We start from the raw sequence: 115,343 nt of genomic DNA, 5'->3' as shown, positions 1-115,343 counted from the left end.
ACAATATAGCCCGCAGCTACCTGATTAACTCCAGGCTGAAGAAAATCGTCTATTGTTACTGGAGTTCCCGAAGGAGTAATTCTTCTAAAAATAGAAAAAATGGTCCCCACAGAAACATTTACGTCAATGTTGGAAGAACCGTCCAAAGGATCCATCAACACTACATATTTATTATCGTTTTTCTCGTTTCTGCCTTTAATCGTTATAAAATCATCTTCCTCTTCGCTGGCAATTCCACATACAATTTCACGGTTTGTAAGTGTGTTTATGAATACTTCATTAGCGAAAACATCCAGTTTTTGTTGGTCTTCGCCTTGCACATTACTGTTTCCAGCGGTTCCCAAAATATCTACCAATCCAGCTTTGTTCACTTTGTGATTTACCACTTTTGCTGCCAAACGAATGGAATTAATAAGCCGTGAAAGTTCACCCGAAGAGTACTTGAATTCGCCTTGATTTTCAATTATAAACTCGCCGAGAGATTGATTTATTTTTGCCATGGGTTTGAAGGTATCCTGAATTTGACGCAAATATCGGGATTTTTAAGAAATTGAACCGATATTTGTTTGGGGAAAACGAAATTGAAATTGAAAACCAAACTGAAACTCAACAAATAAACGATAATGAAAGTTAGAGAAGCTATAAAAGACGACATGCCGCAAGTTTTAGAACTTATTAAGGAACTTGCTATTTTTGAAAAAGAACCCAATGCAGTTGAAGTTACCGTTGCAGATTTAGAGCTTGAAGGATTTAGCGAAAATCCATTGTTTACATGCTTTGTGGCCGATGCTTCGACTTCGCTCAGCACGGACAGTGAAATTGTAGGTGCAGCCTTGATTTACTATCGTTTTTCAACCTGGAAGGGACGCACGCTTCATCTTGAAGATTTAATTGTTAAAGAAGCATACCGTGGCAAAGGTATAGGCGAAGCGCTATACAAACAAGTAATGAAATATGCTTACGATCAGGGTCTTAAACGTGTGGCTTGGGATGTGTTGGACTGGAATACAGGAGCCATTCGTTTTTATGAACGTAGCGGCGCAAATGTTTTAAAAACATGGCGAGTTGTTCATATGGACGAAAAAGGCTTGAAAAATTATATAAATTCTTAAAAAGAATATGAAAATCTTCAAATTTGGTGGTGCATCCACAAAAGATGCTGATAGTGTAAAAAACGTTGTTTCCGTAATAAAACAAACTAATGAAAAGGATTTGGTTGTTGTTGTTTCGGCAATGGGAAAAATTACCAATGCTCTGGAGGAAGTTATAAAAGATTACTTTTCGGAATCGGGTGATGTAAAAAACGCTTTGCGCACCGTTTACGATTTTCACTACGAAATCCTCACTGGTCTATTTTCTTCTACCTCACACCCTGCTTTTGTTGAGCTAGAGAATACTTTTAAAGAGCTGAAGCTTTTTTTGGAAACCAATAAATCAAAAAATCACGCTTTTGTTTATGACCAAGTGGTATCCTTCGGTGAATTAATTTCTTCCAAAATTGTTTCTGCATATTTTTCTGAAATTGGAATCAACAACACTTGGTTGGATGTTCGCCAATGCATTAAAACCGATGCCAGCTACCGCGATGCCAATGTAGATTGGGAAAAAACGCAAAAGCGCATTTCAAAAAAAGTAAGTCAGAAAGGAATTACTTTAACCCAAGGGTTTTTGGGTTCAGAACACACTAACAATTTTACAACCACCCTTGGCCGCGAGGGAAGTGATTATACCGCAGCAATCTTTGCTTATTGCTTGAATGCCGAAAACGTTACCATTTGGAAAGATGTTCCCGGTGTGCTGAATGCGGATCCACGCTATTTTACGCAAACCAGGTTACTGAACCACATAAGTTACCGTGAGGCCATTGAGTTGGCATTTTATGGCGCTTCGGTAATTCACCCAAAAACGCTTCAGCCACTGCAACGAAAAGAAATTCCACTTTATGTGAAATCATTTTTAAATCCAACAGCACCCGGAACTTGTGTTGGTAAGGGCGTTACACTAGATCCGCAGACTTCTTGTTTTATCCTAAAAAAGAATTTGGTGTTAATTTCACTTTCGTCCTTAGACTTTTCATTTATGATGGAAGACAACATTGGCGACGTTTTCAAATGGCTTCACAAATACAAAATGAAAGTTGAAATGATCCAAAATTCCGCCATCAGCTTTTCGGTTTGTGTAAATGACAAATTCAACAATCTAGAATCCTTGTTGGCAAAACTTCGCGAAAAATTCAGCGTAAAATGGAATGAAAATGTAACGCTCTATACCATTCGTCATTTTAACCCTGCTGAAGTAAAGGCACTTGCCGAAAATAAAAACGTGCTATTGAAGCAGGAAAGCAAGGAAACGGTACAGTTGGTAATTAAGGAATAGAGTCAATCGGTTTTGCTATATTTGTTGGAAATAAACAACCGAAATATTTCATGGGATTAGTCAATGCAAAGGAAGTTGCAAAAGCAATAAACGTCGATAAATTCGGCTTTCTGGGTACCTTTATGGGCTGGTCATTAATGAAAATTCTGAACATTACAACCCTCAACAAAATTTACGATAGAAACAAACATCTGCATGATCTGGAATTCATAAATGCACTGATTGAAGAGTTTGAAGTAAAATTTGAAATTCCCGAAGAAGATCTCCGCAGAATCCCGAAAACAGGCGCTTTTATAACAATTTCAAACCATCCTCTTGGAGGAATTGACGGTATTCTTCTACTGAAATTATTATTGGAACATCGCCCCGATTTTAAGATCGTTGCCAATTTCCTTTTACACCGGATTGAACCGCTGAAACCTTATGTAATGCCCGTAAATCCTTTTGAGGACAGGAAAGACGTAAAATCCAGCATAACTGGTTTTAAATCTGCGCTGAAACATTTACAAGAAGGCCATCCATTAGGCATTTTTCCCGCTGGCGAAGTTTCAACTTACAGAGATGGAAAACTATTGGTTGATAAACCTTGGGAAGAAGCCGCGATGAAACTGGTTAAAAGAGCTGAGGTTCCTGTAGTTCCCATCTATTTCCACGCAAAAAACAGCAAATTGTTCTATCGTTTGGCTAAGATGAGCGACACTTTGCGCACCGCCAAACTACCTTCGGAATTGCTTACTCAAAAAGAGCGTTTGATAAAAGTTAGGATTGGCAATGCGATTTCTGTTGAAGATCAAAAGGAACACGAGTCCCTAGCCATGTTTACTGAATTTATTCGGAAAAAAACCTATATGCTTTCCAATGCATTTCAGAAGAAAAAATTGTTGGACAATATTCCAAAAACACTGAAGTTTCCAAAACCGCCAAAGAAAATTGCAGGACCTATTCCATTGAAAGCGATGGAGGCAGAAATTGAAAAGCTTCGAGAAAATGACAAGCGATTGCTTGTTAGTAAAAACTACGAAGTGTTTTTGGCTGAAGCAAATTCTATTCCTTACATTCTTCAGGAAATTGGCCGCTTACGTGAAATTACATTCCGAGAAGTAGGAGAAGGAACTAACAATAGTACCGATCTCGATAAATTTGATAGTTATTACCATCATATGTTTCTTTGGGACAATGAGGCCCAGAAAATGGCTGGAGCATATAGAATGGGGCTTGGATCAGAGATTTTTCCGCGATTTGGAATTGATGGTTTCTACTTGCAAGATCTCTTTCGCTTTGAACCGGAATTGTATGAAATGATGAGCAAATCCATTGAAATGGGACGTGCTTTCGTCATTAAAGAGTACCAACTGCGACCAATGCCTTTGTTTTTACTTTGGAAAGGAATTGTACACACAACTTTACGCTACCCAGAACATCGCTATTTGATTGGTGGCGTGAGCATCAGTAATAAGTTTTCAGAATTTTCAAAAAGCTTGATGATCGAGTTTATGAAATCAAACTACTACGATCCGTATGTGGCACAATACATCAACCCGAAGAAGGAATACAAAGTAAAACTGAAGGATGCCGATAAAGATTTTATTTTTGACGAAAGTGAAGCAGACCTCAACAAGTTTGACAAAATAATTGACGAAGTAGAGCCTGGAAGTCTTCGTTTGCCAGTACTTATCAAAAAATATATCAAACAAAATGCAAAGGTTATTGCTTTTAATGTAGATCCCCTCTTCAATAATGCGGTGGATGGGTTAATGTATATTCGTATTGCAGATTTGCCTGAAAGCACCGTAAAACCAGTCATGGAAGAATTTCAAGCAGAACTTGAAAAAAAGTATTCCGATAAAAATGGCGAAAACGCAGACTCTGAAAACTCTGAAGAAGAAACAAACACAGATTAATTTCTTATAAAAATCAAACTGTTCCACTATGGCCGCAACAACTATTGATGAAGTCATTGCTCAATTGGACCAAATTATTGATGCCGAATGTTCCACCAAGTCCTGTATGGCGTATTTCCCTATTCTATACCGAAAAGTTACCGTTCGCATTAAAGAAGGAATTTTAAACAATGAGTTTGAAAATAACCAGCGAATGGAAAAACTGGACGTGCTTTTCGCTAATCGTTATATTGATGCTTATGAGTGTTTGGGCAAGAACAAACCATTTACACAAAGTTGGAAAAAAGCCTTTGAGGCCGTAAAAAATAGCAATCTTTTGATAATGCAACATTTGCTTTTAGGCATAAATGCACATATCAATTTAGATCTTGGGATTGCCGTTGCAAAAACCGTGGGTGATGACGGTGATTTGATGAGTTTTGAAAACGATTTCAACAAAATAAACGAAATATTGGGCTCTATGATTACCAATGTTGAGGCAAAGATAATCTCAGTTTCGCCTTTGTTTGGCCTGCTAGACAGATTTGGAAAAGGAAGAGAGGACAAATTAGTAAGTTTCAGCATCAACGTTGCGCGTGATGGGGCATGGCTTTTTGCAAACCAGTATCATATTTCACCCAATAAAGAAGAAGTATTACAAAGCCGCGATAAAATTATTGGAACATTGGCCGAAAAATTGATTTACCAAAAAAGTTGGGTGCTTAAATATTTAGTGAAAACCATTCATTTCTTTGAAAAGAAGGATGTATCCAAAGTTGTAGTGGTGCTTAAGCAAGATTAAATCAAAATTAATCTACCTCCATGTGTAGCGAAAATCACGAAAGCACCTAGAAACAAAAGAAGATCGTAATGCCAGCCGTAGCCTTTATCTTCATAAAACCCCGTTTTCCACACAAAGATTTTTTTATAGATCGCTCCCAACATTGCGCCCATAATTAACAACGCACCTATTTGTGTGAAAATTCCAAAGGCGATGGAAATTGCACCAACTATTTCGGCAAGACCCAAAACTGTAGTTGCGGTTGGCGACATTCCGATGCTTTCCCCACGTTCTTTTGGTTTCTGAACGTGGCTTTTCCCGCTGGAGAAAAACACAATTGCAATAATTACTCGAAATAGTAAAAGTGAGAAACCTTTGAGAAATGCTGTGTCTAAAATCATACTTTCTATTTTGAGGAGTAAGGGTTATAGCTTCCAAAGCTCCAGATGTATCCTTCGGGGTCTTTGCAACTGTAGCCTCGGCCGCCGTAGTCTTCGTCTTTAATGTCCAAGACTATTTCGGCACCATTTGCTTTTGCATTTTTGTAATGATTATCAACTTCATCAATAATAATATATGCTGTTTGGGTATTCAATCCATTGGCTTGTGCAGGCGTTCCTGTCATTTTTCCGAATTCACTTTCTTTACGCTGTGGACCAATCATAACCATCGCATTGCCAAGTGAAAGTTCAGCGTGGTGCACTGCATTATTCTCATCTCTATAAACAAAGTGCTCTTTAAAACCGAAGGCGTTGGTTAAAAAATCAACAGCTGCGTTGGCATCTTTATAACTCATTGCTGGTATTGCGCCATACTTGCTCATAATGCTTTCGTTTAAGTTTATAAAAAAAAGCCTTTGAAAAAATCCAAAGGCTTTTAAATATTTAGAACCATCCTTTTTTTCCTACTTGATAGGTTTGGTAAAATTCTTCGTCGCTTTTTGTTAAGTAAATTATTCCTTCGATTAATGGAATAATTCCACCAATTCCACAAGTTACAATTGAAATAACTATTTGAATGATGCCTTCCTGAGTATAGCCAAGAATGAATTTGTGTATTCCCAGAGAACCGATGACAATAGCCAATATTCCAGCAAGGATTTTTTTGTTTTCTTGCGTATGTGTTGCTTGGTTCCAGCCTTCTTTAAACTCGTTGGCTGTATTTTTTGCCTGTTGCTCAAAGTTTTCAGTCGCTTCGTCAACTCGTTTTTTGGTACTGTCGTAACCTGAATTTTGTTGTTCTTCCATAGTTTTAATTAGTTGGTTTTTAATGAGTAATAAATGTATAAAAAATTATAGAAATGCGCTGTCTACAGGTTCCCAAAGTTCAATTTTGTTTCCTTCGGGATCGAGAATCCAACCAAATTTTCCGTAATCATAAGTCTCCATTTCGCCTACAATTGTTACACCTTCTTCTTTTAAAACTTTCAACAATTCTTCAAGATTTTCAACGCGATAGTTCATCATAAACTCCTTTTCACTTGGCGAAAAATATTTTGTGTCAACATTAAAAGGACTCCACTGTGTTGAACATTTATTGCCATTTTCGTCTTGCCACCAAAAGGTGAAACCATAATTGTCTGTATTCAGACCCAAATGGTTTTTGTACCACTCTTTTGTTTTATTAGGGTCTTTTGTTTTGAAAAATATCCCGCCAATGCCTGTTACCCTTTTTTCCATTTTATAAGTTTTTGAAATTTTGAATAATCTTTTCTGCTATTACTTTTGCAAGTTTTTCTTTGCTCTCAATAGTCCATCCGGCAATGTGCGGACTTAAAATCACATTGTCCATCGCGAACAGTTCTTTTAATGAATTGGGCAGGTTGTCTGAGTCAAAAAGGGTTTCAAAAGAAAGTTTTTCAAACTCTAAAACATCCAATCCGGCGCCGAAAACTTTACCAGATTTCAATGCAGAAACCAAATCCTGAGTCACAACACTTTTACCACGAGCAGTATTTATAAGCCAAAATGGTTTTGAAAAAGAGTTTATAAATTCTGAATCAATCATTTTATCCGTCAAAGGTGTCCACGGCGTGTGAAGGCTCAATACATCTGCATTTTGTTGAAGTTCTTTCAGAGGAACTTGTTTTGCATTTTTATCACCTACGTTTTGCTTTATATCATAACAAAGCACTTCACATTCAAAACCTCGTAGTTTTTTTGCGAAAGCTTTGCCCATATTGCCATAACCGATGATTCCTACCGTTTTGCCATCTAGTTCTATTCCTCGGTTGGCTTCACGGGCCCAAAGTCCATTTTTAACCTCTCTGTCGGCTTTATTTAGGTTGTTGAATAGCGAAAGTAACATTCCGAGCGTATGTTCGCCCACAGCGTTTCTATTGCCTTCAGGTGCAGCAATTAATTTCACTCCAAGTTTTTCAGCATATTCGGTGTCGATGCTTTCCAGACCTGCGCCAACACGGGCTATGAATTTAAGGTTTTTGGCAGCATCTAGAAATTGTTTGTCAATGTTGAAGCGGCTTCGGATTACAATTCCATCGTAATTTGAAATAATTTCCTCAATTTCTGCTTTTGAAGCTTTGTAGTTTTCTTCATTTAAAAACCCAGCTTCCTCCAGCATTTTCAATAATAAAGAATGATTGCTATCGAGGTGAAGGATTTTCATAGTTTAGATTTTAGGATATTCGGCAACGGTCTTTTCAGAAGTTACGTTTCCGGTATGTTTGGTGGAAATTTTTTCAAAAAGAAGTACGTGTACCTCTTCTCCATTTCGAGTCTTTGGGCAATGCTCCACTCCTTTAGGGATTACAATTATTTCGCCTTCTTTTACAATTTCAACCTTATCGGGAAAATGCATTTCCAAAGTTCCTTTTTGCACAAAAAATAACTCATCTTCTTCCTCGTGTTTGTGCCAAACAAACTCATTTTTCAACTTGGCTAAAAGCACTTGCATATTATCAACAACCGCTATTTGGTGTGGATGCCAATGCTTTTTAAAAGTTGAAAACTTATTTTGAAGATTGATGGTTTGCATAGCTATTCGTGAGGATTCTGTTGCGGATAAGGAATCATTTCTTTTTGTAAAAGACTCGAAATTTTATAATAATTCTTCTTTCCACCATACCAATATTCTACCACAGCTTGGTTTTCCTCCAATTGAAAAGGGAAGGGTTTTGAGAGTGTGTTTTGGCCCTCTTTCATTGGGTCAGCATCCATCACAATATCGCGTTGGGTATCATTTTTAAGATAACCCACATATTTATTTGGCTCGTTTAAATTGCCTTTTGCTTCAAGAATATGGTTTCTGAAGTAAATATTCTGAATCACAACACTTGAATCCATTTCGCTAAAAGCAATATGGATATTGGTTCCAGAACCCCCTTCTTTTATACCTGCAACCCAGTTTTGGTAATATGCATCGGCAATATTAAATGGTGGGTTTTCAATAAATACTTTTTTATTGTTCGCATCTTGAGCCCCACCACAATTCGAAAAACTTACTATTAGAAAGGTAACGGTAAAAAGGAGCACTATTTTTTTTAGATTTTTCATCACAATTGTCTAGTCGAGCACAGTCCCGCCATTTTTATTTAATTTATGCAATAATTGTCCTCTCGACTGCACTCGAGGTAATTATTAAAATTACAATTTAAAACCGAAACCCAAAAATACGGCAATCCCATCAGCAGCATCCACATTTAGCGTAATATTTCGTGCATTAAAATATGGGAGCAGTAATTTTAAATACAACTTTTCTCCAATTTTATAATGTGCTCCAGGGCCAATATTATAAACTGTAAGTGCACTATTCTCAATATATCCCTGCGTCTGATCCTCGAACCCAAAACCATACCCTGCCTGCGCAAAAACATTCCATTTTTCCTTGTTTACGAAGTAATAATGTATTGACGGAATAAAGCCATAGGAATGAATTGTAACACCGCTATTATCCTTTATCAAGGTATTATTTGAAGTAAAAAAACTTCCCGAGAGGGAAACTTTGTTTGAAACGAAAAATTCAAAACTAGCCAAGCCCAATGCTCCAAAATCATCTTCATTATTCGTGGTTGTGGGATAGGGGGACACTGCCACTGAAAGTATCATTTCTCCTTTATGGTTTTGGGTGAATGCAGTTATATAAAAAAGAAAAGCGAAAATAAAGAGCAGCTTTTTCATTAAGTTGAATTTTTTATGAAGATAATTAAATATTGCTGCATAAAAAAAGCCTCTCGTAAAACGAGAGGCTTTCAAAAATAAAATTTATAAATATTATCCAGCCAACGCCTCTGCACCACCAACAATCTCAAGGATTTCATTGGTAATGGCAGCTTGACGTGCTTTGTTGTATTGAAGTTTTAAAGCATCGCGAAGCTCTGTTGCGTTATCGGTTGCTTTGTGCATTGCAGTCATACGAGCACCGTGCTCGCTGGCAACGCTATCGCGAAGACCTTTGAACAACTGCGTTTTTAAACTCTTTGGAATTAATGCCTCAACGATTTCTTCTTGTGAAGGTTCAAAAATGTAGAAAGTTTCGTTGGTTTTTGCTTCTTGGCCTTCAATTGATTTTGGAGGCAAAATTGGCAAAAACTGTTCAGTCATCACAATTTGCGTAGCGGCATTTTTGAAATTGTTGTACAACAAAATGATTTTATCATATTTTCCTTCGGAAAAAAGAAGCATCAGTTTTTCAGCAATTTCGGAAGTGCTTTCAAAAGAAAGATCATCAAATATACCGTTGTTGTTTTCAATAACATTTCCAGTTTTTTTCAGAATATCATTTCCTTTTTTCCCAAGAGTCATAAAATCCACTTGCTTACCAGCATAAGTTATAGCTGCCAAGTTACGTGCTTCTTTTATAATGTTATTGTTGAAAGCTCCCGCCAAACCACGGTTACTGGTAATGGCAACCACCAAGATTTTGTTTGCCTCGCGCTGATCAGAATACTTGCTTCCGGTATCGGCATCAAGCGTGGCGCTAAGGTTTTGCAAAAGTTCGGTAAGTTTTTCAGAATAGGGACGCATTGCTGTAATGGCATCCTGTGCCTTTTTCAACTTTGCGGCAGAAACCATTTTCATGGCACTGGTAATCTGCATCGTTGATCCGACGGATGATATTCTGTTTCTAATTTCCTTTAAGTTAGCCATACTGCTTTAGAATTGAGAAATGTGTATTGAGTATTGAGAAAACCTTTCTCAATACTCAATACTAAAATCTAACTACTTTTTATATTTCGCTGAAAGATCGTTTGCAACTGATGTCAACACATCAATCGCATCGTCAGTAAGTTTACCTGCTTTCAAATCGTTAAGCGTGTCTCTGTATTTCACGTTAAGCATTTCTAGGTAATCTCTTTCAAATTCTTTAATCTTAGCAACTGGAACGTTACGCATAAGGTTTTTAGAACCTGCATAGATAACTGCAATTTGATCTTCAACTGTGTAAGGATCATTTTCAGCTTGCTTTAATATTTCTACGTTTCGTCTACCTTTCTCGATTACATTTAAAGTTGCAGCATCCAAGTCAGAACCAAATTTCGAAAACGCTTCCAATTCACGGAAAGCTGCTTGATCCAGTTTCAAAGTACCTGCTACTTTTTTCATCGATTTAATTTGAGCGTTACCACCCACACGCGATACCGAAATACCTACGTTAATAGCTGGACGAACACCTGCGTTGAACAAATCTCCATCCAAGAAGATCTGACCATCGGTAATCGATATTACGTTTGTAGGGATATACGCCGAAACGTCACCTGCTTGTGTTTCAATAATAGGAAGTGCAGTCAATGAACCTCCACCTTTTACCAATCCTTTTAAAGATTCTGGCACGTTGTTCATTTCTTTTGCGATATCATCATCGGCAATAATCTTTGCCGCACGCTCCAATAAACGGGAGTGAAGATAGAATACATCTCCAGGATATGCCTCACGTCCCGGGGGACGACGAAGCAAAAGTGAAATTTCACGATATGCTACCGCTTGTTTAGAAAGATCATCAAAAACGATTAATGCTGGACGACCAGTATCACGGAAGTACTCACCAATTGCTGCGCCTGCGAAAGGAGCATAAACCTGCATTGGCGCAGGATCTGATGCGTTTGCGGCAACAATAGTTGTGTAAGCCATTGCGCCTTTTTCTTCCAACACGTTAGCAATGTTTGCAACGGTTGAAGCTTTTTGCCCAATCGCAACGTATATACAATATACAGGTTGTCCTGCATCGTAAAATTCTTTTTGGTTCAAAATGGTATCAATACAAACGGTAGATTTACCTGTTTGACGGTCACCAATAACAAGCTCACGCTGGCCACGGCCAACGGGAATCATTGCATCAATAGATTTAATACCAGTTTGAAGTGGCTCAGTTACCGGCTGACGATAAATAACTCCGGGTGCTTTACGCTCCAAAGGCATTTCATAAGTTTGACCAGTGATTGGACCTTTACCGTCGATAGGCTGACCCAATGTGTTTACCACACGACCAACAATACCCTCACCTACTTGAAGTGAAGCAATACGCTGGGTACGCTTAACAGTTGAACCTTCCTTTACGCCTTTTGAAGGACCTAAAAGTACGATACCTACGTTGTCTTCTTCAAGGTTCAATACAATACCTTCAAGACCACTATCGAAGGCTACCAATTCGCCGTATTGAGCGTTTGAAAGTCCGTATGCACGAACAATACCATCACCCACGGTTAAAACAGTTCCTACTTCGTCCAGGGAAGCGGTTGCTTCAAAGCCTGTAAGTTGTTGCTTTAATATTGCTGATACTTCAGCTGGTTTTACTTCTGCCATTTTTATTTAGATATTAGATGCTAGATTTTAGACGTTAGACTAAACCTAATTTCCTTATTATATTGATTTACTGAATTCTCTTTTTAAATTTCCAAACTGGTTTGCGATGCTCGCATTATATTGAATATCGCCAACACGAAGGATAAATCCTCCAATAAGTGCAGGGTCAATTTCATTATTAAGCGTTACTTTTTCGCTTCCTGTCAATTCTTTTACTTTGGACATTACTTTTCCTTCCAATTCTGAAGAAAGAGGAACGGCGGTAGTTACGGTTGCTACTTTTACGCCTTGTACCTCATTGTAAAGATCGATATAGCTTTTTGCCACGTTGCCCAACAACGAAGTGCGTTTATTAGCTACCAGAATATTGATAAGCGAATGAGTGATTTCTGACTGTCCGCTAAAAATTTTCAACAAAGCCTCTTTTTTATCGTTGGCTTTTATTACCGGACTTTGAAGCACTGCTTGCAATTCGCGGCTGTCTTCTATGGTTTTGTAAACAGATTGCATATCGCCAAAAACAACAGCTTCTGTGTTGTTTTCGTTCGACTTCTGCAAAATTGCTTTCGCGTATCTTATCGCTGCTCTGCTCATTGAATATTAGTTTAATTTAGCGTCGCCCAACATTTCTTCTACAAGTTTCAATTGCTTGTCTTTATCGGAAAGTTCGTGTTTTACTACTTTCTCGGCAATTTCTAAAGAAAGACTTGCTACTTGTTGTTTCAATTCTGCGATAGCTGATTTCTTTTCGCTTTCAATAGCCGCTTGTGCGTGGGCGACCATTTTGTCGGCCTCGATTTTGGCATCTTCTTTAGCGTCTGAAATCATTTTTGCTTTAATCTCACGGGCTTCCTTCATCATCATTTCGCGTTCAGCACGGGCTTCTTGCAATAATTTTTCGTTGTCTGCCTGAAGGTTTTGCATTTCCAATTTTGCTTTTTCAGCAGAATCCAATGCGTTTTTTATTCCTTCTTCACGATCGTTAACTGCGCCTAAGATTGGTTTCCAAGCAAACTTGCGAAGCAACAAAAGCAACAACACAAATATGATTATTTGCCAGAAGAAAAGTCCGAATGAAAAGTCGTTAATTAATTTTTCCATACTAGTGTCCGCGAAGGCGGGTATCTTATTAATTCAAACTAAATTTTTATTTTAATACCTCCAAGGTTTGAAAACCCTGCAGGAAAGAATACTTCAATTTTAACAAACAGCTGTAACCAACCGTTACAGCTATTTGTTAGTTTTTTTGATTACCCAGCGAAAATCGCTGCGAAACCAATACCTTCAATAAGCGCCGCTGCAATAAGCATTGCTGTTTGAATTTTTCCGTAAGCTTCTGGCTGACGTGCGATAGCTTCCATAGCTTTCCCACCAATCATACCGATACCGATACCGGCACCGATTACTGCTAAACCTGCTCCTACAATACTTGGAATTTCCATAATATATATTTATTAAAAATTAAACACTCTACTTCGACAAGCTCAGCAACCTTAGATTGCGAGCTCCATTAAACTTTTATTATAAATGTTGGATTTCGCCTTCGTGTACTTCGTGGTCTGCGTGCGATTCGCTCGCAAAACCAAAATACAAGGCTGCCAACATTGTGAAAATATATGCTTGTAGCAATGCTACCAATAATTCAATAAGTGAAATTGCAAATGAAAGCCCGAAGGACAATGGTCCGCCAATCCAACTTTTGAAGATAAATATCAACCCTACTAAGCTCATCAATACTACGTGGCCCGCTGTCATGTTTGCGTACAAACGTATTAGCAATGCAAATGGCTTAATGAACAATCCTAAAATTTCAATAGGAACCAAGATGATATAAATCAATATTTTTCCAGCCCAAGGCATTCCGTCGCCCAATGGATCAAAAATGTGTTTCCAGTAATCTTTTGTTCCTGTGAAAGTGGTTATCAAGAAAACTATAACTGCCAAACCAGTAGTTACTGCAATGTTTCCTGTTACGTTAACACCGAGTGGTGTTAGGCCGAACATATTCAAAAACCAAATAAAGAAAAATGTGGTTAAAAGGAACGGCAAATATTTTTTGTATTTTTTCTCACCGATGTTTGCAATAGCAATATCATCTCGAATGTAAAGTACGATTGGCTCAAAGAAACGACCAGCACCTTTTGGTAGGCTTCCGTTTTTTGCATAGCTTTTTGCAAGGCTTCGGAACAACCATATAAGCAACAAACCAACCACAAGCATCATAACAACACTTTTTGTGATTGAGAAATCTAATGGACGAACATTTGTTGGGTGATCACCGTGTTCCTTATCATAGTTTAGGGTACCCTCAGCATCGGTTCTGTAAATTTTTTCGTGGTGAAGTGTGTAATGGTTACCATTAGACGTAGCAACACCATTATTATGGTGAAACTCTGAAGACATGAATGTATGAAGTCCACCGTCCCAAATAATTACAGGAAGTGAAAAACCGTAGTGATGGGTTTCGCCTGTTTCTTCATTTGTAGATCCAAAAAAATTGAAGTCGTGCGAATCCAGCAAGTGATGATTGATGAATTCTTTTATTTCTTCCTTTTTAGTTTTACTGCCCTTTTCACCAGGAGCAACTTCTTTTACCTCCATACCATGCTCATCTTGGGCAAAGCCTGAAAAAGAAACGATAAACAATAAACCTAAAAGTACTCTAACCAATGTTTTTCTTTGCATCTTTGAACAAATATACGGTGTCCTTAAAATCGGTGCAAAAATACATTTCTTTCTGAGAAAGAAAAAACTATTTTTTGTGTTTTTTTCTTCGGGATAAATCTGCTAAAAATCCTGATTATTAAGCTGTTTTGAAAGATATATCACTTCCAAAATCAAACAAGTGGCGTAGGGTACAAAAAAAGCAGCAAATTCCGAAGATGACATCGTTCCGTCCTGTTGATATACAGGATAGAAAACCAGAAAGAAAACCAAGAATTTAAGACCGCTGCCAGCAAGAAATAAAAATCCTGTGTGCAATGATTTTTTGTTAAACTTTGATTTAATGAAAATTAAAATGGTTCCTGCCATTACAAAATTCAGCAAATAGGAAAGCACAATTCTATCATCAAAAATTGGCAATTCCATATTTTGAAGAATAAATAGGTGTGCGGCAAAAACTACGGTCAACACCAATAATAGGACCGCTAAAAATTTGAAAGTAGCTTTTTTCATCAAAAAATCAAGAATTCAATTTATTGGTCTGTTTTATTACCAAAAATAGTGAAGCGCCCACCCCAACAAGTGTGCAGATGATAAGAAATACTTTTCCGTCGTCAGAATATTTGCCGTCAAGCCACTTGCCCAATTTCACAAAAAGATAAATGATAACACCCATCTGGATGCCAATACCAGACAGAATGGCCCATCGTTTTAATCCATTATCTTTTTTGTCGGCCATTATAGGAAAATTTAATCGTCGAGATCGGTCCCAACGGCTGCTTTTTTTAAGCGCTGTTGGCGATCAAAAGGATGTGTTTTTGTATTTTCAGAAGGGGACTGATTTACTGTAGTGTTTTTCGGCTTACCGTCTTGCATAACGCAAGAAGCGTTTATTGTGGCGCCAGGCTCAACAGCTAATTTGCCAACCGTTACATCGCCTTCAATTACCGCTGTTGACCGTAAAGATAGCGTGCCCGAAACTTGAAGATTTCCTTCAAATTTGCCTTCTATATCGGCATTTTCACAAGTAAGTGTACCTATAATAACACCCGTTTTACCCAAAACTACTTTGGATGGGGTTTTAACATTGCCTTCAACAATGCCATCAATTCTAAAAAATCCAGTGGATGTAATATCCCCCTTTAGCTTGGTGCCTTCGTTGATTCTATTTTGGGCGGATCCAGGTTCGGCCGCAATTCGCTTTTCTTTTTTGTCTGAAAACATAGCAGTTGGTTTTAAAGGTTACTATTCTGTTGTTCGGTTTGTTACTAGGTATTATTCGGCTACATCCTTCTGTAAATATTCATCCAGATTTTTATGGATTTGAATTATTTTATAGTTTGGGGACGAAATCTCGAAAAAGGGATATTTAATCTTATAATTCTTGCTTTCTTTTAAAACTTCACCAAAACCACGGGCGCCTAATTTGGTTTTCAATCCGTGGACAATTACAAGTTTGTTTTTCGGGTCGAAGTAATCTATGGAAGTCACCATATCTGTATAGTAGTAATCTGAAATGGCTTTGTCCAGTTGTTCTTTAAGTTTTTGTGCAGCTTCCACTTCCTCATTTGTGAATTTATAAACCAATTTCCAATTTTCAGATTCTTCGTCAGGAACAAAATCCTTAATTGCAATCATAGGAAGCACATTGCTGTAAATTTGTTGTGCCTGCTTGCCTTCTTCAGTACTTGGATAATTAAGCGAAACAAAGTTTAATGCTTTCTTATAAGCCTCAAAACCTTGCTGGCGACCAATGGCAGTAGCTTTTAGCAATTCAAACTTTGGTACAATATCATTGCCGTTGTAAACCATCATATAATCGTTACATTTCTGGATGACTTCGGCATATTTAGCAGCTTCAAATTCTTTGTAAAGTTCTTTATACTTAAATTCTGGGCTAGACTCATCCGTTGGCAGTTGTGAATTTGGATTGCGAAGAATTTCAGCATAACGCGTTTCGGCATGGTTGGTCAAAATATCATTTCTGTATTTATCTGATTCGGAAGGATTTTCCAAAACTTCATAAATCTTAACCAAATTATATTTTGCAGGCACTACCAATCGCTCCTCAGGATTATAATTCAGCAGTTTTTCAAGTCTGTTTGCGGCAAGATTGTATTCTTTAAACTTTTCTTTGTAAATCAAGCCTAATTGGTAATATGCAAAGTTCCTATCTTTTGCCAAACTGTCTATTGCTTTTTTGTCTGTAGGTATTCTACTTATATAAGTTTCTGGCTTGTATAGTTCGTTTTCGGCTATTGGTGTTGCGGCAACCACTTCATCATCATTATTGATCAAAGAAGTTTGCTTGCTGGAAAGTCTCCAATTGTCCTCCAATTTTCTGTCTCCCCAAATTTTTCGGAATTCACCTTTTCCGTAAGCTACTGTGGAAGTATTATAAAAGTAGAATGTGCTGCCGCCTTTGTTTGGGCCAGAAGCTACATTACCTTTTTCATAAAACTCTTTATTGGCGATTTTCTGTTCAATTTTGATAGCTTCCAAAGAATCTTTTACCGCTTGCTCCTTCAATTTTGAAGTGTAATCGGTAAAAAAGGCAAGCTGTTCAGCTTCGCTCATTTTGGTCAATTTAAGGATGCTGTCATTTGTTGTGGCAATGTCTTCGTATTTTATTACATCCTCAAGGTTTTCACGCTTCTTTGAAACGCGGCGCCATTGACGGCTATTTTCTTCAAGAAATGTTAGCGTACTGTCGTAATAGGCTCCTGCATTTTTATATTCAGCATTGTCAAAATTTATTTCTGCAAGGGTTTGATAGTTTACTGATTGAAGAACTTTATCCTGCTTAAAGGCTTTGATGGATTTGTTGTAATATTTAATCGCTGTTTCAGTACTGTCGCTATTGAGGTAATAATCGCCAAACTGATTGTAGATTCTGTCCAAGAATGGACGGTTTTCACGGTTTTTCTCAAGATCCTGCAACAATTCCAAAAATGCGATACGGTCACCTTTTTCGTAATCGAAATTTTTTCCTTTTTCCAAATAGGCACTAATCATATAAGCTCTGGAAGTCTTGCGATTCATTGCAATAACCTCATCAAAAGCGATGTTAGCGCTGTCTTTTTCGCCGAGACGATTGTATATTTGGCCCTTTATAAAAGTATATCTTCCTTTTAATTCTTTGTCCTTCACATTCTCAGCCGCTATTTTAATGTAATCCAGCGCTGGTTGCAAAGAATCTAAATTTATAAATGCCTGTGTCATCATTGCGGCACCATCTGCAATTTCTTCCTCTTCCAAATCTGCTGTCTCAAACATCTTTTTGAGGTTTTCTATAGCGAATTCTTCGTTTTTTAAACGGATGTTGGTTTTTGCCTTCCAAACTTTCGCAAGGTTTATATTGTTACTGGTTGGATAACGGTCCAAAATAAAGTTGAAAGCGTCCAAAGCTGGAATAAAACGGCCGTCGTAATAACGCGCTTTTCCAAGCAACATATAAGCCTCGTCTATCTGAGGGTTGTATTCCTTTCCATCAATATACATGGAGTGTTTCTGGATTGCTTTTGCAGCTTTTTCCTCAGCCCGATTGAATTCGGCATTTTTAGAGGCGCCGGGAGCTTTAGCCTCTGCTTCCTCGATATTGATACGTTCTACTGGAAGTATTTCCCAAAAATTATCTCGAAAACCATACGCCAGTTGTTCCTTTCCATCTGTAAACGCCATATCGCCGTTGTACAGTGTGTTAAATTCCGTAGTTACCGCGTGAACATTGCGGTTCAAAAAGGTATTTTTTTTACGTGAACAAGCTGCCAAAAAAACAACAGCCAGAATAAATAATGTAATTTTATATGTGCCTTTCAAAATGCTTTCAGTTTATATGATATTGTAACTTAAAAGGTTCTATTTTAGTATGTAGAATCACTAAAGAGCGGTAAAAATACATTTCTTTTTAATATCTGCTCAACGAAACGCCTAAAAAATGCTTCACTTTAAAGTCTTTGAAGCTTTGTTTCCTTGATTTCCTTTGTACTTTTGCAAAAAAAATTCAAGATTATGAGCGAATTTCATGCGCTTACCGTTTCCGAAGTAAAAAAAGAGACCCCGAATTCTGTTTCTATATCTTTTTCAGTGCCCGAAAACTTAAAAAACCTTTTTACTTTTAAGGCAGGTCAATATATTACTGTAAAACATCAAAGTGGTGGTAAAGATTTACGTCGTGCCTATTCTATTTGCTCTTCGCCAAAAAGTGGTGTGCTGAGAGTAGCAGTTAAAAAAGTGGAAAAAGGAGCTTTTTCCGAATACGCCAATAAAAATTTGAAAGCTGGCGACACACTGCAAGTGATGCCACCAACGGGGAAATTTATTTTGGAGCCAAATTTAAAAAACTACGCTGCCTTTGCAGCAGGAAGTGGTATAACGCCTGTACTTTCGTTAATTAAATTCACTTTGGAAGAAATGCCACAAAGTACTTTTTTACTTGTTTATGGCAATCAAAGCATTGAAGAAACGATGTTTTACAACGAAATTTTGGAGCTTCAAAAACAGTTTCCGAATCGTTTTAATGCCGAATTTGTTTTCAGTAGAAAAGAAGTAGATAATGCCCAATTTGGAAGAATTGACCGCTCTATCGCAAACTTTTTTCTGAAAAATAAATATGCCAAAACGCTCTATGAAGCCTTTTATTTGTGTGGTCCCGAGGTAATGATTGATGAAGTTTCCGCAACGTTGAAACACAACGGCATCAACTCAAAACAGATTCATCATGAACTTTTTTCCACTGCGGAAAAAGGACTTTTGGTAGAAAAACATGATGGGAACACAAATATTACCATCACTTTAGATGATGATGTGGAAATTTTTGTAATGCCGCAAACCAAATCTATTCTTGAAGCAGCTTTAGACCAAGGTTTGGATCCACCATATTCTTGCCAGGGTGGTATTTGCAGCACGTGCATTGCCCGATTAAAAGAAGGAAAAGCCGAAATGCGTAAAAATCAAATTCTTACCGAAGCCGAAATTGCGGACGGATTGATACTTACCTGTCAAGCGCATCCCACAACGCCAAACGTTGTTGTGGATTATGATGATGTTTAAATAATTATTCTAAGAAATTTAGAGCAGTTCCCGTACTTTCTGAACTACTGTTTCAGGAGCAATAGTTTTCATCGCTTCCTCATAACCACTTGGAAATTTATTTCCATAAATAGAGGTAGGAATAAGGGGAAATTTTTTACGATCTGCCATCAATTGATTGCTTTCTGGCTGATTGAAAGGAACAAAACCCGCAAACGGATGTGTAACGCCCCAAAGTGTAACCACTGGCACGCCATACATAGCAGCCAAATGTCCATTACCACTGTCCATAGAAAGCATCAAGTCTAAATTTGAAATCAGGGCGAGTTCTTCTTCAAAAGTCAGTTTTCCGGCAACGTTGGTCACGTTTGCGAATGGATTTTCAAGTTTTTTGAGTAGTTGTATTTCTTTTTTTCCACCTCCGAAAAGGAAGATTCGGTATTTGTCGGTTTCGTCCAGATCGCGGATTAAATCAGCCATTAAACTTAGAGGATACATTTTGCTTTGATAAGCTGCAAAAGTTGCGATACCTATAAGTTTTTTGGACTCTATTCCTAAAAGTCCGTTGAGTTTTGGCGACAATTTTTTCTTTGGAGGTGCAATATGTTTTTCCAAGTCTATTGGAAAACCTAGCTTTTCAAAAACATCCGCGTACCGCTGATGGGTAGTTTTTAATTGTGAAATGTTTTCTCTTTTGGAAGAAATTAAACGTTTTTTTTCTGTTCTGCCTTTATCGATGGTGGCAGTTTTCAATCCTTTAAACTTTAGATATTTCGTGATGATTTTTGAACGAATCACGTTGTGAAGATCTGCTACGGCATCTATTTCCATGTCCTTGGCTTCCTTTGCCAATTTAATCAATCCGAAACGTTTGTGTTCTCCATAAACATCGGCTTCCAAAAAATCAAGATTGGGGATTCCTCCAAAAAAAGGTTTGAAAAAAGGACGGGAAAGTACAGTAATTTTTAATTCAGGATATGTTTGCGCCAAAACGCGAAGCACTGGCACGGTCATGGCCACATCGCCCATTGCGGAAAGGCGGATTACCAGTATGTGGGTGGGTTTAGGCATTGAGGTTTTGAAAACCTGTTAAGTTTAAAAATAGGTTTATTTCTTTCCGCGAAGTACAGGGTTCAATTCGTCGTCATTGTACATTTTCATCTGCTTATAGACTTTCATATATTTTCTGCCGTGGGCAATATCGTCCAATAATTGGTTGATCGCGGTACTTAAATCTACGCGTTGTTCCAACAGTATATTCAACTTTGCTTTGCAGGCCATTAGGTGTTCTTGGGAAGCATCTGTTCGGGTTGCTTCTTCATTCATGTGATACACTTTCAGCGCCAAAATAGAAAGACGGTCAACACCCCAAGCAGGGCTTTCGGTGTTTATGGTCGCGGCTTCATTCACTTTTACATCCTTGAATTTTTCTAAGAAATAGCTATCAATGTATTCCACCATATCGGTGCGATCTTGGTTTGAAGCATCAATTTGACGCTTCAGTTTTAAGGCGCCGACTGGATCAATATTTGGGTCGCGGATGATGTCTTCATAATGCCACTGCACCGTATCTATCCAACATTTTCGATATAATAAATGCTCAATCAAATGACTGCCTTTATTGTACGGATTGCTGAAGGCTTGGTCCACGGTATTGATTTCGTGATACTTATTTATTACTTCTGCGAAGATTTTGTTGGCTTTGTCTGAAAACATTATCTATTAATTTATTGTTGTTTATGTGTCTTCGATTCCGCTCAGACACCGACTTTATTTCTTTTCTAAAATGTGTAAATATTCAAAAGTTTCGGAGGCTTTGTGGTTTCGATTTTCGGTTTTATCTGCTTTAAAACGTTGGTATTTTTTTGTTTTCAAGCTGTACTCTCCGAAGCGTTCCATTACCGTTTGCACTTCCTGTTGGCTCATTAATCCTTCGTTGTTATAGCTTAGGAAAATGTATGGAAATTGTGCATTTTCAATCAATTCCTCAAAACTTTTAAGGACTTCTCCGGTTCTACACCAATCGCTTTTGTAGTAATTGCGCAGACCCGTTTTTCCCTTAGGCACAAAGGTATCATATTTTGCGATAGTATTCAGCAAATGATAGTTGGCGCCGTACTGACGGGCATTATACGGAGGGTCTAAATATAGAATATCACCTTCAATTTTTTTGATAAGTGCATTGCTGTCTTCCTGAAAAACTTGATGAGCGCTTTCTGTTTGCTGAAAAATAGCGGGTTTAATAACTAATTTTTTTGCAGCTGAAGTTTTTATATGTTTTAAATACGCGCCATAAACGGAGGCAGTATTCGCCACTTTATCCGCGCTTTCCAGCAAAGAGGCCAGTAGAAAATAATATTGGTCTTCCGTAATTTTTGAAGTATTTTTCCAGTCTTCAATTTGAAGTCGAACCGCATCTATTTTCTGTCCATTTTCTGAAGTGAAATAGTTTCTACCTGCTTTTCCGTCTTCGGAATAATGCTGAAAAATGAAGCCTTTTTTTCCGCTGAGCGAATTCAATTCATTTAAAAATTCTTCGAAATAGAAAGCAGTATGATTGCCGATGTAATTTTGGTTTAGAACATAGCTGTAAAATTCCATATCATTAGCAATTACTTGTTTTACATAGGGTTTAAAATTTCGACCAACAATTCCTGTACCTGCAAAAAGGTCACAAAAAACCTTTTTGGAAAGATCTTTTCCGCAAGTTTCGGTAACCGTTTCAAAAATGAAGCTGGAGAGTTTATGTTTGCTGCCTATGTAGTTCATTTGGAAACCCAGATAATATCGCTCAAAGTTGTTTGTCCGTCGGCAAAAGTAAAGGAATGTAGTTGCGCTGGCTTAAATGCTGCAACATATTTTTCGATTGCTTTTTTAAGAAGTGTGAGTTCAGCTTTTAGTTTCCAGTGTTCGCCAGTACGTTCAAAAACTACAATAAAAAGACGATTTTTGAAATGATGGCGTTTTTGGGTGCTTTGATTTTTGTAAAGCCATTCAATCAATTCGCCTTTGTGGCTTTGGGCGTATTCAAAAGATTTTTCAAACTGCTTTGGAAACACAGATGTTTTATGGTCAAAAGGGATTCCTAAGAGATAAAAATCCTTTTCAGAATCTCTTACTTCCTCAGCAGGCTCAATGCCTTCCATTTCAGCAAATATTTGCTCCACAGTCTGTGCGCTCCAGAAATTATACCATCGGTTGGCGGCGTATTGAAAAAACTGTTGCTTGTCCAATTCCTGTGCTTCAGCAACAATTGCGATTTTCTGAACAAGCGTGTCCCAACTGGAGGTTCGGTAAATAAAATTTGTGTAATTATCCCAAGCATCATTCTGCTTTCGGAACCATTTATAGGGATGTTGGTGCCGTCTTTTTAATTCCTTTTCAATATTTTGAAGATTCAGTAGACTCATAAGAATAAAAATACAAACGGTAAAACCACAACCAACCATAGCATAATTTCCTTGAACCAAAATTCGGAAACATCTTTTTCCACAAAACGATCTGTTTCAAATCCTTCAATATAATTAGCCGCAATAATTGAAATGGGAGCCAATACAAAAAGTATTTCGGCGCCCGTTTTTTCGGGGCCCATCAAGGCCACAAATAAGCTGGTCAGACTCACGTAAAGCATCAAAAGATAGTTGGACTTCTCTTTTAAGGAGACTGCGGAAAGTCTTAAAATTCGATACAATCCCGTCCAAATATAAAAAGCGAGAATTACTGTAGCTGGCACCAAAACAGAGGCTAAGTTGTATTTTGAAAAATCAAAACTTATAGGTTCCTTCCAATTAAAAAACCACTCAAACGAATTGTATACAAGTAGTTGGTATGCCGTATTTATTAATAAAACAGCCATAAAACCTGTGAAAGGAATTAGCATCTGCTTATAGTTTGAATTCGGTTTTTGTATAATGGCTATCAAAAGTGGCACAAAAAACAACAGGCTCCAAAAATAAAACAGGGACGCAATGGTAATCCAAAGACTCGCATCAAGAATTTTCTTTGATGAATTTTTATCGCTTCGCAAACTCATAATCCTTCGCAAGGCAAGAATTAGAAAAGCATTGGCTAAAAGAATTGTATGCTGAAGAAAAATAACAGGCAGCATTACCATAAAACAGGTAAAAAATAGAATGGCGAAGGTGTTTGTTTTTGTCAAATGGTTTTTTCGGATAATAAAATCCAACAGCAACATAATCAACACACTAAGAATTACAAAAATACCATGAACAAACAGTAAAAACGGTGTAATGTCAATGGCAGATCCTGAAATTGCACCCAATAAATACCCTACAACAATAAAAACACCTAGAATTAAATAATTTATTGGATTAGATTTTCCGAAAAAGCTTGTTAGCATAAGGGGTATTTTTATATTTTTGCTTTCTAAAGATTAAAGATATGACTTGGAAAGGTTTTTGGGAAGGAATAGCTTCTCTTTTTGAAAATGTGCTTTTTATCCCTTATAATGCTTTGGCAAAGGTAGAGCTTGATAGCTGGTGGCTTGCAAATATTGTTTCCTGGACTCTTTTACTCACAGGTGCTATTGCCTTCACTTATTGGATGATTAAGTTGAAAAGTTTCAACGAAAGCACGGAAAGCACATACACTTACAACGAAAATCCCTAATATTCAGGATTTGCCTTCTCACCTTTAGTGGTTGGGGTTAAAGGTCGAAGCCTATATCAGTACGATACTTCATCCTGTCAAAAGATAGTTTTTCTATATTTTGATAGGATTTTTTTAGTGCCTTTTTGTAATCACTGTCCAATGAAGTTACGGCCAAAACACGGCCCCCATTGGTGAGAATTCTACCATTTTCTGATTTTGTTCCAGCGTGAAAAACGATGGAGCCTTCCACGTTTTCTATGCCTGAAATTTCCTTTCCTTTTTCGTAATCTTCAGGATAGCCGCCTGAAACGAGCATTACCGTCGCTGCTGCTCTTTCGTCAATTTCAATATTTATAACATTGAGTTTTTGATGATAGGTGGCTTCAAATAAATCAACCAAATCTGTTTTTATGCGAGGAAGCACCACTTCGGTCTCGGGATCGCCCATACGCACGTTGTATTCTATAACGTAAGGTTCGTTGTTTACTTTTATCAAGCCGATGAACACAAAACCTTTGTAATCAATATTTTCTTCGGAAAGACCGTTCACGGTTGGTTTCACGATTCGGTCTTCAATCTTTTTCATCAAAATATCATCGGCAAAAGGAACTGGTGAAATGGCGCCCATTCCTCCCGTATTTAAACCAGTATCTCCTTCGCCAATACGCTTATAATCTTTTGCTGTAGGAAGAATTTTGTAGTTTTTGCCATCAGTAAGTACAAAAACGCTGAGTTCTATGCCGTCCAAAAATTCTTCTATGACAACTTTGGAGCTCGCTTCGCCAAACTTGCTATGCGCAAGCATATTTTCAAGTTCCTGTTTGGCTTCGTTTAAATCTTTCAAAATCAAAACACCTTTTCCTGCGGCCAATCCGTCGGCTTTCAAAACATAGGGTGGATTTAATTTTTCCAAAAATACTTTTCCTGCGTCCAAAGATTCAACAGTAAAGCTCTCGTAAGCAGCCGTGGGAATGTTGTGCTGCATCATAAACTCTTTTGCGCGCTGTTTGCTTCCTTCCAATAATGCACCGCGTTTTGACGGTCCTATGAGCATTACGTTTTTCAATTCATTTGTTTCAGAAAAATAATCAGCTATTCCTTGCACCAAAGGGTCTTCCGGGCCAACCACTACCATTTCGATTTTATTTTCAACAACACATTTTTTTACAGCCTCAAAATCGGTTGCCTTTATGTTTATATTTGTCGCTATTGATGGCGTACCGGCGTTTCCGGGCGCCACAAAAAGTTTTTCGCAACGTTTGCTCTGTGAAAGTTTGTAAGCAAAAGTATGTTCGCGACCACCGGAACCAAGGATGAGAATATTCATAATTGAAATGTTTTGTTTCGGTGTCAAAAATAATTCATTTTAATGCTAAAACAAGTCAATAGCAAATAAAAGGTCCCGCTATTCAGTAGGATTTCTAGAACTAACAATTTGCGAAAGTTTTGGAATAAAAACTTTCGCAAATTGGGTTTCAGTAAATTTGTACCTTGAACCGCTAATTTATTTAAAAATTAAAGTAAGCCTTTGAGACTTTTCGACTTTTCCCTTTTTCTGAAACGTTTCCCTATTAAGAGGGCCAAGGAGGAATTGCTTCAAATTTCTGAAATAAAAGAAGCAGATTACGAAGCATTTTTGAGTGTAAAAAAGGCCAAAATTGTAAATTATCAGTTAGAGCACAACCGTTTTTATCGCAAGAAGGTGAAAGGTAGTTTTTCAGATTGGGAATCACTTCCTATAATGAAAAAGGAAGATTATCAAATACCATTGCAAGAAAGGCTTACAAAAGGTTTTTCAGAAAAGAATGTTTACCTAAACAAAACGTCGGGTTCCAGTGGTAATCCTATTCGTTTTGCGAAAGACAAGTACAGCCACGCTATCACTTGGGCATACCACATGGAGCGGTTTGGTTGGTACGGAATAGACTTCAACACTTCACTTCAGGCACGTTATTACGGAATCCCGTTAGATACAATTGAAAACAAAACCGTACAGCTAAAAGATTTTCTGGCTAACCGCCATCGGTTTTCAATACTTGATCTTTCCGAAAAAGCATTGGACGAAATGTTGGAAGTTTACAAAAAGAAACCGTTTGATTATATCAACGGTTATACCAGCAGTATTGTGCTTTTCGCGAAATATTTGAAGGAAAAAAATATTGTTTTAAAGTATGTTTGCCCTTCATTGAAAGTCTGCATCGTTACTTCCGAGATGCTTTTTGAGGATGACAAAAATTTGCTCGAAAAACATCTTGGTGTTCCCGTGGTCAATGAATATGGATGCTCAGAAGTGGGCGTCATTGCGTTTACCAATCCAGAAGGCGAATGGGAAGTGGATTCTAAAACGCTTTTTATGGAAATTTTGGATGAAAACGACAAACCGCTTACTTTGGGAAAAGAAGGGCGAATAGTTATTACTTCATTGGACAACAAAGCACATCCGTTTATCCGTTATGAAATTGGTGATTACGGTGCTTTAAGCGAAAAAAGCACTTCCAAAAAGCCTATCTTGAAAAAGTTATTGGGCAGAACTAATGATTTTGCATTACTTCCCAGCGGGAAAAAAGCAGCAGGGATGACTTTTTATGTTATCACGAAAAAAATAATGGAAGAAAGTGGAAACATGAAGGAATTTAAAGTGATTCAAACAAAGATTGATACTTTTGAAATAAATTATGTGAGTAATGAAATTTTAAAAGCGGAGAAAATAAAGGCTATAACAGAAACACTGGAGCAGTTTTTAGAAAAGGGACTCACCTTTCATTTTAACCGAAAAGAGCAGTTGGACAGAACTGCAAGCGGCAAATTGAAGCAGTTCGTTTCCATGGTAATACAATAACTTCTTTCAAAAATTGTCAAAAGAAATCCTTCTAATAACTAACTATTTTCCGCCCGAAAAAGGTGCGGCAGCCAACCGAATGCAAAGCATTGCAGAAGGTTTAGGGAAAGCTGGTTATTCAGTAAAAGTAGTTTGTCCATTGCCAAATTATCCCAATGGAAAAATATTTGAAGCTTACAGGGGAAAGTTGTCATTTACAGAAGATGCTTCTTTTGGAAAAATATTTCGATTATGGACTTGGCCAAGCAATTCTGCCAATAAATTTGTTCGGTTGGTTTCAATGCTTTCGTTTTCATTGAGTTTGGTGTTATTCTTTATTTTCAACAAAGTGCCAAAAAAAATATTTATTCAATACTCTCCTGTTTTTATAGGATTTACTGCGGTTTGTTTGGGACGAATGTTTTCAAAAAAGATAATCTTGAATGTTTCCGACTTATGGCCATTGGCGGGACTAGAAATGGGTATTTTGAAAAAAGGATTGTATTATTCAATACTATTGAAAATGGAGCGTTTCTGTTATCGAAAGGCATATTTAATTGTTGGACAATCTGAAGAAATTCTTCAACATATTTCAACATTTGAAGCAGAGAAACTTTTCTTTTTGTATCGCAATATTCCAAACTTTGATGCTCCTTCAATAAAAGAAAAACCAACATCCGAAGAAATCAAAATCGTTTACGCGGGTTTATTGGGAATGGCACAAGGAATTTTTGAAATCTGCCAACGAATTACATTTCCAAAAAATGTAAGCCTTCACATCTACGGAGCAGGGCCAGAGGCTGAAAAACTAAAGTCGTTGCAAAAACAAAACATCTTTTTTTACGGCGAATTGGATAGGCCTTCACTTCACAAGGCACTACAAGGTTATGATATTGCTTTTATTCCCTTAATTAAGAGAATTTATGGATCCGTTCCCTCAAAAATATTTGAATACACCCGTTTGGGGCTGCCGGTGCTATATTTTGCTGGTGGAGAAGGTGGCGAAATTGTAGAAAAAGAATCTTTGGGGTGGGTTGTTCCTGTAGACGATTTTGGAGCGCTACAAGATTTAATAAATTCTATTTCCCAAATGGAATTGCAACGTTTTCCAAAAGAAATTGTTCAGAATAATTCTATTTTGGCATTTGATTTCACTAGGCAGTTTGAATCGTTTATTGTTTCTCTTAAAGCTATTTAGTATGCCTTATCTTCGCCTCGAAGCGCGTTGAAGATAGTTTGGAAGACGATCTTTAGATCGAGAAAAAGACTCCAGTTTTCGAGATAAAAAATATCATATTTCACTCTATTGATAATATGGCTCTCGCTTTCCACCTCGCCACGGAAACCACTTATTTGTGCCAATCCTGTTATGCCTGGTTTGATAAAATGGCGAACCATAAATTTGTCGATCCTTTCGGCGTACATATGGGTGTGACTTACCATATGTGGGCGCGGTCCCACCACACTCATTTCACCCTTTAGCACATTGATAAACTGTGGCAGCTCATCGATACTAGTCTTTCGGATTATGCGTCCGACCTTTGTTACGCGTTCGTCTCCTTTTTTTATTTGGTGTAAGTGCGCCATAGGGTTGGGCTTCATGGATCTGAACTTGTAACAATAAAACTCTTTATAGTCCAGACCATTCCTTTTTTGTTTAAAAAATACAGGCCCTTTGGATTCCAACTTTATCCAAAGTCCAAGCAAGGGTGTTAGCCAAGATAAAAGCCCTATGATAACCAATAGTGAAAGTACAATATCAAAACTTCGTTTTATAAACTTATTAAAAGGTTCATCCATTGGGATTTTTCTCAGAGACAGGATGGGTAGTACTCCGTAATAAGTAAAATCCAGTTTTTTGCTATAAATCTCTTTGTTGTCGGGAAGAAATTTTAGGATTTTGAGGTTGTTGTCCACAAAATCAATCAGTTTAATAAGATCTTTATTCCCAATTTCCGCTACAGAAGAATACACCTCATCTATCTCTTCCTCCAAAATATAATCCATACATTCCTCTATGGAAACTTTGTCCGGACCTTTTAGATCAAAGGTTTTGTAGAGTTTATAGCCATAAACGGGATTGGTGGTGAAAAACTTCCGCAACAGATCTGTCTTTTGGTTAAGACCAATTATAACAACCTTACGAACGTTTCCTCCCAGATGCAAGCGATATTTCTTGAGAAGAAAGAAGACTCCTAATTTTACAATAGTAATACAGCCCATCACCAATAGAATATATTTAAATATCGATGATGCCGAAGTAGACAACTCATTATAAAAGCCAAAAAAGGAAAAAACAATCAGAACAAAAATAACTCCCTGTCTTCCTATTAAGGACATTATTTTTGCAAGATGGGTAAAGCGATAAATCTCATAAAAACCTGAACGCAATGAAAGCAATGGCCACGCAACGGTCAAAAAAACAATATAATTAAAATATGGAAAGGGTGTGCCAAAAAATTCAAAAGCGAAAAAATGGATAAAGAAAAGGTCTATTCCATAAGAAATAGGCCGCAACCACCCAGAATATCTTCCACTTTTAAACATTTTTTATCTATTGTGTTTTGAAAAATCTTTATGTTCACTTTTAAAAAGGTCCTCTTTTGAAAGATTTTTAAAATATTCAAAAGTTTTCTTCATTCCTTCCTCTCTCGATACTTTTGGTTCCCAACCCAATATTTCCCTTGCTTTTGAGATATCCGGTTCTCGCTGCATAGGGTCATCTTGTGGCAATGGTTTAAAGACTATCTTTTGCTCGGTGCCTGTTAATTTGATTATCTCTTTCGCAAAATCAAGAATTGTTATTTCCTCGGGATTACCAATGTTAACAGGCAGGGAATAATCGCTCATCAATAAACGGTACAATCCTTCCACCTCATCATCCACATAGCAGAACGAACGGGTTTGCATTCCATCTCCGAATACGGTTAAGTCTTCGCCCCGAAGCGATTGTCCAATAAATGCTGGAATTACACGGCCATCATTCAGCCTCATCCTTGGACCATAGGTGTTGAAAATACGTGCAATACGGGTTTCCAAACCATGAAATCTATGGTAAGCCATAGTAATGGATTCCTGAAAGCGTTTTGCTTCGTCATAAACCCCTCGAGGACCAATGGTATTTACGTTTCCAAAATACTCCTCAGTTTGCGGATGCACCAAAGGATCGCCATAAACTTCGGAAGTAGAGGCTATTAAAATGCGCGCGTTTTTCTCCTTCGCCAACCCCAAAAGGTTGTGTGTTCCCAAAGATCCTACTTTTAAGGTCTGGATGGGTATTTTTAAATAATCTATCGGGCTTGCAGGCGAAGCAAATTGGAGTATATAATCTATCTTCCCTGGAACATGAACGAACTTAGTTATGTCGTGATGGTAGAACTCAAAAGCTTCCAATTTAAAAAGATGGGCAATGTTTTTAAGATCGCCCGTAATAAGATTGTCCATCGCGATTACGTGGAAATCTTCAGCTATAAATTTATCGCAGAGGTGAGAGCCTAAAAACCCTGCGGCACCTGTAATAAGTACACGCTTCCTCATAGATTAATTGCTTTTCTTCCTACGGAAACATAGGTGAAACCTTCTGTTTCCATATCTTGGATGTTATATAAATTTCGGCCATCAAAAACAACAGGGTTTTTTAATAATTTTTTCAGTCTGTCATAATCGGGGGTACGGAAAATACTCCATTCGGTACAGATTAAAAGTGCATCTGCTTTGTCAAGCGCAGCATACATAGAATCTGAATAATTCAATTTATTGCCAAACCGTTTTTCAATATTCGGCATTGCTTCGGGATCAAACACTTGGAGTTTAGCTCCTTTATCTAGCAATGCTTCCATCATATCTATGGATGGGGCTTCGCGGATATCATCTGTTTCGGGTTTAAAGGCCAATCCCCAAATAGCGATTGTCTTTCCTTTTAAATTGTTGTTGAAATATTTCTCAATTTTAGGCAGTAAAATTGTTTTTTGAGCTGAATTGATCTCGATTACTGAATTCAAAATCTTGAAGTCGTAGTTTTTATCTTTTCCAGCTTTCTGAAGTGCTTTCACATCTTTTGGGAAGCAAGACCCACCATAACCAATTCCAGGAAAAAGAAAACGCTTGCCAATACGGCTGTCGCTGCCCATTCCGGCACGAACCATATCTACATCTGCGCCAACTTTTTCGCAATAGTTGGCAATTTCGTTCATAAAAGTAATCTTGGTAGCCAAAAAGGAGTTTGCAGCATATTTTGTGAGCTCGGCTGATTTTTCATCCATTATGATTATTGGATTTCCCGAGCGTACAAAAGGACCATAAAGCTTTTTCATCAAATCAGTTGCTCTTTCACTGCTGGACCCAACAACGATGCGTTCGGGTTTTAAAAAATCGTCTACCGCAAAGCCTTCACGAAGAAACTCTGGGTTGGAAACTACATCAAATTTACAAGAAGCATTTTTTGCAATTACACTGTGCACTTTTTCCGCTGTACCTACAGGCACAGTACTTTTGTCCACGATTACTTTGTAACTCTTTATTTTCTTTCCAATTTCTTCGGAAACGCTCAAAACATAGGAAAGATCTGCAGAGCCGTCTTCATCTTCTGGGGTTGGAAGTGCAAGAAAAATAATGTCACCATGTTCCAAACCTTCTTCTAGTGAAGTTGTAAACTTTAAACGATTCGCTTTAATATTTCTTTCAAAAAGCACGTCTAAATGCGGTTCATAGATTGGCACTTCGCCGTTACGCATTTTTTCTACTTTCGCCTTGTCTATATCTACACAGACTACTTCATTTCCTGTTTCTGCCAAACAGGTTCCTGTTACAAGGCCTACATAGCCAGTTCCTATTACTGAAATTTTCATTTATCTCTTTCTATCTTTTCAAAAATTGAAAAGGTTTTTTTGTTATCAAAGCGCAAAAGTACAATTTGCAATTCTTTTTATATCTTTTTTATACTGTTGTTTTCCGCGGGTTTAGCAGTTGTCATTAGTACAATCAAAATGAAGCCTACATAATATGCTCCAATCTGTCGGTTAAATAGATTTTCAACTAAACAGTACATTATCAATATTGCCAACATAGCTGTGGGTAAAAATTGCTTTCGGGTTGAGAAAACACTGGCAACAATAAAAACCAAGAAAAGCAACAAGGCTATAAAACCTGCACTTAGGTAAAAATCCAAAAACTGGTTATGTGTGTTATAGCGTTCAGAAACAAATTTTTCTTTTTTCGTTGGATTGGAAATTTGAGTTTCGTAACAAGAAACCAACTTCTCTTTTGTAGTGTCGAAACCCATTCCGGTTAAAGAAAAACCTTCTTCATTAATTATGTTTTGAGCGCACTTCCAAACCACTGCCCTGAGTTCATAGGTCATTGATTTTTCAATAAAAGCAGGAGGACTTTTGTGGCTTTCTTGGTTGAATTGAATGCTTCTTTCATTTTTAATAATTAAGAACAATCCCACTACCGCGGCTAATGCTAAAACGGCAATTACAAGCTTCCAAATTTTCCGTTGGCCATAAAACTGTCTAATCAATAACAGTATAAACAACGAAACAACGGCAATTTTTGAAGCGATTAAAATAATGAATAGTGCATTGACAAAAATATTGGCCAAATAATAGTTGTTGTTGGGGTGGTATTTTTTTTGAATTGCCTGAAAGGAAATCAAAATACTGAAAGTGCTGAGTAGCCCTAAATAAAGCCTATCTATCAATAGGGATTCTATGACTTGTGGAGAATCACCAAGAGCAAAACTTCCAGTTGCGTCAGTTATTAGCACAAAATTATAGACCGAAAAAATGATGGCTGCCAATGATGAAAAAATGATTGCGCTGTTTATTTTTTTTACATCCGCCACTGGAATGTAAAGAATTGCAAGCCCTACGGCTATCAATACTTTTTTGATAACGTTGAAATCTCCATCCCATCGACCTGAAAAAAATGAATTAAGGCAGAGGTATGCAAAAAAACCTAAAAATATTGCAATCGGGAGTGATTTGAGTTTTTTTAAATCCTCTTTTTTAACAACAAATGGAAAAGCTACTAGGAGTATAGCCAACAATATGTTTGGTGGGGCCCTGAAATATTCATCAAATGGGATAATAAGGTAGAGCAGCAAAAAAGCATAGGGGTATATGGCGGAGAGCAGTATCCTCATTGTTATTTAGCGTATCTTAAATTTTAGGGAAAGATAGAAAACTCTCGCCTAAAAACCTTATTTGAACTTTCAATTTAATTCAGAAAGTCATTTTGCAATACTTTAAAAAACCGTAGGTGTTTTGAACCATTATATATTTGTAGGAAAAAAGGGCTATTTTCTTACATTTTAATGACTTTGCTATGGCTTTGGTATGGCTTTGCTATGGAGTATCTATGGAGGAGGGTTTTTGGACAAGACAGTTACCCATCCTGAAATAAATCTACTAGTATTTAATAATGCAATTATCGTTTATTTGAAAAACGCTCTCTAAGTACCAAGTAAATAAATTTAGAATTTCCCACCAAATAGCGTTTCCACATGCGCCTAGGTTCTTGGGCAAAGCGATAGAACCATTCTAGACCTGCGTTTTGCATCCAGGTAGGTGCACGCTTGGTTTTTCCAGCCACTACATCAAAACTGCCGCCTACGCCCATAATTAGGTTTACTTCTTTAAGAATATCGCGGTATTTGTAGAGAAAATTTTCCTTGATGGGGGAGGATATTGCGACGAAGAGCATTTGGGTTCCGCTGTCTGCTATTTGTTGCGCAATTGTTTTTTCCTCTGAAGGGGAGAAGTATCCGTTTCTATATCCTGCAATGATTTCTGGACCGTAGCTTTCAGCGTATTTCTCAACAACGCTTTTAACCACTTCTTCTTTTGCTCCAAATAAGAAAATTTTGTTGTGATTTTTATGTGCCATTTCAACGAGGCTTGCCATAAGGTCTATACCAGCAACGCGCTCCTTAAGTGGTTTTCCTAAAAACCGTGAGGCCCAAACCACAGCTTGTCCGTCAGCGTTGATGATATTACTTTGATTGACACTTTGGCGTAGTTCTGAATCCTTTTGCATCGCCACAACTTTACCTGCATTTACGACTACATGGTGGAGTTGTTCACCAGTTTGGATTTTTTCCTGCACCAATGCAAGGGTTTCCTCCATAGAAAGGTTATCTATGGTCGTGTTTAGGATTTGGATTCTATTGTTCATTTGTTTCTAAAAAATAGTATGAAAATGCATAAAACATCCAAGCCTGTGCCCATCGCATATATGGAATGTTTGAGTTAAAAAATTTATTTTTTTGATACTGGAAAAATCCTTTATCTGACTGCATGTTCTCCACGGTCCAATTCAAAACTTTGTCGATTAATTTTTCATTCTTCTTGAAAACTTCCAGTTTGCTCAAAGTTACGACCAATTGTGCAGGCGCGTGAATATCAATTGGAAAAACAGAATTGTTATAATATTTTGAAATCCCTTCTTCCGTAAAAAAAGTTTTTAAATAATAATCCAATCCTTTTTCAATATGTTTAGAAAAGGAGTTGTCACCAGATATTTTTTGATAGGTATAAATACATTCCAGATTATAACCTGAATGAAAGTTATCAACCCATTGGTGGTATGGCAGAGTTCCGTAAGCCCAAGCACCATTTTCCTGTTGAAAATCGGCAGCATATTGCACTGCTTTTCTGGCTTCGATTAGTAGGTTTTCTTCTTTGGTAAACTCATAAACCAAACTCAATAGTTTCGCACCGAGCAACGAAGCATTAAAAACCTGTGTTTTGTCCAATGGTGAATAAGAAAAAGAAAAGTCGTCCTTTTCATCATACGTTCTGTTTAAATCCTTTAAAACGAATTGCGTTGCGCCCTTTGCAACTTCTAAATATTCTTCGTTTTTCGTGATTTTATAAGCTTCCAGTAATGCTTCAGTGATAAACGTAGTGGCAACAACCGTAGGCATTCCTTTGGGTTGAAAGAAAGCGCGTGCCTGCCAGTCAAAATTATAGCCCCAACAGGCTCCGGAATATCCTTGGGTCTGCATTTTCAGAACTTGTGCGGAAAGCTGGTTTATTTTTTTGAGATATTCAGGTTTGGGGTCAGTTTTATAAAGATTGCAATACCCAGTGATGAAAAGACCAAGTCCTTTAGCGTTATAGCCTTTTTCTACGGAAGTAATTTGGCGTAAATTAATCGGGCTTCTTTTAAAAACCTGAATCCAAGCAAGTCTGAAAAAACGGGATTTGGAAATTACGGGAAGTGATTTGAACAATTTGCTGTTAAGCCCATCATATGGATCCCAACCCTTAAAGTTTTCTTTTTCGCAATAGGATTTTAGTTTTTGAAAACTTTCCAAAAAACCATTATGTGGTAACATGTGTTTCGCAATTTCGGGGCAAAAGTAGCAATATTTCCCCTTTAGTATTGCTATAAACTTGTTTTTATAAGTCCAATTGGTCTATAATGTAAAGCGCTAGCTTATTATGGCCATTTTCATTAAAGTGAAGCACATCAATTTTATCCTTGTCTTCCCCGTTTTTGTATATTCCAAAATTTTCAGCGGAAAGAATATAAGATGCATCTATAAACCTAACATTCTTCTCCGTACAATAGGCTTTTATGTTTTCAATTAAATCTCTGTACTCCTTAATTTGTGGATAGGCAAGTTTGTTATTATAATGCCAGAATGGCGTGATTAATAAAGCTGATTTAGAAGAAAATTCTTTGTTTTGGGCTGCTAAAAAATCTACAGAATTTTTCATGTTCAGCAAAATCAATTGCCAATCTGCCTGACTGTATAAATACGCTGCGTTTTTTCGGATTAAAGATTTGTCTTCAGCACCAGCATTAGGAACCAAATTCTCGCTTTTGGAATCATCATCTCCTTGAGTTATTTTTACATCGTCAAACCAAACTGTACCCGTTCCTCCATAAAAAAGCAAGAAAGGGCGTAGGCTAACCACATTTTTATCAAAAGTAATTGTGGTATTTACTTTTTGCCAATCGTGGTCTTCTTTTGAAAAACTAAGGTTATTGTAAAACTGAGTTTCGGAACCATCTTCAAATGTCACTCCCAAATAGAAAGCATAAAATGTTATGTTTCCGCCTATATTTTCAGCTTTGCTGTATGCCTCAAAATTGAAGGTTTTGGATGGAGTATCCAGATATATAGGATCGCCCAACCACAAAGCATTTTGAGGGTTTGCATTCGAGATTTTTAATGACTTCTTCCCGGAATGCATTGCTATACTATCCCAACCTGTTATATCATTCAGTTCCTGCTTATTGGTGGACCAGTACTCTGGTTTCAACTCATCCGTTACTTCAGAGGCGATAGTTAAGGTATCTACTTTATGAGACCCAAATAGTGCATCTGTTTTGTATTTAAGCCATTTTTGAATTCCAGTTCTTTTGGAATAAAGAATGCTTTTTTCCTTTGTAATACCTTCAAGGTAGGCACTTATTTTATTGTTAAATGTGATTGGAAATTTGAATTCTTCTTTAGCTAAACTAGCTTTGTTCAAATCCTTAATTTCATCTTGAGTTTTATAGGTATTTTTTTCTATTGCTTGTAAAGTAGGTCTTGTTTTATTGACACCGCTATCCCAAGGTGTCATTGCAATAATTATGTTTTGGGGCTGCAGAATTGAGGCAGCTTTGTTAGCAATCAACAATTTTTCAGGGGCCGTCATTCCTCCCATGGAAAGATTGTATGTCTGGTATTTATCGTTGGTTAAATATTCTATTTTTGTTGAAACAACTTGGGAACGGGATTTCCAGTATTCTTCACCCTGAACAACAATAAGCTGGGAAGATCCCACTATTAATAGTTTTTCTTTTTTTGAATACTTTAAATTGTTTAGAACTCGGTCAATATCGTTTCCGTCTGAAGGGTCAATGGTCAAATTGTTTATTGCTATTAAAGAATCCAGCAAAGCTTCCCTAGACTTTGCCATGGTGTTTAGGTCTTCATTTAAGGCCAAGAATGGAACACCTTCGGGATCTTTTATGAAGGAAGACGAAACGATATTTGCCAGCAGTACAAAGAACAGTGCGGCGATCATAAACTGAATTAAAAATAGGCGTTGTTTGTTTTCCATCATTCCTTAAAATTGAAAATAAATAAAAGCCTGATTGTCATCACTTCCAAAGAGAAGTACCATAAATATCGCCAGACCGAACAAGAGTCCCTGAACAACTGGTCTTGAAAAAATGTGGTCTTGCTTTTGTTCAACCTTATCAAAATATTTTGTACCGAAAAAGTGTCCAACCACTGTTAAGGCAAGTAATAAAACGAAGAACAAAGGAACGACGTAGTTCTCACTGTTCTCAAACACGAACATTTTCTTTATCATATATAAAGAGTCTGCTAGGGTTTGCGCCCTAAAGAAAACCCAAGTGACCATCACAAAAATCATCGTCATTAACCACGCAAAAATTGTATAAATGGAAGCCGTTATTCCAGTAAAATTAAATTTACTTGAAACCTTTGTTTTATATAATTTGTGCACAATAAGTGCACCGCCGTGCAAGCCTCCCCAAATTACAAAGTTCCAGCTGGCACCATGCCACAAACCGCCCAAAAGCATCGTAATCATTAGGTTTCTATAATACATTGGCTTGGAACATCGGCTTCCTCCAAGCGGAATAAAAAGATAATCGCGAAGCCAGGTAGATAAACTAATATGCCATTTTCGCCAGAACATGGTTATATCTGTAGCATTATAGGGCATATTAAAGTTCTCCATAAGTTTGAATCCCAAAAGTGCCGCAACTCCTATTGCCATATCAGAATAGCCAGAAAAATCACAATATATCTGAATGCTATAGGAAACTACGCCAACCCAAGTTGCTAGGGTGCCGTGCTGTTCGGGGTTTGCAAATATTACATCAGATATTTGCGCAATATTATCAGCAATTACTACTTTTTTTACCAACCCAAGCAGGAAGTAATTCGCAGCAAGCTGAAAGTTTATATTCTTAAAATAGTTGTTCGCTTTTAACTGTGGAATAAAATCTATAGCCCGAACAATAGGCCCTGCAACAAGTTGGGGGAAGAAAGTAACATACAATGAAAATTCGAAAAAATCTTTTGATGGTTTCATTTTATCATTGTAGATATCTATGGTATAACACATAGATTGAAAAGTGTAAAATGAAATCCCTACTGGTAAAATTACGTTTACAAAGAAATTGGTTCCACCGCCGTCTGAAACCAACCCTGAGACTTGGTTTACAGTATCAAGAAAGAAGTTTACGTACTTAAAATAGGCCAAAAAACCCAAATTGATTACCAAACTGAGTATTAAGAAAAACTTCTTTTTGTGTTTGGAAGTAGCCTTATAAATTTCCTTTCCGGCTATAAAATCTACCAATGTTGAAAAAAGAATGAGTAAAATAAACATTGGATTCCACGACATGTAGAAATAATACGATGCCAAAAGAAGAAAAATAATTCTTGCTTTTAAACGGGTATCATCGTTTTTAATGGCACCCAAAACGAACCAATAAATAGCAAAAACAACAATGAAGAATACTAAAAATAGTGGAGTAGAAAAAATCATATTTCTTTAAATACTAATCTAGTAGAATAAACTTTCTTAATTGTTATAATTCGATATTTTGAGGCAATCCCGTAGCCAATGAATCCAAAACTTTAAACGTTGTAAGCGTTGTAAGATAGATAGATTCAAAAGGAATTGGCGCTTCGGTGTTTTGTTTCAAGGACTTCAGAAATGCTTCAACTTCCTGTTTGTGACCTTTGCCGTCCATCTTTAACTTTATTTGTTTGTTGCCTTTATGGAAATCGCCTTTTCTAAAATCATGTATTCTGCCAACTTTTCCGCCACTGAAAACCTCTATCAATTCCTTTGGAAGGGATTTGTCGCCATTTCCTAAATATAAAAGGTTTCCAATGGAACCGTCGCTAAAGGAAACGGTAATTGAAATATTATCTTCGGAAGTAAGGTTTTGGTTATCAGTTTTGATGGATGCTGCATACACTTTTACAGGTTTTGCATCTGTGAAATATTGCATTAAGTCAATAAAATGGCACATTTCGCCAATAATTCTTCCACCACCAATGTTTTTATTTTGCGTCCAATGATCTTTCGGAATGAAGCCAGCATTCACACGAATGTTGACCACTTTTGGCTCACCATTGCCTACAAATTCTGACTTTATTTTTTCAGCAATTGGAGAAAATCTTCGGTTAAAACCAACCATTAATTTTTGATTACTTTCTTGATAAACCTTTTTAACTTCCTCTAATTCATCATAATTCATCGCCAAAGGTTTTTCAACGAAAACATTTTTTCCAGCCTTGAGTGCTTCCATCACATAAGGAGCGTGGCTGTTATGCGGTGTTGCAATGAAAACCGTATTTATATCTTTTTTATTTATAACATCCTGCGCTTCAGAAGAAGCATTGTTGAAGCCAAACTTTGAAGCTACATTTTTAGCGGTAATCCCTTTGGTGGTAACAACTGTATCAAGAGATGCGCCTTCTTTTTTTGTATAGGGAATCAGATAGCTCTGTGCAAAACTTCCCGCACCAATAAAACCAATATTTACGGTTGAAACCGCATTGGATTGCACCGAAACAAGAGATATTTTTTTCGTCTCGCTTTCAGGATAGGCCAAGAGAATACCAATATGTGGTTCTTCCACTTTGCCCAAGACAATGTCGTAGGCTTTTTCAGCATCAGCAATGTCAAAGGTATGTGTGATAAGATCTTTAAGGTTTACGGTACCTTGAGAAATGAGGTCTAAAAAGGTTTCCATATTGCGCTGCTCGGTATAGCGAACGTAGGCGAAAGGATAATCATGGCCGTCCTCCTCATAGGTATTGTCGTATCTTCCAGGGCCATAGGAGCAGGACATTTTCAGTTCCAGTTCCTTTCTGTAAAAATCGGGGTCGCGAGGAATGTCCATTTTTACGGCGCCCACCACAATAACTTTTCCTTTTTTACGACTTATAACTGCAGAAAGCTCAATAGGGTCATTACTTGGGGCAGCGGCAGTGATAATCACGCTATCAAATCCGTGACCTTCCGTAAAGTTGTCTATGGCAGTATTTAAATTTGATTCGCTACGAAGCATGGCACCATCTGCACCACTTTTAATAGCAAGGTCTACCAAGTTTTTTGAAAGATCTACTCCAAAAACGCGACAACCGTTTGCTTTTAGCAATTGTACGGTAAGCTGTCCCAAAAGGCCAAGGCCGATTACACAAACTTTATCACCTAATCTAGGTTCTGCTTGTCGAACACCCTGTAAAGCAATTGCGCCAAGGGTAGTAAAACTGGCTTCTTCAAAAGAAACATTATCTGGAATTTTAACCACTAGATTCTGTGGAATGGCAACGACCTCGGCATGCGAGGCATAATCCTGCCCAGCGCAGGCAACGCGATCTCCTGGTTTGAATTTGCTGTTGCTGTCCATGGAAGCAGCAACAACACCAGATGTGCTATAACCAAGTGCTTTTAATGAATCAAGTTTGGTTTTTACTTTATCAATTGTGGCCTTTAATCCTTCTTTTTTGATATTTTGAAGTACTTGCGCCACAAGGTCTGGTCGTTGTTTGGCTTTGCCTATAAGACTGGCTTTCCCAACTTTAACGGTACCTCTTTCAGTTCCCGCACTTATTAGAGAAAATTTGTTCTCCACTAGCACCATATTTTCCGAAATGGAAGGGTTTGGCACCTCATCTACATATAATTCTCCAGTTTTAAAGTTTTGGATTACTTGTTTCATTATTGTGAACTTTGGTGCAAAAGTAAGTTTTTTTGAGAATTGAGTTGACGTTTTGCAATAAAATGAAATTTAAAAAATGTAGTGTTGATATATAGACATCCAAAATAGAAAACTTTTACCCACTAAAAGAATAGCTCTACTACCAATCATCTTTTACTATATTTGCTGCTCTAATAAAATTTAAATTCTAAGAATGGATCATTACAATGAAGATTATTTTAAATGGCAAAAGGCACGTGGTGAATTCGGGGGAATTTCCAATATATTTAAATTCAAAGATTATATTAAAGAAACAGATAACGTTATAGATTTTGGTTCTGGCGGCGGGTATTTGCTTAAAAATTTAATATGCAAAAATAAATTAGGGATAGAAATTAATGATACGGCACGCGAATTCGCAAAAACAATTGGGATAACTTCTCATAAAAATGCAGATGCAATTGAAGATGAATGGGCTGATGTAATAATTTCAAACCACGCCTTGGAGCACGTAGAGAATCCACTCGCCGAAATTAAGCATTTATATAAAAAATTAAAACCTGGAGGGAAAATTGTATTTGTTGTGCCTCACGAAAGACGCAAAAAATATGTTGACGGCAACATTCACAATCATTTTTTCACTTGGGCTGAGATAAACCTAGGAAATCTCTTTAAACATGCAGGGTATAAGGTTTTAGATGTTAAGGATTTAAAATATACCAATCCGCCAGGTTACAGATCGCTTCGTAAAGCTATAGGCGATAATCTGTTTTATATTTCTGGAAATGCTTATCATTTCTTTCGGTCTACATTTCAAAGATTGTATAAATCTGATATTACTCAAATAAGAGTTGTGGCCGAAAAACCGATTTTGTAAGAACTATTTTTTAATTTTTTATAAATTTCTTTGTTACACTCTTATCATCAACCGTAATTTCTACAAAATATATTCCAGTGCTTAATTGTGAAACATCTATAGTATTTGAATTATATTCATTAACCAAAACTCCTTGGGGAGAATATATTTTTACATTCTCAATGGGGGTTTTGGATTGAATGTTTAGCATATTTTCAGTGGGATTGGGGAATAATTTAAAATCTGTGGCAGCGAAGTCTTCAATACCAACCAATTCACAGTCTTCACTATATATGGCCATAGCATCTTTTTTCCAATTAGGAGCATTATTTGCATACGCAACATCGTCTACCTGAATACATGCCAAGTCTGGATTGTAAAGCGCGTGAAATAGCTCTAAACTAGTATTATCTCCATTTTTTATGTTCAAATTAACTAATCTATTGTTCGTGCAATTTAACCATTTAAGATTTGTATTTTGTGATACATCTAGGTTTGTTAAAGCATTGTGAGAGATGGTTATTCGTTCAATTTTTGTATTTTGTGAAAAGTCTACAAATGCAGTGTAGGACTCGGAGCATATTAACCATTCTATATTAACGAAATGTTCCATTCCCTCTAACGAAGGAAAAATCCCATAGTTATAAAGATTAATCCCTAGAACTGCTTCTGCCTCCGAGACCTGAATTTCTCCATCATTATTAGTGTCTATATTACTATCTACAGTTCCATCACCATCCAAGTCTACAACTTCGGAATTTATTAATGCATATTTAAAACTGCCTTCTGGGAAATCTATGATTTGTGAAGAAGAAATTGTTACTATTAATAAGAAAAGAAAATTTAGTGTCAATTTCATTTTTGCTTAGGTTTTAAAATTTACATACAATCTTTTCATGATTTCTAGATTTTTATTAATTTATTTGTGGTGCTATTACCTTCAACCATAACTTCTGCAAAATACATCCCCGAGCTTAATTGTGAAACATCTATAGTATTTGAAGTATATTCATTAACCAAAACTCCTTGGGGAGAATAGCTACACTAATTCTATATATTAAAACGAACTCACAATGATTTATGAGCAAGAAATATGCGATTTAATTAAATTCAGAGAGTGATTGGTTCATTTTAAAATTTCGCACATTTTCTTGGTACATTCTGGAAACGTGGTATGTTGTTAATGCCGATTTAATAAGATCTGACTTAGTATAGGTTATTGATTTTTCATTATTATAAACCTTGGTTAAGTGCTTATACATAGCATCATGACCCTTATCTCTTTTGAGGTTTCTTTTTGTGGTTTTAGACCCATCACTCTTAACCCTTGTATATTTAAGATAGTCTTCAATAAAAAAAGTTTCATTCTCAGTTCTAATTTCGATATGTTCTTGCACTCCACGCAAGGAGTTTCCTTTATCTGAAACGCTTATGTTTACCAACGATCCTTCAGAAAACAGAATGGATAAAGCAATAGTTTCATCTTTTGACGGACTGCTTAATAAATTAATTTCAATTGGTGAACCGTTTATCCAATAAACCGCCAGATCTATCCAGTGAGTAAGATTACCCGTTATGCGAGTGCCTTGATTTTTCCAGAAATACCAATGACTTTCATTTATTAAAATTTCTTTCGCCGATATATTAATTATCTTTTGCTGTTTAAATGTTGCCGCTCTTATCTCTTGATTCACGGGTATAAATCTTCGGTTATATCCTATTTCAATTAAAGCATTATCATTATATAATGCTACTAAAGTTTTAATATCCTGTAACGTAACGCACGGAGGTTTTTCAATAAAAATAAATGTGTTGGGGTTAATATCAAAAATTTCCTTCGCAATCCTTGTATGATCAGAATGATATGTAGCAATAATTGCCAATGGCTTTTCTATTGTGGGCAAGAATGGGTAACTATCTTCTGGTATAATCCCGAATTTTTCATAACCAAACTTATGGTAATAATATTTTGAAAGTTGATGACTATAATCTACACAGAAAATCTTAGAAAGCATTTTTATATTCTGAGCTATATATACTCTAGAATAATCCCCAAGACCATATATGAAAACTCCTTTTTGGGATGCTACAACTTTACTATCGGATTGATGGGTCTTAATATTAAATGAAATATCCGTTTCATTTTGCCCATCTTCTACAAACTGATTAAATTTTTGTGTGGAAGTTATATCGTTAATTTTTGGAACGATTAGAACTTTAGTGAAGTTGTTATTTATTACAAACTCATCCTTATTTTCCGTAGTCTGGGTACTAAAGTTTGTATATAAAGAATTTTTATGCTTTATAATAATTAACGTAAATCGTTTCTCTAAATTAAGTTTTGGGTTGGTTTTAGATCTTATCTTATAAAAGGTCCTAAAAATTCCCTCACGAAAAGCGAAAAATAATAATTTCCTGTATTTATTGGTAAACTCTGGCCTATCTGAAACAAAAATAACTTCCTGTTCAATTGAAACTAGTTCGTCAAATTCAATATCTTTAAATTTTACAATATGAACCATAGGTATTTTATTTCAAGACGTAAATCAATAATATTTTCAAAATTGTGGCTTGGAGCATTCAAATTTGTATTAGAGTAATAATATTCATAAACTGATATAAATTAACCCGTTTTTTAATTTTTAGGCTTTGATTACCCATTCAAATATAAATAATAATAGGGCAGAATTGAAGCCTCTTTATTTCTTATTGAAACAACAATAAATGAAAAAATCAATAAATATCTGAATACTTATCGAGATAAAATTGTGTTGTATTTTTCAAAAAACTCTCCTGGTTCTTAGCTGCTTTATCTAAAACTTGATTAATCTTTAAATACAAATCTTGACTATCTCTATTTGCAAACAAAATTGTGCCCTCTGGCCTAAAGGTAACATCGGACGCTATAATAGGTTTATTTAAAAATAGTGCTTCTCTAACTGTCAGTGCATCACCATCTGTATTTGTTGCCCTGACCACCAGATCGCTCGCCATCATTAATTTTACAAAAGAAATGGAATAAGGTATTAAGGAAATTTCTTCCTCTAAATTTTCTTCTTTAATTATTTGAGCATAATAATCATACAGATTTAGTTTTTCATCCATAGAAGCTATTACAAAAATTATTTTATAGTTTTTTTGATCTCTTTTTATTGAACGGGCAACATCTATTAACAAATCTAATCCGTATAAATCCTGCTGGTTATATAAAACGAGTTTAAAAGCGTTATTTACTATTATTTTTTTATCCTTATTCTTTTCTAGAATAGTCGAAATTTCTAAAGGCAAATCTGTTTCTTCAGATATCTCTGGGGGGATGAAAGCAGGTATTATAATCTTATTTTTTAATTTAAATTTTTCTGAAATTTCCTTACTAACAAAAATTGTTCTGGAGGTTAATGACAAAAATAATTGAGTGATCCATATTGAATATTTATTGTTAAGATTGCTCAGCGAGTGAATTGTAACAATAGTTTTTTTTCTAAAAATGAAAGCTAGAAAAATATGTATACACTGAAGCCATAAAATACCTGTATGAATATGAACAATGTCGGCGCCACTCAACAACTTAAAATATTTACCTATATTTTTACTTCTTAGGTTAAATACATCAGTGTCAGCTTTAATTCTTGGAGATTCATCTATAAAAGTAAAATTATGCTGCTCCTTTAACAGAGCGGCAAGTCTCTTAATATGAATACTTACACCACCAACCGCCGAATATGGTCCTATTTCTAATATATTTTTCTTCATTTATTCAATAGCTCAAAATCAATTAATTCTAATTTTATCTGAAAAGGAACGGGAAGCCATCATGGCAGTAAAATAAGCAAAAAGAACAATTCCGCTTTGGCTTTCAAGAGTTGATTCGGTTATCATAAAAACTATTTGGGTAATTATTATTGCAGCACCAAGATAATTCTGACATAAATAGCATTTTTTAATTACAATAAAGATTATTGTAATTAAAAATACAAGCCCAAATAACCCATAATATAAGGCTGTTTCCAAAAATTGATTATGAGCATTGTATTGATAGATATAGCCCGTTTCAAAACCATTTTCTAGATATTGGTCATATAATATTTCATGGCCATCTCCTGTTCCAGCACCAAAAAATAAATTGTTTTTCCCTATTACTTCCAGAGCTGACTGCCAATGCACTGTTCTGGTATCTACATCAGAAATGGCAATGCCTTCGGGAGTTTTAGCGTTAAACCGTTTTTGGAAATTGGGTGTAAAATAAAATAGCACTATCAACAAAACGCCGCCAATAAGCAAAAAAATGGTTTTGGGTGTTATGGATTTTCTGTTGCCATAAATCAATATTAAACCGCTCACGATCAAAGCCATAATGCTCACCCTAACGCTCAAAAGATATAGAAACCAAAGTAGGAAAACGATACATAAGCCATAAATAAGGCGTTTTTTAAAGGGTTTTCGGGAAATGAAACTCGTAAAATAAAGCAGTGCAATTAACACATACATTGCGAAATAGGTGGTGTGAATATCCAACAACTGCCCCAATTTGTCATAATAAAAATAGTCGCCAAAATTGTTCCACTTAAAATAGATGGCCTTTAACAGTGCGAAAGATGCAGAAACAATAACGCCATAGCTAAAATATTTCAGTAATATTAGTTTAGTTTTTCTTGAAATTTCCACAGTAAAGAAAATGAGAGGAAATACCAAAAATGGAAGTTGTTTCTGAAAATTCTTAAGGCCATCAACCATATTTTCAGAATAAAGCAAACCAATGAGCGAAATCCAAAATAGGGAACTGACCAAAAGAAAAGGAAGAAAATTTCTTTTTAGCAGAAGGTACTTTTGCTGAAAAGGGCTGTAAAATAACCAACATATGGTGCAAATAATTATGCTTTGGGAGTTGAGGCTGTATTTTGGCAATGACAAGCTTATAACCACTAAAATGAGTGACCCGAAGAAAAATTGTTCGCGTATGTTTTTGAATTTACTCACGGAATTTCTTGGGTTAAAAGTTTGTTTAGATATAAATATCCTTTTGTATTCAAATGCACCTCATCTTCAGATAAATAGTCCTTTTTGTCAATTAAAAAATTATGCAAGTCCACAATTTGGGCATTTTTAAATTGGGCCACACATTCTTGTAAACGTTTATTGAATAAGTTATTGTAAGCGTCGAATGTGGGGTTTGATGAAGGTGGTAGTGTAATGACGAAAATCTTTTCGGTTTTCGGTTTATTTTGAAGTGATTCTAAAATATCACAAATATTTTTATTCAGCAATTGCTTATCCATTCGTTTATCCTGTGCCCCAAAAAACAAGATATAATAAGCTGCAGATGGTGCGTTTAATGATTTTATCAAAATGTCTGAAGAAGTATTGAACGTACCGCCTTCATATGGATAACCATAGGCGTCGGTCTGGCTTCCCACAAAAAACAGTTTCTTTTTCCGCAATAGATTTTTCCGAAGTTCACGTGCTTCACGCCAGATTATTTGTGAATCGCCTATGGTAAGTGTGGTTTTTCCTTTGGGCTGGATAAGCGGCAAATCTATAATTTCAATACTATTTTGTTTGCTTGTTTTATTGGGAATTTGGTTAATCCATTTAACTCCTGAGAAAACAATTTTACTGCTGTCTGAAAGTATTTCTGACGCCCGGAAATAGCTTTCTTGGTTGTTTTTTAGTAAAAAAGTATTATTGCTGTCGAAGCTTCGGGGAGGCTGAAAATTATTTTTAATAGAAATATAATCGTTCGCAATGGAATCTATTTCAACAGCGCCAAAGGTCCCAATAACTTCAGAAGCGTCCCAATCATAATTGAACTGAACAAAATTTACATTCGCCTTTCCTATAAAATTAAATATAAGATAGCCCAGCAGTGCGCCCCAAATAATAACAATGGCAATATGTGGTGGCATTTTGTTCATTAAAATCAAACAGGGTTAGGTACAGCTTCTTCAAATATATTTTCTTCCTCCTTATAAAAATACAGTGGATATAAAAAGCCTAGTGAAACTATCAAAAAAGCTATATTATTCAATGAATACGAAAAGAGAGCATCAAAAAAGAGGGCAAAATAAATAGCAAAGACCAATTTAAACTTATCGCGTTTCCACGATAACGCGAAGGGAGCCATAAGAACAATCAAATAGAGCAGGCCACCAATGAGACCCATTTCAACAAATAAATGTGGAAAAAAAGTATCTGTTGTAGCTAAATCTATTGTATAGAACCAATTAAAATGATGTTCACTATATATTGGGGAATTATAAGTTACCGAAGCTGGACCACCAAAAGAACCTATTCCACGGCCAAAGAGGTTAAAATCTGAAATTTCAGCAAACATTACCCGATAGGATTCCGCTCTGGCAGAATCTCCTTCAGTCACATATTGTTCCAATCGTAGCACAATGCTTTCACCCATACTCGCAATTACTTTAGGGATTGCAATTAGGGCTATTACAAACAGTACTCCAACTATTTGAAAAAATTTCAGCTTGTTTTTATATTGAATAAAAAGTAAAACCAATAAAGCCCCAATGGTTTTATAGGAAAAGCTTAAAAAAAGTGAAATTAGAAAAATAGAAAGGAGCAAGCTTTTCCATTTGCCGTTGTAGTATCGTCGGGCTAAGAAAAATGCAATAAGATTGATAAATCCAAAAAGTCCAAAAAACCCAACAACACCCGTAGCCCGAATGATTCCAGAAGATGCGTTAAAATAGCGGTTTCCATATAAATCTGTATTGTAAAACCATTGTGTAACGCCGCGATACCAATTTACATAGTTTACAATCTGCCAAAAATCGTTTATAAGTACAAAAACGATAAAAGCTAAAAGAAGAAATTTAAAGTGACGCCTTATAGCGTATCCATACATTAAAACCGAAATAGGAAAAAGATATCTGACTCCTTCGGAAATTGCCGCATTGATGTTGAACGAGTGTAAAATTCCGTAAATAAAAAAGGGAATAAACAATCCAAGGAGTATTAAAAAACTTCCGTGAAATTTTAAGCCCATAAACGCATATATAAACATATATAGCACTGCCCCAACTTTAAAAACTGAAGATGCCGTTGGTATAATTGGAAGCAAAATCTCTGATAGAAATATGAGAACAAAGGGCAATAAAATGAGGATATTTGATAAAATATCCTTCACTGGTGTTCTTAAATTAGCGATTTTCATCCGTATAAAATATTTATAAATAGGAAGATAAAATCTCCATATTATGCATTTTAGTTATTTTATAATCTGGCAGAAGGCATTTCATACTCAAAATTCAGTTTTATAAAGGTATCAAGAATGTTTTGAAACCTTGTGTACAAAATAATGCAGTACACCCAAGCTTACCAAATTTTGGAAAACATAGGCGCAGGCGGCACCAATAGCAGCGTATTTAACGTCCAAATAATAAATCACCGGAACGGAAATCAAAAATATGGTGAACGAAGCATAACTTATGTATTTCATTTTTCCCAAACTAAGGAAAATAACACCTTTCAACGCGTATAGCGCCTCAATAAGCCAGCCCACAAGCATAATTCTTAAAATTAGGATCGCCCCGTCATATTTATCTCCAAAAACCAAGCTTACTGCCAAAGGCAAAAACAATTGTGCCCCAATAAAAATAGCAACAGCTATTATATTGAAACGCTTTTCAAACATTTTATATTTCTGAAAAAACAAAGTGAGATTTCCCGAAGTTTCAGACATTTTAGGAATTATGAATTGCTGCACGCTGGAAGCAACAATGTTGATGCCCTGCGTTAAGATAAGTGCGAAAGCATAAAACCCGAATATTTCCCGGTCCAAAATAACATAATTCGCAATCAGAAACCCCGATTGCAGTTTAAGCTGATCAATGACTTGTGCCGTAAATGCGGTTTTGGACAGACCGATAATTTTTTGCCGTATCTCTATATGTCGTTCGCTAATGGTTTTATCAACCAATTCTTTCCGAAGATCATAAAGCAATATAAGCGTTGCCAAAACGGTCGAAATAACCATTGAAAGCACATAACCTCGGATAAAAAAGAAGTAGGTAAACGAAAGAACGAAGACTGCGGAAAGTAATTTCAGATAAAAAACAACGGTGCTGATTCTCTTAAACCTATCAATTGCTTGGTAATAGCGTATCAAAACCATCGTCAAAACTGAAGGTACAATAAGGAAGGAATATTGTTGAAACCAATAAACAAGCGTTTCGTCCTCGGAAACAAAGCCAGAATAGGCCAGCAGATTAAAAAAGACAAAAACCACCAATGAAAAAATTGTGGCGTATTTTAAAGAAAAAATTAAAGAAAGCCGCCGTATTGCGTTGTCTTTGTGTTCGGGAATAACTTTTAGGATTGCAAAGATTACTCCCCCACCACCTAAAACAATGGCCATATTTGCAAAAGTCTCAATAGTTTTTATAATTCCAACGTCTGTTGGTGACATGATTTTGGCAACCAGCAAACTGGAGCCAAAAACGATAAACTGAACCGAATAATTGGAGATTATAAGGTGGAAAAAACCTCTTTCTTTTAATTTTAAAAAAAGTAGTGTGAGCCTTTCCACGATGAGATTAATTTAATACCCCGCAGAAATCCAGGATTTTTTTGTTTTGAGGTAAAGTGATGTTTTTAAATTCGTTGTGGGCTACCAAAAACACCAAAATATCAGCCGCTTCAATAGCTTCACTTGTTTGGGTTAGTTCACGGTCAGTTTCTTTTTTAAGATTTGGTTCCACGTTAAGGGTTTTAAAACCTTCATTTTTTAAAGCTTCGGAAACGTGTAATGCTGGAGATTCACGAAGATCATCAATGTTAGGTTTAAAGGCTAGGCCCATACACGCTATAACTGCATCCCTACCATTATCTATTTTAAATTTAAGAGCGGCGTTTTTAACTTTTTCAATAGCCCACTCGGTTTTGTAATTATTTATTTCGCGAGCGGAACGAATTATTTTTGTTTCCTCTGGAAATTCAGAAACAATAAACCAAGGGTCAACGGCAATACAGTGTCCACCAACGCCAGTTCCAGGTTGTAGGATGTTTACTCGAGGATGTTTATTAGCCAAACGAATCAATTCCCAAACGTTTATATTGGCTTTATCGCAAATCATTGAAAGTTCATTTGCAAAAGCAATCTGCACGTCGCGGGAAGAGTTTTCAACCAATTTGCACATTTCAGCGGTTTGTGAATTTGTTTTGTGCAGTTCACCTTTCACAAAATGTTTGTAGAACCAAACTGCTTTTTCTGTAGAAGCTTCATCAATTCCACCTATTGCGCGATCATTTTGTTCCAGTTCATAGATTACATTCCCAGGAAGTACGCGTTCTGGACAATACGCAATGAAAATTTCGCCTTTTAAATCGGGGCGTTCCGCAAAAATTATTTCTTGTATTTTTTGGGTTGTTCCAACGGGGCTGGTAGATTCCAAAATAACCAAAGCTCCTTTTTTTAGGGTAGGAATAATATTTTTAACCGCACTCTCAACATAAGAGAGATCTGGCTTGTGATTTCCCTTGAAAGGTGTTGGAACAGCTATCAAGTAAACATCTGCCGCTACAGGCTTTGTAGAGGCCTGAAGATAGCTTTGCTTCACCACATGATGAACCAGACCATCAAGATCAGGTTCCACTATGTGGATTTTTCCTTCGTTTATAGTATTTACTACACGTTGAGAAATATCTACGCCCGTTACATTTAATCCTTTACTAGCTATCAGTGCCGCAGTGGGTAAGCCTATATAGCCCAATCCCATCATTACCACTGTGGGTTTATTTTCCATGTTATAGTGCTTCAATAAAATTTACGATTCTTTCAGTTGCCTTCCCATCACCATAGGGATTGTGCAACATACTCATATCGTTATAATATGCTGTATTGTTCAATAATTTTTCGGTTTCCTCGATAATTCTATTTGAATTGGTACCCACCAAAATTACAGTTCCTTCATCAACAGCTTCAGGTCGTTCTGTGGTCGTTCTAGTTACCAAAACCGGTTTTCCTAAACTTGGGGCTTCTTCTTGGATTCCACCACTATCCGTAATGATTAGATATGATTTTTCCATTAACCAAATGAATGCAGGATACGCCAATGGGGATACTAAATATATATTTTCAATCCCTCCAAGAAGTTCATTTACAGGCCCTATTACGTTCGGATTGAGATGAACGGGATATATTATTTCAACATCCTTATTTTTCTCTGCGATAGTTTTTAAAGCAGCACAAATACTGATAAGTCCATCTCCGTGATTTTCTCTTCGATGACCTGTTACGAGTATTATTTTTTTTTGAAAATTTAAAAGAGTTTTTAAACTTTCAATTTCTGAATCCTTGAAATTTTCAGCATTTACTTTTTCAATTCCATAAAGAAGGGCATCGATAACTGTGTTTCCGGTAACCAAAATACTTGATTCTTTAGTATTTTCAGCTAAAAGATTTTTCTTGGAAAGTTCCGTAGGCGAAAAGTGATAATCTGCAATTTTTCCTGTTAGTTGTCTGTTAAATTCTTCTGGGAAAGGGTATTGTCTATCAAAAGTACGTAAACCAGCTTCTACGTGGCATATTTTTGCGCCGCTATAAAAAGCTGCAATACCAACAGCCATGGAAGTTGTAGTATCTCCGTGAACATAAACAAAATCTGGTTTTACCTCATCTAAAACCGGTTTCATATTTTCAATGATTGTGGCAGTAAGGCTGTACAGATTTTGATTGGGCTTCATCAAGTTTAGATCGTAATCAGGCACGATTTCAAAAAAATCCAAGACCTGGTCCAGCATTTCTCGGTGTTGGGCAGTCACACAAACTTTAGTGTCAAAACTGTCGTTTTGCAAAAATTGACGTACCAAAGGCGCCATTTTAATGGCTTCAGGTCTAGTTCCAAAGACAATGAGATTTTTCTTCTTCATATTGTCTATTTCGCATCGATTTCAACAAAATGTTTCATCTTTTTATAAATATACTTTAAGAAGAAAAAACCCGAAAAAAGCAATACCAGAATTACTGGGTATTTTACTTTATTACTGATATGAAACCCAGAAAAATCTGAAACATTATAATTGATTGCTGCAACTTTTATTATACTTTGTTCATCAACTTTCTGCATATTCAATTTTAAAAGGTTGTAAAGCATACGGTCTTTTGACTCAATTACATCGTTGAGCTGGCTATTGTCACTTACCATCACAGACGGCAAAGTGCTTTTGCCTTTATCAATCGAAGCGCTGGACTTTAATATAGTGTCAATCTGTGAAATTGTCCGTTCGGAAGTCTCTATCCTAAACTGTGTGCTCTCTCTGCTCACTTTCATATACTCACTAAAGTGTTCATTCTCGTTAAGATATTTTTCAATAGCGGTAACAATTTCTTTTGAATGTTCCTTTCCCTTTACTTTAATTGTTATGTGATGGTATTTAAAATACTGAAAGTTTTGTGGATCTTTTACATAGTCGGGAATGTCCTGTTTGTCAGTTAAAACCTTAAACAGATCAACGCGATCCCGGCTTGTTGCGGCGAAGCTGAATATGTCCACAATAGGTTCCGCTTCCAAAGTTACTAGCTCTATGTAGTTTGCTCCAATTGTTTTTTGAAGGAATTCAGTATCGCCATCTCTGAGTTTGGATGAAAGCGCATCTACTTTATCATATAAATACTGCGTGCTTTCAAAGTTTGGAATCACTATCAGTTCGTTATTATAAACCTCCGTTTTGTTTTTATCCAAATAATACCCGATTCCGATTCCAATAAGTATTAAAATAACTATAATGACGATATACTTTATAAAAAAAGTAATAACCAAAAAAAGAATTCTTACAAAAGATCTAAAAAGATCTGAAATCTTGTTGAAAAGATACCCTAAATCTATTTCGTCTTGATTATTCTGTGCCATAATGTGTGCTATTGATTAACTGATAGGTTTTTAATTATTGTCTCTAAACTCTTTTTCCAACCTGCGGTTGAAGCTGGAATTAGGTTTTCAATTTTTGAATTGTCCAGTACACTATACGCTGGCCGTGCGGCAAAAGTACGGTAATGGTTGGTTTTTGCAAGATTTGCATCTTTTAATTTTTCGTTTAGCGCAAGTATCTCCTCGGCAAAGCCAAACCAAGTGGTTTCGCCACGATTACTGAAATGATAAACGCCGTAATCTGTTGAATCTTGTGTAACTATCTGCAATAGTGCTTTTGCCAAATCGTTGGCGTTTGTTGGTGTTCCTGTTTGTTCTGTTGTTATGGTAAGTGGTTTTCCTTCTCCGGCGTATTTTAAAACCGTTTTTAGAAAATTATGACCGTATTGCGAATACAACCAAGAGGTTCTGAAAATGAAGTATTTATTACATATTTCAGTAATATATTGTTCCCCTTTCAACTTTGAAGCCCCATAAACATTGATTGGATTGGTAAAATCGGTTTCCACATAGGGCGATTCCTTTTTCCCGTCAAAAACATAATCAGTTGAAATGTGGAGCAGAACAACATCATTTTCTTTACAAACAGTTGCTACATTTTTAACTGCTTCAGCATTTATTGCAAAAGCTTTTTCAGGTTCGCTTTCCGCCTTTTCAACGTTGGTATATGCAGCAGTATTGACGCAATGGGTAAAGGCATTTTTTCTGAAGTAATCTTTCAGCAAAGCTGTATTTTCAATATCCAGCGTCTCTTTTGAAACAAAGACAAATTGAAGGTCGGGAAAATTGGCAGCAGCATCTTTTATGCATCTTCCCAATTGTCCGTTTGCGCCTGTAACCAATATTTTTCTCATGAAATTGCTTCCTCAAAACTAGGAAGTTCCAAATCTTTTGCTGAAATAATAAATTCTTCCTTTGGAAGATGCCAATCCAATGCTAAGGTTGCGTCATTATAGATGATTCCACATTCTGAAGCCTTATCGTAATAATTATCGCACTTATATGAAAAAATAGATTGTTCCGAAAGTGTAATAAAGCCGTGGGCAAAACCTTTAGGTACAAAAAGTTGCAAATGCTCCACATCGTCTAAAATGATAGAAAATGATCTTCCAAAAGTTTCAGAATCCTTTCGAATATCCACTACTATGTCCAAAACCTTTCCTTTTACCACACGAACAAGCTTTGCCTGCACCATTTCACCATTTTGAAAATGAAGCCCACGCAACACACCTTTTGATGAAACGGATTGGTTGTCCTGCACAAAATCAATTTTTAGACCAGTTATCTTTTCAAAAACTTTTTGATTGTAGGTTTCATAAAAAAGACCGCGGTCGTCTCGAAAAACGTCTGGTTTCAATATAAAACAGTCTTTTAAAGGGGTTTTTTGTATTTCCAAAGCTAGTCTAGTTGAAGTAAATGTTTTCCGTAACCACTTTTCAGTAAAGGTTCGGCCAAAGCTATTAATTGTTCTTTTGAAATATATCCCATTTCATAAGCAGCTTCTTCAATGGCGCCAATCTTTAAGCCTTGCCGCTCTTCAATAACCTCTACAAACTGTGCGGCCTGCATCAGCGATGCAAAAGTACCAGTATCAAGCCAAGCGGTGCCTTTATCGAGGATGCTCACGTTGAGTTTTCCCTGTTTTAAATACACATTATTGACATCGGTAATTTCTAATTCACCACGAGCACTGGGTTTTATATTTGCAGCAACCTCTATGACGCTGTTGTCGTAAAAATAGATTCCCGGAACGGCATAATTTGATTTTGGATTTTTTGGTTTTTCCTCAATGGAGAGGGCTTTTCCGTTTTTATCGAACTCCACAACACCATATCTTTCTGGGTCTAACACGTGATATGCATAGATAACTCCGCCAACAGGATTGTTGTTGGATTGCAACAATTCTTTCAGGCCAGAACCATAAAAAATGTTGTCGCCTAGTATCAAAGCAACTTTATCTTTCCCTATAAATTCTTTTCCGATGATAAAAGCTTCAGCAAGGCCGTTTGGATTTGCCTGTTCTGCATACTGAAAGTTGCAACCAAGTTTTTTACCATCACCCAAAAGTTGCTTGAATAGCGGAAGATCCTGAGGTGTGGAAATAATCAAAATATCCTTAATGCCAGCATGCATTAGCGTTGATAGTGGATAATAAATCATCGGTTTATCATACACTGGCATCAATTGCTTACTTACGGCCAATGTAATTGGGTGCAAACGCGTGCCTGAACCTCCTGCTAAAATTATTCCTTTCATTTGTAGTTTTTTTGCCAAGATTCACGGATTTTTTAAAAAAATGATTCGCAAATTCATGGCTTTAAATTATAATCTGTCCCTATTTTGCAAATACCAAGCAATCGTTTTCTGGATACCTGTTTCAAAATTCTCCTTCGCCTTCCATCCCAATTCGTCTTCTATTTTTGAAGCGTCAATTGCGTATCTAAAATCGTGGCCAGGCCTATCTTTTACAAAGGTTATTTGTTCTTTATAGGAAGTATTCCTCGGAAGCATTTCATCCAGCAATTCGCAAATAACATTTGCAATATAAAGGTTTTCACGTTCATTGCGTCCACCAATATTGTAGGTTTCGCCAAGTTTTCCGTTTTCCAAAGCCAAATAAATGCCGCTGCAATGGTCCATAACAAAAAGCCAATCCCGCACGTTTTTTCCATCTCCATAAATTGGGATGGGTTCTCCAGTAATTGCTTTACGAATAATAGTTGGAATCAATTTTTCCTTATGCTGATTGGGGCCGTAATTATTGGAACAGTTTGTAGTAACAACCGGCATTCCGTAGGTGTGAAAATAACTGCGCACAATAAAATCTGACGAAGCTTTTGAAGCACTGTACGGGCTGTTTGGCGCATACGATGTTTCTTCAGTAAAAAGACCCGTTTCGCCCAAAGTACCATAAACCTCATCTGTTGAAATATGTAGAAACCTTGCATTTCTAAATTCTTCTTTTAAATCATTCGGGCCGTTCATCCAGGTTTTATAAGCACTTTGAAGTAAATTGAAAGTGCCGACGATGTTTGTCTGAATAAATTCCGAAGGACCCGAAATGGAATTGTCCACATGGCTTTCTGCTGCAAAGTGAACTACTTTTTGAAATTGATGTTCTGTGAATAGTTCTTGGACCAATTCGGCATCACAAATATCCCCCTTTATGAAGGTTATTTTAAGGGAAACGGCTTCCAAATTCTTTAAATTTCCGGCATAGGTAAGTTTATCCAGCACGAAAATTTCGTCTTCTGAATTTTTAAGGATGTATTCTACATAATTAGAACCTATAAACCCTGCTCCTCCGGTAATCAGTACTTTGTTGTTTTTCAAAATTAATTTTTAGGAGTGTCTAAAATCTGTTTTAACATCTTTTCTGTTATTAAATAGGTCGGTTTTACACCGCTCGTGCCCAATCCACCCGAAGCTAAAGTGCTTCCAGTTTCCAATGGATTATCTGATGCATAATAAGCGTAGCGAACTTTCACTTTTGGACTAATACTTCGGCGAATTTTTGAAGCGGACTGAATGGCTTTTTGATAATGAGCGCCTTCCATTTCAAGGCCAATCACATTCCACGTGGAATTATGGAAAAACTTAAGCACATCACGATTTTGAAGTGAAGTTCCCAATACTGAAATCATTGTTCCTGTAAAAACTTTAACGTCATCATCCTTAAAAAGAGATTTATCCATTTGGTTTTTGAATGGGTAATTATCTGCCGTACCTTCAAAAACGTGTGCTGATGGAATCATGATATCGCCTTTACCTCCTTCAAGAATACCTGCTTTACCCATAATGGACACGGAGGTTACATTTAAAAAATGGCGGTCTTTGTTGGAATCTACAAATGGCTTTAAAAGTTCGTCCATGGTTTCGTAGGCTTGTTCGCCAAAGGCGTAATCCATAACCACAATCACGGGTTTTTTGGAATCTTCCAAACCATTTAACCCATTGGTATAAGGGTTATTCTTTATTTGTGCGGTATCAATTATTTGAATGTCAATATTGGTTCCGCTAACATCCTCTATAAAAATCATTCCTTCCGCAAGTGCAGTTTTGGAAACTTTTTCACGTATTTTTATATTTATCGGACTGCTCAATGCTTCAAATACAGCCATGGGTTGTTTCTTTGAAAATTCAGCGGGCAATGCCTTTGGCGCGAATAGACTATTCATTACACTATGCATATTAGCGCTAATAATGTGCAGCGGACGCTCTAGCAATCCATTTTCTTGTAAAGTCTGCTTTATGCGATATGCCCATAGCTCACCGTGAATGTGGTGCCCCAAACGCTCCCTAAGAACAGGGCTGAAGGTAATGATGCGTTTGTTGTTTTCAAGAACTTCGTCAATAGCCAGTTTTCCTAGATAATAGATAATATTGAAAAACCGGTTTTCATTCTTCTCGGTTGCAAAATAAGGATAGACGTTATTTACCTCCTCAAAGGTTCTTCCAAGGAAATTTGCGGTGTGTGTAAGTGCTACTTCTTTTTCTTCTTGCGTAAGCTTGCCTTTTTTCTGCACAGCCTGTTCCAGCTTTTTCCAATCGCGTATCACTTCGCCATTCTCGTTGATAAGCACCTGTTTCATAATCTTATGCGACTCTATAAAAAGAAATGTTAAGTGCGTAAGAATATCATAGATTTCTGAACGGCCTCGAGTGATTTCAATATTCATCTGTTCCGAGTCAATCCGGTAACAGTTTCTGCGGCGTTTCAAAGGGATTATGGGTTCGAAATGCGAATTTTTATAGCCTTCATCACTGGTTAAGTTAATGAATCTACATTCTTCAATGCCATCAGGCAAACGGTCCATAACGTAAAGCAAACCCTGAAGCTCTATTTTGTCTTCTTTTAGAGAGCCATAAATCTCTGGACTCAGCGTTAGCAGCGACTCCCGAAGAGATTCGCCAGAAATCCCCATAGGTTTGTAAAACCCACGGTTAAAGAGATGGCGCATAGTGATATATAACTTCTCAATGGCACCAGTGCTTTCCTGCGCACGTGTTCTTGTATGTGATTTTAAATTGTTCATTGGGTGCAAAGATAACACTAATTTTGAGGTTGAATTTTGAGCAGGGTATCAGCAATTTTGCGATCGTTGGAAAGGCGTGGCACTTTATTTTGGCCACCTAGCTTACCTTCAGATTTCATGTATTGCTGAAAACTATCTTTTTTTAGTGAAGATACTTTTAAAGGTTGAAGCACTTTCCCTTCTATTAAATCTAAGTAATACGAATTTTGCTGTTGCATTTCAGCATCAAGAAATTTGGCAACTTGCTGAAGGTTTTCAGGTGCATCATCAAACTCAACAAGCCATTCGTGATACGGAAGTTCTCCTTCCGAAGGCAGAATTTGTGGGGCAACTGTGAATTCGGTAATTGAAATTTTGAATTTTGAAATTGCTTTATGCATCGCTTCTTCCACTTCTTTTCCGATAACGTGTTCTCCAAAAGCAGAAATGAAATGTTTGATTCTTCCCGAAACTATTACGCGATAGGGTTTTATTGAAGTAAATTGTACGGTATCGCCCAAGTTATAGGCCCAAAGCCCTGCGTTTGTTGAAATTATCATCACATAATTAATTCCCGTTTTCACTTCGCCAATGGTCAATCGTTTAGAATTTTCATCAAAAAAAGAGGCTGCTTCGATGAATTCATAAAAGATTCCTGAGTTTAAAAGCAACAACATTCCCTTTTCCTTTTGACTATCCTGAAAGGCGAAAAATCCTTCACTGGCTGGAAACAGTTCAATGCTATCAACTTTTCTTCCAATTAAATTTTCAAATTTGGCGCGATAAGGCTCAAAGTTTACACCGCCATAAATAAATAGATTGAAGTTTTTGAAAAGATTGCCAACCTTCTTTCCGGTATTTTTTTGAAGTTTTTCAAAATACATCTGTACCCATGAAGGAATGCCGCTGATAACAGTCATATCTTCTCCTTTGGTTTCTTCAACAACAGCATCCACTTTGGTCTCCCAGTCTTCAATGCAGTTGGTCTCCCAACTTGGTAAGCGATTTTTTTGAAGATAGGCGGGGACGTAATGTGCAACGATACCTGAAAGTCTACCTGTTTTAATTCCGTTTTTTTCCTGCATTTCTGGACTTCCTTGTAGAAAAATCATTTTGCCATCCACAAAATCAGCATTTCCAGTTTCATTTATATAACACAGAATTGCGTTTCGGGCCGCTTCTATGTGGTATGGCATGGATTCTTTGGTTAATGGTATGTATTTCGCCCCAGAAGTAGTGCCAGAAGTTTTGGCGAAATAAAGCGGTTTTCCAGGCCAAAGTATGTTTTCCTCACCCGAAACTACGCGTTCTACATAAGGCTTCAGTTCTTCGTAATCTCTTACTGGAACTTGTTTTGCGAAATCATTAAATGCATTGATCCCTTCAAAACTGTGATCTTTTCCGAAGGCTGTATTCTTCGCATTAGAGATTAAAGTTTCAAAAACTTTCTGCTGAGTTTCAATGGGGTTAGACGCCCATTTTTGAATTCGGTTTACAATAATTTTGGCAAATATTTTTGCTCCGATGGATTTTAAGGACATACGCGATTAATCAAAATCTATAAAACTGGTCGGGTTAATGGGGTATCCATCACGCCAAAGCTCAAAATGTAGGTGTGGACCAGTGGTTAATTCACCTGTATTTCCCACGGTTGCGATTACTTCGCCTGCTTTAACGATTTCTCCTTGTTCCTTGGTGAGCATTGCATTGTGTTTATAGACCGAAATTAGGCTATTGTTGTGTTTCAAAATAATAACATAACCAGTTGTGGCTGTCCATTCCGCAAAAATAACAGTGCCGTCTGCCACGGCTTTAACTGGTGAATCCTTTACTGTAACCACATCAACGGCATAATGTTTTGTTTTGGAATCATAAGGCTCGGTAATAGTTCCCCTTACAGGTGCGAACAAAGCATATTCTTGTGCTTGAGGAGCAATAAGCGGGTTGTATTTATCCTCTTTTGCCACTTCTTGGCGTAAAAGTGAATCTTTTCTGGAAGTTCTAATTAAAACTGACGGATCTGTTTTGGCGACTTCAATGATGGAATCCTTGTTAAATTCTACTGTTTTCACATCGCCTGTAAGCACTTTTTTAATTGATGTGAGGTATTGCTCATTTACGTCGAGAATCTTTTGTAGCGAATCTGTTTGATAGGCTAACTGTGTAGCTTTCTTTTTTAAAGTGGTAGATGAGTACCCGGGAATATATTCGCGAAGCGGTGTAAAGGCAATGATATAGGTAGTTGTTAAAATAAGAAATAGCGCAAAAAGGGTACTGAAAACAAATACATTCAATCTGTTAAGCTTAAAAGAAAAACGCTCTTCGAAGGTTTCTTCGTTTAAAATTACCAATCGGTATTTATGCAATAACTTCTTTTTGAACCGTTTTGCACCTTTCTCTTTCTTTATCATACTGCGCAATTACTTTTTACAAATATAAAATAAACTATAGCCATACACGCTAAAGTTACTCTCAAAACGTTGTATCTAAACATTTCTTGTTACCTTTGCGTAATTAAATTTAGAAATCATGAGCGCATTATTTATTCCCTTAGGTGTTGTTGGTCCTTGGCAAATTATATTGATTGTAGTAATTGTACTACTGCTTTTTGGCGGAAAGAAAATCCCAGAACTTATGCGCGGTTTGGGTGGCGGCCTTAAGGAATTCAAGAATGCTTCCAAAGATGACGATGCTACCGATAAAAAAATTGACGAGAACAAATAGTTCCCGTTTAATATCAAAAAAAAGAGCCTTTCAATTTTAAATTGAAAGGCTCTTTTTTTAATCATTCCAATGTTTTAAACACTGGAAGTAGTTATTTATTGATTATTCCAGCTTGGCAGTATTCAATATAGACTCCAACTCAAATTGAAGATCTCTTTTTGCTGCACTGGGAGCATAGGTAAAACCTTCTATGATTAAATAGCGATTGTTTTTTTCGTCCCTAACTGCATAATTTATAAAGGGTCCGCCCATCCAAGCACCTTTCACCTCCCATGTTCCTTTGGTTTTATACGCAAATTTTCCGTCTATTTCTGTTTTAAAAATATATGGGGCATAAGCATCTTCGGTAATAAACTGACCTTCATCTTCAACGGGCAGCAATTTGCTTCCTATGGAATCACGTATTTTTATAATATCGCCAACTGCGGTACTGTCGTTTGTAATCATAGTTAGAGGAACTTCATATACCAGAATATTGGTAGTACCGTCTTTCAAATCTTTTCGCATCCAAAAGAAACTGTCAGTGGCTTTTGCAATTCTATAAGCGCTTGGAATTTGCATACTCACGCCCATTACCTTTCTTAAGGAGTCGTTTTTCATCAATGAAATAGCGGTCCTGCGCTGTCTTTCCTTAATTTCGGAAGCGTGAAAAGATTCAATTATTTTTGCGGCATTTTTATCTATCAATGCTACAAGCTTTTCTTCTGAAGTAGCTTTTATGACTGCTCCTGCCTGTGGTTTTGCATATTCGTCTTTGGCTACGGTAACTCTGTCTTCTTCACTGAGAACCACATATAAAAAAAGCCTGTTGCTTCGGGCAAAACCCGTAAAAGCTTCTGGAGGCATTTGGTTTATTGAAAACAGCGGCTCGTCTTGGGGAAGACCATCTACAGGTGCAGCGAAATTATTTCGAATTGCTTCACCAACAATGCCATTCCATAAATCGTTAGGTATAACAATTTGAAGAGCGTTAATATTTCCTACTGAATCTGGAAGGAGGCTCTTATCTCTTTTAATGCCATCATTGCAAGAAGTGAATGCAACAAATAGCGAAAATAATACAATGTAAATGGGTCTCATTAAAAGGATGTTTTTATGGAACTATCCTTTATAAATTTTAAGTTTAGTTCCAGGCTTTAAGTTAGTACCACTAATATCGTTCCATTTTTTGATATTCTGTACCGAAACTCCAGGAAATTTTTGTGAAATGCTCCATAAAGAATCCCCATTTCGCACTGTATATGTTTTTTCTGAGGAACTACTTTGCGAAGGTGCATTGCTCGCAATATCCTGAGTGCTCTTTTTAGGGTAGATAATTAAGTTTTGACCTACTTTAACGGTATTGCTGCGCATACCATTCCAGCTTTTTATTTGGCTCACGCCCACTCCATATCTGTCGGCAATTCTACCCAAATAATCGCCACTTTTTACACGGTAGCGGATTTTTTCAGGTTGCTCATACAATTCAGGCATTGGTTTTTCCGCTTCTTGTTGCTCCTCTTGCACGAATGTATAAATAGCTTCCTCGTTGTTTACAAAAGCACCAACGGAAGTAAGCGGAAGGCGCAACATATAATTTTCATCCTTAATAACTGGAATGATACCTAATTTATAGGAAGGGTTCAAAAACTCCAATTCTTCCTTGTCAAGATTGGTAAGTTTCGCCACTTGATCCAGCGTAATTTGCTGCTTTACTTTAATAGTGTCTGTTGCAACGTAAGGGATTCTCGTACCTTGCTTTTTAAAACCATGTTCCTTCGCATATTCAAAAATGTACATAGTGGCCAAAAATGCAGGGACATAGCCTGCAGTTTCACGTGGAAGATAAGCGCGGAGGTTCCAATAATTCGTTTTTCCACCTGAACGGCGAATTGCTTTTGAAACGTTCCCTGGGCCTGAATTATAGGCTGCAAGTGCTAAATCCCAATCGTTAAAACTATTATTCAGACTTTTCAGATATTTACAAGCTGCTTCGGTAGCCATAATTGGGTCTGAACGTTCATCAACATAGGAACTTACATCTAAACCAAACATTTTGCCCGTAGGGTACATAAATTGCCATAGACCCGTAGCGCCAACCCTTGATTGTGCGCGTGGATTTAATGCCGATTCAATAACCGCCAAATATTTTAATTCTAAAGGAAGGTTGTTTTTGTCAAGTTCCTGCTCAAACAATGGGAAATAATATTCGCTCAAGCCCATCAAACGTTCAAGGGACCCTCTTCGATTTTTAAGATATTGTTTGATCACACTTTCCAAAGAAGGATTGTATTCAACTTTAAAGGGAGTGCGCGCATCGAGTTCTTTAAGGCGTTGTTTTAAAACTTCCGTAGGAAGTTCATCATAGTCAACCGCTCCATATTCTTGATTTGCAACGCTGTTATATACATCTTCAAAAAGATCCGATTTGTAAAGTTCTTTTAACCAAAGACTATCTTTTTTTCTGGCCATAGCCATGTCCTTTAAATCGAATATAACTGTGTCTTTAATGCCTTTAGCGACCATAATAGATGGCAATTCTTGAGCAATTTTAGAAACTTTTATGGAGTCAACTACTTGAACTTTTTTAGTGTTCAGCTTTTTGACATTCTTTTTACCCTGTTGGGCAAAACTCATACTGCAGGCCAGCAACAGCATAAGGGGAAGGATTTTGTTCAGTTTCATCAGCTTATTTATTGCAATTGGGGATTATGGCAAATTCGCCTGATTAATATGTTTTTTGTAGCAAATAAGGTCAATCTCTTAGGAATTGTAACGCTTTTTAAAATAAAAAATTTTATCAAAAATAAAGATTTTGCGAAACTATGCAAATTTTCAATCCAAAAGACTAATATACAGATATTTAACGTTTCTACAACAATTCTTTAATTCCAGGCAGCGTTTTCCCTTCAAGCATTTCAAGCATCGCTCCTCCGCCTGTGGACACATAACTCACCTTATCTGTCAGATTAAATTTATGTACTGCTGCCACAGAATCACCGCCGCCCACCAATGAAAATGCCCCATTCTCAGTAGCTTTAGCTATGTTTTGTCCCAAGACTTTTGTTCCCTCTGCGAACTTCTCCATTTCAAAAACGCCTACTGGGCCGTTCCACAAAATGGTTTTAGAATTGGCTAGTACCTCTGCAAAAATTTCGCTTGTTTTTGGACCTACATCAAGTCCCATCCAACCGTCTGGAATGTTGTTGGCCGCTTCAATTTTAGTATTGGCAGCCTCAGAGAAAGCATCAGCTATTACAGCATCAACGGGTAAATGGACGGAAACGTTCTTCTTTTTTGCCTCCTCCAAAATTTCAAGTGCAAGTTCTTGCTTATCTTCCTCAACCAGCGAATTTCCTATTTTTCCACCTTGGGCTTTTATAAATGTGAAAGCCATTCCACCGCCAATAATCAAATGGTCAATTTTATCAAGTATGTTTTCAATAATTGTGATTTTTGAAGAAACCTTTGCCCCGCCAATAATTGCAGTAACAGGCTTTTCGCTGTTCTCCAATACTTTTTTTACATTCTCAATTTCAGAAGCAAGCAGTAATCCGAAGCATTTATTTTCAGGGAAAAATTGAGCTATAATAGACGTTGAAGCGTGTGCGCGATGGGCTGTGCCAAAGGCGTCATTCACATAAACATCTCCAAGTTTCGATAATTTCTCGGCAAAATTGCGGTCGCCTTTTGTTTCCTCTTCATAATAACGAAGATTTTCCAGTAAAAGGATTTCACCGGATTTCAAATTTTCAACCGCTTCAGCAACTTTTGGCCCAATACAGTCATCAACAAACTTCACTTGTACACCAAGTACTTCAGACAGCGGTTTCACAATATGTTGTAATGAATATTCCGCTTCTCTGTTTTTTGGTCTTCCTAGGTGCGACATCAAGATACAGCTTCCGCCATCTTCCAAAATTTTCAAAATAGTGGGTTTGGCAGCGCGTATACGCGTATTGTCGGTTACATTGAAATCGTCATCCAACGGGACGTTAAAATCTACCCGGATTAATGCTTTTTTGTCTTTAAAATCTATATCGTTTACAGTTTTCATCTTCTGAAATTTATTCGTGCAAATATACTTCTTTTGAGATTTATTAGCCTCTGTGTTTTAAAGACATTAAATCGTCATTTCAGCAAAATTCCATAAAACCCTTCAAAATTTCGGCATCCGAAAAACCGTAAAATTGTTTAGATTTGCGAATGGATTTTTCAGAAGTAATAGGCCAAAAACACTTAAAAACGCACCTTTCTAAAACTATAGAAAATGGTCGTATCCCTCACGCCCAGATATTTTCTGGAGTTAACGGCAGTGGTTTGTTGCCAATGGCCATTGCCTACGCTTCTGAACTGTTGTGTAACCAATATGAGAAAGGAAGCCCTGAATATACTTCCTGCAAAAGCAAGGTTTCCAAATTAGCCCATCCAGATTTGCACTTCGTTTACCCCGTAAACACGAGTGATGATATAAAAAAGAATGCTGTGTCAGATAATTATGCAGAAGGGTGGCGCAGTTTTGTGTTGAACAATCCGTATGCCTCACTTTTTGAATGGTTGCAGAGCATTGGCATAGAAAAAAAACAAGGAAACATAAGCAAATTCGAAGCTGAAAATATTTCAAAAAAATTATCGCTTAAAGCTTATGAGGGCGGTTACAAAGTGATGATCATTTGGATGGCCGACAATATGAACAGTGAATGTGCCAATAAAATCCTGAAATTGGTAGAAGAACCCACAGACAAAACAGTGCTGCTTTTGTTGACCGAAAAGGAGCAACAAATAATCACAACCATACGTTCACGTTGTCAAAAAATAACTTTTCCATTGCTTTCCGAAGCCGATATTGCAGAAAGTTTGATTAAAAACCTTCAATTAAAAGAAACATTGGCGCTTCAAACTGCTCGGAGATCTCGGGGTGATTACAACAAAGCGTTACAATTACTAGAGGAAACGGGCGAAGATGAAGTCTTTGAGAAATGGTTCATCAGTTGGGTACGGACTGCTTTTAGGGCAAAAGGAAATAAAGGGGCAATCAATAATTTACTGGATTGGAGCGACGAACTTGCCAAACAAGGGCGCGAAACACAAAAGAAATTTCTATCGTACTGTATAGAAGTTTTTAGGCAAGCACTTTTGAAAAATTACAAAGTCGACACACTTTTGTTTTTTGAAACGAAAGACGAAACTTTCTCGCTTCGAAAATTTGCGCCTTTTGTGCATCAAAATAATATTTTTGAAATCAACTCGGCTTTGGAAGATGCTTCTTACCACATTGAACGAAACGGGAATGCCAAAATTATTTTTACAGACCTTTCCATAAAACTCACACGACTTATTCACAAACCCGAATTGGTATAAATATTTTCTATTCCTTAAAACTTTAAATAGACAGTATTTATTGAAATCGTAGTGATTATTAGCTTTTTTTAGGGCGAAACTATCAAAAGACAGCCAAGTCTTCCGTTTTGAGGAAAAAATAGCTTAAAAGTGCTAAAATTCCCTTATTTGGTTTTTCTGAAGCAATACATGTGTGAAGAATACTCTTTTGTGCTTTTTGCTTTTAAATTTGAAATAAGCCCAATCCAAATTCCCTTTAACGAAAATTTATTTCCTGTTTTGTATTTTTCTGAAAGAAGACTCACATAAAACGAATCAAAAATCATCGGCCTTATTTGTTGAAGTTCGAAATATTCGGAAAAAAGACTTTTGATAGACTTTTTTGAAAAATGCCAAAGATGTCGGGGCGCATCAAAAGCGGCCCAATATTTTCCATAATAGTTCGCGTCAAAACTTTTGAAGTTTGGGACAGCAATAATTAATACACCATTGGTTTTTACCAAATTTGACAATTGCAAAATTGTTTTCTCTAAATTAGGGATGTGTTCCAAAACATGCCAAAGAGTAACAACATCAAATTGTTTCCCTTCTAATTCGCTTAAAGATGAATTTAGTTCAATGCCCTTTTCAAAAGCTAATTTAGCAGCGCTTTTATTGGGTTCCATTCCGTAAACTTGCCAACCCTTTTCTTTTGCAGCTTTTAAAAAATCTCCGGTCCCTGCACCAACATCAAGCAAAGACCCAACTTCTTTATTCTGTTCTATAATCAATTTAATTTTTTTCTGAAGGGACCGCTTTTTAACCAATTGGTATAGTTTGGAAAACAAACCACGCTTTTCATCTGTGTGTGAAATGTAGTCTTGGCTCTCGTAATATTTTGAAAGTTCTTCAGGATTTGGTTGAGGATAGGTTTTCAGAAAATCTATATCGGAGTCATAAACCAAGTCAAAGTTTTCTCCGGAAACCAGATAATCCTTTACTGATAAATATATATTTTTATGATTTTGCAAGAAAGAAATTTTGATTTATTAAAGAGATTTAATTGACACCTACACTTAGCGCCGTAAAATGTTCCACGTGAAACAATGACGTTAACGTCCCATATACACCAAGAGTACCGAAACATCGTTAGGAGAAACACCACTTATTCTTGATGCTTGTGAAATGGTCGCAGGTTTAATTTTTGTGAGCTTTTCACGTGCTTCATAAGAAAGTGATTTCAATTTTGAATAATCAAAAGAAGCTGGAATTTTTAAACCTTCTAGCCTATCTAATTTGTCAGCATTGTTCTTTTCCTTTTCAATATAGCCTGAATATTTAACTTGGATTTCGGCTTGCTCAATCATTTCAGTATCCAAGTTGTTTACTTCTATATAATTTTTTACGGAAGAAATATTTTTCATATCCTCCATCGTCACTTCAGGCCGTGAAAAGAATTTAAACATTTTGTCGCTTTGTTCTACCAAGGCAGATTCACGTGCTGAAAATATTGGATTAATCTCCTCTGGAGCTGCGCTAGTTTCTTTAAAAAAAGTAACGAAGGCTTCAGACTTATTTCTTTTAAGTTCCATTTTTCGCATACGTACATCTCCAGCCAAACCAATTGCGTGAGATTTCGGAGTCAAACGAAAATCCGCATTGTCTTGACGCAACAGGGTTCTATATTCTGCGCGGGAAGTAAACATTCGGTAGGGTTCTTCTGTTCCTTTTGTGATTAGGTCATCAATCAAAACACCTATATACGCTTCATTTCTTTGGAGAATAAATGATTCCTTCTCATGAACTTTTAAATGTGCATTAATACCTGCCATCAATCCTTGTGAAGCTGCCTCTTCATAACCAGTTGTCCCATTTATCTGTCCTGCAAAATAGAGACCTGAAACCAACTTGGTTTCCAAAGTATGCCTCAATTGTGTTGGTGGAAAATAATCGTATTCAATAGCATAACCAGGACGGAAAAATTTTACGTTTTCAAAACCTGCAACTTGGCGCAATGCTTTAAACTGAATATCTTCAGGCAAAGAAGTTGAAAAACCATTGATGTAATACTCTACAGTATCCCATCCCTCCGGTTCTACAAAAAGCTGGTGTCTATCCTTATCTGCGAAACGGTTTATTTTGTCTTCTATGGATGGGCAATATCTTGGACCTATACTTTTAATAGAACCATTAAACATTGGCGATCTGTCAAAACCTTCTCGTAAAATATCGTGAACCTCCAAACTGGTATAGCTCATATGGCAAGACCGTTGTTGCTTTAAAGGTTTGGTTTCATCAGAATATGAAAACTTCTCTGGAATTTCATCTCCCGGTTGTTCAACCATTTTTGAAAAATCCAAAGAACGTCCATCAACTCTTGGGGGTGTTCCGGTCTTCATTCTACCTGCCTCAAAACCTAAATCAATTAAATCTTTGGTTATTCCTGTTGAAGCTTTTTCACCAGCACGTCCACCTCCAAATTGCTTATCGCCAATATGTATCAACCCATTTAAAAAAGTGCCATTTGTAAGCACTACACTTTTTCCTTTTATCTCCAAACCAAGTGAAGTTCTTACGCCAATTATCCTTCCGTTTTCAACGATAATGCCAGAAATCATTTCCTGATAAAAATCAAGGTTCGGAGTTTGCTCAAGTTTCAATCTCCAAGTTTCTGCAAAACGCATTCGGTCACTTTGAACTCTTGGGCTCCACATGGCAGGACCCTTAGATTTATTGAGCATTTTAAACTGAATTGCTGTTTTGTCTGAAACAATTCCGCTATATCCGCCTATTGCATCAATCTCTCGAACTATTTGTCCTTTGGCAATTCCTCCCATCGCGGGATTACAGCTCATTTGGGCAATTGTTTGCAAATTCATTGTAACCAATAAGGTTTTTGACCCTAGGTTCGCAGCTGCCGCAGCCGCTTCAGAACCTGCGTGACCAGCTCCAACTACAATTACATCATACTCTTTTGGAAACATAAATTATATTAATTGTTCCACGTGGAACATTTGTGTTTTTAATTTTTTTTAAGGGGTGCGAAATTACAATAAATAACTAATTTTAAAGCAATTAAGTTGGTGAAAATTAAACTAATGAATAGAGAGCCTATCAAGCGATTCGTCTTCCTTTTCTCGCATTGCATTTTCCTCTGAATCACTTTTATCTGTATAGCCACAAAAGTGAAGGATGCCATGAATCATTACTCGGTGTAATTCATCTTCAAAATTTGTTTTGAAATCATTGGCATTCTCAGCAACGCGTTCAATGGAAATATAAATTTCGCCGTTCACTTGTTTTCCAACTTTGTAATCAAAACTAATTATATCAGTTAATGTATCGTGGTTCAGAAATTCAACATTCAGTTTGTACAAATATTCATCATCACAAAAAACATATAGTACTTCACCAACTTCATATCCTTCGGAAATTATGATTTCTGAAATCCATTTTTGTAGTTCTGCTACGTTATTTAATTCAAAATCCGTCTCAAAATTAAACTCAATCATTGCTCTCTTTAAAATATTCCTGAACCTTGTTTTTGTAATCTTGGCGCAAAGGTAAGGCCTCGCGATTTAAAATTTCAGTAGTGTTGAAGTATTTTTTTATGTCCTCTGGGGAAAGCTGGGTTTTATTCTGAAAATCCTTTTTATTTGTTTGTGATTCCCTTCGGGTTTCCTGCCCTTGTTCAAGATCGGCCTTATCTAATTTTAATAACTCGTATTTAAGGTTGAGCATTTGCTGAAGTGTATTTTGATTAAAGCCTTTATCCAATAACTGCTGCTCTATACCTTCCATTTTCTTTAATAAATTTCCGCCATTTCCATTTAATCCTTCTTTGCTCAATCTATCCTGAAGTTGGTTTCTCAATTCTTGCTGTTGTTTGTATATTTCGAAAATCTCACCGTTTATATCTTCACTACTGCCATTACCTTCTTTATCTCCTCCTTTTTCATTTCCATTCTGGCCATCCCTTCCGTTCTCACCATTTTGTCCATTTCCATCACCACTTCCATCACCTTCTCCTTCTCCTTTTCCTTCACCCTCCCCTTTTTTGCCTTTCTTTCCTTTCTTCATTCCTTCTTTCATTTTTTCGCCTAGGCCCTCTTGCTTCTCAATAATATCAGGTAATTGGAATTCACCTTCACCTGAGCCAGGCATTGGCTTACCCTTTCCAGATCCAGAACCCATAGCCATAGCCATAGACATTTGCATATTGCTCAAAATATCACTCAACAATACTGCTAAATCATTTGCTCCTGTAATCGTATATTGTTGATTACCAATACCTTGCCTTGTTTCATTCTGAGCCAATCGTTCCAATGATTTATCAATATTATATTGAATTTCAGTTAGAGAGGTATTTATTTGTGATCCAATCATTGGTTGGCGGAGCGATAGTGCAAATATACTGTCGTCTATATGCTCAAAATTTGTTTTAAGGTCGTTTTGAATGTTCAGTTTCTTTCCGAAAACAGGATTGCCATATTCAATTTTTTTGAAAGTCTCCATCAAATCCTCTTGTTGAAATGAAAAAACAACCAAGTTATCTACAATCTGACGAAGCATTTTCACGTCCTCTTCTATGGTTTCCATCTGTCCAGACTGCATCTGCATTTTCATGCTTTTGCTCATCTGCTTCATCTTTTGACCAGCCTTTTTTTGATTTTTCCCAGCCTCGCTAGGTTTTTGTTCTTCAAGTTTATCTGTGGCCTTTTGCTGTTCTTCATCAATCTGTTGCTCGGTGGGTTTATCTTCCGGAATATCCATAGGTTTTTTTAAACCTTCGTTTTCCTTTTGGAGTTCGTCCATCTGCTTTTTGTACTCTTCAAACTTTTCGTTTAGTTCCTCTTGGGCTTCTTTAGTATTTTCGTCTTCAGATTCGTCTGCAAGTTTTTCTTGTTCCTCTCCCAATTCGTATAGCTCCTCAGCAAGTTTTTCGGCTTTCTTTTCTACGTAATATCTTTTGGTCAACTCTAATAACTGTTCCAAGTTCTTTTCTTGGTTCTTGTTCTGTTTTGAAAGTTTTTCAAGTTTGTCGGTCAGTTCCTCTTTTTGGATTTTATCTTGTAATTTTTCAAGTTCATCCAACAATTTTTCATTCTCCTTCAACCTTTCCTCATTTTCGTCCAAGCGTTTTTTAAGTTCTTCTTTAAATGGATCTTTTTCTATGTTTTCTGGTTGAAAATTCTCAAGTTCTTCTTTCATTTCCTTTGAAAAATTCTTCATCATTTCCTCCTGCTTTTGCTGACGTTGAATGAAGTTTTCAAGTTTCTTTTTGTCTTTGTAATTAAGTTCGTTCTTTTCCTTTTGGGTTCGTGAAAGTTCTTCCAGCGTTTGCTTTCTGTCCTTTAAATCTTCTAAAGATTTATCCAATCCTTTTATGGCGTTTTGCTGGTTTTGAAGTTGCTCATCTTCCAATTCATCCTTTGTAAGTTTTCTAAAGGAATAGATCCCCGATTTTGAAGATTTAAAATTGTGAATGGCATCGTTATCAAAAACCTCAAAATAGTATTCATACGAAACACCTTCTTCCAAAGAAAGATTACCCGGAAAAGTGTAGGTAAATTGATCAAAATTGGTTTTGTTTAGTGGTAAAGCCTGCATTTTAGCTTGCTTTTCATCACCTTCGGGAAAATAGACCAATCTCAATTTTGTAAGCCCGTAATCATCTGAAATCTGCCCTAAAAAGAAAAACCGCTGACCGTTTGTACTATCCTGTTTTGACTGGACATCTATTTCAGGGAACTGGTCTTTCACTACGTTCAATGTAAATGCAAGGTTTTCATAATCCTTCAGTTTTTCATTGGAGGTGGTTATCGCATAATCCAGCTTATTATAGACACCTTTTTCAAAATTGAAGTTTTCACCTTTGGCTTTAAAAGAAAAAGTTGTATCAGAAGTTTTTAAGGCAACTGCATTTGTGTTTTTTGTTGCCACGTTCCATTTAACGCGAGTTCCTTCAGGGATAGTTGCGTTTCCTGTGCTTTTCAAGGTTTCATCTCTCTTTCCGGTATAGGAAGGATAATTCAAAACCATTTCGAAATTAAGCAGCGATGGTGTTTTTACAACATCCAACATATATTCTCGTGAAGTAACTTTATTAGCCTTTAGGTTGAAATCAATGGATTCCAAAGGTTGTTGAAAAGTATATTCAAACAAACCAGGAGCGGTCTGCTGCATATAATAAGTTTCACCACTGTAATTGATGCTGGCATTTTCGGGAATCGCAGTTCCCTGCGCACGGACTTTTAAAATGAAAGGTTTGTTTTCAATAGCGTTCAAATCCTCATTCATCACAATGAAAGCGAAGGGTGCGGGCGGTTCAAAAGCCGTGTCGTAATGCACCACGCGTTTGTAGCTACTTGAAAAAATATCCATTCCACCTAAAACACTAAACAGTACAAACACCAAAACAGGAATAGCTGCGTATTTTAAATATTTGGCATTCTTTTTAAAATTTACAGCACTTTTGAAGGGAACAGGTTGCAGCTCTGTTGCTTTTTGGTCGATGCTAGCGGCAAGCAATTCACTTTCGCGTTGATTTTGGTTCAGTTGAATAACATTCAACAACTTATCACTAACCTGTGGAAAATGGTTCCCAATTATTTTTGAAGCTTCTTCGTAATCTATCCCCTTTTGAAGTTTGAAAAGTTTTGCAAGTGGAAAGGCAATAAACCGAACAAATAAACCTACTTCAACAATTACAAACGCCCAAAACAGTAAGCGTCTTCCTAGTGGATTAAGCCATAGAAAGTACTCTACGAGCAATGTTATCAACAAATACAGCAGCCCAATGGCGAAAAAAAGGATAGCTCCTTTTATAAGCTCATTGGTGTAGTATTTCTTTATAAATTCCTCCAGTTTTTGCTGGATGATGTTGAAAGTGCTCATAATTCTATTCCTCTTTGTAGCAAACTTCTAAAATACAATAATATTTTGTGCTGAGCACGCAGCAAAGATTGCTCCAAAAAAAGAAAAAACAGCGCCGTGGAATAACTTTAAAATGCCACAACAGAATTGTACCTTTGCGCCTTCATAAAAAGAATACAGATTATGTCTCAAAAAGTTCGGGTTCGTTTTGCCCCAAGTCCAACAGGGCCTTTACATATTGGTGGTGTTCGCACTGCTTTGTTCAATTATTTATTCGCAAAAAAACACGGTGGTGATTTTCTATTGCGAATAGAAGATACCGACCAAAACCGTTATGTGGAAGGTGCAGAGGCGTATATTATTGAAGCTTTAAATTGGTTGAACATTCCTTATGACGAGGGTCCTGGAAAAGAAAAAGACTGTGGCCCATACCGCCAAAGCGAAAGAAAAGAGCTCTATAAACAATATGCAGATACATTAATTGAATCCGGAAACGCTTATTTCGCTTTTGATACTGCTGAAGAACTTGACGCGCACCGAAAAGACCACGAAGCAAAAGGAAAAACTTTTATATACAATTGGCACAACCGTTTAAAACTGAAAAATTCATTGGTTATTTCTGCGGAAGAAACCCAACAAAAAATAGCCAAAGGCGAAGAATATGTTATCCGCTTTAAATCGCCTGAAGATGAAACGCTATATTTAAACGATATTATCCGTGGCGGAATGCAGGTAGAAACCAATGTTCTAGACGATAAAGTTTTGTTTAAAAGCGACGGAATGCCAACCTACCATTTGGCAAATATTGTGGACGACCATTTAATGAAAATAACCCATGTTATTCGTGGCGAGGAATGGTTGCCATCTTTAGCGTTACACGTTTTGTTGTATCGCGCTTTTGGCTGGAATGCTCCACAGTTCGCACATTTACCCCTAATTTTAAAGCCTACTGGTAACGGAAAACTCAGCAAACGCGATGGCGACAAAATGGGTTTTCCAGTATTTCCTTTAGAGTGGAAAACTGCCGAAGGTGACTTGTTTTCTGGCTACCGAGAAGATGGCTATCTACCCGAAGCCGTTATAAATATGTTGGCTTTTTTAGGCTGGAACCCAGGAACGGAGCAGGAAATTTTTAGTTTAGAGGAATTGGTTGAATCTTTTGATTTAGAACGCGTCCATAAAGCTGGCGCAAAATTTGATCCCGAAAAAACAAAATGGTTTCAGCACCAATATATTCAAACGGTTGATGATGCTGAATTAGCTTCTCAGTTTTCAAAATTCTTAAAACAAAAAGACATCTCGACTGCTCTGGATGTGACAAAGATTGTTTCGCTTTTAAAAGAACGCGCAACCTTCGTCAGCGACCTTTGGGAACAGGGAAGTTTCTTTTTTGAAGCTCCTGAAAATTACGATGCAAAAGCTGCGGAAAAAGCATTTAAACCTGAAACTCCGGAATTATTGCAACAAGTAGTTTCTATCTTAAATACTTCCGAAGACTTTTCAGTAGAAAAACTTTCGGAAAAAGTAAAAGGATGGATCACTTCAGAAAATATAGGTTTTGGAAAAGTAATGATGCCACTGCGTTTGGCTTTGGTTGGTGAAATGAAAGGTCCAGATGTTTTTGATATTCTTTCAATTTTAGGAAAAGAAGAAAGCATTTCCCGCATTGAAAAAGCGATTGATTTTATGGGTTAAAAGTAAATTACTCCAGATACAATAATTGTGGAGCTATTGCCTTTAAAGTCATCCTTTTCCAAATCATTTCCATTCAATGTACCCAACATATTTGTAACACCGTATTGGTATTGTGCGCCTATACGAAAGTGCTCCAAGCCAGCAGTAAGGCCGGCAGCAAGCCGCACGTTGAATCTGGAAATATCCTGAATATCCTTTGCGGTTAGTGTGTTATAGCCCGTTAAAATATAGTCTTCATATTCCTCCCTATCGAGTTTCATTTTTCCACTAATATTGAAAACTGGACCGAACTCAACACTTAAATGTTTAACTATAATGTTATAACTTCCCAAGAAATTGATCTGGGCCCCTTGAATGGTATAGCCAATATTTTGGGTATCGGTTCCCAAAAGATCACTTCCTTCCACCCCCACCGATGCGCTTTGAAAACTTATTCCATAAACCAAATCAAAATCATTTCTGAAAGCGCCACGCGTTGTAAAACCAGCTATAAAGCCTTCTTTTTGCTGGGTTACAAAATCATCGGTTTGAATGTCGAAAAAAGTTATTCCGCCTTGAATTCCTAGAAAATTATAACCTCCATAGTTGCGCTGTGCAAAGGTTTGCTGAAAAAAGAAAAGACAAAAGGTAGCAAAAATCAATCGTTTAAAATTCATCGTTGGGGATATTTTGAAGGCGTGAAAATAGGTTTTATTTTTTGTATCTTCCACAACGTTTAATCATTAATATTTAAAAATTATGGGTGGGTTTATTTTTATACCGCTGCTGGTTGTTGGCTTTTTTATTCTATTGGCAGGCTTTTTTACAGTAAAACAACAAACTGCCGCAGTTGTAGAACGCTTCGGAAAATTTCATAGTATAAGGCATTCTGGATTGCAATTAAAAATTCCTTTAGTCGATCGAATTGCTGGACGCATTAACTTGAAAATACAGCAGTTAGATGTAATTGTTGAAACAAAAACCAAAGATGACGTTTTTGTTCGATTGAAAATTTCGGTACAGTTTCAGGTTTTGGAACAGAAGGTTTATGACGCTTTTTATAAGCTTCAAAACCCTCATGATCAAGTAACTTCATATGTTTTTGACGTAGTTCGCGCCGAAGTACCAAAAATGAAACTCGACGATGTTTTTGAAAGAAAAGACGATGTTGCAATAGCAGTAAAATCGGAATTGAACGAAGCCATGAGCACTTATGGTTACGACATTATTAAAACGCTCGTTACAGACATTGATCCAGACGTACAAGTTAAGGAAGCAATGAATAGAATTAATGCAGCCGAACGTGAAAAGGTAGCTGCCGAATTTGAGGCGGAAGCAGAACGTATAAAAATTGTTGCCAAGGCGCGCGCAGAAGCAGAAAGCAAGCGTTTGCAGGGACAAGGTATTGCAGACCAGCGTCGCGAAATTGCGAGAGGTTTGGAAGAAAGTGTGGATGTGCTCAATAATGTGGGTATCAATTCACAAGAAGCATCAGCGCTTATTGTGGTAACGCAGCATTATGATACCTTACAGAGCATTGGGGAAGCTACTAATACTAATCTTATCTTGTTGCCAAACTCACCTCAAGCGGGGAGTGATATGCTGAACAATATGATAGCGAGTTTCGTGGCCAGCAACCAGATTGGTGAACAAATGAAAAAAGAAAATATTGAAAGAGGTATTGTCTCCAAAAAGAAGCCGAAACGCCAAGCTCCGCCACGTGCTGAGGAAGGGGATGACTTGAATTATTAATTCCGATTTAATATAACAACAAAGCCCTTCTATTTCTAGAAGGGCTTTTTTTATCAATCAATCAAAGATTAGCAACAATTAAAGATACTAATCATCTTCGTAATCTTTCTTCTTCACTGTTTTTATGCCTATTAGTTTATCCACAACCTTTAAAACGAAAGCTTTTTGTAATATAGAACCGACCGTACTCGCAATCAAGTTTATAGGAGAAAAGGTTTCATTGATGGTTTCCTTGGTTTCTTGCAAACCTAGCTTCATTTCTTCCATATCAATCTGCGATTTTAGGCGAAGGTATTTTAAATCCCTATCAATTTCGTCAAAAGTACTGTATCGCTTCATAAATACTATTTTGAAATATTTGATTTTCGCACTGCTTTCTCTTGGAGTGTTTCTTCATATTCCTTTAATTCTTGCTCTGCCAAAACTTTTGGTTCCAAGTCATCTTCATCGTATAACAATGTAGAAAATTTATGAAGCATTTTTTGCTCTATAATTTTTCTTCCGAAGATAAACATGAAAATCAGTATTATTCCGTAGAAAACGCCAATCAACAAAAAGCCAACGTAAACGTTTTCGAAAAAAGTAGCCAACCAAAATGCGGCGCCAAGGGAAATAAAAAGCAGTACAAAGAGAGAGAGACTACCATAAACTAATAGATTTACAAGAGATATAGCTCCTTTCATTGTAGTTTTAAACAGGCGGAGTTTGTAATACTCCGCCATGCTCAAACTATAATCTTCAATTCTGTCTGTAACCTTGTGCAGGCTGTCCTTGAGGCCTTTAAATGCCATATTATGCTGTTACTTTTTTAGCTGTTGCTTTTGCTTTGTCAAGTTTGGAATCCATTTGAAGTTTTGCGTTTTGTCTTCGCAATGCTTCCAACTTATCCTCCATTGCCAACAATATATCATCTGCTTTGTAGCTTGCAGAAGATAGTGTTTCGTTCAATTTTTGTTCAAAGCTATACTTAGCCTGTTGTGCTTTTTCGCTGAGTGTATGGCTAGTTTCTTGAATTTGTTTATTCAATTTTTTCTGAGCTTTCTGAGCTTCTTTGCTAAGCTTATCTCTAGTTTTTGAACCTTTGTCTGGCGCATAAAGTATTCCTAATCCAGCTCCAATAGCTGCTCCAGTTAATAATGCGATGAGTGTTTGACCTGTATTTGATGCCATTATTCTATGTTTTATTAGTTAATAATATCAAAGGTAAGTATTGCATTTTCGCTTTGCTGTTAACAACCGGTTAATAGTTAATTTTCAATTCTTAAATTTGTCTTAAATGATGGTGATTATTGCCAATTTTTCTTAAAAAAACAAATATTTCTTGTAATAATTGTTAATTATTCTGTCAATTTGGTCCAAGAGTCACGCAACGCAACGGTGCGATTGAAAACAATTTTTTCTGAAGTAGAATCTCTATCAACAACGAAATAACCCAAACGCTGAAACTGAAACTTGTCTTCAACTTTAGAATCTTTCACGCTTGGTTCGGCATAGCCCGTTATTACTTGTAATGAATCTGGATTTATGAATTCCATAAAGTCCTTTTCTTTATTGGTATCTGGCGAAGCTTCTGTGAAAAGACGATCGTAAAGACGAACTTCAACAGGAATTGCGTGTGCAGCAGAAACCCAATGAAGTGTTCCCTTTACTTTTCGAAGAGAAGCTTCAGAATCACTTCCACTTTTGCTGTCAGGATCGTATGTGCAATGAATTTCAGTAATATTTCCCTCGGAATCCTTTACTACGCTTTCACCTTTAATGATGTAAGCATTCTTCAAGCGAACCTCTTTACCGAGAGTTAATCTGAAAAATTTACGGTTTGCTTCTTCCAAGAAATCTTCTCTTTCAATCCACAATTCTTTTGAAAAAGGTACTTCGCGGTTTCCGGCACTTTCGTCTTCTTGATTGTTTTCAGCCTCTAGCATTTCGGTTTTACCCTCTGGATAATTATCTATTATCAACTTCACAGGATCTAAAACCACCATGATTCTTGGTGCTATTTTGTTGAGATCTTCTCGGACATTAAATTCTAAATGTGAGACATCTATCAAATTTTCACGTTTTCCAACACCAATGCTATTTGCAAAGTTTTTGATAGAATCTGGTGTGTAACCTCTTCGGCGTAGACCGGAAATTGTGGGCATTCGTGGATCGTCCCAGCCAGTAACAAGGCCGCTACTAACCAGCTGTGCAAGTTTTCGTTTGCTAACAACGGTATGGCTTAAGTTTCTACGGGCGAATTCGCGCTGTTTGGGGCGTAATCTTTTAGAATCATACACTTGGTCCAAAAACCAATCGTAAAGCTCTCTGTGGGGCAGGAATTCCAGCGTACAGAAAGAATGCGATACTTGTTCTATATAATCGCTTTCGCCATGGGTCCAATCGTACATCGGGAAGATTTTCCAATCAGTCCCTGTGCGGTGGTGGTGTTTATTAATGGTTCGGTACATAACAGGATCGCGCATTAACATATTTGGCGATTCCATATTTATTTTAGCGCGAAGTACATGTTCACCTTCTTTGGTTTCGCCATTTTTCATTTTCTCCAACAAATCCAAGTTTTCCTCAACAGAACGATTTCTAAAAGGGCTCGGTTTTCCAGGTGTGTTTGGCGTTCCTTTTTGTTCTGCAATCGTTTCAGAGGTTTGGGAATCTACGTATGCCTTTCCTTCCTTAACCATTTTAACCGCCCATTCATATAACTGCGGAAAATAATCGGAAGCATAACATTCTGTTGCCCACTCATAGCCCAACCAAGAAATATCCTTTTTAATGGCATCGACAAATTCTTGTTCCTCTTTTGCTGGATTGGTATCGTCAAAACGAAGGTTTACAGGGGCATTGTACCGCTCACCCAAACCAAAATTCAAACATATTGAAGACGCATGGCCAATATGAAGATACCCGTTGGGCTCAGGCGGGAAACGAAAGCACAATTGTTCCTTTTTATATCCTTTAGTAAGATCTTCTTCAATTATGTGTTCAATAAAATTCAGCGGCGCGGCTTCGTTTGTCATATTCTTTAGGTTAAAGACGTATTGCGTCTTGTAAATAATGCTTTGTATTTAAGAGGTACAAAGGTAACCAAATAACATAAAAAAGTATCTTTGCGAAAACTAATTACATGGGAACCATTCGTTTAAAAAACATAAAGATTTACGCCTTTCACGGGTGTTTGATTGAAGAAGGACAAATAGGCTCTGACTATATAGTGAATCTTTCGGTGAAGGCTGATTTAAAAAAGGCTTCCTATAGTGATGAATTAGCAGATACTGTGGATTATGTTTTGTTGCAAAAAATTGTTCGGAAAGAAATGGCGGAGCGTGCCAAACTTTTGGAACATGTGGCAAAACGAATAATGGAATCTGTTTTGGAGAAGGTGGAACTGGTTAACGAAGTGAAAGTTACCGTTGCAAAACGAAATCCCCCTATTGGCGGAGATGTAGCGGAAGTAAGTGTAACTATGAAGATGAAACGGTAATTTGTTTTTTAAGTAGGAATTTTAAGTTTAATTTTTTTACATTTGCAAGCTTAATAGGGTATCGTGGCCGAGTGGCTAGGCTCAGCTCTGCAAAAGCTGCTACAGCGGTTCGAATCCGCTCGATACCTCAAAAAAACCTCAACGTATCGTTGGGGTTTTTTTATTGCGGTTCTTCAACTGGAGGAATTGGTTTTTCTAAAGGATGTTGCTGCCCAGGAATTTTTTCAAGACCCGCTTCTACTCCTTTTGGGAAAACACCTTGGATAAGCAGTAAAATTCCAAAGCCCAAAATTAAAATACTGACCCATTTTTTTGTTTTAAAAATGAAACGCGGGGTCATTTTGTTTTTTAGCCTTTTTGCCAAAAGCATTTTTAAAAGGTCTGTGAGAAAGAAGGTTGCCAATACAGTGGCAATAAAAAGAAGTACACCATTTTCTGAAGTGGTAAGGGCATTTGCCATAATCAAAGTTCCTATCCAACCTGCCAAAACACCGAAGTTCACAAAATTCAAGAGGAAGCCTTTCAGAAATAATCCACCGAGGTTTTTTTTCACGTTTACAGCATAGTGTTCGCGAACAATTTTAAAAATAGATTTGTTGGTGCGGATGTATGAAATTATTCCATAAGCTATCAAAATGGCACCTCCAAAGATGAGAAGGCCTGGATCGTGCTTCACTTTTTCTAATATTCTACTTGTACTGAAAAAGGCTATAAATATGAAAATTATATCTGCAACGAGTGCGCCAAGATCGAAAAATATTGCTGCCTTAATTCCTTTAGTAATCGCTGTCTCAATCAATGTAAAAAACACAGGGCCGACGGCAAATGCCAATAAAAATCCGTAAAATGCAGCGTAGAGTAAACCGTCAAACATAGTAGGGTAAAAATACAAATTACTTTTACCCAATTACAGTAAAATTTTAATTTTTACCTTTTACTATTTCAATTTTTCCGCCAGCAAGTTTTTTCTTTTTTACCTCATTCGGATTTCCATAAACTGTAATATACCCACCTGCAGTAACTTTTGCATCCACTATGTCTGTAGCGAAAACAGTTGCAGATCCCCCAGCAGTTACGGTAACATAGGTTTCCTTTGAAATAAGTTCTTTAGCTTCATAAACACCGCCTGAATTTATGTTGATGTCTTGTCTTTGGGTAGTTCCTTTTACTTCAATAACACCACCAGAAACCGATTTAATATTTAGATTTTCTGTAGCTACAGCAATGTCAATTTTTCCTCCCTCTTGAGTTTTTAGTTCTAAAGAAGCTATTCTTATTTCAGTTTCTGAATATATTTTTGATCCTTCATTGGCGTCAATAATAGCAATGTTTTTAAAGAAAACGGTCACAGTAGTAGCATTGCCATCAAAACGCTCTTCAAGTTCCATCCGTATTTTCAATACGCCGTTATCGTTGATAGTTTTTACATATTCAGTATTCTTACCAGCAATAACCACCCTATTTTCATCAGACGGAATAAGTTTTACGGTTATAAGGTCGTAAACCTTTAGTTCACTAAAATCACCAACTTCTGTTTTTATTTCTTCTTGCGAAAAAGCAAAAGAGGTTATAAAAAGTACACTTATAAATATTAATTTTTTCATCGGTTTCTTTTTAGATTTTAAAAATCTTTTCCGTGTCCCAGCATCGTAAAGTCTAAATGCTTCTTCACTAAATCAGCATTTTTCACTTTTACGTATACTTCATCACCAAGACGGTAAATTTTATTGGTTCGCTGGCCAATTACTGCATATTCATCTTTGTCAAATTCGTAACGGTCGTCCTGCAAATCTTGTAAACGGACCATTCCTTCACATTTATTCGATATAATTTCTATATAAATTCCCCATTCGGTTACTCCAGAAATTACACCCAAAAAGTCTTGATCCTGATGATCCTGCATATACTTCACCTGCATATATTTTATGCTATCGCGTTCGGCATTGGTGGCGAGATTTTCCATATCGCTGCTGTGACCACATTTTTCTTCGTATTCTTCCTCTTTGGCCGATTTTCCGTTGTCTAAATAGTGTTGCAACAAGCGATGTACCATCACATCTGGATAACGACGAATTGGCGAAGTAAAATGTGTGTAATAATCAAAAGCCAAACCGTAGTGACCAATGTTATGAGTGGTGTACATTGCCTTGCTCATACTGCGTATGGTCAGCGTATCAATTAAATTCTGTTCTTTTTTTCCGTGAACATCCTTTAAAAGTTGGTTCATTGAAGTTGCGGTAGTATGACGATCTTTAGTGTTCAGTTTATACCCGAAACGTTTGATTATATTTTCAAGAGCGGCTATTTTTTCATCATCCGGTTCGTCGTGGACACGGTAAACAAAGGTCTTTTTTGGTTCTTGTTTTCCTATGAATTCAGCCACACTTCTGTTTGCTAAAAGCATGAATTCCTCAATCAGTTTGTTGGCATCTTTACTTTCTTTGAAATAAACACCCTCTGGGTTGCTTTTTTCATCGAGAATAAATTTCACTTCCACTTTATCAAATGAAATAGCACCGGCTCGCATACGTTTTGTACGTAATATTTTTGCTAATCGATCCATTTCTAATATAGCTTTAGCAATTTCTGGCTTAACTGTGTATTCCGTATCTGTAATTGAAATATTTGAGGGAATTGTATGTATTTCTTCAGTAGGATTTTCAATTATGTGCTGTGCTTCTTCATAAGCAAAACGCGCATCACTGTAAGTTACAGTTCTTCCAAACCATTGTTTTACAATTTCTGCTTTTGGGTTTATTTCGAATACTGCAGAGAAAGTATATTTTTCCTCATTCGGACGAAGCGAACAAGCGTTGTTTGAAAGAATTTCTGGTAGCATGGGTACCACTCTATCTACTAAATAAACTGATGTTGCGCGTTCGTAAGCTTCATCATCCAGTTCGTTTCCTGGAGTTAGATAATGTGAAACGTCTGCAATATGTATTCCTATTTCGTAATTTCCGTTGTCTAATTTTTCAAAGGAAAGGGCATCGTCAAAATCCTTTGCATCTTTTGGATCTATTGTAAATGTGAGCACATCGCGCATATCGCGACGTTTTTTTATTTCAGAAGCTTGTATTGAAGTGTCAATGTTATTGGCGTAATCTTCAACTTCCTTTGGAAATTCATACGGCAGCCCGTATTGTGCAAGAATGGAATGGATTTCCGTATTGTGTTCACCTGGCATTCCGAGAACTTTTATAACGCTTCCGAAGGGGGAATCAGCTTTTTCTGGCCAATCTTCCATAGCCACCAAAACTTTTTCTCCATTTTTTGCACCGTTTATTTTATTCTTAGGAACAAAAATATCGGTGTACATTTTATAATCGGTAACATCAACAAATGCAAAGTTTTCCTGTACTTGAATGGTACCTACAAACTCAGTTCTTTTTCTCTCTAAAATCTTGGTTACTTCTCCTTCGGTCTTACCACCTTTTTTGCGTTTGAAAACATAAACTTCAACAATATCGCCATTTAAGGCTTTGTTTAAGTTTTGGCTTTTCACATAAATATCTTCTTCTAAATCCTCGACAATAATATAACCTTGGCCACGGCCTGCTATATCTACTCTTCCTGTGTAATAATTTTGTGAAGGGGTAAGTATATATTTGCCACGCTCAATTTCTTGAATAGTGCCCTTTCCTTGCAGATCTTTTAGTTTTTTTACTATTTGGTTTCTGCTGCTAGGATCGTCCAGTTGGAGTTTTGCGGCAATTTGTTTGTAGTTAAATGCTTGTGAATGATCTTTCCGAAGAATGTTTAATATAGTTTGGGAAAGATTTTCAATTTTATTGTTTTTAATTTTACGTTTTTGTTTAGGCATAGTTTATTTTGTAATAAATGTAAAAGTACTACTTCTCAAGGAATGACGTGTTTACATTAGGAAAGATTTAGTACCTTAGTAAGGGTCTCTGATTTCAGTAATATTCTAAAATGAAGCATTTTAAAACCATCGCTGTTTTTTCTTATTCTGCAGAATATGCAGTGCTTCAGCTTTTGTTTGATCAAGAAGAGATTCGATATATTTTTATGAATGAAGTAATGAATAGTGTTTTTCCATTTTATCCCAACACTATTGGTGGTATTAGACTTCAAGTACATATTGACGATATTGAACAAGCAGCGGAAATTATTAAAAATCTAGATTATCCTTCCAGTTTGAAAATAGTTTGAAATTTTGAAGCAAGAAACAAGAAGCAAGATAAAACTATTAGTCAAATTAAACATTTTTAAAAATATTGTATCTATAGTCCTGGCTCCCTTTTCCCTTTTTTATTGTTATCAACATATATTAATACATCATTTCCTTTTTTTAAATTATTAAAATAAAAATGGTGATGATTATAGGGTGTTAATATGTACTATAACTTTTTGAAGATTTGTTTTGAAATCAATTTATTGTTTTTTAATAATACGTTATTAACATATATTTAAGATTTAAAACGCTTAAAAATAATGAAATAACATAAGAAGTTAACAACTGTGAACAACCTATTTTAACAACTGAAAACTCATAAGTTTTTATGGAAATTTTGTTTGAAACAGGAAGAATCTTGCTAACAAATAACATGTAAAAAAGGGTTTAAATTTTTGGTCTATTTAAATTTTTGAACCTATTGTAAATAATAATTACCCCTGCAATTTTACTTGTCTTATTAAGTAAACAAATATCAACAATGTTGTTAACTAAATTATCAATAACACGTTAAGAAATCGTTATCAATTGATTTTCAATAGGTGTTGAACACAAACGTTGAGATAATTAATAATCCATTTATCTTTAAATAAAAAGACGATGCTTTATCTTTGAAAAAAATTTAGTCATGAAAATTTCCATCGGCAACGATCACGCAGGTACTGAGTATAAGTTTGAAATAGTTTCTTTTCTTGAAAAAGAAGGACACACAGTTATTAACCACGGAACCGACTCTGAGGCAAGTGTGGATTATCCAGATTTTGTGCATCCTGTAGCAAATGATGTGGAAAACGGAAAAGTGGATTTTGGCATTATAATATGCGGTAGCGGAAATGGAGCGAACATGACCGCTAACAAACATCAAAAAGTACGTTCTGCACTTTGCTGGACCAAAGAAATTACCGAGCTTGCCCGCCAACACAACAATGCTAATATTTTAAGCATTCCGGCACGTTTCACTAGTAAACCACAAGCTGTTGAAATGGTGAAAACTTTTTTAAAAACCGATTTTGAAGGAGGCCGTCATCAAAAACGCGTAGAAAAAATAGCGTGTTCATAAAATATTAAAATGTCCCACAGCCACGTGCATTCCCATAACCATTCACACCCTGATTTGAAAGGAAGAAAGCTTTTACTCTCCATTCTATTGAATATTGTTATTACGGTCGCCCAAGTAATTGGCGGATTAATTTCTGGTAGTTTGTCTTTGCTTTCTGACGCCTTGCACAATTTCAGCGACGTACTTTCTTTATCCGTAAGCTATGTTGCTGATAGATATTCAAAAAAGGACGCATCGGTTGAAAAAACATTTGGTTACAAGCGTGCTGAAATAATTGCTGCTTTTGTTAATTCGGCTACTTTAATAATTGTTGCTATTTACCTTATTTACGAGGCAATTCTTCGTTTTGAAAATCAACAACACATAGAAAGTGGTTTAGTTATTTGGTTGGCTCTTTTGGGAATCGTTGTAAATGGGTTTAGTGTAATTCTTCTTTATAAAGATTCAAAAAGCAATATGAATATGCGCTCTGCGTATTTGCATTTGCTAACTGATATGGCTGCGTCTGTCGCTGTTTTGATTGGTGGTTTATTGATGAAATATTTTGAATGGTTTTGGGTGGATAGCATTTTAACTTTTATAATTGCTATTTATTTAATTGTTATGGGTTATAGCTTATTAAAAAGTTCCTATAAGGTATTAATGCTTTTTACGCCAGATGATTTAAATTTGGAACTAATTAATGAGGCAATTTGTAAAATACCCGAGATAAAAAACGCGCACCACATGCATATTTGGCAGCTCAACGAACATGAAACGCATTTGGAGGCACATATTGATTTTCATGAAGACGTCACTCTTTCACAATTTGATGCTGTACTCACGAAGGTTGAAGAATTACTTTATCATGACTTTGGAATAAACCACGTAACAATCCAGCCCGAACACCAAAAGGACGATTCAAAGGATATTATTGTTCAGGATTGATTTTATTTAAAATGCTATGGAAATTGAAGTAAAGAATTTTGAAGAATTGAGCACGAAAGAATTGTATGATGTTTTACAATTGCGAAGCGAAGTATTTGTGGTAGAACAGGATTGTGTTTATCAAGATATTGATGGAAAGGACGAGCGCGCTTTACACATAATGGGTTGGGAAGATGGTATTCTAGTGGCTTACACCCGCTGTTTCAAAGCGGGGGATTATTTCGATGACGCCTCTATAGGGAGAGTTTTGGTGCGTGAAAACTACCGAAAACTTGGTTATGGACACGAAATAACCAAAGCGTCCATAAAAGCGATTAAAACAAAATATAAAGCAGATAAAATAAAAATATCGGCTCAAATATATTTAGTAATTTTTTACGAAAGCCATGGTTTTAAAACCTTTGGCGACCGTTATCTGGAAGACGGCATCCCACACATTGCAATGGTTAGAGCTTAATAAGGTTTTTTTCCAAATTAAGATCTTTCAGCATTTCATCCGTGAATTTGTAATGTCCGCGGCGCGTAATTATTCTGAAGCGTTGGTTTCGCATTCTCGTTAACGTATCAAGAAATTGCCATTTCGACTTCAAAAGTCTTGGTTTTGCAGATTTAAGACTAATTTCAAAATAGTGTTTTATTCCAGCGCGATCTGCTACTATGTCTGGAGTAATTACCACATCGCTATCCTTTTTGTGATAGGATTTTGGAGTTTCATAACCTTCCACATCAGCCTGAATGTGTTCAAAACCCCTCTTTTCTAAATAGGCCACAGATTCCTGTAGAATCTCCATGTTTTCGTCTCTATCTGTTTTTATCATAATCAACAAGATACGATATTATTGATAAACAGGCGGTTAACTTTATGTTAACTAAATAGCGATAGTGTTAAATTCAATTTTTATAAGGAATGGATTTATCAAAAGGAAGCCTGAGTTGTTGCAGAATATTTTCATCGTTTTTGTGATCGGCTATATCCAATCCGTATTTAATATCAGAAGTTTTTCCGTATACAAAAGTTCCGAAAAAGCGGTCCCAAATAGAAAGCATGTTTCCAAAGTTGCTATCCGTCCAAGGCATTTGGTAATGGTGATGGAATTTGTGCATATTCGGCGTAACAATTACATAGCTGAGCGCTTTGTCCAATTGTATTGGAAGGGAAATATTAGCGTGTGTGAAGTACGTGAATAGCACACTTAAAATTCTATAAAAAAGATAGAAAGGGATCGGCATTCCCATAATAACCACTGCAATTAAAGCAAAAGTTTCCCGAATAATAAAGTCGAAGGGATGGTGGCGCGTACCCGTAGTTACATCCACATTTTTATCAGAATGGTGCACCGTGTGCAGTCGCCACATCCAGTTTATTTTGTGAAGAAGATAATGCACAAAATACTGCGCAATCAAATCCAAAACCATGATTGAAAGCAGCAATTCAACCCAAACCGGAGCATTAAAAAGATGAAGCAAACCAAAGGTTGAATCATTTAGCCACAGAAAAACTCCAATGGTTGCCATCCCGAAAACTACGTTTATCAACATTACAAGAGCCAGTAAAATTAAATTGGTTTTTGCGTGCCGCCATTTGTTGTATTTGGTAAAAACGAGTTTGTAATAGCCTTCCAAAACCCAGAAAATGGAAAGGACAAAGAAAATCCACCCCGCTTTCATCCAAACGGGCATGGTTTCGAAGAAGGTTAGGAAGGAGTGCATTAATAGTTTTTATTAAGGATAAATAATTAAAGATCTTCACTTACATAAGTATGATTGAAAGTACTAACCCTAATTCTATCCTGCTTTTTTATTATTACATAAACCCAAACAGGCACTAATAAAATTAATGCTACAGCATACAATCCCATCGCGGTATTTGAACTGCTCAGAATTTTTATCCAAAATATTAGAACTAAAACAGAACCAATCAAAAAAATAATACCTGCGGATAAATATGTAAGTTTTGATTCCTTGGCATATATTTTATTTAATGGAATTTCTATATTTTTATTACAATTATCGCAATTCTGCTTTTTAATTTTTGTATTGTACCTCATTGCATATTCTATACGAGAAGTTGCTTGAGATTTAAATGTATTCTCCAATTTACAATGCGGACATTTTAAGTAGAGTATCAAAAATCAATTTTTTTATTTAAAAAATTAGGTCTCGACTGCGCTCGACCAGACATAAGGTCACTTCAAAATCTTACCATACCGCCCAGCATCATTCAAAACAGCAATAGCCTCCAAAATCTCCGGATTGTGCTCAATTTGATAATTATACAATCCTTCACGATAAAAATAACGCTTCAAAATTTCATCGGTTACCAAAGATTCTATTTCTATTTTTTTGTCAACGATTGCTTTGTCTTTGGCCGCGTCAATTGCTGCCATAAGTTGGTTATAGCTTGCCGAAATGTCTTTGCTCATATCATCATCTTCAGAAATTTTCAAACCTTCAGCAAATTTCTTTTCGGTCTCTGTTTCGTATTCAAAATTGTTGGCTTTCAGAAATTTCAGAAAATCCTGAAAATCGGCTTCCCCGAATTTGAAGTTTTTCCAATCCGTCATTTGGTGACTGTAATAATATTTGGTAGCGTAGTCAAAAATGGCATTGTCTTTTAGCAAAGCCGTTGTAATTGGGCTGTAAACACCAGATTCCAGTTGCACATCGGGCAAAATACCCCCACCGTCATAAACCGTTCTACCGCCTTTGGTTTTAAAAGCGTTATACTCTTTTGCATCTTTCCTTACAGGATCTCCGTTTTCATCACGGTGCCAGTAATCCAAAGCTTGTATACAACGCCCGCTGGGGGTGTAGTAGCGAGAAATGGTTACTTTCAATTGGGTTCCGTAAGTCAATTTTTTTGGTCGCTGAACCAATCCTTTTCCAAAACTGCGTGCACCAACAATCACGGCGCGATCCAAATCCTGCAAGCCACCAGAAACAATTTCACTGGCAGAAGCACTTCTTCCGTTAACTAAAACCACTAACGGAATTTCTTTATCCACGGGATCGTATTTGGTTTTATAGACTTGATTATACTTCTCAATTACCGATTTTGTAGTCGTAATTACTTCCCCTTTGTCTACAAAAAGATTTACAACATTTATGGCTTCATTGAGCAATCCGCCTGGGTTTCCGCGTAAATCTAAAATGATTTTTTTAGCTCCTTGCGATTTCAAATCAACTAAGGCAGCCTTGGTTTCAATCGTTGTTTTTCTATTGAATTGCGAAAGCACAATATAGCCAATGTCATTATTTATCAATTTATAAAAAGGAACTGCTTTAATGTCAACCGCGTCACGCGTGATGGTAGTTGTGGCAGTTTTTCCTTGGCGGTTATAGGTTACTTCCACTTTGGAACCTGGGGCGCCTTTTAATAATTCACCCGCGTCGTCTTCCAAATTGGCAATAGTGACATCTCCAATTTTTATAATTTCATCTCCAGCTTTTAAACCTGCTTTGTCAGCTGGATAATCTTTGTACGGCTCAACAATAATGATTTTATCCTTTTTGCTTTGTGCGCTTGCACCAATGCCCGTATAAATGCCTGAATTGTTGATTTTGGCGTCCTCTACTTGCTGTTCGTTCCAATAGACGGTATAGGGGTCCAAATCTTCCAACATCCCTTTTATGGCTTTGTCCATAAGTGTAGCTGGAGTTACCTCGTCCACGTAATTCATGTTCAATTCCTTGAAAAGGGTAGTGAAAATTTCAATCTGTTTCGCAATTTCGAAAAAATCACTTTTGAAACTTACCGTAGTAAAAAATATACCGATGGCGATAATGGGAACTACTATTCTTTTTTTCATTTTTTGAAATTTTAATGCGTTTTCTTTCTCTTCTTCAGAAATATACGAAGAACAAAAACTATAATTATTGCAACGAGGAATAATGGCCAAAGGTATAAAATGCCCAAGAAAAACACCGAAATCCCGTTCCAGCCGCTCTGCAGTGCATTCTTCATTTTTTGTCCGTAAGATTGTGTGATACCAGTTTCGGCAGTGGTTTTATAAAATTCAATGTTTACGGTGCTCATTGAAACCTGACTTTGAAGATATTGTAATCGGCCCTGTTTTGCCTCAATTTCCTCGCGAATATTGGAAAGTTCACGTTCTATTTCAAGCATTTCTTTTACGTTGTTTGCTTTTTTTAGCAACTCAAGATAACGCTCTTCAAGGGTGCGCTTGGCTTTAAGGCGTGCTTCCAAATCTACAAATTCTTCGGAAACATCCTGTCGTGAAATGTCGCGTTGGTCAAAATAATCAACCCCTTCGGAAATTCCGTCAATAAAAGGCTGAAAGCTTTCCGTGGGAATTCGAATGGTTAAATTTTTATAAATACGGTTATAGTCTTTTCCGCTATTGTCGCTTTGCACCAAGCCTTTGTATTGCGAAGCAAGCTGAAGTATTTTTTTGTGCGTTGCTTCTACATCTTTTGTTTCAAAAGCCAAACGCGCGGTTTTGATGATTTTTTGTTCTTCCATTGGTGGCGGTGATGGCATGAGTTGCTGCGTTATTGGAGCCTCTTCCGTCATTTGAATATCTGCCATTGAAGAACCTGCTTCATAATTTTTGTTGGAACTTCCATTGGAACACCCCAAAACGAACACTAAAAGTAAAGCGCTAACTATTTTCATCTGGAGTAATATTTATTTTTTATATGAAGATGGAATTCGCCTTAGAAAGATTTCTTTAAAAAATCAACCTCTATTTTGGCTCATTTCATCGTGTAGTTTTTTAAGCAGTTTTACCATTGCTTTTTCAACTTCGGCGTACTGCGGTTTAACTTTTCCTAAAAAAAGAAAGAGCATCACAAATTTCTTGCCGTGAATTTCTTCAAGGATGTGTTTATTAAGCCGATACGCTTCACGAAGTTGCCGTTTCACTCGGTTTCTGTCAACTGCAGATTTAAAATTTCGCTTTGGAACCGCAAAAGCTGCAAGGCTGGTTTCCATGTCTTCTTTTTGAAGAAAAAATAGTTTTATAGGAAATTTTGAATGGGTCTTTCCTTCCAAAAACAAATTTTCGATTGTTTTGGCACTTTTTAGTTTTTGGCTTTTTGGAAATTTTTGGTTCACAATGTAAATATATAAAAAGACCCCGCAGTATTTAGCACTTGCGGGGTCTCTTTGAAAAAAGGAAAGTAAAGATTATTATTTTTCGTAAATATTGTTTTCCTGATTAATGTCTGCCATTCTTCGGGTGGCATCAATCATCATATTTTTTACTTTTTTTCCGTTCTTTATTTCAAAAGTATAGGTTGGAAATGCCCATGCCCAATCTTCCAAAACAGTACGTTTTAGATCCGTAAATGGATTGGATTTTTCGCCCCAAGTCATTCGCAATGGAATATAAAATAACTCCTGCGAGTCGTCTTCATAAGTTACATATAGGTCTATTGGCATTGGCATTAAACCAATTCTTTCCAAAGTTACCTTTGTGTTTTCTCCTTCATTATCAACAGCTTTTATTGCGTAATCAATTGTGTTTGTGGTCTGTGCCCAATCCGTCAGATACCAATCCAATTCAAAACCAGAAACTTTTTCCGCAGTGCGTATAAAATCGTTCGGCGTTGGATGCTTGAATTTAAAATCAGTATAATAACGCTTCAATGTTTTTGATAGGTTCTCTGGCCCAATAACGTAGCCCAATTGTGTTAAAAACACCGACCCCTTGCTATAAGCATTAACACCATAGGCACGATTACTTGCATACCTATCAGCGTGAGTAGTAAGCGGTTGCTCCACTCCACTTGTCGCCATAAAGAAATAACTTCTGTAGGAACCAGAATGTGGATTTGGCTTTTTTTCTTGCATAACAGAATTCATCGCTTCATCTGAAATGTATGAGGTAAAACCTTCGTCCATCCATTCGTGTTTGCTTTCATTGGTGGCCAAAACAAATTGAAACCACGAGTGAGCAAGTTCGTGGGCTGTTACACCAACTAAACTTCCAAAATTGCGATCGCCAGTAATCATGGTGCACATTGCATATTCCATTCCGCCGTCGCCACCTTGAATTACTGAATATTGTTCATAAGGATATTCCCCTACCTGCTCATTGAAAAACTCCATCAGTTCAGCAGTTTTGGGCTGTAGGTTTTTCCAGTTTTCTGCAATCTCAGGGTCATCTTTATAGAAGAAATGAAGCGTAACACCATTAGGTCCAGGGTAGGTATCGTGCACATAATTGGCATCAGCGGCCCAAGCAAAATCATGAACATCAGGCGCCAAAAAGTGCCAAGTATATTTACCCTTTACGGGGTGCATCGGTTTTTGTCCAGGAACGGTGTAACCGTGGCCAACAGCCGCTGGATTTTGTAGATAGCCTGTTCCTCCAATAGTATAACTTTCATCAATGGTAATAGTAACATCATAATTGCCCCAAACACCGTAAAACTCTCGTGCAATATAAGGGTCGGCGTGCCAACCCTCAAAGTCGTATTCAGCAAGTTTTGGGTACCATTGTGTCATTGTTAATGCTACTCCGTCTGCATTGTTTCTACCGGATCGACGGATTTGTAGAGGAACTTGTGCATCCCAATTCATATTTAAAACTGTGTTTTCTCCTGGGAATATAGGCTTATTCAGCATTACTTCCATCACGGTACCTTTTATAACATATTTTGCATCAACGCCATCTTGCGTGAAAAGCGTTGGTTTAATATATCCAATTTCCGAAGGGGACAGTTTTGAAATCCTATCCATTACGCGGCTATCCGGATCGGAAATAGTCCTTGAACGTACGTCCATTTCACTTCCTGGTTGAAAAGCATTGAAGTAAAGATGATAAAAAACCTTGTTCAAAGTATCAGGCGAATTGTTTGTGTATTTTAACTCCTGCGTTCCTTTATATTGAAAAGTTTTCACGTCCATTTGAACGTTCATTTTATAATCTACTTCCTGTTGCCAGTAGCTGTTGTTGTTTTGAGCAAAAGCCGAAAAGAATACTGCTGTTAAAAAGAGTCCGTTTAATATATACTTCATTATTTTGACATTTTATCGGCCATAATCAGGGCGTTATACATATTTACCATTTTCCCAGATTTTGAAATATTCGCAAAAGAATCTGTATTTGAAGCTTCCCCTCCCAAAATAACTTTTGTGTTGGTTGTAAGGCCGCTATCCATTAAAATATGCTTTACTTGTTTTGCAGTTAAGTTTGGATAGTAGGAACGAATCATTGCGGCTACACCAGCAACTTCAGGAGCTGCCATAGAAGTTCCCTGTAAAAATTCATAAGTGTTTAAAGGCGTTGTTGACCAGATTTTCACTCCAGGAGCAAAAACGTCTACGTTTGTTTTTCCATAATTTGAGAAATTGGCAACCAACTCACCGCCATATTTGTAGTTAAGAGCGCCAACGGTTAAAAATGAATCTGCCATTTCAGAACCATTGTCAATTTGATCGTTTGGATAGATGTTTACGGTGTCCAAATCTAAACCATCATTTCCGGAAGCATTTACAATCAAAACATCTTTTGAAGCAGCGTATTTAATTGCGTCATAAACCCAGTCTGCGTGTGGTGAATAGTATTTTCTGAAGCTAGTGTTCAAAACTTTTGCACCGTTGTCCACGGCATAACGGATTGCCAATGCAATGTCCTTATCGTACTCATCACCGTCTGGCACAGCACGAACTACCAAAATCTTGACGTTGTTTGCCACGCCATCCATTCCAATTCCATTGTTGCGTTGTGCGGCAATAATACCCGAAACGTGTGTTCCGTGTTTTACATTTTCACGTGTTGGGTCTGGTCCCGCAACATTATTGTCGCCATAATGGTTGTCTGTAATGTCTTCTGGATTATCACCTAAAATACCACGAAAGTCTTTCGTCATATTGAAATTGTTGTCTAGTCTTCCATTGAAGTATTTCGTGTCTCCTTCCAATCCATCAATGACTTCCGGGACAGAATCTGCATAATTGAGCATTTGGTTAAGCATTGCTATTTGCTGTTTCTCTTGTAATGTTGGATTTTTTATTGCAGCAAGATCTTCTTTCGTATAATCTGCTTTTCCAAGTTTTTTAGCTATAGCTTCATGAGTTGGCTTTAATTGTGCAAGAATCTGCTCATAACGCACTTTGTTTGCTGTAATTTCTGAAGATTCCTTTTCATATTCCGCCTGTGCTTTTTGGTATAGCGCAAATTCTTTTCTATCTGCAGCACTTATGGAAGATTCATTTTTCCCTTCATATTTAGGCTTCAATTTTCTTATGATACGAACATATTCCATGTTTTCACCAACAATATCACCAAGGAAATTCCAACCGTGGATATCATCAATAAAACCGTTATTGTCATCGTCAATTCCGTTTCCGGCAATCTCGCCAGGATTGGTCCAAATCACGTTTTTAAGATCTTCATGATCAATATCTACCCCACTATCAATAACACCAACGATAACCGTTTCGCCTTTGCGTTTTTTAATGATTTCGCTGTAGGCTCTATCCACGCTCATTCCCGGAACGGTATCTTTTACCAAGTCCATGGCCGGCCAATGCTTTAGCTGTGCATCATCGAGCGTTGTGATTTTTAAAGGATTGGTGTCGATATTTTGAATTGGAGTGGCTACAATTGCTGCTCCACTGCCACAACTTGCCAAAACAGTTGACATGGCAACTGCAAAAAGGGTGATCTTAAAAAGTTTCATCTGTGTATTATATTTGTTTTTTTGGAAGATGGAATGCCCAATTACTCATCTTCTTTGTTTTAAATCCGACATGGCGGAGGGCATTTCATTATTGAAATAAAGTATTAATTAAAAAATTCATTGAGAGATAAGGTTTCATTAAGCCGAATGCCTTTATCAGTATTTTGGACCGTTATTATCGGGTTGTGTGCATCGTGTTCAAGAAAAAGATGAAAATTGTTTTCAGCGGCATTGATAAGAAATTTTTCCTTTTCGGGAAGTGTTAACAAAGGCCGAGTATCGTAACCCATCACAAAGGGAAGTGGCAAATGCCCTGCTGTTGGCAGTAAATCTGCCACAAAAACCAAGGTCTTCCCTTTGTAATTTATATGCGGGACCATTTGTTTGTCTGTGTGCCCGTCCACAAAAAGAATGCCGAAATCAAGTTCGTTGGCTTCTGCAAAATCTGAATTGGGTTGCGTAACAAATTTAAGTTGCCCACTTTCCTGCATCGGTAATATGTTTTCTTTCAAAAAGGAAGCTTGTTCTCTACGGTTTGGCTGGGTAGCCCATTGCCAGTGGTCTTTATTGCTCCAGTAGGTTGCATTTTTAAAAGCTGGCTCATAGCCAGTTCGGTCTTTGTTCCATTGAACGCTGCCGCCGCAATGGTCAAAATGGAGGTGTGTCATAAAAACATCGGTAATATCATCGCGGTGGAAACCGTGTTTTTTCAAAGAATTATCGAGGTTGTAATCACCCCAACGGTAATAGTAACCGAAAAATTTTTCGCTTTGTTTGTTTCCCATTCCAGTATCAATCAACGTAAGTCGGTTGCCGTTTTCAATAAGAAGACATCTGGCTGCGATGTCTATCATATTGCTTTCGTCTGCAGGATTGGTTTTGGACCAAAGGGTTTTGGGAACAACGCCAAACATAGCGCCGCCATCTAGTTTAAAATTGCCAGCTTCAATAGGGAATAATTTCATAATCAGGAGAAATGAGCCGCAAATTAGTAAAAGCGTTACATTCCGTACACCGAAGTATAAATTAATTATACTATTTTTAACAATTCATTAGTATTTCGTGGAAGCGAAAAATCTTTAATTTACCGAAAACCCAATTGAATGGTAGAACTTGCAGGAATAATAATTTTAGGAATTTTAGCCCAATGGGTTGCTTGGAAATTCAAAATTCCCGCAATTTTACCTTTGATTTTGATTGGTCTTTTGGTAGGCCCGCTTTCCACATTTATGTCTGCCGATGGGGCTCAATGGCTCCAACCTATCTGGAATGGTGAAAAAGGACTGTTTCCAGGAGAAAATCTTTTCTATTTTGTTTCTCTTGCCGTTGGAATTATTCTTTTTGAAGGTGGTTTGACCCTTAAAAGAGATGAAATTTCAAAAGTTGGACCTGTTATTGGCAAGCTTATAAGCATTGGCGCAGCTATCACTTTTGTTGGCGCTGGTGTCGCAGCGCATTACGTTTTTGGCCTCAGCTGGCGTATATCTTTCCTGTTTTCGGCACTAATAATTGTAACTGGACCCACGGTAATTACTCCGATTTTAAGAAATATTCCACTAAAAAAAGACGTTGCAGCTGTCCTTCGGTGGGAAGGCATCTTAATTGATCCCATTGGCGCATTGGTGGCGGTGCTTGTTTATGAGTTTATAAGCGTTGAGGGCGATTCAGGCTATACAAAACAGGCAATGTTAGATTTTGGAAAAATTGTTTTAATAGGTATGGCCTTTGGAATTTCGGCAGGATATGCCCTTTATTTTTCCATAAAAAAGAAACTTGTACCGCATTATTTGTCCAATGTGGTTTCGCTGTCACTTGTAATGGCGGTTTTTGTAATTAGTGATCTATTTGCACACGAATCTGGACTTTTGGCCGTGGTGGTTATGGGAATGTTTCTTGGTAACAGCGATTTGCCAAGCCTAAAGGAGCTTCTTTATTTTAAGGAATCGCTTAGCGTTTTACTGGTTTCCATACTTTTTATTCTACTTGCAGCAAACATAAGTGTGGAAGATCTTTTGTTAGTCTATAACTTGAAAACCGCAATTCTATTGGCCATAGTTATTTTTGTATTACGGCCTTTAACGGTGTTTGCGAGTACCATTGGCTCTTCGCTTAAAACGAATGAAAAACTTTTCATTAGTTGGGTCGGACCACGGGGGATTGTTGCCGCAGGTATTTCTTCACTTTTTGGAACACAATTGGTCTCAAAAGGTGTTGTTGGGGCAGAATACATAACTCCGTTAGTTTTTGCAGTAGTTTTGATAACCGTAATTATAAATGCTACAACAGCAAGGGTTATGGCCGGTTGGCTGGGTGTATTTTTAAAGAAATCTGATGGAATACTTATGGTGGGAGCATCAAAAGTGTCTAGATTGATTGCTACTTATTTACATAAAAATAATCGTCATGTGGTTCTAATAGATTCCAACCAATTAAATATAAATAGGGCAAAAGAACTAGGCTTAGAAGCCTTTACCGCGAATATTTATGCAGATGACCTTACGGATAACATTGAATTGAATGATGTAGGTTATTTATTGGCAATGACTGGCAGTGACGAAATAAACAAGCAGGCAATTAACCGTTTTGGAAAATATTTTGGGGAAAACGGAACATTTAGATTAATGACGTCTGAAGAAATGCGACAACGCCAACACCTTTCTGCTAAGGAATTATTTTCATACACACACGATTATACACGTTTTACGGAAGTGGCACAAGACTTCCCGTCTATACAGGAGATTCCTGTAGAAAACCACAACCAATTTTTGCGAGTTCTCAACATTATTGGTGAAAATGAAAACGCCATTCCACTTTTCCTAAGACGCACTAACGGATTTTTGGACCTTATCACTGCGCCTACGGAACTGGAAGTTGAGCAAGATAGTAGCTTGGTCTATCTTGGAAAACCGATGGATTTTGAAGATGTTGTAAATGCAACGCGCTCAGAAAATGAAGCAAAAGAAAAAAAATAATTGTGCAATATTATCGTTTTGATAAAAACCGTTTTTGATGAAAAAGACTTCTTTAATTATTGCAATAGCTTGCAGCCTATCAATTTTTTCCTGTAAAAAAGATGAGGGTATCAGTTGCACCACCTGCTCTTCACCCGAAACATCTGATTTTCAGGTCTGCAAAGAGAATGATGGGAATGCATCGGTTAACGGGCAGGACACTGGCACGCCTTATGATACATATATTTCTGGATTGGAACAAGCAGGGGCGAGCTGCGGAAATTAAGGCATAAACTTAATCGTTTAGCTTAAGTACCGCCATAAAAGCTTCCTGCGGAATTTCAACATTACCTACTTGGCGCATACGCTTTTTACCTTTTTTCTGTTTTTCCAAAAGTTTACGCTTACGCGAAATATCACCCCCGTAACATTTTGCAGTAACATCTTTCCGAAGTGCTTTCACAGTTTCACGTGCAATGATTTTTGCACCGATGGCCGCTTGGATTGGAATATCAAATTGCTGCCGCGGAATAAGCTGGCGAAGTTTTTCGCAGATTTTCTTCCCAATATCATATGCATTATCTCTGTGAAGTAAGGCCGAAAGTGCATCTACAATATTTCCATTCAAAAGAACATCCACTTTTACAAGATGTGACATTCTCAACCCAATTGGTGAATAATCAAACGATGCGTATCCTTTTGAAACAGTTTTCAATCTGTCATAAAAGTCGAAAACAATTTCTGCCAAAGGCATATCAAAAGTAAGTTCTACCCTTTCGGTTGTCAAGTATGTTTGATTGGTAATTTCACCTCTTTTTTCAATACAAAGTGACATTACGGAGCCAACGAAGTCAGATTTTGTTATAATCGTAGCTTTTATATAGGGTTCTTCAACACGGTTGAGTTTTGAAGGATCCGGCAAATCGGATGGATTATTCACCAAAATTGGTGTTTCGGGATCTTTATTGGAAAAGGCGTGATAAGAAACGTTTGGGACGGTTGTGATTACCGTCATATCAAACTCTCTTTCCAGTCTTTCCTGAATAATTTCTAAGTGAAGCATTCCCAAAAACCCACAACGGAAACCGAACCCAAGGGCCATGGAGCTTTCTGGTACGAAAACTAGGGAAGCATCATTCAGCTGCAGTTTTTCCATAGAGTTTCGCAACTCTTCGTAATCTTCAGTATCAACGGGGTAGATTCCTGCAAAAACCATAGGCTTCACATCTTCAAAACCTGCAATCATATTGACAGTTGGACTTTTGGAATCTGTAATGGTATCGCCAACCTTTACTTCTTTTGCTTCTTTTATACCGGTGATTAAGTAACCTACATCGCCAGTTTTAATTACATCTCTTGGAAACTGTTTCAATCTCAAAGTTCCCACTTCGTCTGCGAAATAACTTTTTCCGGTAGCCATAAATTTAATGTGCTGTCCTTTGCGTATTTCGCCATTTAAGACCCTAAAATAGGTTTCAACACCACGGAAAGGATTGTAAACAGAATCAAAAATCAAAGCTTGTAATGACTCGTCAGGATTGCCTTTTGGTGGCGGAATGCGTTCAATAATAGCGCTCAATATTTCGTCAATACCAAGTCCAGTTTTTGCACTTGCGGGAATTACTTCTTCGGCTTTGCAACCTAAAAGGTCTACAATATCATCGGTCACTTCCTCAACATTTGCAGAAGGAAGATCTACTTTGTTGAGTACTGGAATTATTTCCAAATCATTTTCCAAAGCTAAATACAGGTTGGAGATGGTCTGTGCCTGAATGCTTTGTGCAGCATCCACTATTAATAAAGCTCCTTCACAAGCAGCGATGGATCGGGAAACTTCATAAGAGAAATCCACGTGGCCGGGAGTATCAATTAAGTTCAGAATATAATTTTCGCCTTTATAAACATATTCCATCTGAATGGCATGGCTCTTAATGGTAATACCGCGTTCGCGTTCCAAGTCCATATTGTCAAGCAATTGGTCCTGTTTTTCGCGATCGGTCACGGTACCAGTGGCTTCCAAAAGTCGATCTGCCAAGGTGCTTTTTCCGTGGTCAATATGGGCGATTATACAAAAATTGCGAATGTTCTTCATAAAAAATTCCTTCTCGTGCTATAGGCTGCAAATATAGATTAAAAGAGTGATTATATATATTTTGATTAAAACACTTAAAATTTATGCTTCATGAATGTTTTTGTTTAATATATTTTTAACATATTTGTAGTGCATAGCTGTATTTCAACTAAGTAAACAAGTTTTCTCCCCAGAAAAATCATAGTAACGGGTGTCGCCCCAGATATCTACTTATGTCATGACAAAACTTTTTATGTTTTTGTGCTGCCTTCAAGGCGGTGTTTTGATGGCGCAGGACTATTCAGTTTCTGGGAAGGTAACTAATGCAGTAAATTCTCCATTGTCTTTTGTAAATGTGCTGGTCTATGAAACCGAATCAGAAACCCCTTCCAAAGGGACCACTACAGACGAAGACGGATTTTTTATTGTGAAAGGTTTGGAGGCCGGAAGCTACAGACTTAATTTCAGTTATATAGGTTTTGAGAATTATTTTGAAACTGTCGACCTTTCTTCAAATAAAAATTTGGGTAGCATCATTCTAAAAGAAAACCCTGAAATGCTAGATGAAACGGTTGTTACTGCAAAACTACCAACTGTCAAAAAGAGCCCGGGGAAATTGATTTTCAATGTTGAAAACACTTCTTTTTCTGTAGGGAGCACAATAGATCTTCTTAAAAAAACTCCCGGTGTTGTTGTAATTGGAGAGGATATTCAAGTGAAGTTTTCTTCACCTATAATTTATATCAATGACAAAAGGGTCTATCTATCTTCTTCAGAAGTGGCTTCGCTATTGGAAAATATGGATGCCGCTTACATAAAATCCATTGAGGTTATTACAAACCCTTCTGCAAAATATGATGCCGATGCGGGCACTGTGCTGAATATTGTTACCTCCAAAGCTATTTCTATAGGGTACAAAGGTTCAGTAGATGCAACTTATGAACAAGGTATTTACCCAAAATACAAATTTGGTACTTCCCATTTTTACAAAAACAATTGGTTGAATGTTTACGCCAGTTATACCTTCGGAAAAAGAAAGGAATATAAGGAAGATGATAGCTATATCAGGTTTTTTCTACCAGATGAGGTTTCTACAAAATCTATATGGGAAACAAAGTTTGACCGAACTACGGAGTATGAAAACCACAACGGAAATATTGCATTAGATTTTACGCTGAACGAAAAAAATTCACTCAGTATTACTTCGAATATATCCGTTACACCGAACGTTGGCTATAGTAATAACGGAAATTCTTTGATTTATAATCCACAAATTCAAGTGGATTCAACTATAACCACATTAAGTTACGTAAACTATGAAAAAAACAACCTCACTTTTGCGTTGGATTACAACAGAAAACTGAATGAAAAAGGAGCTACCTTTTCTGCTTCAACGAATTATATTTATTATGATAATGTGCAAGATCAAAATGTCAGCTCTAGTTATTTTTTAGTAAATGGTGATTTTTTAAGAAATAATAGTTTTTACACAAATTCAGAACAGAAGAGCAATATTTTTACTGGCCAAGCTGATGTTTCAACTGCACTTTGGGGCGGTACTTTTGAAGCTGGCCTCAAGTACAGCAACGTAAACACGGAAAGCATGCAGGATTTTTTCAATATTGAAAATAATACAAATATCTTCAATAATGCATTGTCTGATAATTTCAAATACAAAGAAAACATTTACGCAGAATACATAAACTTTGAAAGATCTTGGGAAAAATGGAGCATTACGGCAGGTCTTCGCGGGGAATATACTGATGTGGAAGGCGACTCTCGCAGTTTAGGACAAGTGAATAGCCAACAGTATTTTGATCTTTTCCCTTCGGCATCTTTTCACCATATTCTAAATGAGAACAATGGCATTGGGCTAAGTTATAGCAGAAGTATTGAGCGTCCTCGTTATCAAAGTTTGAATCCATTCAAATATTTCATTACTGAACGCGACTTTAATACGGGTAACCCAAATTTGGACCCAGCAATTCAAGACAAAATTACCTTGACCATTGATCACAAAGGCAAATTGTTTTTTGAACTATATTATGAAAATTTTGAAAACAGTTTGGACGCGCTCACATTTCAAAATAATAACAATAGCACGCTAGAAAGAATTGATGCTAATTTGATCAAAAGTTATCAATATGCTTTTGATGTTACTTACTTTAATTCACTCAACTCATGGTGGTGGTTGCATTTTAACACTTCTACTTTTTATTTGGCCAATGAATTTTATGCGTTACAAAGTGTTGAGGAAAAATACACTAATGACACTTTTGGACAATATCTATTTCTTACCAACCATTTTACACTATCTAAAGACCGTACTTTTACGGCGGATCTAACTGGAAAATATATTTCAAATTTTGTCTTTGGAAACCGATATTTCAAAAATCAGAGTTTTGTAAATATTTCTTTCAGAAAAGAACTCTGGAATAAACGAGCAAGCTTGACTTTAGGCGTGGATGATATTTTTGATACATTGAAGGATATGGCCTCAACAACGCGTTATTACAATCAGGACAATCATTATTATGCAAATTTGGAATACAGGTTGTTACGTGTGGGTTTCAAATATAACTTCGGAAATGCCCGTCTTCACGACAACAGCAAACAAATAAAAACTGACGAAGGCGATAGGTTGGAGGGTAATTAACTTCGTTTACTTCTGCTAAAATCTTTTCAAAACACATTCTCTTGATATTTACTACTTTTGCAGTTCCAAAACGAAAAAATTGCCAAAAATAGGAAACATACAACTACCAGACTTTCCACTGCTGCTCGCGCCGATGGAAGACGTTAGCGACCCGCCGTTCCGCGCACTTTGCAAAGAGCAGGGTGCTGATGTAGTTTTCACTGAATTTATCTCTTCAGAAGGGCTTATTCGCGATGCCGCCAAAAGTGTGATGAAATTGGATATTTACGAAAAAGAACGTCCGGTGGGTATCCAGATTTTTGGTGCTGTTTTGGAATCTATGCTGCGCAGTGTTGAAATTGTTGAAGCTAGTGGGCCAGATATTATTGACATCAACTTTGGCTGTCCCGTAAAAAAAGTGGTTTCAAAAGGTGCTGGGGCAGGAATATTGAAAGATATAGATTTAATGGTAAGCCTTACCGAAGCAATGGTAAAGCACACCAAACTTCCGATTACCGTAAAGACCCGATTGGGCTGGGATCACGATTCTATAAAAATTTTGGAAGTTGCGGAACGTTTGCAGGATGTGGGTTGCCAAGCCCTATCCATTCACGGTCGTACGCGTGCGCAAATGTATAAAGGCGACGCTGACTGGAAACCTATAGCTGAAGTAAAAAACAACCCGCGAATGCACATTCCCATCTTTGGAAATGGCGATGTGGATACTCCTGAAAAAGCGATGGAAATGCGCGATAAATACGGTTTGGATGGCGCAATGATAGGCCGTGCAAGTATTGGCTATCCGTGGTTTTTTAAGGAAGTAAAGCACTTTTTTAAAACAGGAGAACACTTGCCGCCCCCATCAATGTTGGAACGCGTTGATGCCGCCAAACGCCACCTGCAAATGGCGATAGATTGGAAAGGTGAAACCCTGGGTGTTTTTGAAACCCGTCGTCATTATACCAACTATTTTAAGGGCATTCCAAACTTTAAGGAATACCGAATGAAAATGGTAACCAGCGATGATTCTGCTTCTGTTTTTGAGGCTTTTGATGAGGTTTTACAGGTATTTGCAGATTATGAATTTGCTTAAATGGATTATGAATTTTAAGTGTCTTTTATCTATAAATCCTTTTTATCTTTGAAGCTCAAACTATCATAATGCAGAGGCTCAAGATACTCAACACCCATTTTATTACCCATAACGTAAAGCGCTTTGTGCTAGAAAAGCCTAAAGGCTTTGAATACACTCCTGGACAATCGGCACAGATATCTATCGATCAAAAAGGCTGGGAGGATCAGATTCGGCCGTTCACCTTTACTTCATTACAACATTGGGATCATCTTGAATTTATAATCAAAATATACGAGGATCACGAAGGCGTGACGGCGCAACTGGGCAAGCTCAATACAGGCGCCGAGCTATTACTTCACGATGTATATGGAACAATCCAATATAAAGGCCCAGGCATCTTCATTGCTGGCGGCACAGGTATTACCCCCTTTATTGCAATCTTTAGGGCGCTTTTCGAGAGTGGAAATCTGCGAAATCTGGCGCTTTTGTATTCAAATAAAACCAAGGAAGACATCATTTTGCACGATGAATTGACAAAGATGTTGGGGCCAGCCTATAGAAATGTATTCACCCAGGAAGGAGTGATTGGTTTTCGAGAGCGCAGAATTGATCGTAAATTCCTTATAGAGACCATTGGGGATTTTAACTCTCGTTTTTATGTCTGCGGTCCTCAAAAATTTACGGAAGAGATTTGTGACGCCTTGATAAGTTTGGGAGCAGATCCAGAATACCTGATTATTTGAATACGCACCATACAAATTAAAGGCAGCGTGCTTTTCAGATTAAACCAACAGCTTCTCCCTAACTCTGCTCGAAGCAATCCGTGAAGCGATAATTCCCAAAACACTTATTGTAACAAAAACAACCACAATGTTTATAAATTTCAGTTTTACGGGATAGGGCAGGGTACTTGTTATGGCCACAAACTCAAATTTCAGTTGGGCCAGTACAGCAAGGACTCCTAAGAAAATTCCTAATAGGCCTCCAAGCACGGTCATTAGTGTTCCTTGCAAGAAAAAGATACGACGTATTTCAGGTAGCGAAGCACCCATATTATAGAGTGTTTTTATGTTTTTTCGCTTGTCTAAAACCATCATAATTATAGAGCCGATCACATTGAAAAGTGCAATAATCAAAACCAAGGTGAAGATTAAATAAACAGCAATATTTTCGGTATTCAACATTTTATAGAGCGCATCGTTTTGTTGGATTCGATTCTTAATAAGAATTCCCGACGGAAAAATATTTTCTATTTCGCTGCGCACATTTTCTTCGGAAGCGGTTGGCAACAATTTCATTTCAATGGAAGAAATTTTTGTGCTATCCAACGAAAGTAGGTTTCGGGCAAAGTCCAAATCGGAAAAAACATACTTTGTATCCAAATCTTCATTTACTTGATAGACCCCAGAAACCACTACACTTTCTTTGCGGAAAGCATCGGATGGGTCAAGCGCATTTAGCTGTCCCGTTCCCGGTTTTGGAACGTAAATTTCCAATGGAGCACCGTAATCATTCACGCCCATAGAAAGTTTTGCAATGGTAGAAAGGCCAACGACCACTTGATGCTCATCAGGGGTGAACCATTCTCCAAAATACATAATACTGTCCAGTTGGGTCACTTTTCCGTAGAGCGAATCCACTCCTTTTATGTAGGCGATATGGTTTTTTCCTTTGTAGTGAAGAAAAACACGTTCCTCAATTATTTCTGAAAAATTTTGAATCCCTTCAATGTTTTTCAGTTGCGTCCTTTGTGCTTCTGAAAAAGCAATTGTTTTTCCGCTTTCGGGAAGGATTTTTAGGTCGCTGTCAAATTCATCTGTAAACTGAAGACTGAAATCTTTCAAACCAGAAAACCCTGAAAGTACTATAAACAAAGACATCGCGCCTACTACCACACCAACTGCCGCAATACCAGTAATAATGTTGATGGCATTGTTACTGCTTTTTGAAAATAAATACCGCTTGGCTATGTAGAGCGAAAAATTCAAGTTATGATCTTTTTCTTTTCGGAAGTAAATCTGGGTTTTTTAGTGGATTTTCCTCACCTTTTACAGCTTTGTCAATCTTTTCAATGTATTCCAAAGAATCGTCGTTATAAAAAGAAAGATCGGGCATTTTACGCAATTGATGTTTTGTTAATTGCGCAATTTGATGTTTTATGTTTGGCTTTAATTTATTAAGCTCCTCAACTATTGCCTCCGCTTTATCTGCGGGAAACACGCTTACATAAACCTTCGCAATGGAAAGATCTGTGGTTACGCCCACCTTGCTTACCGAAATAATAATGCCCATTTGCCCCGCTTCTCGCAGCATACTTTGAAGCACATTTGCGAGGTCGTTCTGCAAAACGCCGGCTATTTTCTTTTGTCTGTTAGTTTCTACCATAGTGCAAAAATAGAACATAAAACCGTACGGAATGTTAACGAAGCCACAAGGTTGTTGAAATTCAATGGAATTAAGTTTGTATTTTTGAACCATTTAAGAAGAATTTATGGAGAAGATCGAGCACATAGGCATTGCAGTAAAGAACATTTCTGAAGCCAACAAAATTTATGAAGCATTGCTGGGAAGCCCACCTTACAAGAGCGAGAAAGTGGAAAGTGAGAGCGTTGAAACTTCGTTTTTTCGCTGTGGTGAAAGTAAGATTGAGTTATTGGAAGCGTCTAGTCCAGACAGTCCTATCGCGAAGTTTATCGAAAAAAGAGGTGAAGGAATACACCATATTGCTTTTGCGGTGAACGATATTATAGCTGAGATGAACCGTCTTCAAAAAGAAGGATTTATATTGTTGAATGAAGTGCCAAAAAAGGGAGCGGATAATAAGCTGGTGGCCTTTCTTCACCCTAAATCTTCACATGGGGTTTTAGTAGAGTTGTGTCAAGAAATTGAGAATAACCAAAAATAGTTTTGCTGTATTTGCAAAGTGTTTTACATTTGCAGACTGTTATTTTCCCGTAAATGCAGTAAAATGGAGTAGATGGGAAGTTGTTAATTGAAATTATATATGTATAAGGTCCCATAGCTCAGCTGGTTAGAGCACCTGACTCATAATCAGGGGGTCCATGGTTCGAGCCCATGTGGGACCACTTTTTTTTAAATGGCCAATAATGTACTAAAGTAAAACCCGTTTAAAAGACAATTTTCACGATGAAAATGAGTTATTAACCATTCGATAACTCATTTTTTTATTTGAGGATAAAAAAAAATTATTACTTTAGGCGCATAAATACGATCCCAAATCGTTAATGAACAACCATGACATCACTTATTTATAATGTTATTATGCTTGCTATCCAAACTACTTCTGGTAGTCAGGGGCCACCAGCACCTTCTCAAAATCGTGGACCTCAATTGCCTATAGATGAAAATGTCTGGATATTAATTGCATTTGGTGTTCTTTTTGGCATTTATGTAATTTACAGAAGAAGCCAAACTATAAATAAGGCGTCATAAGATTTTTCACGTACTTTCCAATAATATCAAATTCCAAGTTTACTTCGCTTCCTTTTTTAATTGTTTTAAAATTTGTATTCTCAAAAGTGTAAGGGATAATCGCGACACTAAATTCTCCTTTTTTCGAATTTACCACTGTTAGGCTAACACCATTTACTGTAATGGAGCCTTTTTCAACAGTATTGAATTCTGAATTTTTATATTCAAAAGTGAAAATCCAGCTGCCGTCTGCATCTTCAACCTTTTTACAAATGGCTGTTCCGTCCACATGACCCTGTACAATGTGGCCGTCCAGTCGGTCTCCCATTTTCATTGCTCTTTCCAGATTTACCAATGTCCCTTTTTCAAAAGATTTCAAGTTGGTTTTGTTTAAAGTTTCTTTGATGGCAGTAACCACATAAGCGGTTTCTTTTAATTTCACAACTGTTAAACACACGCCGTTGTGCGACACGCTTTGGTCTATTTTCAGTTCTTGCGCCAAAGGGCTCTTTATTTCTATATGAAGATTTTCGCCCTCTTGAGTAAGTTGGGCTATTTCGCCAACGGTTTCAATAATTCCTGTAAACATTGTAGTATTTAGTTACATTTGTAATGCAAAAGTAACAATTAAAAAAGCCAAACATAATGAGCAGAGAGGACAAAATAGTGGTCGGCATTTCAATAGGCGATATCAATGGGATTGGAAGCGAAATAATCATGAAAACGTTTGAGGATTTGCGCATGCTGGAATTTTGTACACCCGTTATTTTTGCATCGGTGAAGTTGATGTCTTTCTTCAAAAAACAATTTGAAACAGATATCAATTTCCATGGAATTGATAAAATTGAAGATCTTGTTCCGAAGAAAATAAACGTACTGAATGTTTGGAAGGAACACGTTGATGTCACTTTTGGTGAAGAAAATCCAACGGGTGGCGAATATGCCATTAAATCTTTGAAAGCTGCTGTTGAAGCTTTAAAGAATAAAAAGATAGACGTTTTGGTTACAGCGCCTATCAACAAAAGCAACATTCAATCTGAAAGTTTTAATTTTCCAGGTCATACCGACTATTTGGCGCAGGAACTTGAAGGCGAAAGCTTGATGCTTTTGATTTCTGAAAATTTGCGCATTGGGCTTTTAACGGATCACGTAGCTGTAAAAGACGTGGTAAAAAACATTACCCGAGAGCGAATCGATAAGAAAATAAATACCATTTATCACACATTAATAGAAGACTTCGGAATTGAAAAACCGAAAATCGCAGTTTTGGGTATAAATCCCCATACGGGCGATAACGGTGTGATAGGCGATGAAGATGATACCGTTTTACGTCCTGCTTTGGACAATATTCGCAATAACGGAAAAATGGTTTTCGGACCTTATGCCGCAGATAGCTTTTTTGGCTCCGGCAATTACAAGAACTTTGATGCCATAATCGCTTCCTATCATGACCAGGGATTGATACCTTTTAAAACACTCGCTTTTGGGAAGGGCGTAAACTTTACCGCTGGGCTTAATCGCATTCGCACTTCACCAGATCACGGTACGGCTTTCGATTTGGCTGGAAAAAATACAGCAAATTTTGAATCCTTCCGCGAAGCAGTTTTTAGCGCCGTTTCAATTTTTGAGACGCGTCGAGAATACAATGAAATATCCAAAAAACCACTTCAAGCAAGCCGCAAAAGAGCCTTCTTAAAAAAGAAATAGAAAAACTAATTGCTATTCAAATAATTTTTTATCTTTGCACCCGCCTTATCCGTAAGGTTAAGGTCTTAAATAGGTGTGAAAATGAAGGATTTGAAAGAGTTTACCATCCCTTTCGTAGGGCTGAAATTAGGCAAACACCAGTTTAACTTTGAATTAAAAAAAGCGTTCTTTGAGTATTTTGAGTATGATGAATTTAATGACGCTGCCATTAATCTCGACGTACTGCTGGAAAAAATGAGCACGTTGCTAGAGTTCACATTAACATTTAATGGAACTGTAAACGTTGCTTGCGACACGACAAACGAACCCTTTGATCAAGAGATTTCGGGAACATATCGTTTTGTAGTAAAATTTGGTGAGGAATATAATGATGAAAATGAAGATTTACTCATTCTGCCCCACGGAAGTTACGAAGTGAACATCCAGCAATACATATATGAATCTATTGTGTTGGCTATGCCTTCACGACGAATTCATCCTGGAATAGAAGACGGCACATTAAAAAGTGATATACTCGATAAACTTGAAGAATTAAGTCCAAAAGCGATAGACGAAAAAGAAACGCCCGAAGACGACAATACCGATCCCCGATGGGATTCATTAAAAAAACTATTAACGGATAAATAATAAATAGCAATGGCACATCCTAAGAGAAAAATCTCGAAAACTAGAAGAGATAAGAGAAGAACGCATTACAAGGCTACTGCCCCTACACTTGCAATAGACCCTACAACTGGAGAGTCGCATCTTTTCCACAGAGCACACTGGCATGAAGGAAAAATGTACTACCGTGGTCAAGTTGTGATTGATGCAACTGAGCAAGTAGAAGCATAATTCTATACATTTTACTGAAAAACTCTCACAGCAACGTGAGGGTTTTTTTGTTTTTTCACTTTGCAAAAAGTCAAAAACAACTTAATTATTACCGAATTTCAAGTAAAATTTAGTAATTTTCACTCTTTTTAAAAGATTTTTGGTCTTTTTTGTGAATTTTAATTCAGCTTTATGAATAATATCACGGCAGCTATTACCGCTGTAGGGAGTTACGTTCCAGATTACATTCTCTCCAACGAAATTTTGGAAACAATGGTCGATACCAATGACGAATGGATCACCAGCAGAACTGGAATTAAGGAAAGGAGAATACTAAAAGATAAAGACAAAGGCACTTCCTATCTTGCTATTCAAGCAGCAAAAGACCTTCTCCAAAAAAGTAATACAGATCCTGCTGAAATTGATCTGGTTATAATGGCAACCGCAACGCCAGATATGCCCGTAGCAGCAACTGGAGTTTATGTGGCTACACAAATTGGAGCAGTAAACGCTTTTTCATATGATTTGGTTGCAGCCTGTTCCAGTTTTCTCTTTGGAATGTCAACTGCAGCGCGTTATATTGAATCCGGGAAATATAAAAAAGTACTTCTTATTGGCGCAGATAAAATGTCGTCAATTATTGATTATACCGATAGAACGACTTGTATTATTTTTGGTGATGGAGGTGGAGCAGTTTTGTTTGAGCCTAATACCGAAGGTTTTGGGGTAAGGGATGAATACCTTCGTACCGACGGAGCGGGAAGACCTTTCCTGAAAATTGACGCAGGTGGATCTTTACTTCCTGCTTCAAATGAAACTATAGCAAACAAACAACATTTCGTTTTTCAGGAAGGGAAAACAGTTTTTAAATTCGCCGTTTCAAATATGGCAGATGTTTGTGAAAAAGTCATGAATCGAAACAATCTTACTGGTGATGATGTAAATTGGCTCGTACCACATCAAGCCAACAAACGGATTATCGACGCAGCAGCTTCACGAATGAAATTGCCTGATGAAAAAGTAATGATAAACATCCACAAATATGGCAATACCACTTCTGCTACCTTGCCGTTGTGTTTGGCCGATTATGAAAAACAACTTAAAAAAGGAGATAATTTGATATTTGCTTCCTTCGGTGGAGGATTCACTTGGGGCGCCGTTTATGTGAAATGGGCCTACGATTCAAAATAATTTTAACCAACTCAAAAGACTAAACTTTCTAATATGGATTTAAAAGACATTCAAAACTTGATCAAGTTTGTGGCAAAAAGCGGTGCCAGCGAAGTAAAACTTGAAACGGACGACATTAAGATCACTATTAAAACAGGATCTGAAAATGAAAGAGGTGAAACCACCTATATTCAGCAAATACCAACTATGCAAGCCCAGCCGAATATACAGCAACCTCAGGTTCAGGAAGCTAATGGTGCCAATCAATCTTCAACACAGGAAGATGCTGATTCAAAATTGATCACCATCAAATCACCAATTATTGGTACTTTTTACAGAAAACCTTCTCCAGACAAACCCGTTTTTGTAGAAGTGGGAAGTACTATAAATATAGGAGATGTTCTTTGTGTAATTGAGGCAATGAAACTTTTCAACGAGATTGAAAGTGAAATTTCTGGAAAAATTGTAAAGGTTTTGATTGACGATTCTTCTCCTGTTGAATTTGACCAACCACTATTTTTAGTAGATCCATCATAAATGTAAACTCCAAATCTCAAATCCTAAATTCCAAACCTTTGGAATTAGTTATTTGGAATTTGTTATTTAAGAAACCTTATGTTTAAAAAGATATTGATTGCAAATAGGGGCGAAATAGCACTGCGAATTATCCGCACTTGCCGCGAGATGGGTATAAAAACGGTTGCCGTTTATTCAACCGCTGATGCAGAAAGTTTACATGTGCGCTTTGCAGATGAGGCTGTTTGTATAGGACCACCACCAAGCAATTTAAGCTACCTAAAAATGTCCAATATAATTGCTGCTGCAGAAATAACCAACGCAGACGCAATTCATCCTGGCTACGGATTTCTTTCTGAAAACGCTAAGTTTTCAAAAATCTGTCAAGAACATGGCATAAAATTCATTGGCGCTTCGCCAGAGATGATTGAGCGCATGGGCGATAAAGCTTCTGCTAAAGCTACAATGAAGGCAGCTGGAGTTCCTACCGTTCCTGGAAGTGAAGGCATCATTGAATCTTTCGAAAAGTGTGAAAAACTAGCTGAAGAAGTTGGCTATCCCGTAATGCTGAAAGCCACCGCAGGTGGTGGAGGAAAGGGAATGCGCGCAGTTTATAAAAAAGATGAACTTAAAAAAGCGTGGGATAGCGCCCGTCAAGAAGCTTCTGCAGCCTTTGGTAACGATGGAATGTATATGGAAAAACTCATTGAAGAGCCACGCCATATCGAAATCCAAATTGTAGGTGATAGCACAGGTAGAGCTTGTCATTTAAGTGAACGCGACTGTTCTATTCAACGTCGTCACCAAAAGCTTACCGAGGAAACGCCAAGCCCTTTTATGACGAAGAAACTTCGTACCGATATGGGTAATGCAGCCGTAAAAGCCGCTGAATACATTAAATACGAAGGCGCTGGAACTATAGAATTTTTGGTAGACAAACATCGAAATTTCTATTTTATGGAAATGAACACCCGTATTCAGGTAGAGCACCCAATTACAGAACAAGTAATTGATTACGACTTAATACGCGAGCAGATTTTGGTTGCTGCAGGTGTGCCAATTTCAGGTAAAAACTACACGCCACAACTACACTCCATAGAATGTAGAATAAACGCTGAAGATCCGTATAACGATTTCCGTCCTTCGCCAGGTAAAATTACCGTTTTACATGCGCCGGGAGGCCACGGCGTGCGTTTAGATACGCATGTTTATGCAGGCTATACAATTGTGCCAAACTATGATTCAATGATTGCGAAACTTATTACAACTGCGCAAACCCGCGAAGAGGCAATCAACAAAATGAAACGCGCATTGGACGAATTCGTGATTGAAGGTATAAAGACAACAATTCCGTTCCACCGCCAATTGATGGATGAACCGGATTATGTGGCAGGAAACTACACTACGGCGTTTATGAATACTTTTAAAATGAACGAACCCGAGGAAGAATAAACTTCAAATTCTAAAAATAAAGCACCAAACTCCAAAAGTAAAACAATGGATGTTGGTGCTTTTTTTATTTAAATCTTATATGAGTTTTTGAAAATTCCTCTCTCAAAGGAAGCTAGGTGGAGGTTTTCATGATTATATTTGTTTGTAAATAGAAGCAAAATGAATCTTTCCTACTGGGAACATAAAACCTGGCTATCAGAAATTGATTTCGGAGTAATTGGAAGTGGAATTGTGGGATTAAGCTGTGCGCTTTCACTTCGGAAAAAATATCCAAAAAGTAAAATCGTTGTGTTTGAACGGGGCATGCTTCCTAGTGGCGCGAGCACTAAAAATGCAGGATTCGCTTGCTTCGGAAGTATTTCTGAAATACTGGATGATTTAAAAAACCATTCCGAAGAAGAAGTTGTCCAACTTGTAAAAAACAGGGTTGAAGGTTTAAAATTACTCCGAAATAATTTGGGAGATGAGCAACTTGATTATAAAGAATACGGTGGCTATGAACTTTTTACTAATGAAGATACTGAACTTTTTGAAACCTGCAAGTCAAAAATTGGCTTTGTAAATGAGTTGTTGAAGCCTATTTTCAAGGCAGAGGTTTTTTCAGAAAAAGAAAATTATTTTGGCTTTAATAATATTCAACAGAAACTGATTTACAGTAAGTTTGAAGGTCAGATTGACACTGGAAAAATGATGCTCGGCCTTATCAAAAAAGCTTCGAAGGAAAATATTTTGATATTGAATTCTTCTGAGATTACAAATATTTTGGATGATGGCAAAGCTGTTTCACTTCAAATAAATTCCTCCGAAAATATTTCAGTAAAAAAAGTCTTCATCGCCAATAATGGTTTTGCAAAACAATTTTTAAATGAAGATGTAAAACCAGCAAGAGCGCAAGTTCTGGTGACGAGAACTATTGAAAACTTAAAAATAAAAGGAACTTTCCATCTTGACAAAGGCTATTATTATTTTAGAAATATTGAAAACAGAATCCTTTTTGGCGGGGGTAGAAACCTTGATTTTAAGACAGAGGAAACCACCGAAATGGAGTTGACTCAATTGGTGCAAGACAAGTTGGAGCAATTACTTAAAACCGTAATTTTACCCCATCACTCTTTTGAAATTGAAAATCGCTGGAGCGGAATTATGGGAATAGGAAAACAGAAGAAACCCATTCTTAAATCGGTTTCAGAAAATGTGTTTTGTGGCGTAAGATTAGGCGGAATGGGTGTGGCCATAGGAAGTTCCATTGGAAATCAATTAGCAGAATTCGGTTAGATAAATGCTTTGTGTACTCTGAGGTTATTTTCACCACATAGGCACAGAATACACGGAGACAATAAAGATTTATGATTAAAAAACTATTCAAATTTCTATTCAAATTTTTCCTTTGGTTCATCGGACTTACGGTGCTTTGGGTACTCATCTACAAATTTGTTCCTGTACCCTACACACCTTTAATGGCAATTCGCTCTATTGAAGGGGATAAAAATTACAAAACCCTTCACGATTGGGTGCCGATTGACGAAATTTCGCCGAATTTGAAACTCGCTGTTATATGCGCCGAAGACCAAACCTTTTTGAGTCATAGCGGCTTTGACCGTGCAGCGATTGAAAAAGCCTTGGAAAACAACGAAAAAGGAAAGAAAATCCGTGGCGGCAGTACCATCTCACAACAAACTGCAAAAAATGCTTTTTTATGGCCGGATCGAACCTGGTTTAGAAAAGGACTGGAGGCATACTTTACCTTGCTAATTGAAACACTTTGGAGCAAAGAGCGCATATTGGAAGTATATTTGAATAGTGTGGAAATGGGGAATGGTGTTTTTGGTGCCGAAGCAGCTTCGCAATATTGGTTTAAGAAGTCTGCAAAAAACTTACGGCCTGAAAATGCAGCGGCAATAGCTGCTATTTTACCTAGTCCGCAACGCTACAAGGCAAATCCTCCCGGACCTTACATTGCACGACGCACACAATGGATTGTCCGCCAAATGCGTTATTATGGGCCGTTTAAATTGGAGAAACAAGAACCGAAAGAAGACAAAACGAAATCGAAAAAGAAAAAATGACCGCAGTAGAAATTAAAACCGAATTGCTGCAACACTGCCAAAAACAGGTTGACAACCGTTATTCAAAAATTAAACAAACCATTGCCGATATTGAAGAATCACTATTGGAGGAAGCTAAAAATAGCAGCGGAGACAAGCACGAAACAGGCCGTGCTATGTTACAGATAGACCGTGAAAATGCTGGAAAACAGTTGCAAGAAATTGAAAAAATAGTTCCCCTTCTAAAAAAGATTGATGTGAAAGCTACTTCAGATTATGCGCGTTTGGGGAGTTTAGTTTATACTGATAAGTTTACCTATTTCATCAGCCTTTCTATCGGCACTGTTCCCATTGGTAAAACCGATTATCTCTGCGTTGCTTTAAATTCTCCAGTGGGATTGCTTATTTCTGGGAAGAAGAATGGAGATGAATTTAACCTTAACGGAAATGCTTATAAAATCACT

The 115,343-nt window shown here is 37.0% G+C and carries 114 protein-coding genes, 2 tRNA genes and 1 pseudogene (3 of these 117 running past the window's edge); 36 read left to right on the top strand and 81 right to left on the bottom strand.

The genetic code is table 11. The features are described 5' to 3' along the window. A protein-coding gene (fbp, locus tag ESU54_RS01095; RefSeq protein WP_111842954.1) for a class 1 fructose-bisphosphatase crosses the window boundary here: on the bottom strand, positions 1–500 show its 5' portion. It extends 508 nt beyond the left edge of the window; the window shows 500 of its 1,008 coding nt (coding positions 1–500); the start codon lies at positions 498–500; its stop codon lies beyond the left edge, outside the window. A 123-nt stretch (positions 501–623) separates the two neighbouring features. Between fbp and ESU54_RS01090 the strand changes: the two genes are divergently transcribed. From ESU54_RS01090 to ESU54_RS01075, 4 genes are read left to right on the top strand one after another with little or no spacing between them, the layout of a single operon-like run. Next, entirely contained in the window at positions 624–1,112 is a 489-nt protein-coding gene (locus ESU54_RS01090) for a GNAT family N-acetyltransferase (protein WP_111842955.1), read from the top strand. Positions 1,113–1,119: 7 nt separating this feature from the next. Beyond that, positions 1,120–2,376, top strand: coding sequence for an aspartate kinase (locus tag ESU54_RS01085; RefSeq protein WP_111842956.1), 1,257 nt, complete (start codon positions 1,120–1,122; stop codon positions 2,374–2,376). Positions 2,377–2,426: 50 nt separating this feature from the next. Beyond that, on the top strand, positions 2,427–4,277 hold the full coding sequence (locus ESU54_RS01080) for a GNAT family N-acyltransferase (protein WP_111842957.1): 1,851 nt from the start codon (positions 2,427–2,429) through the stop codon (positions 4,275–4,277). Between the two features lie 28 nt (positions 4,278–4,305). Continuing rightward, positions 4,306–5,058 (top strand): DUF5995 family protein, encoded by a 753-nt coding sequence (locus tag ESU54_RS01075; RefSeq protein ID WP_111842958.1) that lies wholly within the window; start codon positions 4,306–4,308, stop codon positions 5,056–5,058. On the opposite strand, the gene ESU54_RS01070 is transcribed toward ESU54_RS01075, so the two are convergent. The 18 genes from ESU54_RS01070 to porW all read right to left on the bottom strand — a co-directional run bounded on the left by ESU54_RS01070 (position 5,055) and on the right by porW (position 18,278). Then, the gene (locus ESU54_RS01070) at positions 5,055–5,438 is read right to left on the bottom strand and encodes a DoxX family protein (RefSeq protein WP_111842959.1); all 384 of its coding nucleotides are present in this window, start codon (positions 5,436–5,438) and stop codon (positions 5,055–5,057) included. The genes ESU54_RS01075 and ESU54_RS01070 overlap by 4 nt on opposite strands. A gap of 5 nt (positions 5,439–5,443) precedes the next feature. Next, entirely contained in the window at positions 5,444–5,860 is a 417-nt protein-coding gene (locus ESU54_RS01065) for a VOC family protein (RefSeq protein ID WP_111842960.1), read from the bottom strand. Between the two features lie 61 nt (positions 5,861–5,921). Next, positions 5,922–6,284 carry a TM2 domain-containing protein gene (locus tag ESU54_RS01060; RefSeq protein WP_111842961.1) on the bottom strand — a complete coding sequence of 121 codons (363 nt, stop codon included), beginning with the start codon at positions 6,282–6,284 and terminating at the stop codon, positions 5,922–5,924. A gap of 45 nt (positions 6,285–6,329) precedes the next feature. Beyond that, on the bottom strand, positions 6,330–6,716 hold the full coding sequence (locus tag ESU54_RS01055; protein WP_111842962.1) for a VOC family protein: 387 nt from the start codon (positions 6,714–6,716) through the stop codon (positions 6,330–6,332). A 1-nt stretch (position 6,717) separates the two neighbouring features. Next, entirely contained in the window at positions 6,718–7,662 is a 945-nt protein-coding gene (locus tag ESU54_RS01050; RefSeq protein WP_111842963.1) for a 2-hydroxyacid dehydrogenase, read from the bottom strand. A 3-nt stretch (positions 7,663–7,665) separates the two neighbouring features. Further along, positions 7,666–8,031 carry a cupin domain-containing protein gene (locus ESU54_RS01045; RefSeq protein WP_111842964.1) on the bottom strand — a complete coding sequence of 122 codons (366 nt, stop codon included), beginning with the start codon at positions 8,029–8,031 and terminating at the stop codon, positions 7,666–7,668. 2 nt (positions 8,032–8,033) lie between these two features. Beyond that, on the bottom strand, positions 8,034–8,549 hold the full coding sequence (locus ESU54_RS01040; RefSeq protein ID WP_111842965.1) for a hypothetical protein: 516 nt from the start codon (positions 8,547–8,549) through the stop codon (positions 8,034–8,036). Between the two features lie 90 nt (positions 8,550–8,639). Next, a complete protein-coding gene (locus tag ESU54_RS01035; RefSeq protein ID WP_111842966.1) occupies positions 8,640–9,173 on the bottom strand; it encodes a hypothetical protein in 534 nt (177 codons plus the stop codon). A 93-nt stretch (positions 9,174–9,266) separates the two neighbouring features. Then, complete coding sequence (gene atpG, locus ESU54_RS01030; RefSeq protein WP_111842967.1) at positions 9,267–10,142, bottom strand: ATP synthase F1 subunit gamma; 876 nt, start codon at positions 10,140–10,142, stop codon at positions 9,267–9,269. Between the two features lie 72 nt (positions 10,143–10,214). Then, positions 10,215–11,795, bottom strand: a complete 1,581-nt coding sequence (gene atpA / locus ESU54_RS01025; RefSeq protein ID WP_111842968.1) for a F0F1 ATP synthase subunit alpha — start codon at positions 11,793–11,795, stop codon at positions 10,215–10,217. A gap of 57 nt (positions 11,796–11,852) precedes the next feature. Next, positions 11,853–12,389, bottom strand: a complete 537-nt coding sequence (gene atpH, locus ESU54_RS01020) for an ATP synthase F1 subunit delta (RefSeq protein WP_111842969.1) — start codon at positions 12,387–12,389, stop codon at positions 11,853–11,855. A 6-nt stretch (positions 12,390–12,395) separates the two neighbouring features. Continuing rightward, on the bottom strand, positions 12,396–12,896 hold the full coding sequence (locus ESU54_RS01015) for a F0F1 ATP synthase subunit B (protein WP_111842970.1): 501 nt from the start codon (positions 12,894–12,896) through the stop codon (positions 12,396–12,398). A gap of 149 nt (positions 12,897–13,045) precedes the next feature. Next, entirely contained in the window at positions 13,046–13,237 is a 192-nt protein-coding gene (atpE, locus tag ESU54_RS01010) for an ATP synthase F0 subunit C (RefSeq protein ID WP_111842971.1), read from the bottom strand. 79 nt (positions 13,238–13,316) lie between these two features. Beyond that, a complete protein-coding gene (gene atpB, locus ESU54_RS01005) occupies positions 13,317–14,480 on the bottom strand; it encodes a F0F1 ATP synthase subunit A (RefSeq protein WP_111842972.1) in 1,164 nt (387 codons plus the stop codon). 102 nt (positions 14,481–14,582) lie between these two features. Continuing rightward, complete coding sequence (locus ESU54_RS01000; RefSeq protein ID WP_111842973.1) at positions 14,583–14,972, bottom strand: DUF6168 family protein; 390 nt, start codon at positions 14,970–14,972, stop codon at positions 14,583–14,585. Positions 14,973–14,979: 7 nt separating this feature from the next. Next, positions 14,980–15,198: an AtpZ/AtpI family protein gene (locus ESU54_RS00995; protein ID WP_111842974.1), complete on the bottom strand. Its 219-nt coding sequence runs from the start codon at positions 15,196–15,198 to the stop codon at positions 14,980–14,982. Positions 15,199–15,209: 11 nt separating this feature from the next. Further along, on the bottom strand, positions 15,210–15,683 hold the full coding sequence (locus ESU54_RS00990) for a bactofilin family protein (RefSeq protein WP_111842975.1): 474 nt from the start codon (positions 15,681–15,683) through the stop codon (positions 15,210–15,212). 51 nt (positions 15,684–15,734) lie between these two features. Beyond that, the gene (gene porW / locus ESU54_RS00985) at positions 15,735–18,278 is read right to left on the bottom strand and encodes a type IX secretion system periplasmic lipoprotein PorW/SprE (RefSeq protein ID WP_111842976.1); all 2,544 of its coding nucleotides are present in this window, start codon (positions 18,276–18,278) and stop codon (positions 15,735–15,737) included. A gap of 192 nt (positions 18,279–18,470) precedes the next feature. On the opposite strand from porW, the gene ESU54_RS00980 reads away from it, so the two are divergent. Continuing rightward, positions 18,471–19,511 carry a ferredoxin--NADP reductase gene (locus ESU54_RS00980; protein WP_111843259.1) on the top strand — a complete coding sequence of 347 codons (1,041 nt, stop codon included), beginning with the start codon at positions 18,471–18,473 and terminating at the stop codon, positions 19,509–19,511. Between the two features lie 18 nt (positions 19,512–19,529). Here the strand turns inward: ESU54_RS00980 and ESU54_RS00975 are convergent, their stop codons facing one another. Genes ESU54_RS00975 through ESU54_RS00955 form a run of 5 tightly spaced genes read right to left on the bottom strand, consistent with a single transcriptional unit; the run spans position 19,530 to position 23,850 of the window. Then, positions 19,530–20,561 carry a glycosyltransferase family 9 protein gene (locus ESU54_RS00975; RefSeq protein ID WP_111842977.1) on the bottom strand — a complete coding sequence of 344 codons (1,032 nt, stop codon included), beginning with the start codon at positions 20,559–20,561 and terminating at the stop codon, positions 19,530–19,532. A gap of 36 nt (positions 20,562–20,597) precedes the next feature. Further along, positions 20,598–21,206: a DUF4254 domain-containing protein gene (locus ESU54_RS00970; protein ID WP_111842978.1), complete on the bottom strand. Its 609-nt coding sequence runs from the start codon at positions 21,204–21,206 to the stop codon at positions 20,598–20,600. A gap of 54 nt (positions 21,207–21,260) precedes the next feature. Next, positions 21,261–22,259 (bottom strand): DNA adenine methylase, encoded by a 999-nt coding sequence (locus tag ESU54_RS00965; protein WP_111842979.1) that lies wholly within the window; start codon positions 22,257–22,259, stop codon positions 21,261–21,263. Then, positions 22,256–22,900 carry a hypothetical protein gene (locus ESU54_RS00960; protein ID WP_235004482.1) on the bottom strand — a complete coding sequence of 215 codons (645 nt, stop codon included), beginning with the start codon at positions 22,898–22,900 and terminating at the stop codon, positions 22,256–22,258. The genes ESU54_RS00965 and ESU54_RS00960 overlap by 4 nt, the downstream gene beginning before the upstream one ends. Beyond that, complete coding sequence (locus tag ESU54_RS00955) at positions 22,897–23,850, bottom strand: DUF6427 family protein (protein ID WP_111842981.1); 954 nt, start codon at positions 23,848–23,850, stop codon at positions 22,897–22,899. Before ESU54_RS00955 ends, ESU54_RS00960 begins: the two co-directional genes overlap by 4 nt. 41 nt (positions 23,851–23,891) lie before the next feature. Here ESU54_RS00955 and ESU54_RS00950 point away from each other — a divergent pair, with 41 nt between their 5' ends. Continuing rightward, on the top strand, positions 23,892–24,119 hold the full coding sequence (locus ESU54_RS00950) for a DUF6341 family protein (protein WP_111842982.1): 228 nt from the start codon (positions 23,892–23,894) through the stop codon (positions 24,117–24,119). 37 nt (positions 24,120–24,156) lie between these two features. Here ESU54_RS00950 and purD read toward each other — a convergent pair whose 3' ends face one another. Continuing rightward, positions 24,157–25,428: a phosphoribosylamine--glycine ligase gene (gene purD, locus ESU54_RS00945; RefSeq protein ID WP_111842983.1), complete on the bottom strand. Its 1,272-nt coding sequence runs from the start codon at positions 25,426–25,428 to the stop codon at positions 24,157–24,159. 201 nt (positions 25,429–25,629) lie between these two features. Here purD and ESU54_RS00940 point away from each other — a divergent pair, with 201 nt between their 5' ends. Then, positions 25,630–26,940: a phenylacetate--CoA ligase family protein gene (locus ESU54_RS00940; RefSeq protein ID WP_111842984.1), complete on the top strand. Its 1,311-nt coding sequence runs from the start codon at positions 25,630–25,632 to the stop codon at positions 26,938–26,940. A 13-nt stretch (positions 26,941–26,953) separates the two neighbouring features. Then, positions 26,954–28,117, top strand: coding sequence for a glycosyltransferase family 4 protein (locus ESU54_RS00935; RefSeq protein WP_111842985.1), 1,164 nt, complete (start codon positions 26,954–26,956; stop codon positions 28,115–28,117). Here the strand turns inward: ESU54_RS00935 and ESU54_RS00930 are convergent. The 9 genes from ESU54_RS00930 to ESU54_RS00890 form a co-directional block, all read right to left on the bottom strand. After that, positions 28,114–29,466 (bottom strand): exopolysaccharide biosynthesis polyprenyl glycosylphosphotransferase, encoded by a 1,353-nt coding sequence (locus ESU54_RS00930; RefSeq protein ID WP_111842986.1) that lies wholly within the window; start codon positions 29,464–29,466, stop codon positions 28,114–28,116. The genes ESU54_RS00935 and ESU54_RS00930 overlap by 4 nt on opposite strands. 3 nt (positions 29,467–29,469) lie before the next feature. Beyond that, positions 29,470–30,456, bottom strand: a complete 987-nt coding sequence (locus tag ESU54_RS00925) for a UDP-glucuronic acid decarboxylase family protein (RefSeq protein WP_111842987.1) — start codon at positions 30,454–30,456, stop codon at positions 29,470–29,472. Further along, positions 30,453–31,766 carry a UDP-glucose dehydrogenase family protein gene (locus tag ESU54_RS00920; RefSeq protein WP_111842988.1) on the bottom strand — a complete coding sequence of 438 codons (1,314 nt, stop codon included), beginning with the start codon at positions 31,764–31,766 and terminating at the stop codon, positions 30,453–30,455. Before ESU54_RS00920 ends, ESU54_RS00925 begins: the two co-directional genes overlap by 4 nt. Positions 31,767–31,843: 77 nt before the next feature. Next, positions 31,844–33,064, bottom strand: a complete 1,221-nt coding sequence (locus ESU54_RS00915; RefSeq protein ID WP_111842989.1) for an O-antigen ligase family protein — start codon at positions 33,062–33,064, stop codon at positions 31,844–31,846. A 284-nt stretch (positions 33,065–33,348) separates the two neighbouring features. Next, positions 33,349–34,095 (bottom strand): WecB/TagA/CpsF family glycosyltransferase, encoded by a 747-nt coding sequence (locus ESU54_RS00910; protein WP_111842990.1) that lies wholly within the window; start codon positions 34,093–34,095, stop codon positions 33,349–33,351. Continuing rightward, entirely contained in the window at positions 34,085–35,260 is a 1,176-nt protein-coding gene (locus ESU54_RS00905; RefSeq protein WP_111842991.1) for a beta-L-arabinofuranosidase domain-containing protein, read from the bottom strand. The genes ESU54_RS00910 and ESU54_RS00905 overlap by 11 nt, the downstream gene beginning before the upstream one ends. A gap of 64 nt (positions 35,261–35,324) precedes the next feature. Continuing rightward, complete coding sequence (locus ESU54_RS00900) at positions 35,325–36,986, bottom strand: SGNH/GDSL hydrolase family protein (RefSeq protein ID WP_111842992.1); 1,662 nt, start codon at positions 36,984–36,986, stop codon at positions 35,325–35,327. A 3-nt stretch (positions 36,987–36,989) separates the two neighbouring features. After that, entirely contained in the window at positions 36,990–38,447 is a 1,458-nt protein-coding gene (locus ESU54_RS00895; protein ID WP_111842993.1) for an MBOAT family O-acyltransferase, read from the bottom strand. Positions 38,448–38,490: 43 nt separating this feature from the next. Beyond that, entirely contained in the window at positions 38,491–40,638 is a 2,148-nt protein-coding gene (locus ESU54_RS00890; protein ID WP_111842994.1) for a bi-domain-containing oxidoreductase, read from the bottom strand. Between the two features lie 193 nt (positions 40,639–40,831). Here ESU54_RS00890 and ESU54_RS00885 point away from each other — a divergent pair, with 193 nt between their 5' ends. Next, positions 40,832–41,494: a class I SAM-dependent methyltransferase gene (locus ESU54_RS00885; protein WP_111842995.1), complete on the top strand. Its 663-nt coding sequence runs from the start codon at positions 40,832–40,834 to the stop codon at positions 41,492–41,494. A 10-nt stretch (positions 41,495–41,504) separates the two neighbouring features. On the opposite strand, the gene ESU54_RS00880 is transcribed toward ESU54_RS00885, so the two are convergent. From ESU54_RS00880 to ESU54_RS00795, 18 genes and pseudogenes are all read right to left on the bottom strand, one after another. Then, positions 41,505–42,332 (bottom strand): T9SS type A sorting domain-containing protein, encoded by an 828-nt coding sequence (locus tag ESU54_RS00880; protein WP_111842996.1) that lies wholly within the window; start codon positions 42,330–42,332, stop codon positions 41,505–41,507. A 44-nt stretch (positions 42,333–42,376) separates the two neighbouring features. Next, positions 42,377–42,499, bottom strand: a pseudogene (locus tag ESU54_RS18205) (T9SS type A sorting domain-containing protein); the annotation flags it as partial. A 74-nt stretch (positions 42,500–42,573) separates the two neighbouring features. Then, complete coding sequence (locus ESU54_RS00870; protein WP_111842998.1) at positions 42,574–43,995, bottom strand: Gfo/Idh/MocA family oxidoreductase; 1,422 nt, start codon at positions 43,993–43,995, stop codon at positions 42,574–42,576. Positions 43,996–44,206: 211 nt separating this feature from the next. After that, entirely contained in the window at positions 44,207–45,226 is a 1,020-nt protein-coding gene (locus ESU54_RS00865) for a glycosyltransferase (RefSeq protein WP_111842999.1), read from the bottom strand. An 18-nt stretch (positions 45,227–45,244) separates the two neighbouring features. Next, entirely contained in the window at positions 45,245–46,261 is a 1,017-nt protein-coding gene (locus ESU54_RS00860; protein ID WP_146743948.1) for an O-antigen ligase family protein, read from the bottom strand. Between the two features lie 185 nt (positions 46,262–46,446). After that, the gene (locus ESU54_RS00855; RefSeq protein ID WP_111843001.1) at positions 46,447–47,385 is read right to left on the bottom strand and encodes an SGNH/GDSL hydrolase family protein; all 939 of its coding nucleotides are present in this window, start codon (positions 47,383–47,385) and stop codon (positions 46,447–46,449) included. 5 nt (positions 47,386–47,390) lie between these two features. Continuing rightward, positions 47,391–48,644: a hypothetical protein gene (locus ESU54_RS00850; protein WP_111843002.1), complete on the bottom strand. Its 1,254-nt coding sequence runs from the start codon at positions 48,642–48,644 to the stop codon at positions 47,391–47,393. Between the two features lie 111 nt (positions 48,645–48,755). Next, complete coding sequence (locus tag ESU54_RS00845) at positions 48,756–50,018, bottom strand: oligosaccharide flippase family protein (protein ID WP_235004491.1); 1,263 nt, start codon at positions 50,016–50,018, stop codon at positions 48,756–48,758. 7 nt (positions 50,019–50,025) lie between these two features. Beyond that, positions 50,026–51,234 carry a UDP-N-acetyl-D-mannosamine dehydrogenase gene (wecC, locus tag ESU54_RS00840; RefSeq protein WP_111843004.1) on the bottom strand — a complete coding sequence of 403 codons (1,209 nt, stop codon included), beginning with the start codon at positions 51,232–51,234 and terminating at the stop codon, positions 50,026–50,028. Between the two features lies 1 nt (position 51,235). Further along, positions 51,236–52,360: a non-hydrolyzing UDP-N-acetylglucosamine 2-epimerase gene (gene wecB, locus ESU54_RS00835; protein WP_111843005.1), complete on the bottom strand. Its 1,125-nt coding sequence runs from the start codon at positions 52,358–52,360 to the stop codon at positions 51,236–51,238. Positions 52,361–52,365: 5 nt separating this feature from the next. Further along, on the bottom strand, positions 52,366–53,340 hold the full coding sequence (locus ESU54_RS00830) for a hypothetical protein (RefSeq protein ID WP_111843006.1): 975 nt from the start codon (positions 53,338–53,340) through the stop codon (positions 52,366–52,368). Positions 53,341–53,348: 8 nt separating this feature from the next. Further along, a complete protein-coding gene (gene rfbD / locus ESU54_RS00825; RefSeq protein WP_111843007.1) occupies positions 53,349–54,212 on the bottom strand; it encodes a dTDP-4-dehydrorhamnose reductase in 864 nt (287 codons plus the stop codon). After that, on the bottom strand, positions 54,209–54,754 hold the full coding sequence (gene rfbC, locus ESU54_RS00820; RefSeq protein ID WP_111843008.1) for a dTDP-4-dehydrorhamnose 3,5-epimerase: 546 nt from the start codon (positions 54,752–54,754) through the stop codon (positions 54,209–54,211). The genes rfbD and rfbC overlap by 4 nt, the downstream gene beginning before the upstream one ends. 2 nt (positions 54,755–54,756) lie before the next feature. After that, a complete protein-coding gene (rfbA, locus tag ESU54_RS00815) occupies positions 54,757–55,614 on the bottom strand; it encodes a glucose-1-phosphate thymidylyltransferase RfbA (RefSeq protein WP_111843009.1) in 858 nt (285 codons plus the stop codon). Positions 55,615–55,680: 66 nt separating this feature from the next. Then, on the bottom strand, positions 55,681–56,691 hold the full coding sequence (gene rfbB / locus ESU54_RS00810) for a dTDP-glucose 4,6-dehydratase (protein ID WP_111843010.1): 1,011 nt from the start codon (positions 56,689–56,691) through the stop codon (positions 55,681–55,683). Between the two features lie 2 nt (positions 56,692–56,693). Beyond that, positions 56,694–58,394: a DUF6909 family protein gene (locus ESU54_RS00805; RefSeq protein WP_111843011.1), complete on the bottom strand. Its 1,701-nt coding sequence runs from the start codon at positions 58,392–58,394 to the stop codon at positions 56,694–56,696. A gap of 17 nt (positions 58,395–58,411) precedes the next feature. Beyond that, positions 58,412–59,914 (bottom strand): GH3 auxin-responsive promoter family protein, encoded by a 1,503-nt coding sequence (locus tag ESU54_RS00800; RefSeq protein ID WP_111843012.1) that lies wholly within the window; start codon positions 59,912–59,914, stop codon positions 58,412–58,414. A gap of 6 nt (positions 59,915–59,920) precedes the next feature. Continuing rightward, the gene (locus ESU54_RS00795) at positions 59,921–60,784 is read right to left on the bottom strand and encodes a M23 family metallopeptidase (protein WP_111843013.1); all 864 of its coding nucleotides are present in this window, start codon (positions 60,782–60,784) and stop codon (positions 59,921–59,923) included. Between the two features lie 118 nt (positions 60,785–60,902). On the opposite strand from ESU54_RS00795, the gene tatA reads away from it, so the two are divergent. Beyond that, positions 60,903–61,097, top strand: coding sequence for a twin-arginine translocase TatA/TatE family subunit (gene tatA / locus ESU54_RS00790; protein ID WP_111843014.1), 195 nt, complete (start codon positions 60,903–60,905; stop codon positions 61,095–61,097). 102 nt (positions 61,098–61,199) lie between these two features. Here the strand turns inward: tatA and ESU54_RS00785 are convergent, their stop codons facing one another. The 3 genes from ESU54_RS00785 to ESU54_RS00775 form a co-directional block, all read right to left on the bottom strand. Beyond that, positions 61,200–62,177 carry a DUF4837 family protein gene (locus ESU54_RS00785; protein WP_111843015.1) on the bottom strand — a complete coding sequence of 326 codons (978 nt, stop codon included), beginning with the start codon at positions 62,175–62,177 and terminating at the stop codon, positions 61,200–61,202. Between the two features lie 21 nt (positions 62,178–62,198). Beyond that, complete coding sequence (locus ESU54_RS00780) at positions 62,199–63,761, bottom strand: LysM peptidoglycan-binding domain-containing protein (RefSeq protein WP_111843016.1); 1,563 nt, start codon at positions 63,759–63,761, stop codon at positions 62,199–62,201. A gap of 187 nt (positions 63,762–63,948) precedes the next feature. Continuing rightward, positions 63,949–65,133, bottom strand: a complete 1,185-nt coding sequence (locus tag ESU54_RS00775; RefSeq protein WP_111843017.1) for a phosphoglycerate kinase — start codon at positions 65,131–65,133, stop codon at positions 63,949–63,951. Between the two features lie 149 nt (positions 65,134–65,282). Between ESU54_RS00775 and ESU54_RS00770 the strand changes: the two genes are divergently transcribed. Next, positions 65,283–66,437: a DNA polymerase III subunit gene (locus ESU54_RS00770; protein ID WP_111843018.1), complete on the top strand. Its 1,155-nt coding sequence runs from the start codon at positions 65,283–65,285 to the stop codon at positions 66,435–66,437. Positions 66,438–66,580: 143 nt separating this feature from the next. Here the strand turns inward: ESU54_RS00770 and ESU54_RS00765 are convergent, their stop codons facing one another. The 4 genes from ESU54_RS00765 to ESU54_RS00750 form a co-directional block, all read right to left on the bottom strand. Next, positions 66,581–67,426, bottom strand: coding sequence for a class I SAM-dependent methyltransferase (locus ESU54_RS00765; protein ID WP_111843019.1), 846 nt, complete (start codon positions 67,424–67,426; stop codon positions 66,581–66,583). 81 nt (positions 67,427–67,507) lie between these two features. After that, entirely contained in the window at positions 67,508–69,379 is a 1,872-nt protein-coding gene (gene mnmG / locus ESU54_RS00760) for a tRNA uridine-5-carboxymethylaminomethyl(34) synthesis enzyme MnmG (protein ID WP_111843020.1), read from the bottom strand. A gap of 111 nt (positions 69,380–69,490) precedes the next feature. Then, positions 69,491–69,907: an rRNA maturation RNase YbeY gene (ybeY, locus tag ESU54_RS00755; RefSeq protein WP_111843021.1), complete on the bottom strand. Its 417-nt coding sequence runs from the start codon at positions 69,905–69,907 to the stop codon at positions 69,491–69,493. Further along, positions 69,900–73,292, bottom strand: coding sequence for a DUF4175 family protein (locus tag ESU54_RS00750; protein ID WP_111843022.1), 3,393 nt, complete (start codon positions 73,290–73,292; stop codon positions 69,900–69,902). The genes ybeY and ESU54_RS00750 overlap by 8 nt, the downstream gene beginning before the upstream one ends. Before the next feature lie 162 nt (positions 73,293–73,454). Here ESU54_RS00750 and gltX point away from each other — a divergent pair, with 162 nt between their 5' ends. Then, complete coding sequence (gltX, locus tag ESU54_RS00745; protein ID WP_111843023.1) at positions 73,455–74,966, top strand: glutamate--tRNA ligase; 1,512 nt, start codon at positions 73,455–73,457, stop codon at positions 74,964–74,966. Here gltX and ESU54_RS00740 read toward each other — a convergent pair. After that, a complete protein-coding gene (locus ESU54_RS00740; protein WP_111843024.1) occupies positions 74,963–75,676 on the bottom strand; it encodes a hypothetical protein in 714 nt (237 codons plus the stop codon). The two genes, gltX and ESU54_RS00740, sit on opposite strands and share 4 nt — an antisense overlap. Before the next feature lie 28 nt (positions 75,677–75,704). Between ESU54_RS00740 and ESU54_RS00735 the strand changes: the two genes are divergently transcribed. Beyond that, the gene (locus ESU54_RS00735; RefSeq protein ID WP_111843025.1) at positions 75,705–76,697 is read left to right on the top strand and encodes an SPFH domain-containing protein; all 993 of its coding nucleotides are present in this window, start codon (positions 75,705–75,707) and stop codon (positions 76,695–76,697) included. An 87-nt stretch (positions 76,698–76,784) separates the two neighbouring features. On the opposite strand, the gene ESU54_RS00730 is transcribed toward ESU54_RS00735, so the two are convergent. The 4 genes from ESU54_RS00730 to ESU54_RS00715 all read right to left on the bottom strand — a co-directional run bounded on the left by ESU54_RS00730 (position 76,785) and on the right by ESU54_RS00715 (position 79,714). After that, on the bottom strand, positions 76,785–77,036 hold the full coding sequence (locus ESU54_RS00730; protein WP_111843026.1) for a DUF6327 family protein: 252 nt from the start codon (positions 77,034–77,036) through the stop codon (positions 76,785–76,787). Between the two features lie 5 nt (positions 77,037–77,041). After that, positions 77,042–77,488, bottom strand: a complete 447-nt coding sequence (locus tag ESU54_RS00725; protein WP_111843027.1) for a phage holin family protein — start codon at positions 77,486–77,488, stop codon at positions 77,042–77,044. Between the two features lies 1 nt (position 77,489). Further along, positions 77,490–77,867 (bottom strand): YtxH domain-containing protein, encoded by a 378-nt coding sequence (locus tag ESU54_RS00720; RefSeq protein WP_111843028.1) that lies wholly within the window; start codon positions 77,865–77,867, stop codon positions 77,490–77,492. 167 nt (positions 77,868–78,034) lie between these two features. After that, positions 78,035–79,714: a glutamine--tRNA ligase/YqeY domain fusion protein gene (locus tag ESU54_RS00715; RefSeq protein WP_111843029.1), complete on the bottom strand. Its 1,680-nt coding sequence runs from the start codon at positions 79,712–79,714 to the stop codon at positions 78,035–78,037. Positions 79,715–79,821: 107 nt separating this feature from the next. Here ESU54_RS00715 and folB point away from each other — a divergent pair, with 107 nt between their 5' ends. Together folB and ESU54_RS00705 are read left to right on the top strand one after the other, a co-directional pair. Then, entirely contained in the window at positions 79,822–80,178 is a 357-nt protein-coding gene (folB, locus tag ESU54_RS00710) for a dihydroneopterin aldolase (protein WP_111843030.1), read from the top strand. 57 nt (positions 80,179–80,235) lie between these two features. Then, positions 80,236–80,306 (top strand) — tRNA-Cys (locus tag ESU54_RS00705). A 32-nt stretch (positions 80,307–80,338) separates the two neighbouring features. Here ESU54_RS00705 and ESU54_RS00700 read toward each other — a convergent pair. From ESU54_RS00700 to rnr, 3 genes are read right to left on the bottom strand one after another with little or no spacing between them, the layout of a single operon-like run. Then, positions 80,339–81,085 carry a LysE family translocator gene (locus ESU54_RS00700; RefSeq protein WP_317046603.1) on the bottom strand — a complete coding sequence of 249 codons (747 nt, stop codon included), beginning with the start codon at positions 81,083–81,085 and terminating at the stop codon, positions 80,339–80,341. Positions 81,086–81,098: 13 nt separating this feature from the next. After that, complete coding sequence (locus ESU54_RS00695; protein ID WP_111843032.1) at positions 81,099–81,782, bottom strand: head GIN domain-containing protein; 684 nt, start codon at positions 81,780–81,782, stop codon at positions 81,099–81,101. A 17-nt stretch (positions 81,783–81,799) separates the two neighbouring features. Beyond that, positions 81,800–84,001 (bottom strand): ribonuclease R, encoded by a 2,202-nt coding sequence (rnr, locus tag ESU54_RS00690; RefSeq protein ID WP_111843033.1) that lies wholly within the window; start codon positions 83,999–84,001, stop codon positions 81,800–81,802. A gap of 110 nt (positions 84,002–84,111) precedes the next feature. On the opposite strand from rnr, the gene ESU54_RS00685 reads away from it, so the two are divergent. The 4 genes from ESU54_RS00685 to ESU54_RS00670 all read left to right on the top strand — a co-directional run bounded on the left by ESU54_RS00685 (position 84,112) and on the right by ESU54_RS00670 (position 86,817). Next, positions 84,112–84,351 carry a putative signal transducing protein gene (locus tag ESU54_RS00685; RefSeq protein WP_111843034.1) on the top strand — a complete coding sequence of 80 codons (240 nt, stop codon included), beginning with the start codon at positions 84,112–84,114 and terminating at the stop codon, positions 84,349–84,351. A gap of 650 nt (positions 84,352–85,001) precedes the next feature. Next, positions 85,002–85,433, top strand: coding sequence for a ribose 5-phosphate isomerase B (gene rpiB / locus ESU54_RS00680; RefSeq protein WP_111843035.1), 432 nt, complete (start codon positions 85,002–85,004; stop codon positions 85,431–85,433). Positions 85,434–85,442: 9 nt separating this feature from the next. After that, a complete protein-coding gene (locus tag ESU54_RS00675) occupies positions 85,443–86,360 on the top strand; it encodes a cation diffusion facilitator family transporter (protein WP_111843036.1) in 918 nt (305 codons plus the stop codon). 16 nt (positions 86,361–86,376) lie between these two features. Further along, positions 86,377–86,817, top strand: coding sequence for a GNAT family N-acetyltransferase (locus ESU54_RS00670; protein ID WP_111843037.1), 441 nt, complete (start codon positions 86,377–86,379; stop codon positions 86,815–86,817). Here ESU54_RS00670 and ESU54_RS00665 read toward each other — a convergent pair. From ESU54_RS00665 to ESU54_RS00625, 9 genes are all read right to left on the bottom strand, one after another. Continuing rightward, complete coding sequence (locus ESU54_RS00665) at positions 86,807–87,178, bottom strand: hypothetical protein (RefSeq protein WP_111843038.1); 372 nt, start codon at positions 87,176–87,178, stop codon at positions 86,807–86,809. The genes ESU54_RS00670 and ESU54_RS00665 overlap by 11 nt on opposite strands. 73 nt (positions 87,179–87,251) lie before the next feature. Next, the gene (locus tag ESU54_RS00660) at positions 87,252–88,070 is read right to left on the bottom strand and encodes a sterol desaturase family protein (RefSeq protein ID WP_111843039.1); all 819 of its coding nucleotides are present in this window, start codon (positions 88,068–88,070) and stop codon (positions 87,252–87,254) included. Between the two features lie 26 nt (positions 88,071–88,096). Beyond that, a complete protein-coding gene (locus ESU54_RS00655) occupies positions 88,097–88,456 on the bottom strand; it encodes a hypothetical protein (RefSeq protein ID WP_111843040.1) in 360 nt (119 codons plus the stop codon). Between the two features lie 90 nt (positions 88,457–88,546). Then, on the bottom strand, positions 88,547–90,169 hold the full coding sequence (locus ESU54_RS00650; RefSeq protein WP_111843260.1) for a S41 family peptidase: 1,623 nt from the start codon (positions 90,167–90,169) through the stop codon (positions 88,547–88,549). A gap of 11 nt (positions 90,170–90,180) precedes the next feature. Then, complete coding sequence (locus tag ESU54_RS00645) at positions 90,181–90,996, bottom strand: DUF4349 domain-containing protein (RefSeq protein WP_111843041.1); 816 nt, start codon at positions 90,994–90,996, stop codon at positions 90,181–90,183. Positions 90,997–91,059: 63 nt separating this feature from the next. Continuing rightward, positions 91,060–91,437, bottom strand: a complete 378-nt coding sequence (gene rnpA, locus ESU54_RS00640) for a ribonuclease P protein component (RefSeq protein ID WP_235004499.1) — start codon at positions 91,435–91,437, stop codon at positions 91,060–91,062. 75 nt (positions 91,438–91,512) lie between these two features. Next, a complete protein-coding gene (locus tag ESU54_RS00635; protein WP_111843043.1) occupies positions 91,513–93,345 on the bottom strand; it encodes a M1 family metallopeptidase in 1,833 nt (610 codons plus the stop codon). After that, positions 93,345–95,012 (bottom strand): S8 family peptidase, encoded by a 1,668-nt coding sequence (locus ESU54_RS00630; protein ID WP_111843044.1) that lies wholly within the window; start codon positions 95,010–95,012, stop codon positions 93,345–93,347. The genes ESU54_RS00635 and ESU54_RS00630 overlap by 1 nt, the downstream gene beginning before the upstream one ends. Before the next feature lie 104 nt (positions 95,013–95,116). Further along, positions 95,117–95,977, bottom strand: a complete 861-nt coding sequence (locus tag ESU54_RS00625; protein ID WP_111843045.1) for an MBL fold metallo-hydrolase — start codon at positions 95,975–95,977, stop codon at positions 95,117–95,119. 138 nt (positions 95,978–96,115) lie between these two features. Here ESU54_RS00625 and ESU54_RS00620 point away from each other — a divergent pair, with 138 nt between their 5' ends. Both ESU54_RS00620 and ESU54_RS00615 read left to right on the top strand, forming a co-directional pair. Further along, on the top strand, positions 96,116–97,984 hold the full coding sequence (locus ESU54_RS00620) for a cation:proton antiporter (RefSeq protein WP_111843046.1): 1,869 nt from the start codon (positions 96,116–96,118) through the stop codon (positions 97,982–97,984). A gap of 37 nt (positions 97,985–98,021) precedes the next feature. Further along, positions 98,022–98,249, top strand: a complete 228-nt coding sequence (locus tag ESU54_RS00615) for a hypothetical protein (RefSeq protein ID WP_111843047.1) — start codon at positions 98,022–98,024, stop codon at positions 98,247–98,249. 9 nt (positions 98,250–98,258) lie between these two features. Here the strand turns inward: ESU54_RS00615 and lepA are convergent, their stop codons facing one another. Further along, positions 98,259–100,055, bottom strand: a complete 1,797-nt coding sequence (gene lepA / locus ESU54_RS00610) for a translation elongation factor 4 (RefSeq protein ID WP_111843048.1) — start codon at positions 100,053–100,055, stop codon at positions 98,259–98,261. Between the two features lie 217 nt (positions 100,056–100,272). Between lepA and ESU54_RS00605 the strand changes: the two genes are divergently transcribed. The 3 genes from ESU54_RS00605 (at position 100,273) to ESU54_RS00595 (ending at position 104,487) form a co-directional block, all read left to right on the top strand. Beyond that, on the top strand, positions 100,273–102,690 hold the full coding sequence (locus ESU54_RS00605; protein WP_111843049.1) for a TonB-dependent receptor domain-containing protein: 2,418 nt from the start codon (positions 100,273–100,275) through the stop codon (positions 102,688–102,690). Between the two features lie 79 nt (positions 102,691–102,769). Then, positions 102,770–103,762, top strand: coding sequence for a tRNA dihydrouridine synthase DusB (gene dusB / locus ESU54_RS00600; protein ID WP_111843050.1), 993 nt, complete (start codon positions 102,770–102,772; stop codon positions 103,760–103,762). Positions 103,763–103,830: 68 nt separating this feature from the next. Next, positions 103,831–104,487 (top strand): FAD-binding oxidoreductase, encoded by a 657-nt coding sequence (locus ESU54_RS00595; protein ID WP_111843051.1) that lies wholly within the window; start codon positions 103,831–103,833, stop codon positions 104,485–104,487. A 39-nt stretch (positions 104,488–104,526) separates the two neighbouring features. Here the strand turns inward: ESU54_RS00595 and ESU54_RS00590 are convergent, their stop codons facing one another. Beyond that, complete coding sequence (locus ESU54_RS00590) at positions 104,527–105,732, bottom strand: FtsX-like permease family protein (protein ID WP_111843052.1); 1,206 nt, start codon at positions 105,730–105,732, stop codon at positions 104,527–104,529. Between the two features lies 1 nt (position 105,733). Next, positions 105,734–106,129, bottom strand: coding sequence for a 30S ribosome-binding factor RbfA (rbfA, locus tag ESU54_RS00585; RefSeq protein WP_170253245.1), 396 nt, complete (start codon positions 106,127–106,129; stop codon positions 105,734–105,736). A 106-nt stretch (positions 106,130–106,235) separates the two neighbouring features. Here rbfA and mce point away from each other — a divergent pair, with 106 nt between their 5' ends. From mce to ESU54_RS00570, 3 genes are all read left to right on the top strand, one after another. Further along, positions 106,236–106,649 (top strand): methylmalonyl-CoA epimerase, encoded by a 414-nt coding sequence (gene mce / locus ESU54_RS00580; protein ID WP_111843053.1) that lies wholly within the window; start codon positions 106,236–106,238, stop codon positions 106,647–106,649. Between the two features lie 107 nt (positions 106,650–106,756). Next, positions 106,757–106,830: transfer RNA gene (locus ESU54_RS00575), tRNA-Ile, on the top strand. A gap of 169 nt (positions 106,831–106,999) precedes the next feature. After that, positions 107,000–107,197 carry a hypothetical protein gene (locus tag ESU54_RS00570; RefSeq protein ID WP_146743950.1) on the top strand — a complete coding sequence of 66 codons (198 nt, stop codon included), beginning with the start codon at positions 107,000–107,002 and terminating at the stop codon, positions 107,195–107,197. On the opposite strand, the gene ESU54_RS00565 is transcribed toward ESU54_RS00570, so the two are convergent. Then, complete coding sequence (locus ESU54_RS00565) at positions 107,178–107,765, bottom strand: riboflavin synthase (protein WP_111843054.1); 588 nt, start codon at positions 107,763–107,765, stop codon at positions 107,178–107,180. The two genes, ESU54_RS00570 and ESU54_RS00565, sit on opposite strands and share 20 nt — an antisense overlap. Positions 107,766–107,821: 56 nt before the next feature. On the opposite strand from ESU54_RS00565, the gene pdxA reads away from it, so the two are divergent. The 9 genes from pdxA to ESU54_RS00520 form a co-directional block, all read left to right on the top strand. Next, a complete protein-coding gene (pdxA, locus tag ESU54_RS00560; RefSeq protein WP_111843055.1) occupies positions 107,822–108,883 on the top strand; it encodes a 4-hydroxythreonine-4-phosphate dehydrogenase PdxA in 1,062 nt (353 codons plus the stop codon). 81 nt (positions 108,884–108,964) lie between these two features. Then, positions 108,965–109,510: a YceD family protein gene (locus ESU54_RS00555; RefSeq protein ID WP_111843056.1), complete on the top strand. Its 546-nt coding sequence runs from the start codon at positions 108,965–108,967 to the stop codon at positions 109,508–109,510. Between the two features lie 9 nt (positions 109,511–109,519). Beyond that, positions 109,520–109,717 (top strand): 50S ribosomal protein L32, encoded by a 198-nt coding sequence (gene rpmF / locus ESU54_RS00550; protein WP_111843057.1) that lies wholly within the window; start codon positions 109,520–109,522, stop codon positions 109,715–109,717. Between the two features lie 171 nt (positions 109,718–109,888). Continuing rightward, positions 109,889–110,887 (top strand): beta-ketoacyl-ACP synthase III, encoded by a 999-nt coding sequence (locus tag ESU54_RS00545; protein WP_111843058.1) that lies wholly within the window; start codon positions 109,889–109,891, stop codon positions 110,885–110,887. A 33-nt stretch (positions 110,888–110,920) separates the two neighbouring features. Then, positions 110,921–111,403 (top strand): acetyl-CoA carboxylase biotin carboxyl carrier protein, encoded by a 483-nt coding sequence (gene accB / locus ESU54_RS00540; protein WP_111843059.1) that lies wholly within the window; start codon positions 110,921–110,923, stop codon positions 111,401–111,403. A gap of 78 nt (positions 111,404–111,481) precedes the next feature. Next, the gene (accC, locus tag ESU54_RS00535; RefSeq protein WP_111843060.1) at positions 111,482–112,834 is read left to right on the top strand and encodes an acetyl-CoA carboxylase biotin carboxylase subunit; all 1,353 of its coding nucleotides are present in this window, start codon (positions 111,482–111,484) and stop codon (positions 112,832–112,834) included. Between the two features lie 159 nt (positions 112,835–112,993). Next, complete coding sequence (locus tag ESU54_RS00530; RefSeq protein WP_111843061.1) at positions 112,994–114,109, top strand: NAD(P)/FAD-dependent oxidoreductase; 1,116 nt, start codon at positions 112,994–112,996, stop codon at positions 114,107–114,109. 71 nt (positions 114,110–114,180) lie between these two features. After that, positions 114,181–114,900: a monofunctional biosynthetic peptidoglycan transglycosylase gene (mtgA, locus tag ESU54_RS00525; protein WP_111843062.1), complete on the top strand. Its 720-nt coding sequence runs from the start codon at positions 114,181–114,183 to the stop codon at positions 114,898–114,900. Beyond that, a protein-coding gene (locus tag ESU54_RS00520) for a 3-oxoacyl-ACP synthase (protein WP_111843063.1) crosses the window boundary here: on the top strand, positions 114,897–115,343 show its 5' portion. The gene runs 12 nt beyond the window's last position; 447 of the gene's 459 nt are visible here — the first part of the coding sequence; the start codon lies at positions 114,897–114,899; its stop codon lies off the right edge, out of view. Before mtgA ends, ESU54_RS00520 begins: the two co-directional genes overlap by 4 nt. Beyond that, positions 115,342–115,343, bottom strand: partial view of a hypothetical protein gene (locus ESU54_RS00515; RefSeq protein ID WP_146743951.1) — a 2-nt sliver only. Its footprint extends 493 nt past the window's final position; a 2-nt sliver of its 495-nt coding sequence is all that appears in the window; its start codon lies off the right edge, out of view; the stop codon is cut by the window's right edge — 2 of its three bases fall inside, at positions 115,342–115,343. The two genes, ESU54_RS00520 and ESU54_RS00515, sit on opposite strands and share 14 nt — an antisense overlap.

The organism is Aequorivita antarctica (genome assembly GCF_007997155.1).
Taxonomy (GTDB): domain Bacteria; phylum Bacteroidota; class Bacteroidia; order Flavobacteriales; family Flavobacteriaceae; genus Aequorivita; species Aequorivita antarctica.
This window is presented reverse-complemented; position numbering and strand designations above follow the sequence as displayed.

Coding starts and splice junctions, on each gene's coding strand:
- ESU54_RS01090 (WP_111842955.1), top strand. CDS start 624: ATGAAAGTTAGAGAAGCTATAAAAGACGACATGCCGCAAGTTTTAGAA.
- ESU54_RS01085 (WP_111842956.1), top strand. CDS start 1,120: ATGAAAATCTTCAAATTTGGTGGTGCATCCACAAAAGATGCTGATAGT.
- ESU54_RS01080 (WP_111842957.1), top strand. CDS start 2,427: ATGGGATTAGTCAATGCAAAGGAAGTTGCAAAAGCAATAAACGTCGAT.
- ESU54_RS01075 (WP_111842958.1), top strand. CDS start 4,306: ATGGCCGCAACAACTATTGATGAAGTCATTGCTCAATTGGACCAAATT.
- ESU54_RS01070 (WP_111842959.1), bottom strand. CDS start 5,438: ATGATTTTAGACACAGCATTTCTCAAAGGTTTCTCACTTTTACTATTT.
- ESU54_RS01065 (WP_111842960.1), bottom strand. CDS start 5,860: ATGAGCAAGTATGGCGCAATACCAGCAATGAGTTATAAAGATGCCAAC.
- ESU54_RS01060 (WP_111842961.1), bottom strand. CDS start 6,284: ATGGAAGAACAACAAAATTCAGGTTACGACAGTACCAAAAAACGAGTT.
- ESU54_RS01055 (WP_111842962.1), bottom strand. CDS start 6,716: ATGGAAAAAAGGGTAACAGGCATTGGCGGGATATTTTTCAAAACAAAA.
- ESU54_RS01050 (WP_111842963.1), bottom strand. CDS start 7,662: ATGAAAATCCTTCACCTCGATAGCAATCATTCTTTATTATTGAAAATG.
- ESU54_RS01045 (WP_111842964.1), bottom strand. CDS start 8,031: ATGCAAACCATCAATCTTCAAAATAAGTTTTCAACTTTTAAAAAGCAT.
- ESU54_RS01040 (WP_111842965.1), bottom strand. CDS start 8,549: ATGAAAAATCTAAAAAAAATAGTGCTCCTTTTTACCGTTACCTTTCTA.
- ESU54_RS01035 (WP_111842966.1), bottom strand. CDS start 9,173: ATGAAAAAGCTGCTCTTTATTTTCGCTTTTCTTTTTTATATAACTGCA.
- atpG (WP_111842967.1), bottom strand. CDS start 10,142: ATGGCTAACTTAAAGGAAATTAGAAACAGAATATCATCCGTCGGATCA.
- atpA (WP_111842968.1), bottom strand. CDS start 11,795: ATGGCAGAAGTAAAACCAGCTGAAGTATCAGCAATATTAAAGCAACAA.
- atpH (WP_111842969.1), bottom strand. CDS start 12,389: ATGAGCAGAGCAGCGATAAGATACGCGAAAGCAATTTTGCAGAAGTCG.
- ESU54_RS01015 (WP_111842970.1), bottom strand. CDS start 12,896: ATGGAAAAATTAATTAACGACTTTTCATTCGGACTTTTCTTCTGGCAA.
- atpE (WP_111842971.1), bottom strand. CDS start 13,237: ATGGAAATTCCAAGTATTGTAGGAGCAGGTTTAGCAGTAATCGGTGCC.
- atpB (WP_111842972.1), bottom strand. CDS start 14,480: ATGCAAAGAAAAACATTGGTTAGAGTACTTTTAGGTTTATTGTTTATC.
- ESU54_RS01000 (WP_111842973.1), bottom strand. CDS start 14,972: ATGAAAAAAGCTACTTTCAAATTTTTAGCGGTCCTATTATTGGTGTTG.
- ESU54_RS00995 (WP_111842974.1), bottom strand. CDS start 15,198: ATGGCCGACAAAAAAGATAATGGATTAAAACGATGGGCCATTCTGTCT.
- ESU54_RS00990 (WP_111842975.1), bottom strand. CDS start 15,683: ATGTTTTCAGACAAAAAAGAAAAGCGAATTGCGGCCGAACCTGGATCC.
- ESU54_RS00980 (WP_111843259.1), top strand. CDS start 18,471: ATGAGCGAATTTCATGCGCTTACCGTTTCCGAAGTAAAAAAAGAGACC.
- ESU54_RS00975 (WP_111842977.1), bottom strand. CDS start 20,561: ATGCCTAAACCCACCCACATACTGGTAATCCGCCTTTCCGCAATGGGC.
- ESU54_RS00970 (WP_111842978.1), bottom strand. CDS start 21,206: ATGTTTTCAGACAAAGCCAACAAAATCTTCGCAGAAGTAATAAATAAG.
- ESU54_RS00965 (WP_111842979.1), bottom strand. CDS start 22,259: ATGAACTACATAGGCAGCAAACATAAACTCTCCAGCTTCATTTTTGAA.
- ESU54_RS00960 (WP_235004482.1), bottom strand. CDS start 22,900: ATGAGTCTACTGAATCTTCAAAATATTGAAAAGGAATTAAAAAGACGG.
- ESU54_RS00955 (WP_111842981.1), bottom strand. CDS start 23,850: ATGCTAACAAGCTTTTTCGGAAAATCTAATCCAATAAATTATTTAATT.
- ESU54_RS00950 (WP_111842982.1), top strand. CDS start 23,892: ATGACTTGGAAAGGTTTTTGGGAAGGAATAGCTTCTCTTTTTGAAAAT.
- purD (WP_111842983.1), bottom strand. CDS start 25,428: ATGAATATTCTCATCCTTGGTTCCGGTGGTCGCGAACATACTTTTGCT.
- ESU54_RS00930 (WP_111842986.1), bottom strand. CDS start 29,466: ATGTTTAAAAGTGGAAGATATTCTGGGTGGTTGCGGCCTATTTCTTAT.
- ESU54_RS00925 (WP_111842987.1), bottom strand. CDS start 30,456: ATGAGGAAGCGTGTACTTATTACAGGTGCCGCAGGGTTTTTAGGCTCT.
- ESU54_RS00920 (WP_111842988.1), bottom strand. CDS start 31,766: ATGAAAATTTCAGTAATAGGAACTGGCTATGTAGGCCTTGTAACAGGA.
- ESU54_RS00915 (WP_111842989.1), bottom strand. CDS start 33,064: ATGAGGATACTGCTCTCCGCCATATACCCCTATGCTTTTTTGCTGCTC.
- ESU54_RS00910 (WP_111842990.1), bottom strand. CDS start 34,095: ATGAACAATAGAATCCAAATCCTAAACACGACCATAGATAACCTTTCT.
- ESU54_RS00905 (WP_111842991.1), bottom strand. CDS start 35,260: ATGTTACCACATAATGGTTTTTTGGAAAGTTTTCAAAAACTAAAATCC.
- ESU54_RS00900 (WP_111842992.1), bottom strand. CDS start 36,986: ATGATGGAAAACAAACAACGCCTATTTTTAATTCAGTTTATGATCGCC.
- ESU54_RS00895 (WP_111842993.1), bottom strand. CDS start 38,447: ATGATTTTTTCTACTCCACTATTTTTAGTATTCTTCATTGTTGTTTTT.
- ESU54_RS00890 (WP_111842994.1), bottom strand. CDS start 40,638: ATGAAACAAGTAATCCAAAACTTTAAAACTGGAGAATTATATGTAGAT.
- ESU54_RS00885 (WP_111842995.1), top strand. CDS start 40,832: ATGGATCATTACAATGAAGATTATTTTAAATGGCAAAAGGCACGTGGT.
- ESU54_RS00880 (WP_111842996.1), bottom strand. CDS start 42,332: ATGAAATTGACACTAAATTTTCTTTTCTTATTAATAGTAACAATTTCT.
- ESU54_RS00870 (WP_111842998.1), bottom strand. CDS start 43,995: ATGGTTCATATTGTAAAATTTAAAGATATTGAATTTGACGAACTAGTT.
- ESU54_RS00865 (WP_111842999.1), bottom strand. CDS start 45,226: ATGAAGAAAAATATATTAGAAATAGGACCATATTCGGCGGTTGGTGGT.
- ESU54_RS00855 (WP_111843001.1), bottom strand. CDS start 47,385: ATGAACAAAATGCCACCACATATTGCCATTGTTATTATTTGGGGCGCA.
- ESU54_RS00850 (WP_111843002.1), bottom strand. CDS start 48,644: ATGAAAATCGCTAATTTAAGAACACCAGTGAAGGATATTTTATCAAAT.
- wecC (WP_111843004.1), bottom strand. CDS start 51,234: ATGGAAAATAAACCCACAGTGGTAATGATGGGATTGGGCTATATAGGC.
- wecB (WP_111843005.1), bottom strand. CDS start 52,360: ATGAAGAAGAAAAATCTCATTGTCTTTGGAACTAGACCTGAAGCCATT.
- ESU54_RS00830 (WP_111843006.1), bottom strand. CDS start 53,340: ATGGCACAGAATAATCAAGACGAAATAGATTTAGGGTATCTTTTCAAC.
- rfbD (WP_111843007.1), bottom strand. CDS start 54,212: ATGAGAAAAATATTGGTTACAGGCGCAAACGGACAATTGGGAAGATGC.
- rfbA (WP_111843009.1), bottom strand. CDS start 55,614: ATGAAAGGAATAATTTTAGCAGGAGGTTCAGGCACGCGTTTGCACCCA.
- ESU54_RS00805 (WP_111843011.1), bottom strand. CDS start 58,394: ATGAACAATTTAAAATCACATACAAGAACACGTGCGCAGGAAAGCACT.
- ESU54_RS00800 (WP_111843012.1), bottom strand. CDS start 59,914: ATGTCCTTAAAATCCATCGGAGCAAAAATATTTGCCAAAATTATTGTA.
- ESU54_RS00795 (WP_111843013.1), bottom strand. CDS start 60,784: ATGATAAAGAAAGAGAAAGGTGCAAAACGGTTCAAAAAGAAGTTATTG.
- tatA (WP_111843014.1), top strand. CDS start 60,903: ATGAGCGCATTATTTATTCCCTTAGGTGTTGTTGGTCCTTGGCAAATT.
- ESU54_RS00785 (WP_111843015.1), bottom strand. CDS start 62,177: ATGAGACCCATTTACATTGTATTATTTTCGCTATTTGTTGCATTCACT.
- ESU54_RS00780 (WP_111843016.1), bottom strand. CDS start 63,761: ATGAAACTGAACAAAATCCTTCCCCTTATGCTGTTGCTGGCCTGCAGT.
- ESU54_RS00775 (WP_111843017.1), bottom strand. CDS start 65,133: ATGAAAACTGTAAACGATATAGATTTTAAAGACAAAAAAGCATTAATC.
- ESU54_RS00770 (WP_111843018.1), top strand. CDS start 65,283: ATGGATTTTTCAGAAGTAATAGGCCAAAAACACTTAAAAACGCACCTT.
- mnmG (WP_111843020.1), bottom strand. CDS start 69,379: ATGTTTCCAAAAGAGTATGATGTAATTGTAGTTGGAGCTGGTCACGCA.
- ybeY (WP_111843021.1), bottom strand. CDS start 69,907: ATGATTGAGTTTAATTTTGAGACGGATTTTGAATTAAATAACGTAGCA.
- ESU54_RS00750 (WP_111843022.1), bottom strand. CDS start 73,292: ATGAGCACTTTCAACATCATCCAGCAAAAACTGGAGGAATTTATAAAG.
- gltX (WP_111843023.1), top strand. CDS start 73,455: ATGTCTCAAAAAGTTCGGGTTCGTTTTGCCCCAAGTCCAACAGGGCCT.
- ESU54_RS00735 (WP_111843025.1), top strand. CDS start 75,705: ATGGGTGGGTTTATTTTTATACCGCTGCTGGTTGTTGGCTTTTTTATT.
- ESU54_RS00730 (WP_111843026.1), bottom strand. CDS start 77,036: ATGAAGCGATACAGTACTTTTGACGAAATTGATAGGGATTTAAAATAC.
- ESU54_RS00725 (WP_111843027.1), bottom strand. CDS start 77,488: ATGGCATTTAAAGGCCTCAAGGACAGCCTGCACAAGGTTACAGACAGA.
- ESU54_RS00720 (WP_111843028.1), bottom strand. CDS start 77,867: ATGGCATCAAATACAGGTCAAACACTCATCGCATTATTAACTGGAGCA.
- ESU54_RS00715 (WP_111843029.1), bottom strand. CDS start 79,714: ATGACAAACGAAGCCGCGCCGCTGAATTTTATTGAACACATAATTGAA.
- folB (WP_111843030.1), top strand. CDS start 79,822: ATGGGAACCATTCGTTTAAAAAACATAAAGATTTACGCCTTTCACGGG.
- ESU54_RS00695 (WP_111843032.1), bottom strand. CDS start 81,782: ATGAAAAAATTAATATTTATAAGTGTACTTTTTATAACCTCTTTTGCT.
- rnr (WP_111843033.1), bottom strand. CDS start 84,001: ATGCCTAAACAAAAACGTAAAATTAAAAACAATAAAATTGAAAATCTT.
- ESU54_RS00685 (WP_111843034.1), top strand. CDS start 84,112: ATGAAGCATTTTAAAACCATCGCTGTTTTTTCTTATTCTGCAGAATAT.
- rpiB (WP_111843035.1), top strand. CDS start 85,002: ATGAAAATTTCCATCGGCAACGATCACGCAGGTACTGAGTATAAGTTT.
- ESU54_RS00675 (WP_111843036.1), top strand. CDS start 85,443: ATGTCCCACAGCCACGTGCATTCCCATAACCATTCACACCCTGATTTG.
- ESU54_RS00670 (WP_111843037.1), top strand. CDS start 86,377: ATGGAAATTGAAGTAAAGAATTTTGAAGAATTGAGCACGAAAGAATTG.
- ESU54_RS00665 (WP_111843038.1), bottom strand. CDS start 87,178: ATGATAAAAACAGATAGAGACGAAAACATGGAGATTCTACAGGAATCT.
- ESU54_RS00660 (WP_111843039.1), bottom strand. CDS start 88,070: ATGCACTCCTTCCTAACCTTCTTCGAAACCATGCCCGTTTGGATGAAA.
- ESU54_RS00650 (WP_111843260.1), bottom strand. CDS start 90,169: ATGAAAAAAAGAATAGTAGTTCCCATTATCGCCATCGGTATATTTTTT.
- ESU54_RS00645 (WP_111843041.1), bottom strand. CDS start 90,996: ATGAAAATAGTTAGCGCTTTACTTTTAGTGTTCGTTTTGGGGTGTTCC.
- ESU54_RS00635 (WP_111843043.1), bottom strand. CDS start 93,345: ATGAAGTATATATTAAACGGACTCTTTTTAACAGCAGTATTCTTTTCG.
- ESU54_RS00630 (WP_111843044.1), bottom strand. CDS start 95,012: ATGAAACTTTTTAAGATCACCCTTTTTGCAGTTGCCATGTCAACTGTT.
- ESU54_RS00625 (WP_111843045.1), bottom strand. CDS start 95,977: ATGAAATTATTCCCTATTGAAGCTGGCAATTTTAAACTAGATGGCGGC.
- ESU54_RS00620 (WP_111843046.1), top strand. CDS start 96,116: ATGGTAGAACTTGCAGGAATAATAATTTTAGGAATTTTAGCCCAATGG.
- ESU54_RS00615 (WP_111843047.1), top strand. CDS start 98,022: ATGAAAAAGACTTCTTTAATTATTGCAATAGCTTGCAGCCTATCAATT.
- lepA (WP_111843048.1), bottom strand. CDS start 100,055: ATGAAGAACATTCGCAATTTTTGTATAATCGCCCATATTGACCACGGA.
- ESU54_RS00605 (WP_111843049.1), top strand. CDS start 100,273: ATGACAAAACTTTTTATGTTTTTGTGCTGCCTTCAAGGCGGTGTTTTG.
- ESU54_RS00595 (WP_111843051.1), top strand. CDS start 103,831: ATGCAGAGGCTCAAGATACTCAACACCCATTTTATTACCCATAACGTA.
- rbfA (WP_170253245.1), bottom strand. CDS start 106,129: ATGGTAGAAACTAACAGACAAAAGAAAATAGCCGGCGTTTTGCAGAAC.
- mce (WP_111843053.1), top strand. CDS start 106,236: ATGGAGAAGATCGAGCACATAGGCATTGCAGTAAAGAACATTTCTGAA.
- ESU54_RS00570 (WP_146743950.1), top strand. CDS start 107,000: ATGACATCACTTATTTATAATGTTATTATGCTTGCTATCCAAACTACT.
- ESU54_RS00565 (WP_111843054.1), bottom strand. CDS start 107,765: ATGTTTACAGGAATTATTGAAACCGTTGGCGAAATAGCCCAACTTACT.
- pdxA (WP_111843055.1), top strand. CDS start 107,822: ATGAGCAGAGAGGACAAAATAGTGGTCGGCATTTCAATAGGCGATATC.
- ESU54_RS00555 (WP_111843056.1), top strand. CDS start 108,965: ATGAAGGATTTGAAAGAGTTTACCATCCCTTTCGTAGGGCTGAAATTA.
- rpmF (WP_111843057.1), top strand. CDS start 109,520: ATGGCACATCCTAAGAGAAAAATCTCGAAAACTAGAAGAGATAAGAGA.
- ESU54_RS00545 (WP_111843058.1), top strand. CDS start 109,889: ATGAATAATATCACGGCAGCTATTACCGCTGTAGGGAGTTACGTTCCA.
- accB (WP_111843059.1), top strand. CDS start 110,921: ATGGATTTAAAAGACATTCAAAACTTGATCAAGTTTGTGGCAAAAAGC.
- accC (WP_111843060.1), top strand. CDS start 111,482: ATGTTTAAAAAGATATTGATTGCAAATAGGGGCGAAATAGCACTGCGA.
- ESU54_RS00530 (WP_111843061.1), top strand. CDS start 112,994: ATGAATCTTTCCTACTGGGAACATAAAACCTGGCTATCAGAAATTGAT.
- mtgA (WP_111843062.1), top strand. CDS start 114,181: ATGATTAAAAAACTATTCAAATTTCTATTCAAATTTTTCCTTTGGTTC.